General features: G+C 38.4%; 97 protein-coding genes (1 of these 97 running past the window's edge). 4 read left to right on the forward strand and 93 right to left on the reverse strand.

The genetic code is table 11. The annotated features are described in order from the left end of the window. The 14 genes from yfmH to V4T18_RS07480 all read right to left on the reverse strand — a co-directional run. A protein-coding gene (gene yfmH, locus V4T18_RS07415) for an EF-P 5-aminopentanol modification-associated protein YfmH (RefSeq protein ID WP_332648250.1) crosses the window boundary here: on the reverse strand, nucleotides 1-182 show its beginning. It extends 1,114 nt beyond the left edge of the window; the window shows 182 of its 1,296 coding nt (coding positions 1-182); it begins with the start codon at nucleotides 180-182; the stop codon falls past the left edge of the window. Between the two features lie 3 nt (nucleotides 183-185). After that, nucleotides 186-1,448: an EF-P 5-aminopentanol modification-associated protein YfmF gene (yfmF, locus tag V4T18_RS07420; protein WP_332648253.1), complete on the reverse strand. Its 1,263-nt coding sequence runs from the start codon at nucleotides 1,446-1,448 to the stop codon at nucleotides 186-188. A 212-nt stretch (nucleotides 1,449-1,660) separates the two neighbouring features. Then, the gene (locus V4T18_RS07425; protein WP_332648255.1) at nucleotides 1,661-2,623 is read right to left on the reverse strand and encodes an ABC transporter permease; all 963 of its coding nucleotides are present in this window, start codon (nucleotides 2,621-2,623) and stop codon (nucleotides 1,661-1,663) included. A 1-nt stretch (nucleotide 2,624) separates the two neighbouring features. Further along, nucleotides 2,625-3,671, reverse strand: a complete 1,047-nt coding sequence (locus tag V4T18_RS07430) for an ABC transporter permease (protein ID WP_332648257.1) — start codon at nucleotides 3,669-3,671, stop codon at nucleotides 2,625-2,627. A 3-nt stretch (nucleotides 3,672-3,674) separates the two neighbouring features. Beyond that, the gene (locus V4T18_RS07435; RefSeq protein WP_332648259.1) at nucleotides 3,675-5,207 is read right to left on the reverse strand and encodes an ABC transporter ATP-binding protein; all 1,533 of its coding nucleotides are present in this window, start codon (nucleotides 5,205-5,207) and stop codon (nucleotides 3,675-3,677) included. Nucleotides 5,208-5,458: 251 nt separating this feature from the next. Next, the gene (locus V4T18_RS07440) at nucleotides 5,459-6,556 is read right to left on the reverse strand and encodes a BMP family lipoprotein (protein ID WP_332648261.1); all 1,098 of its coding nucleotides are present in this window, start codon (nucleotides 6,554-6,556) and stop codon (nucleotides 5,459-5,461) included. Nucleotides 6,557-6,610: 54 nt separating this feature from the next. Next, on the reverse strand, nucleotides 6,611-7,339 hold the full coding sequence (locus tag V4T18_RS07445) for a GntR family transcriptional regulator (RefSeq protein WP_332648263.1): 729 nt from the start codon (nucleotides 7,337-7,339) through the stop codon (nucleotides 6,611-6,613). Between the two features lie 194 nt (nucleotides 7,340-7,533). Beyond that, nucleotides 7,534-9,834: an FtsK/SpoIIIE family DNA translocase gene (locus tag V4T18_RS07450; protein WP_332648266.1), complete on the reverse strand. Its 2,301-nt coding sequence runs from the start codon at nucleotides 9,832-9,834 to the stop codon at nucleotides 7,534-7,536. 179 nt (nucleotides 9,835-10,013) lie between these two features. Then, nucleotides 10,014-11,681 (reverse strand): ribonuclease J, encoded by a 1,668-nt coding sequence (locus V4T18_RS07455; RefSeq protein ID WP_332648269.1) that lies wholly within the window; start codon nucleotides 11,679-11,681, stop codon nucleotides 10,014-10,016. A 250-nt stretch (nucleotides 11,682-11,931) separates the two neighbouring features. Continuing rightward, a complete protein-coding gene (dapA, locus tag V4T18_RS07460; RefSeq protein WP_332648272.1) occupies nucleotides 11,932-12,843 on the reverse strand; it encodes a 4-hydroxy-tetrahydrodipicolinate synthase in 912 nt (303 codons plus the stop codon). Between the two features lie 13 nt (nucleotides 12,844-12,856). After that, nucleotides 12,857-13,897 carry an aspartate-semialdehyde dehydrogenase gene (locus tag V4T18_RS07465; RefSeq protein ID WP_332648275.1) on the reverse strand — a complete coding sequence of 347 codons (1,041 nt, stop codon included), beginning with the start codon at nucleotides 13,895-13,897 and terminating at the stop codon, nucleotides 12,857-12,859. An 84-nt stretch (nucleotides 13,898-13,981) separates the two neighbouring features. Next, nucleotides 13,982-14,569: a dipicolinate synthase subunit B gene (locus tag V4T18_RS07470; RefSeq protein ID WP_332648278.1), complete on the reverse strand. Its 588-nt coding sequence runs from the start codon at nucleotides 14,567-14,569 to the stop codon at nucleotides 13,982-13,984. Continuing rightward, entirely contained in the window at nucleotides 14,570-15,331 is a 762-nt protein-coding gene (locus V4T18_RS07475; protein WP_332648281.1) for an NAD(P)-dependent oxidoreductase, read from the reverse strand. Beyond that, nucleotides 15,331-15,597: a YlmC/YmxH family sporulation protein gene (locus V4T18_RS07480; protein ID WP_332648284.1), complete on the reverse strand. Its 267-nt coding sequence runs from the start codon at nucleotides 15,595-15,597 to the stop codon at nucleotides 15,331-15,333. Before V4T18_RS07480 ends, V4T18_RS07475 begins: the two co-directional genes overlap by 1 nt. A gap of 146 nt (nucleotides 15,598-15,743) precedes the next feature. Between V4T18_RS07480 and V4T18_RS07485 the strand changes: the two genes are divergently transcribed. Genes V4T18_RS07485 through V4T18_RS07500 form a run of 4 tightly spaced genes read left to right on the forward strand, consistent with a single transcriptional unit; the run spans nucleotide 15,744 to nucleotide 18,220 of the window. Then, nucleotides 15,744-16,124, forward strand: a complete 381-nt coding sequence (locus tag V4T18_RS07485; RefSeq protein WP_332648287.1) for a GntR family transcriptional regulator — start codon at nucleotides 15,744-15,746, stop codon at nucleotides 16,122-16,124. Beyond that, nucleotides 16,121-16,963 (forward strand): ABC transporter ATP-binding protein, encoded by an 843-nt coding sequence (locus tag V4T18_RS07490; RefSeq protein ID WP_332648289.1) that lies wholly within the window; start codon nucleotides 16,121-16,123, stop codon nucleotides 16,961-16,963. The genes V4T18_RS07485 and V4T18_RS07490 overlap by 4 nt, the downstream gene beginning before the upstream one ends. Continuing rightward, the gene (locus V4T18_RS07495; RefSeq protein ID WP_332648291.1) at nucleotides 16,960-17,589 is read left to right on the forward strand and encodes an ABC-2 transporter permease; all 630 of its coding nucleotides are present in this window, start codon (nucleotides 16,960-16,962) and stop codon (nucleotides 17,587-17,589) included. Before V4T18_RS07490 ends, V4T18_RS07495 begins: the two co-directional genes overlap by 4 nt. A gap of 13 nt (nucleotides 17,590-17,602) precedes the next feature. Further along, nucleotides 17,603-18,220, forward strand: a complete 618-nt coding sequence (locus tag V4T18_RS07500) for an ABC-2 transporter permease (protein ID WP_332648294.1) — start codon at nucleotides 17,603-17,605, stop codon at nucleotides 18,218-18,220. A 4-nt stretch (nucleotides 18,221-18,224) separates the two neighbouring features. Here the strand turns inward: V4T18_RS07500 and V4T18_RS07505 are convergent, their stop codons facing one another. The 79 genes from V4T18_RS07505 to V4T18_RS07895 form a co-directional block, all read right to left on the reverse strand. Continuing rightward, entirely contained in the window at nucleotides 18,225-18,389 is a 165-nt protein-coding gene (locus V4T18_RS07505) for a hypothetical protein (RefSeq protein ID WP_332648297.1), read from the reverse strand. Continuing rightward, the gene (locus V4T18_RS07510) at nucleotides 18,386-19,606 is read right to left on the reverse strand and encodes a M16 family metallopeptidase (RefSeq protein ID WP_332648299.1); all 1,221 of its coding nucleotides are present in this window, start codon (nucleotides 19,604-19,606) and stop codon (nucleotides 18,386-18,388) included. Before V4T18_RS07510 ends, V4T18_RS07505 begins: the two co-directional genes overlap by 4 nt. A 115-nt stretch (nucleotides 19,607-19,721) precedes the next feature. Next, a complete protein-coding gene (gene pnp / locus V4T18_RS07515; protein WP_332648302.1) occupies nucleotides 19,722-21,833 on the reverse strand; it encodes a polyribonucleotide nucleotidyltransferase in 2,112 nt (703 codons plus the stop codon). Nucleotides 21,834-22,029: 196 nt separating this feature from the next. After that, on the reverse strand, nucleotides 22,030-22,299 hold the full coding sequence (gene rpsO, locus V4T18_RS07520; RefSeq protein WP_332648305.1) for a 30S ribosomal protein S15: 270 nt from the start codon (nucleotides 22,297-22,299) through the stop codon (nucleotides 22,030-22,032). A 131-nt stretch (nucleotides 22,300-22,430) separates the two neighbouring features. Further along, nucleotides 22,431-23,375, reverse strand: a complete 945-nt coding sequence (gene ribF, locus V4T18_RS07525) for a riboflavin biosynthesis protein RibF (protein ID WP_332648307.1) — start codon at nucleotides 23,373-23,375, stop codon at nucleotides 22,431-22,433. A gap of 9 nt (nucleotides 23,376-23,384) precedes the next feature. Then, nucleotides 23,385-24,293, reverse strand: a complete 909-nt coding sequence (truB, locus tag V4T18_RS07530) for a tRNA pseudouridine(55) synthase TruB (RefSeq protein ID WP_332648310.1) — start codon at nucleotides 24,291-24,293, stop codon at nucleotides 23,385-23,387. 317 nt (nucleotides 24,294-24,610) lie between these two features. After that, nucleotides 24,611-24,955 (reverse strand): 30S ribosome-binding factor RbfA, encoded by a 345-nt coding sequence (rbfA, locus tag V4T18_RS07535; RefSeq protein WP_332648312.1) that lies wholly within the window; start codon nucleotides 24,953-24,955, stop codon nucleotides 24,611-24,613. A 66-nt stretch (nucleotides 24,956-25,021) separates the two neighbouring features. Continuing rightward, on the reverse strand, nucleotides 25,022-25,300 hold the full coding sequence (locus V4T18_RS07540) for a DUF503 domain-containing protein (protein ID WP_332648315.1): 279 nt from the start codon (nucleotides 25,298-25,300) through the stop codon (nucleotides 25,022-25,024). After that, nucleotides 25,300-27,552 (reverse strand): translation initiation factor IF-2, encoded by a 2,253-nt coding sequence (infB, locus tag V4T18_RS07545; protein ID WP_332648318.1) that lies wholly within the window; start codon nucleotides 27,550-27,552, stop codon nucleotides 25,300-25,302. The genes V4T18_RS07540 and infB overlap by 1 nt, the downstream gene beginning before the upstream one ends. Before the next feature lie 14 nt (nucleotides 27,553-27,566). Further along, nucleotides 27,567-27,875: a YlxQ family RNA-binding protein gene (locus tag V4T18_RS07550; RefSeq protein WP_332648321.1), complete on the reverse strand. Its 309-nt coding sequence runs from the start codon at nucleotides 27,873-27,875 to the stop codon at nucleotides 27,567-27,569. After that, nucleotides 27,872-28,150, reverse strand: coding sequence for an RNase P modulator RnpM (gene rnpM, locus V4T18_RS07555; RefSeq protein ID WP_332648324.1), 279 nt, complete (start codon nucleotides 28,148-28,150; stop codon nucleotides 27,872-27,874). The genes V4T18_RS07550 and rnpM overlap by 4 nt, the downstream gene beginning before the upstream one ends. Before the next feature lie 40 nt (nucleotides 28,151-28,190). Further along, a complete protein-coding gene (gene nusA, locus V4T18_RS07560; RefSeq protein WP_332648327.1) occupies nucleotides 28,191-29,315 on the reverse strand; it encodes a transcription termination factor NusA in 1,125 nt (374 codons plus the stop codon). Between the two features lie 12 nt (nucleotides 29,316-29,327). After that, nucleotides 29,328-29,813, reverse strand: a complete 486-nt coding sequence (rimP, locus tag V4T18_RS07565) for a ribosome maturation factor RimP (protein WP_332648330.1) — start codon at nucleotides 29,811-29,813, stop codon at nucleotides 29,328-29,330. A 314-nt stretch (nucleotides 29,814-30,127) separates the two neighbouring features. After that, on the reverse strand, nucleotides 30,128-34,453 hold the full coding sequence (locus tag V4T18_RS07570) for a PolC-type DNA polymerase III (protein WP_332648332.1): 4,326 nt from the start codon (nucleotides 34,451-34,453) through the stop codon (nucleotides 30,128-30,130). Nucleotides 34,454-34,528: 75 nt separating this feature from the next. Continuing rightward, nucleotides 34,529-36,235: a proline--tRNA ligase gene (locus V4T18_RS07575; protein ID WP_332648333.1), complete on the reverse strand. Its 1,707-nt coding sequence runs from the start codon at nucleotides 36,233-36,235 to the stop codon at nucleotides 34,529-34,531. Between the two features lie 206 nt (nucleotides 36,236-36,441). Then, on the reverse strand, nucleotides 36,442-37,728 hold the full coding sequence (rseP, locus tag V4T18_RS07580; RefSeq protein ID WP_332648335.1) for an RIP metalloprotease RseP: 1,287 nt from the start codon (nucleotides 37,726-37,728) through the stop codon (nucleotides 36,442-36,444). Nucleotides 37,729-37,767: 39 nt separating this feature from the next. Further along, complete coding sequence (gene dxr / locus V4T18_RS07585; RefSeq protein WP_332648337.1) at nucleotides 37,768-38,913, reverse strand: 1-deoxy-D-xylulose-5-phosphate reductoisomerase; 1,146 nt, start codon at nucleotides 38,911-38,913, stop codon at nucleotides 37,768-37,770. 18 nt (nucleotides 38,914-38,931) lie between these two features. Next, complete coding sequence (locus V4T18_RS07590; RefSeq protein WP_332648340.1) at nucleotides 38,932-39,729, reverse strand: phosphatidate cytidylyltransferase; 798 nt, start codon at nucleotides 39,727-39,729, stop codon at nucleotides 38,932-38,934. Next, nucleotides 39,726-40,520 (reverse strand): isoprenyl transferase, encoded by a 795-nt coding sequence (locus tag V4T18_RS07595; RefSeq protein WP_332648342.1) that lies wholly within the window; start codon nucleotides 40,518-40,520, stop codon nucleotides 39,726-39,728. The genes V4T18_RS07590 and V4T18_RS07595 overlap by 4 nt, the downstream gene beginning before the upstream one ends. 235 nt (nucleotides 40,521-40,755) lie before the next feature. Beyond that, nucleotides 40,756-41,313, reverse strand: a complete 558-nt coding sequence (frr, locus tag V4T18_RS07600; RefSeq protein WP_332648344.1) for a ribosome recycling factor — start codon at nucleotides 41,311-41,313, stop codon at nucleotides 40,756-40,758. Then, on the reverse strand, nucleotides 41,313-42,038 hold the full coding sequence (gene pyrH / locus V4T18_RS07605) for a UMP kinase (RefSeq protein ID WP_332648345.1): 726 nt from the start codon (nucleotides 42,036-42,038) through the stop codon (nucleotides 41,313-41,315). Before pyrH ends, frr begins: the two co-directional genes overlap by 1 nt. Before the next feature lie 153 nt (nucleotides 42,039-42,191). Then, complete coding sequence (tsf, locus tag V4T18_RS07610) at nucleotides 42,192-43,073, reverse strand: translation elongation factor Ts (RefSeq protein WP_332648347.1); 882 nt, start codon at nucleotides 43,071-43,073, stop codon at nucleotides 42,192-42,194. 152 nt (nucleotides 43,074-43,225) lie between these two features. Further along, complete coding sequence (gene rpsB, locus V4T18_RS07615; protein WP_332648350.1) at nucleotides 43,226-43,951, reverse strand: 30S ribosomal protein S2; 726 nt, start codon at nucleotides 43,949-43,951, stop codon at nucleotides 43,226-43,228. A gap of 158 nt (nucleotides 43,952-44,109) precedes the next feature. Then, nucleotides 44,110-44,703 (reverse strand): hypothetical protein, encoded by a 594-nt coding sequence (locus tag V4T18_RS07620; protein ID WP_332648353.1) that lies wholly within the window; start codon nucleotides 44,701-44,703, stop codon nucleotides 44,110-44,112. An 11-nt stretch (nucleotides 44,704-44,714) separates the two neighbouring features. Next, entirely contained in the window at nucleotides 44,715-45,023 is a 309-nt protein-coding gene (locus V4T18_RS07625; protein WP_332648356.1) for an RNA polymerase subunit sigma, read from the reverse strand. An 11-nt stretch (nucleotides 45,024-45,034) separates the two neighbouring features. Next, entirely contained in the window at nucleotides 45,035-45,808 is a 774-nt protein-coding gene (locus V4T18_RS07630; RefSeq protein ID WP_332648359.1) for a FliA/WhiG family RNA polymerase sigma factor, read from the reverse strand. Nucleotides 45,809-45,978: 170 nt separating this feature from the next. Further along, nucleotides 45,979-46,356 carry a hypothetical protein gene (locus V4T18_RS07635; RefSeq protein WP_332648362.1) on the reverse strand — a complete coding sequence of 126 codons (378 nt, stop codon included), beginning with the start codon at nucleotides 46,354-46,356 and terminating at the stop codon, nucleotides 45,979-45,981. Beyond that, nucleotides 46,353-46,853: a chemotaxis protein CheD gene (locus V4T18_RS07640; protein WP_332648364.1), complete on the reverse strand. Its 501-nt coding sequence runs from the start codon at nucleotides 46,851-46,853 to the stop codon at nucleotides 46,353-46,355. Before V4T18_RS07640 ends, V4T18_RS07635 begins: the two co-directional genes overlap by 4 nt. Next, nucleotides 46,850-47,488: a chemotaxis protein CheC gene (locus V4T18_RS07645; protein WP_332648367.1), complete on the reverse strand. Its 639-nt coding sequence runs from the start codon at nucleotides 47,486-47,488 to the stop codon at nucleotides 46,850-46,852. The genes V4T18_RS07640 and V4T18_RS07645 overlap by 4 nt, the downstream gene beginning before the upstream one ends. Before the next feature lie 60 nt (nucleotides 47,489-47,548). Next, complete coding sequence (locus V4T18_RS07650; protein ID WP_332648369.1) at nucleotides 47,549-47,995, reverse strand: chemotaxis protein CheW; 447 nt, start codon at nucleotides 47,993-47,995, stop codon at nucleotides 47,549-47,551. Nucleotides 47,996-48,024: 29 nt separating this feature from the next. After that, complete coding sequence (locus V4T18_RS07655; RefSeq protein ID WP_332648373.1) at nucleotides 48,025-50,091, reverse strand: chemotaxis protein CheA; 2,067 nt, start codon at nucleotides 50,089-50,091, stop codon at nucleotides 48,025-48,027. A gap of 14 nt (nucleotides 50,092-50,105) precedes the next feature. Further along, entirely contained in the window at nucleotides 50,106-51,260 is a 1,155-nt protein-coding gene (locus V4T18_RS07660) for a protein-glutamate methylesterase/protein-glutamine glutaminase (protein ID WP_332648375.1), read from the reverse strand. After that, nucleotides 51,261-52,133 carry a MinD/ParA family protein gene (locus V4T18_RS07665; protein ID WP_332648377.1) on the reverse strand — a complete coding sequence of 291 codons (873 nt, stop codon included), beginning with the start codon at nucleotides 52,131-52,133 and terminating at the stop codon, nucleotides 51,261-51,263. Then, the gene (flhF, locus tag V4T18_RS07670; RefSeq protein WP_332648380.1) at nucleotides 52,133-53,290 is read right to left on the reverse strand and encodes a flagellar biosynthesis protein FlhF; all 1,158 of its coding nucleotides are present in this window, start codon (nucleotides 53,288-53,290) and stop codon (nucleotides 52,133-52,135) included. The genes V4T18_RS07665 and flhF overlap by 1 nt, the downstream gene beginning before the upstream one ends. Next, nucleotides 53,287-55,320, reverse strand: coding sequence for a flagellar biosynthesis protein FlhA (gene flhA, locus V4T18_RS07675; protein ID WP_332648383.1), 2,034 nt, complete (start codon nucleotides 55,318-55,320; stop codon nucleotides 53,287-53,289). Before flhA ends, flhF begins: the two co-directional genes overlap by 4 nt. A 26-nt stretch (nucleotides 55,321-55,346) precedes the next feature. Then, nucleotides 55,347-56,435, reverse strand: a complete 1,089-nt coding sequence (flhB, locus tag V4T18_RS07680) for a flagellar biosynthesis protein FlhB (RefSeq protein ID WP_332648385.1) — start codon at nucleotides 56,433-56,435, stop codon at nucleotides 55,347-55,349. A 2-nt stretch (nucleotides 56,436-56,437) separates the two neighbouring features. Next, entirely contained in the window at nucleotides 56,438-57,214 is a 777-nt protein-coding gene (gene fliR / locus V4T18_RS07685) for a flagellar biosynthetic protein FliR (protein WP_332648388.1), read from the reverse strand. A gap of 4 nt (nucleotides 57,215-57,218) precedes the next feature. Then, complete coding sequence (fliQ, locus tag V4T18_RS07690; RefSeq protein ID WP_332648391.1) at nucleotides 57,219-57,488, reverse strand: flagellar biosynthesis protein FliQ; 270 nt, start codon at nucleotides 57,486-57,488, stop codon at nucleotides 57,219-57,221. A gap of 13 nt (nucleotides 57,489-57,501) precedes the next feature. After that, on the reverse strand, nucleotides 57,502-58,167 hold the full coding sequence (gene fliP, locus V4T18_RS07695) for a flagellar type III secretion system pore protein FliP (RefSeq protein ID WP_332648395.1): 666 nt from the start codon (nucleotides 58,165-58,167) through the stop codon (nucleotides 57,502-57,504). Next, the gene (locus V4T18_RS07700) at nucleotides 58,164-58,802 is read right to left on the reverse strand and encodes a flagellar biosynthetic protein FliO (protein WP_332648398.1); all 639 of its coding nucleotides are present in this window, start codon (nucleotides 58,800-58,802) and stop codon (nucleotides 58,164-58,166) included. Before V4T18_RS07700 ends, fliP begins: the two co-directional genes overlap by 4 nt. Before the next feature lie 37 nt (nucleotides 58,803-58,839). Continuing rightward, nucleotides 58,840-59,202 (reverse strand): response regulator, encoded by a 363-nt coding sequence (locus tag V4T18_RS07705; RefSeq protein WP_188225179.1) that lies wholly within the window; start codon nucleotides 59,200-59,202, stop codon nucleotides 58,840-58,842. A gap of 22 nt (nucleotides 59,203-59,224) precedes the next feature. Beyond that, on the reverse strand, nucleotides 59,225-60,466 hold the full coding sequence (gene fliY / locus V4T18_RS07710; protein WP_332648405.1) for a flagellar motor switch phosphatase FliY: 1,242 nt from the start codon (nucleotides 60,464-60,466) through the stop codon (nucleotides 59,225-59,227). Then, nucleotides 60,459-61,454 carry a flagellar motor switch protein FliM gene (gene fliM, locus V4T18_RS07715; RefSeq protein WP_332648407.1) on the reverse strand — a complete coding sequence of 332 codons (996 nt, stop codon included), beginning with the start codon at nucleotides 61,452-61,454 and terminating at the stop codon, nucleotides 60,459-60,461. Before fliM ends, fliY begins: the two co-directional genes overlap by 8 nt. 29 nt (nucleotides 61,455-61,483) lie before the next feature. Then, nucleotides 61,484-61,912, reverse strand: coding sequence for a flagellar basal body-associated protein FliL (fliL, locus tag V4T18_RS07720; protein WP_332648409.1), 429 nt, complete (start codon nucleotides 61,910-61,912; stop codon nucleotides 61,484-61,486). After that, entirely contained in the window at nucleotides 61,899-62,123 is a 225-nt protein-coding gene (locus tag V4T18_RS07725; RefSeq protein WP_332648410.1) for a flagellar FlbD family protein, read from the reverse strand. Before V4T18_RS07725 ends, fliL begins: the two co-directional genes overlap by 14 nt. 75 nt (nucleotides 62,124-62,198) lie before the next feature. Continuing rightward, complete coding sequence (locus V4T18_RS07730) at nucleotides 62,199-63,173, reverse strand: flagellar hook-basal body complex protein (RefSeq protein ID WP_332648412.1); 975 nt, start codon at nucleotides 63,171-63,173, stop codon at nucleotides 62,199-62,201. A 76-nt stretch (nucleotides 63,174-63,249) separates the two neighbouring features. Continuing rightward, entirely contained in the window at nucleotides 63,250-63,615 is a 366-nt protein-coding gene (locus V4T18_RS07735) for a TIGR02530 family flagellar biosynthesis protein (RefSeq protein WP_332648461.1), read from the reverse strand. A 20-nt stretch (nucleotides 63,616-63,635) separates the two neighbouring features. Continuing rightward, nucleotides 63,636-64,346, reverse strand: a complete 711-nt coding sequence (flgD, locus tag V4T18_RS07740; protein WP_332648413.1) for a flagellar hook assembly protein FlgD — start codon at nucleotides 64,344-64,346, stop codon at nucleotides 63,636-63,638. A 2-nt stretch (nucleotides 64,347-64,348) separates the two neighbouring features. Beyond that, nucleotides 64,349-65,599 carry a flagellar hook-length control protein FliK gene (locus V4T18_RS07745; protein WP_332648415.1) on the reverse strand — a complete coding sequence of 417 codons (1,251 nt, stop codon included), beginning with the start codon at nucleotides 65,597-65,599 and terminating at the stop codon, nucleotides 64,349-64,351. Nucleotides 65,600-65,613: 14 nt separating this feature from the next. Further along, nucleotides 65,614-66,219, reverse strand: coding sequence for a MotE family protein (locus V4T18_RS07750; RefSeq protein ID WP_332648416.1), 606 nt, complete (start codon nucleotides 66,217-66,219; stop codon nucleotides 65,614-65,616). 4 nt (nucleotides 66,220-66,223) lie between these two features. Then, nucleotides 66,224-66,673: a flagellar export protein FliJ gene (gene fliJ / locus V4T18_RS07755; RefSeq protein WP_332648418.1), complete on the reverse strand. Its 450-nt coding sequence runs from the start codon at nucleotides 66,671-66,673 to the stop codon at nucleotides 66,224-66,226. Continuing rightward, entirely contained in the window at nucleotides 66,673-67,998 is a 1,326-nt protein-coding gene (gene fliI / locus V4T18_RS07760) for a flagellar protein export ATPase FliI (RefSeq protein WP_332648419.1), read from the reverse strand. The genes fliJ and fliI overlap by 1 nt, the downstream gene beginning before the upstream one ends. Nucleotides 67,999-68,003: 5 nt before the next feature. Beyond that, a complete protein-coding gene (gene fliH, locus V4T18_RS07765; RefSeq protein WP_332648421.1) occupies nucleotides 68,004-68,789 on the reverse strand; it encodes a flagellar assembly protein FliH in 786 nt (261 codons plus the stop codon). Then, a complete protein-coding gene (fliG, locus tag V4T18_RS07770) occupies nucleotides 68,782-69,795 on the reverse strand; it encodes a flagellar motor switch protein FliG (RefSeq protein ID WP_332648423.1) in 1,014 nt (337 codons plus the stop codon). Before fliG ends, fliH begins: the two co-directional genes overlap by 8 nt. A 14-nt stretch (nucleotides 69,796-69,809) precedes the next feature. Next, nucleotides 69,810-71,405, reverse strand: a complete 1,596-nt coding sequence (fliF, locus tag V4T18_RS07775; protein WP_332648425.1) for a flagellar basal-body MS-ring/collar protein FliF — start codon at nucleotides 71,403-71,405, stop codon at nucleotides 69,810-69,812. A gap of 60 nt (nucleotides 71,406-71,465) precedes the next feature. Beyond that, nucleotides 71,466-71,777, reverse strand: coding sequence for a flagellar hook-basal body complex protein FliE (gene fliE / locus V4T18_RS07780; RefSeq protein ID WP_442916913.1), 312 nt, complete (start codon nucleotides 71,775-71,777; stop codon nucleotides 71,466-71,468). Nucleotides 71,778-71,795: 18 nt separating this feature from the next. Next, nucleotides 71,796-72,260: a flagellar basal body rod protein FlgC gene (flgC, locus tag V4T18_RS07785; protein ID WP_332648426.1), complete on the reverse strand. Its 465-nt coding sequence runs from the start codon at nucleotides 72,258-72,260 to the stop codon at nucleotides 71,796-71,798. Nucleotides 72,261-72,262: 2 nt separating this feature from the next. Then, a complete protein-coding gene (gene flgB / locus V4T18_RS07790) occupies nucleotides 72,263-72,655 on the reverse strand; it encodes a flagellar basal body rod protein FlgB (RefSeq protein ID WP_332648427.1) in 393 nt (130 codons plus the stop codon). A 332-nt stretch (nucleotides 72,656-72,987) separates the two neighbouring features. Continuing rightward, nucleotides 72,988-73,767 carry a GTP-sensing pleiotropic transcriptional regulator CodY gene (gene codY / locus V4T18_RS07795; RefSeq protein WP_332648428.1) on the reverse strand — a complete coding sequence of 260 codons (780 nt, stop codon included), beginning with the start codon at nucleotides 73,765-73,767 and terminating at the stop codon, nucleotides 72,988-72,990. Between the two features lie 85 nt (nucleotides 73,768-73,852). After that, nucleotides 73,853-75,241: an ATP-dependent protease ATPase subunit HslU gene (hslU, locus tag V4T18_RS07800; protein WP_332648429.1), complete on the reverse strand. Its 1,389-nt coding sequence runs from the start codon at nucleotides 75,239-75,241 to the stop codon at nucleotides 73,853-73,855. Then, nucleotides 75,241-75,783, reverse strand: a complete 543-nt coding sequence (gene hslV, locus V4T18_RS07805; RefSeq protein ID WP_332648431.1) for an ATP-dependent protease subunit HslV — start codon at nucleotides 75,781-75,783, stop codon at nucleotides 75,241-75,243. The genes hslU and hslV overlap by 1 nt, the downstream gene beginning before the upstream one ends. A gap of 15 nt (nucleotides 75,784-75,798) precedes the next feature. Further along, nucleotides 75,799-76,698, reverse strand: a complete 900-nt coding sequence (gene xerC / locus V4T18_RS07810) for a tyrosine recombinase XerC (protein WP_332648433.1) — start codon at nucleotides 76,696-76,698, stop codon at nucleotides 75,799-75,801. Nucleotides 76,699-76,973: 275 nt separating this feature from the next. Next, nucleotides 76,974-78,287 carry an FADH(2)-oxidizing methylenetetrahydrofolate--tRNA-(uracil(54)-C(5))-methyltransferase TrmFO gene (gene trmFO, locus V4T18_RS07815; protein WP_332648434.1) on the reverse strand — a complete coding sequence of 438 codons (1,314 nt, stop codon included), beginning with the start codon at nucleotides 78,285-78,287 and terminating at the stop codon, nucleotides 76,974-76,976. 12 nt (nucleotides 78,288-78,299) lie between these two features. After that, nucleotides 78,300-80,384: a type I DNA topoisomerase gene (gene topA, locus V4T18_RS07820; protein WP_332648436.1), complete on the reverse strand. Its 2,085-nt coding sequence runs from the start codon at nucleotides 80,382-80,384 to the stop codon at nucleotides 78,300-78,302. Between the two features lie 135 nt (nucleotides 80,385-80,519). After that, a complete protein-coding gene (gene dprA, locus V4T18_RS07825) occupies nucleotides 80,520-81,416 on the reverse strand; it encodes a DNA-processing protein DprA (protein ID WP_332648437.1) in 897 nt (298 codons plus the stop codon). A 113-nt stretch (nucleotides 81,417-81,529) separates the two neighbouring features. Next, a complete protein-coding gene (gene sucD / locus V4T18_RS07830) occupies nucleotides 81,530-82,432 on the reverse strand; it encodes a succinate--CoA ligase subunit alpha (protein WP_332648438.1) in 903 nt (300 codons plus the stop codon). A gap of 17 nt (nucleotides 82,433-82,449) precedes the next feature. Next, complete coding sequence (gene sucC / locus V4T18_RS07835) at nucleotides 82,450-83,610, reverse strand: ADP-forming succinate--CoA ligase subunit beta (protein ID WP_332648439.1); 1,161 nt, start codon at nucleotides 83,608-83,610, stop codon at nucleotides 82,450-82,452. Nucleotides 83,611-83,788: 178 nt separating this feature from the next. Further along, entirely contained in the window at nucleotides 83,789-84,082 is a 294-nt protein-coding gene (locus V4T18_RS07840; protein ID WP_332648441.1) for an EscU/YscU/HrcU family type III secretion system export apparatus switch protein, read from the reverse strand. After that, complete coding sequence (locus V4T18_RS07845) at nucleotides 84,079-85,974, reverse strand: hypothetical protein (RefSeq protein ID WP_332648442.1); 1,896 nt, start codon at nucleotides 85,972-85,974, stop codon at nucleotides 84,079-84,081. The genes V4T18_RS07840 and V4T18_RS07845 overlap by 4 nt, the downstream gene beginning before the upstream one ends. A gap of 6 nt (nucleotides 85,975-85,980) precedes the next feature. Next, entirely contained in the window at nucleotides 85,981-86,754 is a 774-nt protein-coding gene (locus V4T18_RS07850; protein WP_332648443.1) for a ribonuclease HII, read from the reverse strand. Nucleotides 86,755-86,853: 99 nt separating this feature from the next. Further along, the gene (ylqF, locus tag V4T18_RS07855) at nucleotides 86,854-87,729 is read right to left on the reverse strand and encodes a ribosome biogenesis GTPase YlqF (RefSeq protein ID WP_332648444.1); all 876 of its coding nucleotides are present in this window, start codon (nucleotides 87,727-87,729) and stop codon (nucleotides 86,854-86,856) included. Nucleotides 87,730-87,798: 69 nt separating this feature from the next. Beyond that, nucleotides 87,799-88,350 carry a signal peptidase I gene (gene lepB / locus V4T18_RS07860; protein ID WP_332648445.1) on the reverse strand — a complete coding sequence of 184 codons (552 nt, stop codon included), beginning with the start codon at nucleotides 88,348-88,350 and terminating at the stop codon, nucleotides 87,799-87,801. Nucleotides 88,351-88,518: 168 nt separating this feature from the next. Next, the gene (gene rplS, locus V4T18_RS07865; RefSeq protein ID WP_332648446.1) at nucleotides 88,519-88,863 is read right to left on the reverse strand and encodes a 50S ribosomal protein L19; all 345 of its coding nucleotides are present in this window, start codon (nucleotides 88,861-88,863) and stop codon (nucleotides 88,519-88,521) included. Between the two features lie 127 nt (nucleotides 88,864-88,990). After that, complete coding sequence (gene trmD, locus V4T18_RS07870) at nucleotides 88,991-89,722, reverse strand: tRNA (guanosine(37)-N1)-methyltransferase TrmD (RefSeq protein ID WP_332648448.1); 732 nt, start codon at nucleotides 89,720-89,722, stop codon at nucleotides 88,991-88,993. Then, nucleotides 89,722-90,240 carry a ribosome maturation factor RimM gene (gene rimM, locus V4T18_RS07875; RefSeq protein WP_332648450.1) on the reverse strand — a complete coding sequence of 173 codons (519 nt, stop codon included), beginning with the start codon at nucleotides 90,238-90,240 and terminating at the stop codon, nucleotides 89,722-89,724. Before rimM ends, trmD begins: the two co-directional genes overlap by 1 nt. 91 nt (nucleotides 90,241-90,331) lie before the next feature. Continuing rightward, complete coding sequence (locus V4T18_RS07880; protein ID WP_332648452.1) at nucleotides 90,332-90,565, reverse strand: KH domain-containing protein; 234 nt, start codon at nucleotides 90,563-90,565, stop codon at nucleotides 90,332-90,334. Between the two features lie 15 nt (nucleotides 90,566-90,580). Beyond that, nucleotides 90,581-90,853, reverse strand: a complete 273-nt coding sequence (gene rpsP / locus V4T18_RS07885) for a 30S ribosomal protein S16 (RefSeq protein ID WP_332648453.1) — start codon at nucleotides 90,851-90,853, stop codon at nucleotides 90,581-90,583. Between the two features lie 93 nt (nucleotides 90,854-90,946). Then, a complete protein-coding gene (ffh, locus tag V4T18_RS07890; protein ID WP_332648454.1) occupies nucleotides 90,947-92,305 on the reverse strand; it encodes a signal recognition particle protein in 1,359 nt (452 codons plus the stop codon). A 13-nt stretch (nucleotides 92,306-92,318) separates the two neighbouring features. Beyond that, nucleotides 92,319-92,654: a putative DNA-binding protein gene (locus V4T18_RS07895; protein WP_332648464.1), complete on the reverse strand. Its 336-nt coding sequence runs from the start codon at nucleotides 92,652-92,654 to the stop codon at nucleotides 92,319-92,321. Nucleotides 92,655-92,929 lie beyond the last annotated feature (275 nt).

Consider the following 92,929-nt stretch of genomic DNA (forward strand, 5'->3'; position numbering starts at 1 on the left):
ACTGTAATACTTTCCTTTTCCCCGATTGGAATAAATGAACGATCCACTGAGCCGTATTTCGTTGTAAACGTTACAAATGTTTTAGAAAACCCTTTTTTCGGTAAGATATAAACTTCTAAGCCATTTTCAAGCTTTTTATAATAAAGTGTTTCTTCTAGTTGTTTAAATTCAATCGTTTGCACTGATTAGTCCTCCTTACCGCATAAGAAATAAATCGCCTCTTGCTCAATTTGCTGAGCCATCGTCTGCACATCCTCTTTTGTTACTGACTGCCAGCGATCAGCCCATGTATCAATCGTAAAGGCTTCATTTAGATCCTTATATTGATCAAAAATCTCAATTTGCCCACGAGCAGAATCTAGCGCCTCTTTTAATTGGTTTGTTAGCATTGCTTTTGTTTGTGCTAGCTCTAAATCCGTAATTTCACCATTTTGGATTGCTGTTAATTGCTCATTGACTACCTCGATTGCCTTTTTCTCATTTGACGGTTCAATTCCCGAAACAACAAATAAGAGCCCATAATGTGAAGCATAGGAGCTTGATGCATAATAAGCTAAGCTTTCTCGTTCACGAACGTTCATAAAGATTTTTGAGTGTGCATAACCACCAAAAATACCATTGAAAATTTGCATTTTCGGAAAATCCTCATGACCAAAGTATACTGGGGTGCTATACCCGATATGCAATTTCCCTTGCTTCATTTCGTGCTGTTCTTTTGTATAAGCCTCGGTATGCTCCTGAACCTCTTTGTCTTTAGGAATCTTTTGTTGTTCACGATCGCCGAATGGTAATGCTCCCTTTAACCTTTCTGTCATTTCCTCGATATTGATATCGCCCACAACATAAATATCAATCAAATCATTAGCAAGCATCGACTCATAAGCCGCTACAAGAGATGCAGGTGTAACCGCTTCAACTTCCTCGATTGTTCCATTAGCAGAAATCGATGCCGGCTGGTTAGGTCGAAGAATTTGTGTTAAACGCATTTGTGCATAACGTGTTTTATCATCAAAAATAGAATGGATACGCTCTAATACCATTTTCTTTTCTCGTTCAACGATAGCAGGCACAAAATGTCCGTTTTCTAAATTCGGCTGAAAAACAGCTGTGTGTAATAATTGCAGTACTTCTCCAAGGACATTCTTATCTGCTAAATATTGATCATTGACGGTTTCTGCATTTAACAATAATGTATGTTCCTCACCGCGTTTTGTCGTATCAAAATAGAGCACCGTTCCAAATAAGTCGTCTAAATAACTACGATAAGCGGCGGATGTTGTGAACTTTTCATTGCTATGCTGTAAAACATTCGATAAAACCGTACGCTCTGCTGCATCTCGAGCTGTTAAAGGGCGTCTAAATTTAATCGAAAAATTCACCGTTTTAAATTGTGTTGTTTGACGAAGATGAAGCGAAACACCTTTCGCTAATTGTGTTGTTAAAAACAAAAAAACTCCTCCTGACTGCCTAAGTAATACTACTCTTCCCTTCTACTATACATGTGAGTACACAATTTATGCAAAATTATTATGTAGTGGAAGAATTTTACCGAATTTTTCATAGAGATCTTTGTATAGATTCCCCCAACTCTCCGTTTTTCATTCCTTTTACATATTAGAAAAAGCCGACAAAATCATGTTGGATTTTGTCGACTCAATTTTTAGCGTTTGCCTTTAATATATGGAATACCTGATGCTTTTGGTGCAGTCGCTTTTCCAATAAATCCAGCTAGCGCCAGAATCGTTAATACATACGGTAAAATTGTTAGGAATACTGGTGGTACCTCTTTTACATACGGAATTGAACCGCCTGCAACGGCTAATGCTTGTGCTAAACCGAAAAATAGAGCAGCGCCCATCGCGCCAATTGGATGCCATTTACCGAAAATCATTGCTGCAATCGCCATAAATCCTTGGCCGTTAATTGTCGCGTGTCCGAAATCACCTGTAATTGTTTGCGCGTATATCGCACCACCAATACCAGCAAATGCCCCTGAAATCATTACCGCAATATAACGCATTTTTGTTACGTTAATCCCCATTGTGTCAGCAGCCATTGGATGCTCACCAACAGAACGTAAACGTAAGCCAAATGGTGTTTTGTAAACTACAAACCACGCTAGGAACGCTACAGCAATTGCTAATATAGAAGTACCATATAAATCACTAAAGAACATTGGCCCAATAAACGGAATATCTGATAATAATGGGATATCAAAAAGAGCAAAGCGTTCTTTGATAAAATCTGTTTGACCTTTACCTTCAAATATCATTTTTACTGAGAAAAGTGCTATGGCTATCCCTAGTAAGTTTAAAGCAACCCCTGTAACGGTTTGATCCGCACGGAATGAAATGGCTGCTACTGCTAAAAATAGAGAGAAGATTGCACCGACAACCATCGCTGCCACTAAGGATACCCACGGTGTAAAGCCACCAAGTGCATCAGCGGTAAATAAGTTAAATACAATCCCTACAAAGGCGCCCATTACCATAATACCTTCAATACCAATGTTAACAACACCGGATCGTTCAGAGAATATACCACCAATTGCTCCAAAAATAAGTGGTGCAGCGTAGAAAAGTGCAGGAGGGACGATGAAATATAATACATCTAATAAGTTCATATTATTTGTCCTCCTTTTTATTTCTGAATTTTTCTAAAGCTACTCGAATAACATAGCCTGATGCTACGAAGAAAATAATTAATGCAATAATGATCGAAACAATTTCAATCGGAATACCCGCTTCGTTCGGCATATTTAATGAACCGAATTTTAATGAACCGAATAATGATGCACCAAATAGGACCCCTAGTGGTGTATTTGCACCAAGTAAGGCTACAGCGATTCCGTCAAAGCCTATACCTGTGAAGCCACCTTTTACAGCAGCGTACCCAAATGTACCTAGCGCCTCCATGGCCCCACCTAGGCCGGCGAACGCACCAGAAATCGTCATCGCTAAAATAACATTTTTCTTTACACTCATCCCTGCATACTCTGCTGCGTTTTGGTTAAACCCAACCGCTTTTAATTCGAAGCCACGTGTTGTTCTCTCAAGAATAAACCACATTATAAATACCATAATTAAAGCTACGACAATTCCCCAGTGAAGACGAGAATAATCCGTTACGCTTTCAAAAAATGGAGATCGTAATGAAGCACTTTCTTGAATTTTTTCTGTACGGTCTCCACCTGACCAAGTTTTAATTAATGCATTAGTAATGTGAAGCGCTACATAGTTTAGCATTATCGTTGCAATTACTTCATGGACATGGAATCTGGCCTTTAACACACCAGCAATAAATGCCCAAAATGCCCCTGCTACAGTTGCTGCAAGTAACGCAAGTGGTAAATGAATGATTTTTGGTAGACCTTCAAATGCATACCCAACATATGCAGCGGCTACCCATCCCATAATTAACTGACCTTCAACCCCAATATTAAATAAACCAGTACGGAATGCAAATGCCACCGCAAGACCTGCTAATATATAAGGTGTAATTTGGCGAATCGTTTCACCTATTGTATACGTATCTCCGAAAATACCGTTCCATAAGGCAATATAGCCTGCTACAGGATCATAACCCGATACAAGCATAACGATTGCACCTACGATTAATCCTAAAATTACCGAGATAATAGGAACGAGTATATTGATTATCCGATTAGACATCGATTATTCGTCCCCTTTCATTGTTTTTTTAGATTGTCCAGCCATAAGTAAGCCTAGTTCTTGCTCGGTTGTTTGCTTCGGATCTAATGTATCGACAATACTTCCATCGTAAATAACCGCAATACGATCTGATACATTCATTACTTCATCTAGCTCAAAAGAAATTAATAATACAGCCTTACCTTTATCACGTTGCTCAATAAGACGTTGATGAATAAATTCAATTGCCCCTACATCTAAGCCACGTGTTGGTAAAGCAGCTATTAATAGCTCAGGGTTTCGGTCCACCTCACGCCCGATAATAGCCTTTTGCTGATTACCTCCTGACAATGCGCGAGCTGGAGTTGATTCCCCATGACCTGTGCGAACATCAAACTCTTCGATAACTTGAATTGCCTTTTTCGAGATTTTTTTATAATCAATAATCCCGAACTTAGAGATTGGTTCCTTATAATAAGTTTGAAGTGCAATATTATGCCCAACCGTAAAATCTAATACTAAGCCGTGCTTATGTCGGTCTTGTGGAATATGTCCTAAGCCTGTTTCAGTAATTTCTCTCGGCTTTTTATTTGTTACATTAATACCGTTCATTATTACTGTACCGCTCTTCACCTTACGAAGACCTGTAATTGCCTCGATTAGCTCCGATTGTCCATTTCCGTCAATCCCAGCAATACCTACGATTTCGCCTTTACGTACAGATAAGTTTAAACCTTTTATTTTTTCGATACCACGATAATCAAGGACCACTAAATCTTGTATATTTAAAACTTCCTCAGTTGGATTTGCCGACACTTTTTCTGTTTTGAATGTTACCTGACGTCCGACCATTAATTCAGCAAGTTGGTCTGGATTCGTTTCAGCTGTAACTACTGTTCCAATCCCTTCGCCTTTGCGAATAATTGTCACTCGGTCAGATACTTCCATAATTTCTTTTAATTTATGCGTAATTAAAATGATCGATTTACCTTCTTCGATTAAACGGCGCATAATTTGAATTAGCTCAGAAATTTCTTGCGGTGTAAGCGATGCAGTTGGCTCGTCAAAAATCAAAATCTCCGCACCACGATATAATGTTTTCAGGATTTCTACACGCTGCTGCATCCCTACTGAAATATCTTCAATTTTCGCATTTGGATCTACATCTAAGCCGTATTTTTCAGATAAAGCCTGAATATCCTTTGCAGCATGATTTATATTTACAATGCCGCCCCTAGTTGGCTCATTTCCTAAAATAATATTTTCAGTTACAGTAAAATTTTCAACGAGCATAAAATGTTGATGCACCATCCCGATTCCTAGATCGTTCGCAACATTTGGATCTGTAATTTTAACTGTATTTCCACGCACTTTTATTTCTCCAGCTTCTGGCTGGTATAATCCAAACAGTACGTTCATCAAAGTTGATTTACCTGCACCATTTTCACCTAATAGTGCATGTATCTCACCTTTTTTTAATTGGAGGGTGATATTATCATTTGCTACGAATCCGCCAAATTCTTTACGTATTCCAAGCATTTCAATCACGTATTCCACTGCATTCACTCCCTTAGGTTGAAATTATTATAAAGTATTAAAAATTAACACAGGAAAGATTTTATATAAAATCTTTCCTCTATTAATTTATTAGTTAATTTAGGATACTAGTTTAGAAGAATAACTTATAGAACGCTTACATTTCTTAGGGGTAGAATTATCTTAATAATAAAAAAATACCCTCTTAAGTACAAAATCATCATAGAGACTAGAAAAGTCTACCTAATCTCTATGATGATCATCATGTTATTTTACTTCTTTACTTCTTCAGGAACTACAATTTCACCAGAAATGATTTTCGCTTTATATTCTTCAACTGTTTTTAATACATCCTCAGTAATTGCACCACGAGAATCAGCTAAACCTACGCCGTCTTCTTTAAGACCGTAAACGATTGTTTCGCCACCTGGGAATTTCCCATCTTTCGTACGGTTTGAAATATCTACTACTGCGTTCGATACACCTTTAAGCATTGACGTTAATGTTACGTTATGTTCCCCAACTTGACCTTCTGGATATTGATCTTTATCTACACCAATTACCCATACATTAGCATTAGGGTCTTTTTCTTTACGCTCTTTTGCTTCAGTGAATACACCGTTACCAGTACCACCCGCAGCGTGGAAAATAATATCAACACCTGATGAGTACATACTGTTTGCAGCTGTTTTACCTAATTCTGCTTTATCGAATGCTTCCGCATAATATACCTCGATTTCAATATCAGGGTTTACCGCTTTCGCACCTGCTTCAAATCCAGCATGGAAACGCTCAATTACTGGAATAGATTGTCCACCTACGAAGCCGATTTTACCGCTTTCAGACATTTCAGCTGCAGCAACACCTGCAAGGAATGCTCCTTCTTGCTCTTTGAATAGAACTGATGCAACGTTTGGAGCATCTACTACTGAGTCAATGATTGCAAGTTTTGCATCCGTACGTTGATCTGCGATTTCTTTAACTGCATCGCCCATTAAGAAACCAACACCGAATACTAAATCAAAGTCACGACGTAATAATGAATTTAAGTTTGTGTTGTAGTCTGCATCAGATTTTGATTGAAGGTAAGCATAACCGCCGTCACCTTCAGATAATCCGTTGTCATTACCAAACTGTTGAATACCTTCCCAAGCTGATTCATTGAATGATTTATCATCAATACCACCAACATCAGTTACCATTGCAATTGAAAGTGCACCTTCAGTTGCTGTACCTTCAGTAGCTGTACCTTCTTTATCTTTTGCTTCGTCCTCTTTTCCACTTTTACCATCGTCGCTTCCACATGCCCCTAAAATGGCACCAGTTGCTAGTACAGAAGAAATTAATAAACCAAATTTACGTTTTTTCATAAGTGATTCCCCCCAAGGATTTTGTAATTAGCAGGATAATTAAATAATAATGTTCTACACCCGTTTTCGAACTACATGGAAGCTGAATTTATCAGCTCTAAAATAGTTCTTAGAATACAGTACAACTTGGTCATTCTCATCATAATGAAGTTGCTTCAATATGAGTAATGCCGTCTCAGGTCCGCATTTTAAAATTGGTGATACATGTTCGTGGTAACCGATAGGATCTATATAAGTGATCGCATAAGCTACACGAATGGCACCAGATTTTTCAAGGGCCGAGAAAATAGACACGTCTTGATTACTTATAAATTGCTTAGGCAAATAGCTTGCTGGCACTTTATCGATACAATAAACGACAGGTTCACCATCTGCAGTTCTAACACGTTCAATTTTGATTACATTGTCATCAATGTCGGATTGGAATCTGTTTATATCATCTTCAGTAGGTTTATTCTCAGTTGCATTTATGAATATTGTCCCAGGCTCCATTCCTGCATTTTCAATCATGGAAGAAATACTCGATAGATGCTCAATACCTGATGTAAATAATGGCTTAGGATTGACGAACGTGCCTACACCATGTCTACGAACGATGACATTTTCTTCTTCCAATAATCGAAGCGCCTCACGTAAAGTTGCTCGACTTACTCCAAGCGATTTTGATAGTTCAAATTCAGAAGGAAGCTTTTCATTTTCATGAAATACTCCTTTTTCAATATCTGATTTTAAACGGTCTATTACTTGTAAGTACAAATGACGATGATCAGTTTTAATTGACACTAATAACCACCACCGATTTAGAGATCAGACATCTGATGTACAACAATTCCTACTAATTCGTTGATTAATATAACACTTTTATTATAAGAAGAAAACATTTTTCACAAAAAACTCATTATAAAACGAAAAATTTCAGCATAATTTAATGAATTCTGATGCAAAAAATAGCAAATCTGAATTTTTTAGCTTGTTATTCAATTTATAACGCTCGACTTATTCAACAGGACCTGCCTTGGCTTACTACCTTCTGGTGGACTGACAACACCGCGCATCTCCATTTGATCCATAATTCGGGCTGCTCTTGCATAACCAATTCTAAATTTTCGTTGCAGCATTGAAACGGATGCACTTTGCATTTCCATTACGAGCCCAACTGCATCATCGTATAATTCATCCTTATCTTCTGATATTTCAACTACCGGTTCATCAGTCGGAATCATCGCCTCCTCGTATTGTGCCTTTTGCTGTTCAATAACAAAATCTACCACAGATTCGACTTCAGCATCGGATAAAAATGCTCCTTGAACACGTGTTGGTTTTGATGCTCCAGCTGGTAGGAATAACATGTCCCCACGACCTAACAGCCTTTCAGCACCACCCATATCTAATATTGTGCGTGAATCCACTGCAGAAGATACAGCAAATGCGATTCGAGATGGAATATTTGCTTTAATGATTCCTGTAATAACATCTACAGATGGCCGTTGCGTGGCAATAATTAAGTGTATCCCCGCAGCACGGGCCATTTGCGCAAGCCTTGTAATGGAGTCTTCTACCTCACCTGGCGCAACCATCATTAAATCAGCAAGCTCATCTACTATAACTACTATATACGGCAACTTAGGCTGCTTTTCCTTCCCGTCTCCATTTTCTTTTTCAATATGATCATTATAGCCTTCAATATTTCGTGTACCCGTATGAGAAAATAAATCATAACGACGCTCCATCTCAGATACAACCTTTTGAAGAGCTTGGGCTGCTTTACGAGGCTCTGTTACAACTGGCGCAAGTAAATGAGGAATCCCATTATACATATTAAGCTCTACCATTTTGGGATCGATCATCATCATTTTGACCTCATGAGGTGCTGCTCGCATTAAAATCGAAACGATAATCCCATTAATACATACGCTTTTCCCACTTCCTGTAGACCCTGCCACTAATAAATGCGGCATTTTGTTTAGCTCGGCTAACATGGCTTGACCCGTAATATCCCGACCAAAACCAATTAATAGCTTTGCATTTGGTTTATTGTTTTCCTTTGCCTCAAGTACTTCCCTCAACGTCACAACTGCAACTTCGCTATTTGGTACTTCGATACCGATTGCAGATTTCCCTGGGATGGGTGCTTCAATGCGAATATCCTTTGCTGCAAGTGCTAGCGCTAAATCATCCTGAAGGCTAACAATTTTACTGACCTTTACACCCACGTCAGGTAACACCTCATATTTAGTAACAGCCGGTCCTAAATGAACTTGTGTTACTTTCGCCTTGACTCCGAAGCTATGGAATGTTTGCTCTAGTTTTTTCGCATTAGCTTGAATAATGGAATATTCACCACTTTGATCGTGCTCTGGTGGTGGATTTAATAGCCCTAACGATGGTAATGTATAATGTTCATTATTAACAGAGGAGGGTTCCTTGGAAAATGGCGTTTCTTCAATCTTTTTTTCGTTTTGAATTAGATCCTTCGGCGGCTCCTCATCCCGTTGTAATGCATGTTCAGTAAAAGCTGATATGACAGGCTCCTCATGCACTATATGTTCCATCGGCATTGGTTTTTCTATTGATGTTACCGCGATCTCTTCTGCCTGTTCTTCCTTCTTCCTTCCTTTTTTTCTTCCGGTGGGCTCTTGTGTGCTAATGGCACGTTTCGTTTTAATTTTTCGCTTCACCTTTGGACCCTTTTCAATAATTAGCGGTACGAGCGCTTTCCCTGAAATTAAAATAACACCGATCAGTAGTAGTACCCACGAGGCTATTTTGGCACCTATCGAATCAAATAAAATATGAAGCAGACTAAATAAAATTGCACCTATCATGCCACCACCAAGCGAGTCACTACGCTTTATCACACCTTCCATTTCAATTAGGATTCGCCATGTTTCTCGAATAACGGAATTGGATAATAACGTATTTGCGTTATGTAGCTGCTCAAATAGAATGCTATGACTAAATATTGAAAAGCCGGCCATTACAAATAAAGTTCCAATAACGATACGGTTTTTTAACGTAATTCCACGACGTCGCACCATAAAAATGCCTGCAATTAGCATACATAGGAATGGAATAAAAAAGTGTAAGTTACCTAATAAAAACATCGATATAGTTTTTGTAATACGCCCTACGATACCTAGCTCAAAAAAAGCAATCATTGCAAACGCAATTAATAAGATGCCGATAATTTCATAAGCGAGTGGGTGAAGTCCACCTGCGCTCGTTGCTTTTGTTTTTGGACCTGCTTTTTCTTTTCTTGAAGTCTTCGTTTCGGTCATCTTTTCCACCTACCTTTACTGTAGAAAAAAAGGATTTTCTTGAGCCCAGCTGGCAAAAGAAAATCCTTTTCATACTTTTGTAACGTCCCATCAATATTACACAATGTCAGGTACGACATGTTGTTTCAAAACAAGGTACGATACTTTAAAAAGTATTGATTGCAATGAACTGAATGATCCTAATATTCCATTATAATTGGGATAATCATTGGGCGGCGCTTCGTTTTTTGGAATAAGTAGCTATTCAGTTCGTCACGGATTTCTTGTTTTATATTTGTCCATTCAAATGTATCTTTACTTACATACTTTTCAATAACAGATCGTGCGATTTCTGACGACTCAACCATCAGCTCTTCAGACTCTCGTACATAAACAAATCCGCGTGATAAAATTTCTGGACCTGACGCAATCTTCTTTTGCGCACGGTTTAAAGTTACAACGACGATGAAAATACCATCTTGGGAAAGTAGTTTACGATCACGTAGAACAATATTTCCGACATCACCAACACCAATTCCGTCAATTAGAACATTACCTGCTTGTACACGACCGCTCATTCTTATCTTGCCGTTTTTGTATTCTACAATATCGCCTTTATCCGCGATAAAAATTTGAGACTTTTGCATCCCGACTGATTGTGCAAGCTTTGAATGCGCAATCAGCATACGATATTCACCTTGAATCGGAACAAAATATTTTGGCTGCATTAAATTTAGCATTAATTTTAAATCTTCTTGACTACCATGTCCTGAAACATGTACTTTTTTATCTGCTGTTAATACATTTGCACCAGCTTTGGCAAGTTGATTCATCGTATTGTACATTTGCACTTCCATGCTAGGTGACGGAGTGAAAGTAATTAAAACAGTATCCGTATTACGAATTTTAATTTCACGATGATGCTTTCGCACAATTTTATCTAATGCATCAAGCGGTTCACCCTGGTTACCTGTTGCAATAATAATTATTTCATCATCTTGATATTTATGAATATCACTTACAGGAATTAACGTATTCTCGTCCACTTCTAAATAGCCAAGAGTTACTCCTAAATCGACTACCTTTTCAAGGGGCTTACCTACAACCGCTACTTTGCGGAATGATTCTTGCGCTTGCGTAAACACCTGCTGAATACGAATGAAGTTTGAGGCGTAAACTGCTACAATAATACGACCTGGTGCCCCATGGAATGTTTTAGCTAAACGATCTTCAATCACCGTTTCGCTTGTTGTATAGCCTGGACGCTCTGCTTCTGTTGATTCAGAAAGTAAAATAAACACGCCGTCCTCACCAAGCTGAGCCATTTTTGCTAAATCTGGCTTGAATTTTCCTTTTGCAGACTGGTCAAATTTAAATTCACCTGTGTGCACGATTGCCCCTTCAGATGTATGGAAAACAACCCCCAATGCATCTGGAATGCTATGTGTCGTATGGAAGAACGTCACATGAGTGCGATTAAAGTTCATACGACTTTTATTCGTTACTTCAAAGAATTTCACTTGATGTGGAGCAGGAAGCTCTTTTAAATGCTCCTTCGCAAGGGCAATTGTTAATTTTGAGCCATAGACTGGCGCTTTAATTTTTTGTAGAACGTAAGCAATTGAACCAATTGCATCTTCATGTCCGTGTGTTAGGAAAATTCCTTTCACGCGCTCTTTGTTTTCTTCTAAGTACGTAATGTCCGGTATAACAATGTCGATACCTAGCATTTCATCCTCTGGGAACATTAACCCACTGTCTACGACGAAAAGCTCTTCATCGATTTCGATTACATACATGGACTTTCCGATCTCGCCAACTCCGCCAAGAGGGATGATACGGATTACTTCATTTTTCGTTTTTGTCACTTTATTTCCTCCTAAAAATATCCCGAACAGCAACCACTTAAAGTTCATTATACGTGGTGAACGTCTATAGCACAAATTAAAAATGCGAATAACTGACAAAATCTATCTTGATTTCACTTATGTAGCTACTATATATTAAGAAAATTTTGATGAACTGCTAGGAAACGAAATATTGGTATCGGATTCCTATAAAAAAACCGCAGACTATTCGAACCTGATCGAATTAGTCTACGGTTAGTTTTCAATCCAGTTATTTCACTGCTAATGCACGAAATCCTTTTGCTTTTTCTTGATACGTATCCCAAATTTTATCAAAGGCAGCCTTTTCTTCTGGCAGCATTTCCATCATTGGCATGCGAACATCTAGTGTATCAAAACCTAGCTTTGTCATAGCATATTTTACAGGTGATGGGTTTGGCTGTGCAAATAATGCACGGCAAAGAGGAAGAAGCGCGCGGTGAATTTTTGCCGCTAGCTTATGATTTCCTTCTTCAAAAGCTTTAATCATTAATTGCATATCATTCCCAACAACATGTGATGCAACAGAAATAACTCCTGCTCCACCTATTGCAAGAAGTGGAAGTGTTAGACCATCATCGCCACTGTAAACAAGGAAGTCATTTTCAACATTTTCAATAATGTCACCCATTTGGTCTAAATTACCGCTCGCTTCCTTGATGCATGTAATATTTTCTACGTCACGGCTTAATGAGATTGTCGTTTCGGCTAAAATATTCGCACCTGTACGTCCTGGCACATTATATAACATGACAGGTAGCTTCGTTTCCTTAGCAATCGTTTGAAAGTGGGCATACATCCCGCGCTGGTTTGGTTTGTTGTAATACGGTGTTACAAGCATAATGCCGTCTGCACCATTTTCCTCCGCTTTATGTGTCATAGCGATGGAATACGCTGTTTCGTTATCTCCCGTTCCAGCGATAACAGGTACACGTCCTGCTACCTTTTCAACAGTAAAGCGTACAACTTCAATTTTTTCCTCTGTTGACATCGTTGGATTTTCTGATGTTGTTCCGCAAGCGATAATTGCATCTGTGCCATTATCGATTAAGTGATTAATAATTCGTTCTAATTCTGGGTAGTTAATTGTGCCATCTTTTTTAAACGGCGTTATCATTGCCGTTCCTATACGACCGATATTCATACTTGCACCCCTCTTAAAGTAAATTATCCTCTAGCATCGCTTCAGCAATTTGAATTGAGTTTAGCGCTGCACCTTTTAATAAGTTGTCAGCTACAATCCATAAATGGAATCCTTTTTTATTATCTAGATCTTGACGGATACGACCTACGAATGTTGGCTCTTCACCTTCTGCAAAGATTGGCATTGGGTATTCCTGCGTTGCAATATCATCCTGTAAAACAATACCTGGTGCTTCTTTTAATAAGGCAAAAATCTCTTGTAGTGTTGCTTCTTTTTCAAGCTCAATATAGACAGACTCTGAGTGACCTGAAACGACTGGCACTCGAACACAAGTTGCTGCCACTTTTAGCTCTGGTAATTCCATAATTTTTTTCGTTTCGTTTATCATTTTCATTTCTTCATATGTAAAGCCATTGTCCGTAAATTTGTCAATTTGCGGAATAACATTACGTGCTATCGGATAATGCTTATTATCTGCTTTACATGGTAAAACACTTGCTTCAACGTTCTTACCTGCTTCCCACTGTGCACTTTGATCCTTTAATTCGTCTATGGCAGCGATACCAGATCCAGAAACAGCTTGATATGTTGAAACAATAACTTTTGTTAAGCCGAATTTTTCGCGAATTGGTTGAAGCGCAGCTACCATTTGAATAGTTGAACAGTTCGGATTTGCAATAATTCCTTTAGGTAATTCTTTTAATGCATGACGGTTTACTTCTGGTACTACTAACGGAACTTCTGGATCCATACGGAAGTGACTTGTGTTATCAATGACCACTGCCCCACGTTTTGCAGCTTCAGGTGCTAATGCAGCAGATACAGAACCACCCGCTGAGAATAGCGCTACATCTACTCCTTCAAAAGCTTCTGGCTTCGCTTCTTCAATTGTATAGGTTGAACCATTAAACTCGATTGTTTTTCCAGCTGAACGTGCTGATGCTAAAAATTTTATATTTTTAATAGGAAAATTACGTTTAATTAGCTGTTCCATCATTTTCGAACCTACTGCACCTGTCGCACCAACTACCGCGACATTTAATTGCTTTGTCATTGTCTCATCTCTCCTCTAAAACTAGTTACATAATGTTGGATATTGTATCACAAATCCATTGAATTGTGTATGATTATTTGACAATTAAAAATATTGTATAAATATTGGTTGTAATTGTTTTTTATAAGCGAGCGCATAATGCACAGTTTCGAGCATTTTGTTGAAATCTGCAACAAGGGATGTTGGTTTATTTATCGGATCATCTTGACCAAAAGGTATAAAATATACATTTTTAGCATTCATTAGCTTCATTAGGTTCATACCATTTAATCCAAGCGCATCATTTGTAGAAATACCAATTACTACTGGCGAGCCATTTCGTAGCGTTGCCTTTGCAGCCATTAAAACAGCACTATCGGTTGCAGCGTTTGCAAATTTGCTTAATGAATTACCCGTCATCGGTGCAATTACCATACAATCTAATGGGTTTTTCGGTCCAAATGGCTCCGCTTCGGTAATACTAGAAACAACCTTTTCACCTGATAAGCTTTCAATCTTTGCAATCCACTCCTCACCTGTTCCGAAGCGTGTTGCTGCATGCAGTACCGAGTTGGTAATAATCGGTACAACTGTTGCACCAGCAGCTGTCAAACTCGTAATTTTCGGCACTACATCCTCATAAGTACAATGTGATGCCGTTATTCCAAGTCCTATTCGTTTACCTTCAAGCATTTAGTCACCTCCACGCGTAATCGTTTCATATAGCACATGTGCAGCATCATCTGCAAAATATTTCCCTGGTAAGGCTGGCAGTAATGTGTAGTCTTTCCTCGTAACGTAATACAAGCATCCTGGTGCAGAGGCTACATCGTAAATCGGCATGTGAATGCAATCACTAAATGATTGTGTTAACCATTGTGCAGGGATTGTATTAATAATGGCTGTTGCTTGATGAATATTCGTCGTTTGCAAATCAATCGCTTCATAGCCTAGTGCCTTTGCTTCATTTAATTGTGTGTCCGAACGAACGGCAATTGTCACATTGGCATGGAGACTTTTTAAAAGCTGCGCAAGCATTTTTGCTACTCGACCGAATCCCGTAATAATAAATGTCTTACCTCGAACACTTTCACCTTTTTCATAAAAGAATGCGAGCAAACCTTCCGCTGTTAGCCCGGCATTTTTCCAAATAAATTCTTCATCTTGTAGATACATGTGTACTTCCTGACCTTTTAATAACGAACGCCACTGCTCTGTTAAACGCCCCGCGTAAAATTTCACATTTTTATTACCAATCAAAATTGGCGCATCAATTGTTAATGGTTGAATCGGTAATACGATATGATCCGGACAAAATTCAAGAACCGATGAATTTAACTGCGCATTCCAGCTTGACGTATTTTTATAAAAGACTGTTCGGTGAGGTGCTGTCAATTTTTTTGCTAATTGCTTCATGCGATCATCAATTCCAATTACAAGCCAACGTTCCACCATCATTGTTTATACTGCTTACTAGTCGGTACTGTTTTTTGGAATAAAATGCGGTCCTCGCCAATTAGCAGAATTTCTTCCCAAGGAATGAAAACAGATGATTCTGTTTTCTTTTTGGAAAAAGATAGACGAAAAGGTGCCGCTAACTCAAATCCGTGAATCTTGCCTGTTTTCGGATCAAATAAACATTCTGAATCTGCTAAGAAACCAAATCGTACACCGTTCTCCATCTCAATTAACTCTTTTTCTGCAAGCTCTGATAGTAGCATCGTTCCCCTCCTTCATATGAGCTTATGATTACTATATGCACGCAATATTTGAACGTGCTGTTCCCATCAAAAAGATTTACCTATACAAAAACTCCCAAAACTGTATATACTGTGTATACACAGTTTTAAGAAAGGAGTTACTATAATTGCTAATAAAATTAAGTAACGCAAGCGAGGAGCCTATTTACGAGCAAATTACACAACAATTAAAGCAAGCCATTTTAGGCGGTCAGCTGCTACCTGGCGATGCACTACCTTCTATACGACGACTGGCGATGGAGTTAAAAATCAGTGTGATGACAACTAAACGTGCCTATGCCGACCTAGAGCGCGATGGTTTTATTGAAACAGTCCCTGGAAAAGGGAGCTTTGTCGCAGAGCGTAATCAAGATTTTTTACGAGAGGCGCTCTTTCGGCAAGTTGAAGAGCATCTATCAAAAGCAGTACGAATAGTTAAAACTGCGAATATCTCTAGGGATGAAATGCAGGACTTATTACAGCTGTTATTGGAGGATGAGATAGAATGAAAGCAATTGAAGTTAAAGAGGTTAGTAAAGAGCTCGGTAAGTTTAAGTTAAATAATATTTCATTCCACGTAGAGCAAGGTACAGTGATGGGCTTTATCGGTCAAAATGGTGCAGGGAAATCTACGACAATAAAATGCATACTCAATATGCTAAAAATAACAGAAGGTGAGATTAGACTGTTCGGTCAGCAGCACTCCAATACCGAACTAAAGCAGCTTATTGGTGTGGTCTTTGATGAACTACATGTTCCTGAATCCCTAACTAGTTTAGAATTGTGTAACTTTTATGAGGATGTTTATTCCAATTGGGACCGAACATATTTTTTTGAGCTACTCGACATACTTGATGTCTCACGATATACAAAGGTTAGTAAATTATCGCGCGGCATGAAAATGAAGCTAGGAATTACGCTGGCACTAGCACACCATCCAAAGCTACTCATTTTAGACGAGCCGACAAGTGGCCTTGACCCAGTTGTGCGAGATGAGGTGCTCGATTTGCTACTAGATTTTATGGAAAATCCAGAGCATTCAATTCTTTTTTCATCCCATATTACTAGCGACTTGGAAAAAATAGCTGACAGCTTAACATTTATTAGAAATGGGGAGGTACTGTTTAGCGACAATAAGGATAAGCTTTTACATGACTTTGCTATATGGAAAGGTACCAAAGAGCAAGCTGAGGCTCTACCGAGGTATGCGATTATTGGGAAAAGACGCGCCGCATTCGGGCTAGAGATGCTTGTATCACGTTCTAAGGTTAGTACGGCTTTTGAGCTCCAACGACCTTCTATTGAGGATGTAATGGTGTTCTTTGTGAAGGGAGTGAAGGAGCAGTGACAGCAGCTAAATTAGTTCGTCGTTATTTGTGGGATACACAAACCAAGCTCGTGCTATGTGGCGTGATCTCTTCACTGTTTGGGTTTATATTTGGCGTTATCGGTGATTCAGCCCCAATCCTATTTTTTAGCTATCTTATTGGTGTTGGATATATGTCTCTCACTACACTAGATATCCAGGATACATATATGTCGATGTACAACTCTATGCCGATTTCCGGAAAAACAATCGTAAGGGCGCACTTCAATTATTATTTTGCATTTTGTTCCATTCTCGGTTCGATCTTCGTTGTGTTGTTAGTACTTTATTCGCTTCTAGTACAACGATTTTCATTGTCCTTATTTATTGGTATGTTAGTACTCACACTTTGCATGACATTATTTTTTGGCAACATTATGTTTTGGCTTCATTATCGCTTTCAAAAAGCAGCAGGTTTATTTCTAGCTATTATTATTTTATCGTTTTTGTTTGGAGGCTATCTTAAGGTTTTTGATTTTTTACAGGGAATTAGTTTTACAACAGCGTCAATTGCAGCGCTAAGTATAATTTCATTAGCGCTGCTTTCACTTACTAAATTCCAAATACGCTATTCGGTCACATTATTTCAAAGGAAGGACTTTACATAAGGAGGTGCTCGTGTTGTTAGCCCTATTAAAATTACAGTGGGAATTGAGTAAACATTTATTTCTAATTCACATCATATTCGTTATTGGAATTGGTGTTTTCTTGACTACTAAGATTTATTCGGCGCAGCTTGCTGCTTTTGGCTTTTATATATCTGTTACAATTTTATCTAATACATTCTTTTTATCATCGAATCATTTCTATCGTTTACTCGCTATCATGCCTATCGGGCGTGAGAAAGTTGTAAAAAGTATTGCTTTAATCTCCCTACTCTTTATTGTTATGACTTTTAGCATTATTTCACCATTTCTATTATTGGCGAATAATCCAACACTTGAAGCAACAGAAACCTTATCCTTTATTAGTTTCTTTTTTTCTTGCGCGATTGTAAGCTCCGCAGTGCAACAATATTTCTTATTTACAGATGAAAAGCTGGAAATTGATTTCGGTGAAAATATGCTTAGTATGTTAGCTTCCTTGCTCTTACTATTTCCACATGCGTTATTTTATATAATCCAGCACGAGCCGACGATTTATTTAAGGCTACTCGTAGCACCTGCACTTGCACTAGCCTTCTATTACTGGCGAATGAAGGCTAATATTGCCTATTTAGAAAAGAAGGAAATTTTTTAAGAAATTAGCCTGATGTTTTAAATGTTCCGCCAATAATTTCGATCTTTCCGCCGATTTTTTGAAAACTTCCGCCGAAAATTAGAATCTTTTCGCCATTTTTTGAAAACTTCCCCCAATCTAAAAAGCTACGCGATCTCGACGTATCGAGATTAGCGTAGCGTTCTATCAATTCGGGCCAATAATAGCTATAGCTGGCTCTGCCTTTAATATTTTTTCTATTAATCGATCAATTGACTCCATTGAAATGGCATCTATTAATGAAAGCACTTCATCTACAGATCGATGCTTACCATGAATTAGCTCGTTTGTGCCGTTTCGGTTCATATGTGCCTCGGTACCCTCTAAGCCTAATACGAAGCTTCCCTTTAATTGCTCCTTGGCATTTTCAAGTTCTTCTTCTGTAACACCGCCTGTCACAATATCGAGAAGTGTTGCATCGATTTGGTGCTGTAGTGAGTCCAGCTGTTGCTTGCTTGCACTACCGTAAATTGTAAATGCTCCTACATCCTCATAGCACGACTGATAAGAGAAAATCGAGTAGGCTAATCCTCTCTCTTCCCGTACCTCCTGGAAAAGTCTTGAGCTCATATTGCCACCAATAATATTGTTTAATGCGACAAAGCTATACATATCCGCATCTGTAACATTGATGGCTGGGAATGAAATTGCTACATGTGCTTGCTCTGTATCTCTAACTTTCACAATCTCCCCTGCATGAAACGCTGGGTAAGTTAATAGCGCCTCCTCGGCAACATGGGATGCCTGGAAATGGCCAAACAGCTCCTCGATTTTTTCAAGTAGACCTTCCTGAAGATGTCCTGCAACGGAAATAACGACATTTTGTGGTGTGTAATGCTTTGCCATGTACTCACGGATCATGTCCCTATTAAATGTCGCAAGCGTTTCAGCCTTACCTAATATCGGTCTACCTAATGCATTATCCGGATACATGACCCCCCATAAAATTTCATGCACATCGTCATCTGGGGCATCCTCACTCATATAAATTTCCTCTAAAACGACTTGGCGCTCACGTTCAATTTCTTCTGGCGCAAATGTTGAGTTAAAAAACATATCCGCTAAAATTGAAATTGCTAGGTCACCATGATGATCAAGCACCTTTGCGTAATAGCAAGTATGCTCTTTGGATGTAAAAGCATTCACTTCTCCACCGATACGGTCAAATTCCTCTGCTATTTGTCTAGCAGACCTCGTTTCTGTCCCCTTGAACAGCATATGTTCAATAAAATGCGTAATCCCATTTTCCTCCGCTTGCTCATACCTTGATCCGGCATTTACCCAAATCCCAACTGATATTGAACGAACATGTGGAATTTCCTCATAAACAATCCGAACACCATTTTCACATGTTTTTACTTCAACCATAATTACCTCTCATTTCACTTAAATATAAGGCTCAGAGAAATTGAGTCCTTTATATTTTATTTAATATTTATTCTATTAAAAAGAGGCTGCACCGAAGTACAACCTCTTTTTTATATTACGCTTGTTCCGCGCGTTCCTTTTCTTCTTTAATCACAATTTTGCGTGATAAGTTGACACGACCTTGATTGTCGATTTCGATACATTTCACTAGTAGCTGATCGCCAAGTTTAAGTACGTCCTCAACTTGTTTCGTACGCTCTTCCTGGATTTCTGAAATGTGTAGTAATCCATCTTTACCTGGGAAGATTTCACAGAAAGCACCGAATTTCTCAATACGTTTTACAGTTGCCATATAATATTCGCCAACTTTTGCTTCACGTACGATTGATTCGATAATTTCTTTTGCACGATTGATCATTGCTTCATCAGCAGATGCGATATAGATTGTACCATCTTGTTCTGTATCAATCTTAACACCTGTTTCATCAATGATTTTGTTAATTTGCTTACCACCTGGTCCAATAACATCACGGATTTTATCAGGATTGATTTTGATTGAAATAATTTTTGGTGCATATTGAGATAGAGACTCACGTGGTTCCCCAATTGTCGAAATCATATGCTCTAAAATTTGCATACGACCGATTTTCGCCTGTGTTAATGCCTCTTCTAAAATATCGCGAGAAAGACCGTCGATTTTAATGTCCATTTGAAGTGCTGTTACACCTTTAGCTGTACCTGCAACTTTAAAGTCCATATCACCTAAGTGGTCTTCCATTCCTTGAATATCTGTTAACACTGTATAGTGCTCGCCTTTTTTCACAAGACCCATCGCAATACCTGCAACTGGTGCTTTAAGTGGAACACCAGCAGCCATCATCGCCATAGTTGATGCACAGATTGATGCTTGAGAAGTTGAACCGTTTGATTCAAGCACTTCCGACACACAACGGATAGCATATGGGAATGTTTCTTCATCAGGAATTACAGCAAGTAACGCACGTTCTCCTAATGCACCGTGACCAATTTCACGACGACCTGGCCCACGCATTGGACCTGTTTCCCCTACAGAGAACTGAGGGAAGTTATAGTGATGCATCCAGCGTTTAGATTCTTCTACACCTAGACCATCGATAATTTGTACGTCACCAAGTGCACCTAATGTACAAATTGATAATGCTTGCGTTTGACCACGTGTGAATAGGGCTGAACCGTGTGTACGAGGTAATAAATCAACCTCAGATGAAAGTGAACGAATTTCATCTTGTTTACGACCATCTGGACGAATTTTATCCTCTGTAATTAAACGACGTACTTCGTCTTTTACCATTTTATCTAAGATTGCTTTTACTTGCTTCATTGTTGCATCGTCAGCTTCTTCAGCCTCATACGCTTCAATAATACGTGCTTTTACAGCCGTAATATTTTCTTCTCGCTGTAGCTTGTCGACTGTTTGAATCGCAGCGTTCATTTCAGCTTCGCAAGCTTCTTTAATAGCCGTTACTAGCGTCTCGTCAAGCTCGTATAACTCAACTTCTAATTTTTCTTTACCAATTTCAGCAACAATTTGCTCTTGGAAACCGATTAGTTTTTTTATTTCGTCATGCCCAAACATAATGGCTTCAAGCATGATTTCTTCAGATACTTCAAGTGCACCTGCTTCTACCATGTTGATTGCATCTTTATTACCTGCAACCGTTAAATGCACTGTAGATTTCGCTGCTTGGTCTACTGTCGGATTTACAACAAATTCACCGTTAATATAGCCTACATGAACACCTGCAATTGGTCCATCAAACGGAATATCTGAAACAGCTAACGCTAATGAAGATCCGAACATTGCTGCTACATCTGATGGACAATTTTGATCATTTGACATAACCATTGAAATAACTTGTACTTCATTACGGAAGCCATCTGGGAACATCGGACGAATTGGACGGTCGATTAAGCGAGAAGCTAAAATCGCATTTTCAGATGGGCGTCCTTCACGTTTAATAAAGCCACCAGGAATTTTACCTGCTGCATAAAGACGTTCTTCATAGTTTACTGTTAATGGGAAGAAATCTAAAGGCTTTGGAGATTTTGACATTGTTGCAGTTGATAATACTGCTGTTTCGCCATAGCGCACTAAAGCTGCGCCATTTGCTTGTTTTGCTAACTGTCCTACTTCGATAACTAGTGGACGGCCAGCCCATTCATAAGAATAGACTTTTTTGTCGTTCATTCGAGTGAACCCCTTTCTACTTGAAACACACTACGTAATCTTTATTATGTACCATAGTAAGTGTATCAAAAAAGCGTTTTCTATGCTAAATATTTTCATTAAAAATATGGGTATTCGTGCAAATTTAATCATTTTATTTAGGAGAGAATTATTTTACATAAATAAAAAGCGGGAAGTATCCCGCTTTTTGTTCAGATTAGCGACGTAATCCAAGTTTGTTGATTAGTTCACGGTAACGTTGTACGTCAGTTTCACGTAAGTATTTTAATAAGTGACGACGACGACCTACCATTTTAAGAAGACCACGCTCAGAGTGGAAATCTTTTTTGTGTGTTTTTAAGTGCGTGTTTAATGCATTGATTTCTGCAGTTAATACAGCGATTTGTACTTCTGGAGAACCAGTGTCGCTCTCGTGAGTGCGGTACTCAGCGATGATTTCGTTTTTACGTTGTTTTGTAATTGCCATTTGAAATGACCTCCTAAATAATAAAATATCCCCATTAGCACAGCAATCGTTGGAGAAACGAAAAGCCGAGCCAAGGTTTGTACATTTTTGTACTTATGAATAGTACCACAAATTACAGATGTAAGCAACTATTATGATAGCTCTTTTAGATAATCGATAGCGGCTTTTTTATCTTTTTCGATTTGTGCAATCAATTCATCGATGCCATTGAATTTTTTTTCACTGCGAATACGTCTATACCAACCAACCCGAACTTCTTCACCATAAATATTTTTATCGTAGTTAAAAATATGCACTTCGATAGAAAGCTGCTTATCGTCCGGATTATTAAAGGTTGGCTTATATCCTACATTACATACACCATCTAGCCACTCGTTTTGAACTAATATTTTCACTGCATAAACACCAGTTGCTGGGATAAAGCAATCGTCCATCTGCTGTACATTTGCTGTAGGAAAGCCTAATGTACGTCCACGTTTATCCCCATGCACAACAATTCCTGGTACCTCATAAGCTCGCCCAAGAAGTTCACGCGCATCTTCCATATCCCCTTCCTGAAGGGATTTTCGAATGCGTGTTGAACTGATTTTTTCATCTGAGTCTATAAGTTTATCAACAACAGTAACGTCAAAATCGCCCTTACTTAGCTCGTTCATTAACGTCATATTGCCTTTACCAAAAGCACCAAATGAAAAATCAAACCCAGCTGTAACATGTTTAATATTCAAGTCTCGAATAAAGTATTGGATGAAGTCTTCAGGCGAAAGCTTCGCAAAATCAGAAGTAAAGCTTACGACAAATACGGTATCGACCTCTAATGTTTTTAACGTATCAATCTTCTGCTGTAGCGGCGTAATATAAAACACCTTTTCATTTCGCCCACCTAATACAATGGATGGATGAGGGTCGAATGTCATGACCGCACTTTTTAAATTTTTTGCTCGCGCTGTATTAATGGCAGATTGAATCACCGCCTGATGCCCTCGATGTATACCATCAAAAAAACCGATTGCTAATGAATACGGTCCTTCTGTTGTTTTAAGTTGATGTGGATATTTTAAATGAATTACGTCCATAATTGCCTCCTACTCTATTACAGGGAACATTTTGTCCGGCTTCATAAATCCTTTCTTTGTCGGATGTGCGATATATACCGCAAATGCCCTCCCCTTTACACCATACACTATTTTTTCATTTACTTCTAATAATGCATGTAGCGGTAGAACTTGTCCATTGAAAATTTGTTTTTCATTCGATTCATCGATTTCAACATAGGGATAATCTGACAGTGCATATTCAACAGGTAAAATAAATTGAAGATCATTCTCATCAACCTTTTCCTGTACCTGTGCTAGCGTTAGACAATTTTTCTCTGTAAACGTTCCAGATGCTGTTCGAACGAGCTCATGCATATGTGCAGGATACCCAAGTGCCTCTCCGATTTGTACAGCTAGCGTTCGAATATAAGTTCCTTTACTACATTTGATTCGAATAGAAAAGTGTACTTCCTCTCCTTCAAAGGATTCTTCATTTGATAGAAGCTCTAGCTCATAAATCGTAATTTTTCGTGTTGGACGCTCTACTGTCTGACCTGCACGGGCATACTCATATAATTTTTTCCCGTTTACTTTTACAGCAGAAAACATGGGTGGTGTTTGTTCAATTTCACCAGTTAATTGACGAAGAGCCTGTAAAATTTCTTGTCGTGAAAATGCTTTAGGAGCTAGATTTTCTTCGACCGTATCACCTTCTGCATCCTCAGTTGTAGTCGCTCTTCCGATAGAAACGACAGCTTCATAAGTTTTTCCGGCATCAGTTAAATATTCAGCGATACGCGTCGCTTGACCGATGCAAATTGGTAATACCCCTTCAACGCCTGGATCTAATGTACCTGTATGACCGACCTTTTTCGTTTTTAAAATTTTTCGTAATTTGAATACGCAATCATGACTTGTCATACCGCGCTCTTTCCAAAGTGGGAGAATTCCGTTCATTATGTTAACTCCTTTGTAAATTGATTACTCGCAGACTTTCGCCAAAAGTTCCGCCATTTTTTCCGAAACTTCCGCCAAAAATCAAAAATGTTCCGCCAATCAGAACTATTTTATCAAAACTACTCGTTCATTTAAGAAAAGCGCATGCGCCAAGTTCAGCAGCGACAGCTAGTTGACAAAGGCTCCTAGCGTGCTTGCGACACGTAGAAACTTGGAGACCATGACCTCGAAGGGCTGGACGCTGGAGCTTGCCCATGCTCAAACGCTTATACATTTTAAAAAGCCTGCCGCATTAAAGCGACAGGCTTTTCATCAAACTATTTCTCCTCGTGTAGAGATCGTAGTAACTCATCAATTTTATTTCCGTATTCAATAGAAGAATCGAATTCGAAAAATAACTCTGGTGTACGACGTAAACGAATGCGTGATCCGATTTCTGAACGAATGAAGCCTGAAGCCTTTTCTAAAGCTTTTAGCGTTTCTGCACGCTCACGTTCGTTTCCTAGTGATGTAATGTAAACTGTCGCTTGCTGCAAGTCACCTGTTACGGCTACATCTGTAATTGTTACAAAACCTACTCGTGGATCTTTTATTTTACGACCGATAATTTCGCCAAGCTCTTTTTTCATTTGCTCAGCGACACGGTTTGAACGTAGAGACATACATGTCACCACCTTTATTTAAACAATGTCTAAGTAATTACGCTATACTCTAGCGCAAAGTACGTTTTATAAATAGTCACGCCATATATCTAGCTGCTCCCATGCAGGATTTGACTGTAAAAATGTCAGAGCATGACTCATCTCCCGGTCAGCCGCTTCTTTAGAGGAAGCAACTGTCACAAGGGCAAGACGAGTACGTTGCCATACATTTTGGTGATCAATCTCTGCAACAGAAACATTAAATTTTTGTTTTGTTCGTGTGATCATACGTTGCAAAACAGCGCGCTTTTCCTTTAACGAATGGGCAGTTTGAATAATGAATTCAACTTCTGCGTATACAATCATTAAGCGCGTTTAATTTCTTCCATTACGAAGGCTTCAATAATGTCGCCTTCCTTAATGTCGTTATAATTTTTAATTGTAATACCACATTCGTAGCCTTTTGCAACTTCCTTCGCATCGTCTTTGAAGCGTTTTAATGAGTCAAGCTCACCTTCAAACACAACGATACCTTCACGGATAATACGTACGCCTGCATCACGAACCATTTTACCTTCAGTTACATAAGAACCAGCGATTGTACCAACTTTAGATACTTTAATCGTTTGACGAACTTCTGCTTGACCTACGATTTTTTCTTCGTATTCTGGATCTAGCATACCTTTCATCGCAGCTTCAATTTCCTCGATTACTTTATAGATAATACGGTGTAAACGAATATCTACGCCTTCTGCTTCTGCCGCACGTTTTGCATTAACATCTGGACGTACGTTGAAGCCGATTACGATAGCATTTGATGCGGCCGCTAATGAAATATCTGATTCTGTAATGGCACCTGCGCCAGTGTGAATAATTTTTACGTTGACGCCTTCCACATCAATTTTCATAAGTGATGCGGCCATCGCTTCCACTGTACCTTGAACATCTGCTTTGACGATTAAGTTTAATTCTTTCATATCACCTTGGCTCATTTGCTCAAATAAGTTATCAAGTGTTACGCGTTGTTTCTCTGAGCGTTGATTTTGAATCGCAGTCATTGCACGTGATTCCCCAACTTGACGAGCTGTTTTCTCATCTTCAAATACAACGAAACGGTCACCTGCTTGTGGCACGTCATTTAAACCAGTAATTTCAACAGGAGTTGAAGGACCAGCCTCTTTAACGCGACGCCCAAGATCATTTACCATCGCGCGTACACGACCGTATGCATGGCCTACTACGATTGGGTCACCAACTTTTAATGTACCATCTTGTACTAAAAGTGTTGCAACTGATCCACGACCTTTATCAAGCTGTGCTTCAATTACAGTTCCTAGCGCAGCACGTTTAGGATTTGCTTTTAACTCACCAACTTCAGAAACTAATAAAATCATTTCTAATAGTTGGTCAATTCCTTCGCCTTTAAGCGCTGAAATTGGAACGAAAATTGTATCGCCGCCCCAATCTTCTGGCACTAAACCATGTTCAGTTAACTCTTGCATTACACGGTCTGGATTGGCTGAAGGTTTATCCATTTTGTTTACCGCTACGATAATCGGTACTTCTGCCGCTTTTGCATGGTTAATTGCTTCTACAGTTTGTGGCATCACACCGTCATCTGCTGCAACAACGATAATTGCTAAGTCTGTTACTTTCGCACCGCGCGCACGCATTGTTGTGAAGGCTGCGTGTCCTGGTGTATCAAGGAATGTAATTTTCTTTTCGCCGTCTGTTATTTGGTACGCACCGATATGCTGTGTAATACCACCAGCCTCGCCTGCTGTTACCTTTGTGTTACGGATAGAGTCAAGTAAAGTTGTTTTACCATGGTCAACGTGTCCCATAATCGTTACAACTGGTGGGCGTTCACGAAGAGCCTCTTCATTTACTTCTTGCTCGAAGTGAACTTCTAAGTCCGTAATATCTACACGAACTTCTTCTTCTACTTCTACACCATAGTCTGCACAAATTAATTCAATTGCATCCTTATCTAACTCTTGGTTAATTGTGGCCATTACGCCTAACATAAATAGTTTTTTAATAAGCTCAGAAGGCTCACGATGTAATTTTTTCGCTAATTCAGCAACTGATAGCGATTCATAAAAAGTAATTTTTTCTGGTAATTCTTTTTTAACTATTTGCACTGGCTGTTGTGGCTTATGTGTACGTCGTTTACCACCGTGAATTCCCGGCTTTTTACGTTGCTGATAGCCACCTTTATTACGATTGTTTGAATTATTATTATTGTTGTTATTATTATTGTGTTGTGTCATATTTCTATTTTGGCTACCTTTTACATTCTTTTGTTTTTCGCCTTGAGACGATTGATTTTGATTTGATGAAGCATTATTTACTTTTTTCGGTTGGATTGAAGCTGTTTGCTTTCGTGCCTCTTGCTTAACTTCTTTTGGACCTTCTTTAGCAGGTGATTTAGAAGGAGTTGCTTTTTTCGGTTCTGCTGCTCGCTTAAAGACAGAATCAAGTTTTGAGATTGTCTCAGCCTCTAATGTTGACATATGGTTAGTTACTTTTAAATCAAGCTTAGTTAGCTGCTCAATTACTTCTTTACTCGTTTTATTTACCTTTTTCGCATATTCATGAACTCTAATTTTGCTCATCTGCTCACCCCCGATTATATTTCGTTGAGTAGACTAGATATTTTCTTTGCAAACCCACTGTCTGTTATAGCTAAGGCGACACGGGCTTCTTTTCCTGTAGCATGTCCGAGGTCATAACGATCTCCAAAAACATGAAACTCAACGTTGTAATACTTGCATTTATCTGTGATTTTTTTACTAGTATTCGCTGAAGCATCTCTAGCAAGCAATACAAGCTTCGCATTACCACTCCGAATGTCCTTCACTACTAGCTCTTCTCCAGAAATGACTTTTCTTGCTCTTGCTGCTAACCCTAATAATTGCAGCATTGCATTATTCGTCATAGAATCGACTCCCTACGAATGAGCTTGATTAATTCCTCAAACACATCATCTGGGATTTTCGCTTCTAATTGGCGCTCTAAAATATTTTTTTTACGTGCAATTTCAACAGCTTGCTCAGATTTTGATACGTAGGCACCACGTCCTGATTTTTTACCTGTTGGGTCAACAGAAACTTCGCCTTCTTTTGAACGAACAACACGAATCATTGACTTTTTAGGTAGCATTTCACCTGTTGCTACACATTTACGTAATGGAATTTTCTTATTTGTCGACATACGAAATCACCTTCCCTACAAGAAACACCGAAAATGATACTTATTCTTCGTCGTCTTGATATAAATCGTATTCTACTTCCTCATCATATTGAGGAACGAATGTGCTCGTTTCAGACGGATAGATCCCTTGATCACGCGCATCTGTTTCGCTCTTAATATCAATTTTCCAGCCTGTTAATTTTGCTGCAAGACGGGCATTTTGACCACGTTTACCAATCGCAAGTGAAAGCTGATAATCTGGCACAACAACCGTAGTAGATTTTTCTTCTTCATTCACTTGTACGTCTAATACTTTAGACGGGCTAAGTGCATTTGCAACGAACACAATCGGATCTTCTGACCATTCTACAATATCAATTTTCTCACCGTTTAATTCGTTTACAATTGTTTGAACACGTGCACCTTTTGCTCCTACACATGAACCAACTGGATCTACTTCTTCGTTATGTGCATAAACAGAAATTTTCGAGCGATCGCCTGCTTCACGAGCAATTGATTTGATTTCAACTGTGCCGTCATAGATTTCAGGTACTTCCATCTCAAAAAGTCGACGCAGTAAACCAGGATGTGTACGAGATACAATTACCTGAGGCCCGCGAGTAGTACGCTCTACTTTTGTAATGTATACACGTACACGTGATTGCGGCTTATAAGCCTCACCTTGAATTTGCTCATTCACAGGTAGGGCTGCCTCAACTTTCCCTAGTGATACGTAAACATTGCGCGCGTCTTGACGCTCAATTGTGCCTACAACGATATCATCTTCACGATCTACATACTCCTCGTAAATAAGCCCGCGCTCAGCCTCACGTACACGTTGCGTAACGACTTGCTTTGCAGTTTGTGCTGCAATACGACCGAAGTTACGTGGTGTTACCTCTTGCTCTAAAACGTCACCAATCTCATAGGCTGGGTTTATCATTTTTGCATCTTCTAATGAGATTTCTAAACGGTCATCTTCAACCGTTTCAACCACATCTTTACGTGAGTAAACGACCATTGAACCGTTATCTAAATTTAAATCTACACGTACATTTTGCGCTTGATTGAAGTTGCGTTTGTAAGCTGTAACTAAAGCTGCCTCAATTGCCTCAATTAATACGTCTCTTGAAATACCCTTCTGCTCTTCAAGTGCTGTTAAAGCATCTAGTAAATCACTACTCATTTTGTTTCACTCCTAAATTTGCTTATCTGAAAAGTCAATCGCAAAACGAGCCTGCGCTACTTTTTCTTTATCGATTTGTACCTTTACTTTTCTTGTTTTTATACGAACTTCCATTTCTAATCCTTGTTCAGTATATGCTGTTAAGTACCCTTGGAATTCTTTCATATCTTTGATTGGCTCGTACGTCTTCACATAAATATATTTGCCAACTGCCTTTTGGTAGTCTGCTTCTTTTTTTATTGGACGCTCTGCACCTGGCGAAGAGACTTCTAAATAGTAGTTCTGCTCGATAGGATCCTTTTCATCCAGGATTAGGCTAAGACGCTCACTTACTAGCGCACATTGATCGATATCAATTCCCCCCTGTGGAGTATCTACATATATACGTAGGAACCAATTGCGACCTTCTTTTACGAACTCAACATCCACTAGTTCAAGATTTAACTCTTCTGTTATCGGTGTCACCAGTTCTTCAATTACTGACGTAACTTTGCTCATCGTATCCTCCTTACGTCACTGTTTTTTCGTAATAAAACACAAATTCCACCACGAATGGTGAAATTTGAAGTCTCAACAGCCTTTGTTTAACGTTGAAGAAAATTTGCATGACATATAGGTAGACAACAGAAAAGAGCGGGAGAAACCCACTCTTTTGCTGCCAAACTATCAACAAATTATTACCATTAGGATAGCATAACTTTTATGCGAATGCAAATTTCCTTCTTTTCTATGCTAATTAGGCTAGTTAATCTAAACAAAACGAGTTTAATTCTCTGCCCTAAATTTCAAAAAACTTTCATGGTTTCACTCTGCTAAAATAACGACAGTTGGTTAGCATCTGGCATCCCTTCTAAACACCCTAGCTGATCCATATAGTCGATTAATGTTTTCGATACACGGCCTCTACGCTGCAAGTCTTCCTTCGATAAGAATTCTCCGTCCTCTCGAGCTGCAACAATTTGTTTTGCTACGTTCGTTCCAAGGCCAGGAATCGCATCGAATGGTGGTATTAATGACTGTCCGTCTATAATAAATTCACTCGCTGTAGAACGGTATAAATCCGGCTTTCTCATCGTTATTCCGCGCTCACTCATTTCCAGTGCAATTTCTAGCACTGTCATTAAATTTTTCTCTTTTGTTGATGCATCAAGACCTTTTACATTGATCTCGTCGATTTTTTGTCGGATCATCGCTGAGCCTTGTGTCATTGCAATTAAATCGAAGTCGTCTGCACGTACGGTAAAGTAAGCTGCATAATAAAGAATTGGATAATGTACTTTAAACCAAGCGATACGTACCGCCATTAAAACATACGCAGCCGCATGGGCTTTAGGGAACATATATTTAATTTTTTTACAGGAATCAATATACCAATCAGGTACTTTTTTATCCTTCATTTCGGCTTCCATATCATCTGTTAAGCCTTTCCCCTTACGCACAGATTCCATAATTTTAAAGGCAAAGGACGGTTCTAGCCCCTGATAAATTAAATACACCATAATATCGTCACGACAGCCAATTACCTCTGATAAGACACATGTGCCGTTATGAATTAACTCCTGGGCATTGCCTAGCCATACGTCTGTGCCGTGAGAAAGCCCAGAAATTTGCACAAGTTCACTAAATGTAGAAGGCTTTGTATCCTCAAGCATTTGTCGAACGAATTTTGTTCCGAATTCTGGGATACCTAGTGTTCCTGTTTTTGTACCGATTTGCTTTTCTGTCACACCTAATGACTCAGGCGAGCTAAAGATTTTCATCACTTCTGGATCATCCGTCGGAATTGTTTTCGGATCAATACCGGATAAATCTTGAAGCATACGAATCACGGTCGGATCATCATGCCCAAGAATATCAAGCTTTAAAACATTATCGTGGATAGAATGGAAGTCAAAATGGGTTGTTTTCCATTCCGCATCCTGTGCATCAGCTGGGAACTGAACAGGCGTAAAATCATACACATCCATATAATCAGGAATAACTATAATCCCACCTGGGTGTTGCCCTGTCGTACGCTTTACGCCCGTACAGCCCTGCACAAGACGGTCAACCTCTGCATTTCTAAATGATAGGTTATGATCATTCGCATATCCCTTTACATAGCCATATGCCGTTTTTTCAGCAACTGTACCAATCGTTCCTGCACGGAACACATAATCCTCTCCGAACAGCACCTTCGTATAATTATGTGCCTGTGGTTGATATTCACCGGAGAAGTTAAGGTCAATATCCGGTACCTTATCCCCTTTAAAGCCAAGGAACGTTTCGAACGGGATATCCTGACCGTCCTTTTTATACGGCGTTCCACATTCTACACAATCTTTATTTGGTAAGTCATAGCCCGAGGCAACAGAACCATCTGCAATAAATTCTGAATGCTTACAGTTTGGACATATATAGTGTGGTGGAAGTGGATTAACTTCGGTAATTTCCATAAATGTTGCAACAAGGGATGAACCAACCGAGCCACGAGAACCTACTAAGTAGCCGTCTGCAAGTGATTTTTTTACAAGCTTTGCAGAAATTAAATAAATTACTCCGAAACCGTGTCCTAAAATCGACTTTAGCTCCTTTTCAATACGAGCCTGTACAATTTCTGGTAAGTTTTCACCATATATTTCATGGGCCATTTCATAGGTCAAGTTCGTTACTTCATCATCAGAGCCTTCAATTTTCGGTGTATATAAATCGTCTTTAATCGGCTTCACATCACCAATCATATCCGCAATTTTTTGCGTATTCGTCACAACAACTTCCTTCGCTAAATCCGGTCCTAAAAAATCAAACTCCTTTAGCATCTCGTCAGTCGTACGGAAGTGAACCTTTGGCAATGGATTACGATTTAACGGATTCGCCCCACCCATTGAGCCAATTAAAATTTGACGGAACCGCCCATCTGTTTCATCTAAATAATGCACATTTCCAGTTGCACATACTGGAATATCTAGCTTTTTCGCAAGCTTAACAAGTCGACGGATGATATCTTCTAAATTCCATTCATCATGAACAACGCCACCATCAATTAATGGGGAATACACAGGCTTCGGCTGCACTTCGATGTAATCATAAAAGCGTGCTACCCTTTCTGCCTGTTCAGGTGTTTTATTCATAATAGTTTCAAAAAGCTCACCATTCGAGCATCCCGAGCCAACTAATAAGCCTTGTCTAAGCTTTGTTAAATCAGAGCGACGAATACGTGGCACCCGGTAAAAAGTTTGTGTATTGGAGATGGAAACTAGCTTAAATAAATTTTTCAAGCCATCGTTGTTTACAGCTAATATCGTACAATGACTTGGACGTACCTGCTTATATCCATCTGCTCCACCGACTCGCTCATTGAATTCGTCATGATAAGCAATACCTAAATCAAAGGCTTGCTTTAATAAATGCAATAATAGCTCTCCTGTTGCTTCCGTATCATAAATCGCTCGGTGATGCTGTGAAAGCTCAATATTGTATTTTTTTGTTAATGTTTTTAAGTTGTGTGCTTTCTGTCCTGGGTTAACAAGACGTGAGAGCTCAACCGTGTCAATTGCCGGATGTGACACACCTTCTATTCCTGCCTTTTTATACGCAACATATAAGAAGCCAAGGTCAAATGATGCATTATGCGCCACTACAATACTATCGCCAATAAAATCGTGGAAGTCACGAATAACATCCTCAATTTCTGGTGCATTCACGAGCATATCATCCGTAATATGAGTTAGTTCAATAATTTTGGCTGTTAAAGGTTTATGGGGGTTAGAGAATCGTTCAAAGCGGTCAATTACCTCGCCATTTTTAATTTTAACAGCCGCTAGCTCAATAATTGAATCGTACACGTTAGAGAAACCAGTTGTCTCCACGTCAAATACTACATACGTTGCTTCCTCAAGACCAATATGCTGCTCCTCGTATGCAATAGGTGCTCCGTCATCCACTAAATTAGCTTCTAGGCCATAAATCACTTTTATCCCGTTTTTCTTACCTGCAGAGTATGCATCTGGAAATGCCTGTACGACCGCATGATCAGTAATCGCTATAGCCGGATGTCCCCACTTTGCGGCCTGAGCAATCAGGCGATCTATTGGTGTGACTGCATCCATTTGACTCATTGGTGAATGTAGGTGAAGTTCTACACGCTTTTCTCCTTCAGATGCAAGATCCTTACGAGATTCCTTCTTCACCTCATTAATATCACGTGCCATCATGACAAGATCACGTGCAAACGTATCCATTTGTATCGAGCCTCGAACCCGAACCCACATTCCTTTTTTCAGCTGCTCCATCATGGCAACATCCTCATCTCCACGAGAGAACATTTTAATGAGCATCGAATCTGTATAATCAGTCATTTTAAATTCAAGCAGAGCACGCCCACTTTTTAGTATTTTAATGTCTGAAGCGAATACAAAGCCCTCTAGTATAATTGAGCTTTCCTCTTCAAAAATAGACTTAATTTCAGCAATTTCATTATTTTTAATTACTCCACCAAGCTGGAATGGTCTGTCACCTAGTACGGCAGCAGGGTTATCTGATTTTTCCTTCTCACGTCTGTTAAAGTCCTCTAACGCTTGTTGAGATAGCTTTTCCTCTTCGATACGGCGCTGTTCAAAAAATGCCTGCTGTGCTTGTAGCATTTCATCTGTTTGCTGGGCTAGCTGAAAATCAACATGTATATTAGGAAAACCAAAGGATGCATAGCTAGCGGCTAATCGATCCGTATACTTTGATTTTAGAGCCATTAAATGTACCTCATGTTGTACATTTGCAACAAGCTTATGCCCCGTCCAAATTGGAACTTGATTTGCTAATTGCTCACGCAAAGGGGGGGACATATCATCAATTTCCTCTAAAACTGAATGCCAATATTCATGAACGAGCTGCTCTGTTACTTGTGGAGCCCTTGTTGTTACGTCAATAGACACAGTTGCAATTGTAGAAAATTGCTCAGCCATTTTTAATCGTATTAATTGATATAATTGAAAAGGTAATATTTGATTTAGTACCATACTAAATTGCCAAATGCGCTTCCCTTTATGCACCGTTAACCTCGAAAGCTCGGCTTCTTCAAAAAAAGACATATACACGTCGTCTGTAAGCTTTATATGCTGAAGCAATGTGCGAAAGCGCTCTTTCGCTTCATGTTGTGACATGTGTGTCCACCTACTTTCTATTTCTGAAAAAGAAAGGAAAGTACACATGGCGTACTCTCCTTTCTTTTAACATCATTAGTTTGTACGGAAAAATTCGTTTAAGCGATCTACTACTTCTTCCTTCGCCCATTCAAATGACTCACCAGAATGGCGGAATTTTACCTCTACTAAACCTTCCGTTGCCTTCTTACCAACCGTTACACGTACCGGTAAACCGATTAAATCCGCATCGGCAAATTTAACACCTGCACGTTCAGCTCGATCATCATAAAGTACGTCATAACGATATGATTTTAATAAACCGTATAACTCATCCGCTAGTTGTACTTGTGCTTCATCCTTTGTATTTACAGGCACTAAATGCAAATCATATGGCGCTAATTGTGTAGGCCAAACGAAGCCGTTATCATCTTGGAATTGTTCCGCAACTGCAGCCAGAATACGAGAAACTCCGATACCATAGCAGCCCATAATAAATGGTTGCGCTTTTCCTTGCTCATCTAGGAATGTCGCGTTCATTTTAGCAGAGTACGTTGTACCAAGCTTAAAGATGTGTCCCACTTCGATTCCTTCAGCAAATTTAATAACGCCTTGTCCATCAGGTGATGGGTCGCCCTCTTGGATAAAACGAATATCTTCATACGTATTAATGGCAAAATCACGCTCTGGGTTCACGTTGATAAAGTGGAAGCCATCTTCATTTGCACCTGCAACACCATTACGAATAGATTTAATTGCATTATCAGCAATCACTTTTACATTTACAGGTAGCTTAACCGGTCCAATTGAGCCTGGTGCACAGCCAAGTAAATCTAGAATCGCCGCTTCATTAGCAAGCTCTACAGAAGTTGCACCTAATGCATTTTTTAATTTAATATCATTGATTTCGTGATCGCCACGGGCAAGAACGACAACTAGCTCGTCATCAATATTAAACACTAATGATTTAATAATATTTTCTGGTTGCTCGTTTAGGAAATTAGCCACTTCATCAATCGTTTTAACATCTGGCGTTGCGATTTTCTCTAAATCTATCATTGGTGAGTCTGAAGGTTTGTACTCAACAGTGACTTCAGCCATTTCAATGTTCGCCGCATAATCAGACGTATCTGAGTAAGCAATTGTATCTTCTCCAATTTCAGATAATACCATGAATTCATGTGTACCTTTACCACCAATTGAACCAGCGTCGGCAATAACTGCACGGAAGTTTAAACCAAGACGAGTGAAAATATTTGAATAAGCTTTATACATATCTTCATATGTAGCATCTAAGCTTTCACGATTTGCATGGAATGAGTAAGCGTCCTTCATAATAAATTCACGTCCACGTAATAGACCGAAGCGTGGTCGTTTTTCATCTCGGAATTTTGATTGAATTTGATAAAGTGTTAATGGCAATTTTTTGTACGATTTAATCTCGTCTCGCACTAATGTTGTAATCACCTCTTCATGTGTGGCACCTAACGCAAAATCACGATCATGACGATCCTTGAGGCGCATTAATTCTGGACCATATGCTTCCCAGCGACCTGATTCCTGCCATAATTCAGCCGATTGCATCGCTGGCATTAATAGCTCAATCGAATTAATCGCTTCCATTTCCTCACGAACAATCCCCTCAATTTTTGCTAAGACACGTTTAGCTAATGGTAAATAAGAATAAATCCCACTTGCATTTTGACGAATAAATCCAGCACGTAATAACAATTTATGTGATTTCACTTCTGCATCAGAAGGAACTTCACGAAGTGTTGGAATGAAAGTTAAACTTTGTTTCATAAAGTTGTTCCACCTTTTATTTCAGGCTCTGTCCATATTTGATAGGATACAGCGCCTAATTTTTAATATATAGTAAGCATAATAAAATTTAGCTTTGAGCGCTACTGTTATTCACAGAAAACACTCAAAGCCATTTAGTAAAATACATCCATACCTTATTATCAGGTATAACTCAATGTATTAGTGTACATACATAGTCAATTTACTTAGAAGAAAAATCTTTGAATATCGTTCCAAGTAACGACAACCATCAAGATCATTAGCAATACAATACCGACAAAGTGAACAAGGCCTTCTTTTTGTCTGTCGACTGGCTTTCCTCTTAATGCTTCTACACCAAAGAATAGAAGGCGTCCGCCGTCCAGTGCCGGTAGAGGTAAAAGGTTCATAATCCCTAAGTTTATACTTAATATCGCTGCCCAATGCATTAGAACAAACACAGGATTCTCTGCACCTTCAGCAATTTGCTCAGTTGTTTTATAAATACCTACTGGACCCGAGAGTGATTCAATAGAAAGCTGTCCAGTGACAAGTTGTCCAAGTAGCTCGAAAATGCGGGTTGACCATTCATACGTTTGTTCGGCGGCCAATCCAAATGCTTCTAGTGGTGCTTTTTTATATGGCGTTTGATATATAACACCGATTAAGCCGACTTTATTTCCTTCCTCATCCTTTATGATTTTCGGTGTTAAAGGAAATGAAACCTCTTCCCCATTTCGTTCTACCGTAAAATCAAGCTGATTTCCAGGATTTTCACGAATTGTATCTGAAAGCTCCTGCCAGGTTGTAATCGTATTACCATTGATAGAAGTAACTAAATCGCCGGCTAGCATACCTGCATTTTTCGCTGGTCCATCATCACTTACTTCCGTAATGACAGGCTCGTACGTAGGAATCCCTTGGAAAAATCCAATTGTAAGGAAAATGAAGAACGCTAGTATAAAATTAAATAGCGGTCCAGCAAAAATCGCCATTGAGCGTTGACCAACTGTTTTTGAATTAAACTGTCGATCATATGGAGCGATTAATGTTTCTTTACCATTCTCAACGATAATCGCATCTCTTGCTACCTCATAGCGAACAATGCGAGGATATTCACTTTCGTCGTCCTCATCATACCCTTCAATCCATAAACCTTTATTTAAATCTGCACGCTCCACCTCTAAAAAAATCACATTAGGATATTGATTGTTTTGATTCAAAATAATTTTCTTTACTACATTATCTTCATCTGTAACAAGTGCTACACGATAACCAGGCTGAAGCTCTAGTGATTCAAAATCATCTCCCGCCATACGAACGTAGCCACCAATAGGTAATAGGCGAATTGTATAGAGCGTTTCACCCTTCATCATACTAAAAATTTTTGGGCCCATACCAATTGCAAATTCACGCACCATAATGCCTGCACGCTTTGCAAAAATAAAGTGACCTAGCTCATGAAAGAATACGAGCGACCCAAAAATAATAATAAATGCAATTACTGTTTGCATAATTTCCCACCTTCACGAGCAAATTAACAACCATGCGTTCTATTTTACCATGTTTTGTACAGTTTTTCTCGTTTCGCTATCTACATGTAAAATCGTTTGTAAATCTGGTAATAAAATATTGTCATGCGCATCCATAACCCGTTCAATACATTCCTCAATTTGAAGGAATGTAATTTTCTCCTGCAGGAATAATGCGACAGCTGCCTCATTTGCCGCATTCATCGCTGTAAGCATTGTTCCACCAGTTCGCCCTGCATCATACGCAAGCTTAAGTGCCCTAAAGCGATCAAAATCAACCTCTTGGAAATGGAGCTTCCCAATTTGCGCTAAATTAAGGCGTTGTCCACCTACTAGCGGTAATCGATCAGGATAAGTTAATGCATACTGAATAGGCACGCGCATATCTGGCGTCCCTAGCTGAGCAATGACACTCGTATCATGATATTCCACCAAGGAATGAATAATACTTTCTCGATGAAGTAAGACGTCAATTTTGTCATACGGCATATCAAACAATACATGTGCCTCAATTACCTCTAACCCTTTATTCATCATAGTAGCCGAGTCAATTGTTATTTTTGCTCCCATTGACCAGTTCGGATGATTCAGCGCATCCTTTACAGTAACACCTTCAAGCTCCGCACGTGTTTTATCACGGAATGAGCCCCCAGAAGCTGTTAGGATTAATCGCTCGATCGATTTAGGATTTTCCCCATTCATTGATTGATAGAGCGCGGAATGTTCGCTGTCTACCGGTAGAATAGCTGAACCGTATTTTTTCGCTTCAGCCATTACTAAATGTCCAGCTGTTACGAGTGTTTCTTTATTGGCAATTGCAATGGTTTTACTCATACGAATAGCCGCTAGAGTCGATTCTAAGCCAACACTTCCAAGTACTGCATTAACAAGCACTGTCGATTGTGGATGTGTTGCTACTTCGACTAACCCTTTTGTCCCAAATGTAAAATGCACATTTGGAAATTCCTTAGAGAGTTGTAATGCATCGCCTTCATCCTGTACAGATACAATTTCAGGTGATAGTTGCGTAATAATTTCACGTGTTTTTTCGATGTTTTTTCCCGAGGAAAAGGCAACAAGCTGAAAATCATTCGGATTTGCAAGTAAAATATCGATTGTTTGTCTACCGATTGATCCAGTTGCACCAAGTAAACTAATCTTTTTCAAAGCAAAGACGTCCCTTCATTAATTAACGAAATGCAGTAAATGTAATAGAGGTAATACAAATAACAAACTATCAAAACGGTCTAAAATACCGCCGTGACCCGGCAATATATTGCCAGAATCCTTGACATCATAATGACGTTTTATGGCAGACTCAACTAAATCACCCATCTGACCAAAAATCGAACTAACAACCGTAGCTACGATAAGTATCAGCCAAGTTTTACCCTCAAACGGGGCAATAAACTGCATAATGACAGCTGCAATAACCGCAATGACAATTCCACCGACGAAGCCTTCGACCGTCTTGTTTGGTGAAATTTCAGGCCATAGCTTATTTTTACCAAATTTACGTCCGGTAAAATAGGCGCCAGAGTCGGTTGTCCAAACAATTAATAGCGCAAAAATAACAAAGGCTAGCCCTGCTTCACGTGTTGCTATTAAATAATAGAACCCTAATCCAACATACAACGTACTTAAAATGACGAAGGCTACATCATCAAAGGTAAATTTATTTTTCACAAGTACTGAATACACTAATAGAAGAATAACGGCAATGAATAATAGCTCTATCTTTGAATACGTCGTTACTTTTTGTACCATTTCGGTCCATTCGCTCGGCATTAGAAGAGTTGCTGTAGCTAACAAACTTAGGACACCCGGTACAGACATAATGTGAATGCCCTTCATTCGAAGTATTTCATAAATTCCTACAAATGCAATTGCATATACTAAAATAGTAAATGGAAGTTTTCCATATATAACAAACGGGATAAATAACGCTGCTGCCACCACTCCCGTTATAATACGTTGTTTCACTCTGTTTCTTCTCCCTTCAGTCCTCCATAACGGCGATTTCGACTTTGATACACTCTTATCGCCTCTAGTAAGCACTTTTCATCAAAATCTGGCCATAGTGTATCCGTAAACCAAAACTCTGTATACGCTAATTGCCATAGCATAAAATTACTTAAACGAACTTCACCACTTGTCCGAATTAAAAGGTCTGGCTCGGGTAAATGTGCCGTCATTAGGTAGTCAGTTATACGCTCCTCCGTGATGTCCTCATAGGATAACGTACCAGCTTCAACCTCATCCATCATACTTTTCATTGCTCGAACAATCTCATCACGGCTGCCATAGTTCATCGCAAAATTCAAAATTAATCCCGTATTGCCTTTCGTCTGATCTATTGCCGATTGCAAAGCTTTTTGCGTATGTGCAGGCAAAGTTGATCCATCACCGATCATTTCAACTCGAATGTTACGCTCCATTAACTCTGGTAGAAAAGAGTTTAAAAATTGCCCAGGTAAACTCATTAAAAAATCGACTTCAATTTTGGGGCGTTTCCAGTTTTCTGTTGAAAATGCATAAAGAGTTAAAATTTTCACACCTAAATCATCTGCATAACGAGTTATTTTACGAACTGTATTCATTCCTTCATGATGACCTTTTATTCGCGGCATAGCACGTTTTTTTGCCCAACGACCATTTCCGTCCATAATAATCGCAATATGTGCAGGAATACACTCATCCTTAACTAAGTCTTTTTGCTGATTAAATGATGCCTCATTTGTATTCGATTTTTTTCTAAATAGCTTATTAAACATAGTTAATTCCCCCAACTGCTTTACATTAGGACGCTTACTCATATCATAACAAAAACGGCTATGCGTGTCCTTTATTTCTTATAAAAACAAAATAGATCTGTTAATCCCATTTACTATGTACTAGAGATATTTAAATATTCTATATTCCTTTTCTATGCTTCATGCGATAGAAAAAGACGTCCCGAAAGTTAGGACGCCTTAATCCACATAAAGTTCTACCGCAAGAATAGCCGTATTAGACAGCTAAAATTTCTTGCTCTTTTTCTTTTGCAGTTTCGTCTACTTTAGCAATAAACTCATCTGTAAGCTTTTGAATATCGTCTCCGTAGCCACGTAGATCGTCTTCTGTAATTTCACCGTTTTTCTCAAGCTTTTTCAGATCGTCATTAGCATCACGGCGCACGTTACGAACAGCAACCTTTGCCTCTTCCGCTTCTTTTTTCACAACTTTAACTAACTCTTTACGACGTTCTTCTGTTAAAGCTGGAATCATTAATCGAATTACATTTCCGTCATTTGTAGGTGTAATTCCAATATCTGACTTCATAATTGCTTTTTCAATCTCACCTAGAATCGTTTTGTCATAAGGTGTAATAACTAGTAGACGTGCTTCTGGTACAGCTACACCCGCAAGCTGATTAATTGGTGTCGGTGCTCCGTAATAATCTACAGATATACGGTCTAGTAAAGATGCATTAGCACGCCCAGCACGAATAGATGCTAGCTCTCGCCCAAATGCAGCAAGTGATTTTGCCATTTTTTCTTTTGCTTGATCTAAAACTTGTTTAGCCATTATGAATTCCTCCTAACAACTGTTCCAATTTTTTCACCTAGTACAGCACGTTTAATATTACCTTTTTCTGTAATCGAGAACACAACTAATGGAATATCATTGTCCATACATAATGTTGAAGCTGTTGAATCCATTACTTGTAAGCCTTGCTGAATAACGTCTAAATACGTGAGTGTGTCATACTTCACCGCTGAAGCATCTACCTTAGGATCTGCAGAATATACACCATCAACATTATTTTTCGCCATTAGAATCGCATCTGCATTAATCTCTGCCGCTCGTAGTGCTGCTGTTGTATCAGTTGAGAAGAATGGGTTACCTGTTCCCGCTGCAAAAATTACAACGCGTCTTTTTTCTAAATGACGTACTGCTTTACGACGAATATATGGTTCCGCCACTTGTGTCATAACAATGGATGATTGTACACGTGTTTCAATGTCTAATTTTTCCAATGCATCTTGTAATGCTAAAGAGTTCATAACCGTTGCAAGCATACCCATGTAGTCAGCTGAAGCACGCTCCATGCCCATTTCGCTACCTACTTTACCGCGCCAAATGTTACCGCCACCTACTACAACCGCAACCTCAACACCTAAGTCTACAACTTCTTTTACTTCTTCAGCAACAGATTTAATAATGTCAGGCGATAACCCAAACCCTGCATCTCCAGCTAATGCTTCGCCACTTAGTTTTATTACTACTCGTTTGTATTGTGCCACACTCATAGTAAACCTCCGTTACTCATTTATTTAAAAGGAAATAGAATACCTATTTCGCTATTATTACTGTAAATTTTCTTGAAAAATAGGGAACACGCAAAATGTGCTCCCTACTGTTGCAATTGCCTTACAACTTGTAAAACAATCAATTATTTAGTATTAGTTGCCTTTAAGTTGGCTCATTACTTCTTCAGCAAAGTTATCTTCACGTTTTTCGATACCTTCACCAACTGCATAACGGATGAAGCCAGTTACGTTACCACCAGTTGATTTCACGAAATCGCGAACTTTTTGATCCGAATTTTTAACGAAAGTTTGGTCAAGTAAGCAAACGTCTTCGAAGTATTTACCAAGACGACCTTCAACCATTTTAGCAACGATGTTTTCTGGTTTACCTTCGTTTAACGCTTGCTCAGTTAATACTTTACGCTCACGTTCAACTTCTTCAGCAGAAACTTCGTCACGAGATACATAAGTTGGGTTAATTGCAGCGATGTGCATAGCTACATCTTTAGCAGCAGCAGCGTCAGTAGTACCATTTAATTGAACTAATACACCGATTTTACCACCCATGTGTAAGTAAGCACCGAATGCATCTCCATCAGTTTTTGTTTTGATTTCAAAACGACGAAGAGTGATTTTTTCACCGATTGTCGCGATAGCTGTAGAAATTTGATCAGCAATTTTTACGCCGTCTTTTTCTAACTCTAAAGCTACTTCTACTGATTCTGGTTTCGCAGCTAATAATTGCTCAGCTAAAGAAGCAACCAGTACTTGGAATTTATCGTTTTTCGCAACGAAATCAGTTTCAGCGTTTACTTCTAAAATGATTGCTTCGTTACCTTGTTCTAAAACGAAAGTAGTTCCTTCTGCAGCGATACGGTCTGCTTTTTTACCAGCAGCAGCTAAACCTTTTTCACGTAAGAAATCGATTGCAGCTTCTAAGTTACCATCTGTTTCTACAAGTGCTTTTTTGCAGTCCATCATACCTGCGCCAGTTTTTTCACGTAATTCTTTTACTAATTGAGCAGTAATTGCCATTTGAGTTTCCTCCTCGGGTATATACTTAGCTAATAATGTTGTAATAGCTTCCGTTTGACGTCTTTTGCAAGCATTATAATACAAGCATAAGAATTTCTCAAAAAAAGGTGATAAGAGGGATCATCCACTTATCACCTTTTTGTCGTAGTGCATTACTCAGCTGCTACTACTTCTTCTACAGCTGGAGCTTCTGATTCACCTTGTTTAGACTCGATTAAAGCATCAGCCATTTTAGCAGTTAATAATTTAACAGCACGAATAGCATCGTCGTTAGCAGGGATAACATAGTCGATTTCATCTGGGTCACAGTTTGTATCAACAATACCTACTAGAGGGATGTTTAATTTACGCGCTTCCGCAACAGCGATACGCTCTTTACGAGGGTCAACTACGAACATTACGTCCGGAATAGCTGTCATATCACGGATACCGCCTAAGAATTTAACTAGACGCTCGTGTTCTTTTTTAAGTTGGATAACTTCTTTTTTAGGAAGTACGTCGAAAGTGCCGTTTTCTTCCATTTTTTCGATTTCTTTCATACGTGCAACACGTTTTTGAATCGTACCGAAGTTAGTTAAAGTACCACCTAACCAACGTTGGTTAATATAGTAGTTACCAGAACGCTCTGCTTCTTCTTTGATAGCTTCTTGAGCTTGTTTTTTCGTACCAACGAAAAGAACTTTGCCGCCATCTTGGCCAACTTGGCGCATGAAGTCATAAGCTTCTTCTAATTTTTTTACTGTTTTTTGTAAATCGATAATGTAGATACCGTTACGCTCAACGAAGATATATTTCTTCATTTTTGGGTTCCAACGGCGAGTTTGGTGACCGAAATGTACACCAGCTTCAAGTAATTGTTTCATTGAAATTACTGACATGAGTGTTTCCTCCTAAATGTTTGGTTTTTTTCCTCCGCATTTTTCATCTGTAACAAGCAACCCTAGTCACTAGAGCACCACTTACTACATCAAAATGCGTGTGTATTGTTAACACCGATAGCTAATATAACATACGTTGTCTAGGTCATGCAACTATTTTACGAATGGAATTTAATTAATAGCTCAATTTCCGTTTTCCCTTTTTGTGTTTTTTTAGCGATTTCTTCTATCGTTTTTCCTTCTTTATGTAATCGGATCACTTCCCGCTCAAACAATGACAAGTTCGTAAATTGATCATCCTGCTCTTTTTGCTCAACAGGTAATTCTTTATTAGATAATTGATCTGTTGGTCCTTGTTGTTTATTATATGCATTTGCAGCAAAGGTTTTCGGTATAAGCGTTTTATGTGTGAGCTCTAACTGCGCTGGCTCTTTTCCCTTCAGCAACACCGATTCTAATCCTGTATTAATTCCCTGAACAGCACTAGGCTTTGGAAGCTCCTCTACTACTGGTTGCTGAAAACTTGTCGATGAGGTAGGAGCCTGCTGAACTTTCGAAAGCTCCTTAATAAGTCTATCATTTTCCTCTTTCAACTCCATTAAGTACGCACCAATCGAGTTATCCATTTCACGAATTACTTGATCCTGCCGAATTTCTAAATCCTTAAACCTCGCAATTTTACTGTTTAATAAAATAATTAAATAAAAGCTAATTAGCTGTAAAATAAATAGTACAATGAGTAATATTTCCACCATTGTTTCTCCTATCCGCTAAAATCAATAAAGTTCCCTTTAAATGGATGTTTCGCTGTTTGTTTTTCTTGCTCTTTATCCTTTTTTTTCGATAGCATCGATTGGTTGCTAGCATTTCCTTCACGCTCTTCTTCCTCAGAAATAGCATCCATATCTTCCGTATCATTTACCGCTAATTGCTTCCGTTCAATTTCTTTCTTCAATGCTTCATTGGCATTCATTTGCTGGTGGATTGTATTTTGTTGATGTTGATCTGCAATTTTACCTGCATCAAATGTTTTAGGAATAGCAATTTGTAATTCTATACCTTTTAAACTCATCTTCAACCCTCCTAAACATTCATCATTTCAGAAGATAATAATTTTCGTAGTTTAAATAATGCCTTCGAATGAATTTGTGAAATCCTTGATGTGGAAAGCTCTAGCATCTCACCAATCTCTGTTAGTGTTAGCTCTTCCGTATAAAACAAACTAAGAACGAGTTGCTCCTTTTCATTTAGCTTTTCAATATTTTGGGCTAAATCTGCTAATAACTCTGAGTGAATAATTTCTTGCTCAGGAGTTCTCGAATTATCATCCCGAATAACAAAGGCCTTCGCTTCCAATTCTTCTTGGTCCTGTTGCTGTTCATTTATCGAAAGTACATTTGAGAAGAAATGTTCTTGTACTGTTTGGTACACCTCTTCAACGGGTAAATTCATATGGTCTGCTAACTCTTCAGGTGTTGCATGTCGCATTAATTTTTGTTCTAATTGTTCAATTTGAGCCTCGAGCTTTTTCGCCTTTTCTCGAGCAGTTCTTGGTAACCAATCTTCTTTTCTTAAACCATCAATAATAGCGCCACGAACACGAAATGAAGCATAGGTGTCGAATTTCAAATCTCTATTTATATCAAATTTATTAAGCGCATCAAATAACCCCATCATCCCTAAGCTAACTAAGTCATCTCTTGAAACATTTTTAGGTAAACCTGCACCGATTCGTTGCACATGATAGGAAACAAGTGACTTATATTTTTTCACTAATATGTCGCCTGCTTGTGGATCCCGATTGTTAATCCAGCTATTCCAAAGTTTTTGTTCATCATTTAGAATTGATTGTGTCACCCGTATCCACCTCTCTTTGAAACAAATATTACTACCTATATTATAGCAAATAGAATACTATTTTACACACGCACCAATAGGACTAAATGTTTTTTAAGATATTATAAAAATACAATAAAAACACGAAAAAAGAGCCGATTTGTCGACTCTTTTCAAATTTTTATCTATAATTATGAACGACTTGGCATAGTTCCCTCTTCTGTATGCATCATTGTACGTACGACTTTTGCAATTTCTTCCGTACTTTCGTCCTCAAACTCCACTGTCGAAGTCTTATTACCAGCATGGGGCGAAATACTTGGAAGATCAGATTGTTCATCCGTTAACTGTTCAATTTGATGGAATTCAATCTCCTTTGGTGTATAAAAAATATACGATAAAAACATTCGAACAGGGAACATACAAAGAAATACGATTAAGGCTGCGATAAAAGAGCCTAATAGTACATTTAATGGCAGCACAATTGTTTTTTGAAGAGCAACAAAAAAATAAACTGTAAAGCCAATTAATGCCGCCCAGCAGTTATATAAAATTGAGCCAAACATCATATCTCACTCACTCCTTGATTAACTGTGCGAATATTTAATTTCGACGTACTCGGATTAAATTCAATTGTTCGACCGCTATTGCCGCCCGTATCTTCTGCTACAATCGGAATTCCACTTTTGCGAAGCTCCGCCTTAACCGCTTCCACATTACGTGGACCAATTCGCATAGAATCTCTATCTGATGTAAATTGGAACATTTGGGCTCCACCTGCAATTTTCGCCTTTAACTTAAAAGGTTGAACCCCTTCTAATTTTAACAAATCAATTAATGCTTGAATCCCAGTGTCTGCAAATTTCGCCACATTTAACGAATCCGCCCGACTTAAACTAGAATCTGGTAACATCACATGAATTAAACCTGCTATTTGCTTTGAGTCATCATATAAAATAACACCTACACAAGATCCTAAACCTGAAGTCCGAATCGTATTAGGTACTTTTACTACATCCATTTGAGCAATTCCGACTTTAACTACTTGATTCGATTGTAGAATCATCCTTGAGACACTCCAAGTGCTTTAAAAATAGACTCAAACGAATCCGGATCAGGTAATAGGAAGAAATGCCCTTGTACCGATTCACTATCTGCTAATTCTTCGTCAAAAATGGATGTATTTATTACAATGACATGATCACTAACATGCGATAACTCAATGAGTCCAATACTAATGATTGCACCAAACATATCTACACTTAACCCAGGTACAGTTGGATAAATTTTCAGTCCCGTAAAATCGGATAGGGCCGATAAGTAAGAACCAGATAATATATTCCCCATTTCCTGCATTGCAGATAATCCTAGCTCCGGTACTGGAGGCTGTGTAAAGTCAAATGATTCATCTCGAATAAGTCTTCGAATAAATCGATTCGCTTGTTCGATCGGCAATACGAAAAACATACTACCTTCCGCATCACCTTCAATGCGTAAAAAAATCCCTACAACATATGTCTCAGAGCCACCAGCAAGCTCCATCATATCATTAAAAGAAACCATTTCTACCTTCGGAACACGCATATCAATCTTCTTATTTAATAAGTCAGATAGCGCAGTCGCTGCATGTGCCGCTCCGATATTCCCTATTTCCTTTAATACATCTAAATGTAATGAAGTAATTTTTTGATGGAAATTCATCTTTTTTGACCCCTACTTTAGTAGATTCTAGGCGGGAAACCCACCTAGAAAATTAATCTTTTACCCTAATGGATTTAACACTTTGTCTAAATGTAACAAAATAAGTAAACGTTTATCTAATTTTGCTACACCTGAAATGAATTCTTCCTCTAGAGAACCTACGACTTCTGGCTGCTGCTCAATAGATGTCGTTTGAATGTCTAATACATCGTTTGCTGAATCAACGACAAAGCCCACTTCCATATCCTCTAGTTGAATAATGATGATACGTGTTGTATCCTCGTTCGTCGAGCCAACAATTCCAAAACGCTCACGTAGATCGATGATTGGCGTAACGACCCCACGTAAATTAATAACACCTTTAACAAAGCGTGGTGTTTTCGGAACACGCGTAATGTGCATTAATTTTTCAATACCGCGTACATATGATACCGGTATTGCATATTCTTTATCTGCTAATTGAAATACAATCACTTTAATGTAATCTTGCTCAACAGCATTTGTCATATTCTACACCTCTTTATTCATCCTATTTCCTACATAAGAGCATTACAGTCTACAATTAACGCTACTTTCCCATTACCTAAAATTGTTGCACCAGAAATTGCAAAAATGTTTGTTAAGTAATTACCCAGTGATTTTAAAACAATCTCTTGCTGACCGATAAATGAATCTACCACTAAACCTGCTAGTTTCTCACCTTTACGAACGATCACAACTGAATGGAATTCATCTTCTACTGCTTCATTACGAGGCACTTCGAATACTTCCTCTAAGAATATTAAAGGAACTACTTTGCCACGGAAATCAATCACCTTTTGATTGTGTGCATTTAAAATATCTGAATTACGAATAATAGACGTTTCAATAATAGATGAAAGCGGAATTGCATAAATTTCTTTTTCAATTTCAACTAACATAACTGAAATAATTGATAGGGTTAACGGTAATTGAATTGAAAATACTGACCCTACATTTTGTGTAGACTCAATGGATATATTACCTCCAAGGGATTCAATTGTTGTTTTTACAACATCTAATCCCACGCCTCTACCAGATACATCGGAAATGACATCTGCTGTTGAGAAGCCTGAAGCTAAAATAAGCTCATTAATTTGCTTATCAGACAAAGAATTTGCCACTTCTTGGGAAACAACACCCTTAGAAAGCGCTTTTGCTAGTACCTTCTCACGATTAATACCGGCACCATCATCTTCTATCTCAATAAATACATAGTTTCCGCTATGATAAGCACGTAGCTGAACTGTCCCCTCTTCCGGCTTACCTTTGGAGCGACGAATTTCAGGACTTTCAATACCATGATCAAGCGAGTTTCGAATTAAGTGAACTAATGGATCACCAATTTCATCAATAACTGTACGGTCTAACTCTGTTTCCGCACCGATAATTTCTAAGTTAATTTTTTTATTTAAATCACGTGATAATTGACGAACCATTTTTGGGAAACGATTGAATACTGTTTCCACAGGTACCATACGCATTGTTAAAATAATATTTTGTAAGTCGCCCATTACTCGACTCATACGCTCAACTGTTTCGTTTAATTCTCCATGATTCACTTCAGAAGCAATAGATTGCAATCGTCCACGATCAATTACTAGCTCTTCGAATAAATTCATTAACACATCTAAGCGTTCAATATTTACACGAATTGTTTTACTTGTCGCTACAGCTGTTGTTTTATTATTTGTTGGCGCTGCTTTTTTGTCCGCAGTATTTGATACAGGAGCAACTGCCTGAGTTGCAGGTGGTGTAGCCTCAACTTGTCTAACAGGTGCTTCCTCTATTACACTAGATTCTTTAAACGAGGACGGGTGAATTTCGGTTACTTCAACCGTTTCAACCTCTGATACCTTTAATAATTTTTTCTGTAAATCTTCTGCACTTTCTTTTGAAATGAAAGCTACGTAGAAAATACTATCAAACTGTTCTTCTTCTAACCTATCTACAGAAGGTGATGATTTAATGACATCTCCATTTTTCTCTAATATTTCAAATACCATAAACACACGAGCTGCCTTCAATAAGCAATCCTCGCGAAGGACTACAGTAATTTCATATGCTTTATAATCTTGATCGGCTGATTGATGTAGGATCGTTTTTTCAAAATCATCGTACACTAGTTTTAGTTCCGTTGTTGTAGCAGCTTGCTCAGCCGTAGCCGATGCTTGTTCTAAGTTAGCAGGCGCTGCTATAGCAACCTCACCTGATTCAATACGTTTTAATTGTTCAACAGTTCCTTGAACATTTCGCTTACCATCACCACCACTAGCAATATCCATTACCATTTCCTCTAGGTGATCCACCGATTCAAATACTACATCTAAAATTTCAGGTGTTACTTTAATTTTTTCGTTACGAATCGCATCTAATACATTTTCCATTTTATGCGTTAAATCCGCTAAATCCTCAAACCCCATCGTAGCCGACATACCTTTTAACGTATGTGCCGAACGGAAGATTTCACCAACGATTGCTAAATCTTCTGGATTTTTTTCTAGCTCTAATAAATGCTCGCTACAAGCTTGTAAATGTTCTTTACTTTCATCGATAAACATTTCTAAATATTGGTTTACTTCCATAAGAGGACACCCCTTTAAAACATAAATTTCATAATACTTTGTGCAATATCGTCAACATCTGCTATTTCATCTACAAGCTGCGTTTCCACGGCAGCTTTAGGCATTCCATATACGATACATGTTTCTGCTGACTCTGCAATGGCCATTACGTTACCCTTTTGTTTTAAAGCTATTAAACCTTTCGAACCGTCATATCCCATTCCAGTCATGATAACTGCAATTTTATCAAGGTCTTGATACTTACTTACATCTTCAAACATGACATCAACTGATGGGCGATGACCTGAACGAGGAGGTTCTGTTTGATCAAGCACGATAGCAAAAGATGTACCAACCTTTCGTAGCTTCAAATGGTAACCTCCAGGTGCAATATACGCTACTCCATTTTGTAATATATCGCCATGTTCTGCCTCTTTTACAGTGATCTCACTTAATTGATCGAGCCTTGTTGCAAGCGATTTAGTAAAACCAGCTGGCATATGCTGTACAATTAAAATTGGTGCTTGAATGTTCGCAGGTATTTTTGTTATAACTTCCTGCAGTGCACGCGGCCCACCTGTAGAAGTACCGATAAGTACGATTTTTTTTGATGATTTGCTCCACTCTTTTTTTAAAGTCGATTGAAGAGATACATTCGACACCGCTCCCTTTTTGCTAATCATTGTAGGTTTACTCGATGTTGCAAAAACTTTAGAATTTATTATTGATTTCTCTTCTTGAGGTTTACTAATATTTAATGGCTTTTTTAATTTTGCAACCGATACTTCTGTTGCTTGCTCAACTTTATGCACTAGCTCTTCTTTAATTTTGTGTAAATCTAAAGAAATAGTACCACTTGGCTTTGCAACAAAATCAACTGCCCCATATTCCATCGCCGTTAATGTATTGTCAGCACCTCTTTGAGTTGTACTCGAAAGCATGATTACTGGAACTGGACAAATCGTCATGATTTCTTTTAAGGCATCTAGACCATTCATTTCTGGCATTTCTACATCCATTGTTACAACATTAGGTTTTAACTGTTGAATTTTCTTGATTGCATCTTTCCCATTACGTGCCGTACCGGCAATTTCAACTTTCGAATTACCTACAAAAAAGTCGCTAATTAGTTTTCTCATAAAAGCAGAGTCATCAACAATTAATAGCTTGCTTTTGTTTGAGAAGTCCAATTAATCACGTCCTTTCGAGAAAATACTTTTAAGCTTTGATAAGAAATTTTTTGATTCTATTGGGGCATGAACTTCATCTTCCCTGTGATGAATAAAACGTTGAACTATTTGCCTCATCGTCTTTGTAATCGGTGCATCTGGATATGAAATCGTAAAAGGCACTTGTTCTCTTACTGCTTTACGGACGATTGGGTCTTCAGGTAAAGAACCTAAAATGACACATTCTTTCTTCAAAAATTTATTCATTGCACTATGAAGACGATTTACTGTTTCTCGCCCCTCCTCTACCGTAAAGGCTCGGTTACATAATAAATAGAAAGTTTTTTGACTATCTTTTAAATTAATATATTTCATCATCGAATAGGCATCCATAATCGCTGTCGGTTCTGCAGTAGAAATTACAATAATTTCATCTACGGAAACTAGTAGCTCCAGCGACCAATTTGTAGCTCCTGCGCCCATATCAAACAAGATATAGTCAAATGATTTTTGAAGATGTTCGAATGCTTCTATTAATAAATCAAACGTATTACCTGACCAATCAAGAAGTGAGCCCATTCCAGAGCCTCCGGAAATATAATGTAAATCATTCGGACCTTCGTACATAACTTCTGTAATAGTCAAGTTTCCTTCTAAATAGTCCTTCAAACTATATTGTACACTTTTCCCAATTAGAATGTGAATATTTCCCATGCCGATATCCATATCTAAAATAACTACTCTTTTACCTTCTTTTGCAAGTAGTGTGGCGAAATTCATCGTAAAATTACTTTTACCTACTCCGCCTTTCCCACTAACTACAGCTATAGATTTCCCTAAAGCACCTTCACTTTCAAGCATTTTCATCCTTAATTTTTCCGCTTGATCTCTCATTAATCTTCTCCTTGAAAGAACAATTCAAATAATTTATCTAGGTCTGGTTGCTCAATATCCTCTGGTACTTCTTGTCCATCCGTATAGTAAGCAAGTCCTTTATTATATTTAATCATTAAATTGAACATAGTGCCAACGGAATTTGTTTCATCTAACTTCGTAAAGATAAATTTCCCAATAGGAAGCTGCTCGAACTGATCAATAATAGCCTCTAAATCTCTTTCTTTAGCAGTTAATGAAAGTACTAGTAGGGATTCGGCCTGTTCACTAAAATCAACTAGCTTTTGTAAATCGTTTACATATTTTGCTTCTTTATAGTTTCTTCCTGCTGTATCGATAAAAACAATATCTAAATGAGCTAATTTCTCGATTGCTGCCTTATAATCTTCTACGTTATAGACAATTTCGACCGGTGCCTGTAATAAACCAGCATAAGTTTTCAGCTGTTCAATCGCTGCAATACGGTATGTATCTGTAGTGATAAACCCTACTTTTTTCTTATTTTCTAAAACCGCTCTTGCAGCCATTTTCGCAATCGTCGTTGTTTTACCAACCCCTGTAGGTCCAAGCACATTAATGAATTGTTTTTCATACGATAAGGCTTGAATTGGAAGGTGAGCTAATCTTTCTCGCAAATAGTTCTCTGCTAAAGCACGCATTTCTTCAAACTGAATTTCCTGTTCACTATTTTTAAAATACATAAAAAGCTCATCACTAATCGCTGTGATGAGCTCTTTGCTTAGCTCTTGACGCTTTAAATAATCTACAAAAGGCAAGAGTTCATCTGGATATTGGGATTGAATTGTTTGCCTTTGCATCGATTGCATAATCGATTTTAAATCTGCTATTTCCTTTTTTAATTCTTCGTTTATTGTAGTATTTTCTCTCTTCTGATCCTGTACAACGTATGAATCCATAACAGGTTGCCCATTTGTCGATGGTACTTGAGAAATATCTGGCAGTGGTGGAACGACTGACTTTTTCTCCATCGTGTCCACCCCTGCTACTACTTCAAAGCTTTTTTGTTTAACTAATCCGAATAACTTCTTTGTAACAACTACTTTTGAATTTAAAATAACTGCATCATCACCTAAATCAGCACGAATGAGCTTCATTGCTTCTGCAATAGATGGAGCATAATATTTCTTCATTTTCATTCTACATTCACCACCCCGACACTTTGTATTTCAACTGCTGCATCTAGTTCATTATAGGATAATATCGGAATTTGCGGGAAGTAACGTTCTGTAAGCTGGCGAACATACAACCGAACCCCCGGCGAACATAAAATAAGTGGTGATTGCTCAATAAACGAAACACGCTCCACTTCCTTTGCAATGGCTTCAAGCACATATTGTGATTCTTGCGGGTCCATCGCTAGGTAATTCCCATGGTCCGTTTGCTGTATACTATCTGCTACTAATTTTTCAACTTTCCCAGAAACAGTAATTACCTTTAATGCCGGTTGTCCATTCACAAATTGTGAAGTGATCTGGCGAGCTAATGCCTGTCGTACATATTCAGTTAAAATATCTGTATCACTCGTCAATTTCGAATAATCAGCGAGTGTTTCAAAAATAATTGGTAAATTACGAATAGATACATTTTCTCTTAATAACTTTGCCAACACTTTTTGAATTTCTCCTATAGAAAGAGGAGCAGGAGTAAGCTCATCAACTAAAATGGCATGAGTTTCGCGTAAATGATCGATAAGCTGCTTTGTTTCCTGACGTCCCAGTAATTCATGCGCATTTGCACGAATCATTTCTGTTAAATGCGTAGATACAACACTTGGTGGATCAACAACAGTATAGCCAAGCATTTCGGCATCTTCCTTTACTACCTCAGTAATCCATTTTGCTGGTAGTCCGAATGAAGGCTCAATTGTATCAATCCCATCGATTGAATCATCATCGCCTGGACTCATCGCTAAATAGTGATCAAGTAATAACTCGCCTCTAGCCATTTCATTACCTTTTATTTTTATTCGATATTCATTCGGTTGAAGCTGAATATTATCGCGAATACGAACGACTGGGATAACAATCCCCAGTTCAAGAGCCAATTGACGACGAATCATGACTACTCGGTCAAGTAGGTCCCCTCCTTGCGCCGCATCTACTAATGGAATTAAGCCGTAACCAAACTCAAATTCGATCGGGTCAACACTTAATAAATTAACTACATTTTCTGGACTCTTCATTGTATCAGTAGCAACCTCTTGTTCAAGCTCAAGTAATTCTTCTGGATCTTCCTCTTTTTTACGATTCATCAAGAACGCGCCTATTGCAAGTGAAGCAGCGATTGGTAATGTAATCCATCCTGGAATCGGTGTAAATAATCCTAGTAAAAGAATTGTAGCAGCTGCAACATAAAGTAATTTTGACTGTGCAAATAATTGATTTGTAATATCCACACCTAAATTGCCATCAGAAGCTGCACGCGTAACAACGATACCTGTTGCAGTTGAAATTAATAGAGCAGGAATTTGTGATACTAGTCCATCACCTACAGTTAAAATAGAGAAGTGATTAGCAGCCTCGCCGAATGCCATTTCCATTTGTACTATTCCAATAATCATACCTACTAATAGATTGATAAATACCATGATTATTGAGGCGATCGCATCACCTTTTACGAATTTTGTCGCACCGTCCATAGCTCCATAAAAGTCAGCCTCGCCCGCAACCTTATCACGACGTTCACGAGCATCTTTTTCAGAAATAATACCTGCATTTAAATCCGCATCAATACTCATTTGCTTACCTGGCATCGCATCTAAAGTAAATCGTGCTGCTACCTCAGCAACACGTTCGGAACCTTTTGTAATAACGATAAATTGAATAATAACTAGTAACAAGAAAATAACGAGACCGACTAAAATATTTCCACCTGTTACGAAATTACCAAATGTATCTACTACATCTCCCGCATCTCCATTTGCAAGAATTGCTCGAGTCGTAGAAACAGACAAAGCAAGTCGAAACAATGTCAACAGTAATATTACCGTAGGAAAAATAGAGAAATCTAACGCTTCCTTCATATTCATCGATGTTAATAATACTAATAGGGCTAATGTAATGTTAATAATAATTAAGAAACTTAGTAACCATGTTGGTAGAGGGATGATGAGCATCGCTACGATTAAAATAACCGCACCTAAAACCCCTAAATCGCGAACTTGCATGGTTTTCCCTCCTAATGTTACGTGTTTTAAATCTTACGTTTAATTCGGTATACATAAGCTAAAATTTCTGCTACCGCCTTGAAAAATTCTTCTGGCACTGGATCACCAATTTCTACTTGATCATACATCGCACGCGCAAGTGGACGATTTTCCACCATAATGACGTTATGTTCATTAGCAATCATCTTTATTTTTTGAGCAACAAAGTCTGTACCCTTTGCAATAACACGTGGCGCGTCCATATTTTCTTCATCATATTTAAGAGCAATCGCATAGTGAGTCGGGTTTGTAATAACGACATCTGCATGCGGTACTTCTTGCATCATACGACGCATGGCCATCTCACGCTGACGTTGCTTAATTTTAGATTTAATAAGTGGGTCACCTTCTGCATTTTTATGCTCATCCTTAATGTCTTGCTTTGACATTTTTAATTGCTTTTCATATTCAAACTTCTCATATATATAGTCAAGAAGGGCAATCAGCAAGAGCATAATAGAGGCTGCAACCCCCATCAATGCAGATAAATACGCAACCGTTGTTAAAGTTTCCCATGGACTTTGAAAGGATAGTGATAAAACTTCATCCAGATTCACCCAAATTACAAATGTCGTTACCGCACCAATAAAAGATATTTTTAATAACGACTTTACTAAATTAATAATGGCTCGAACTGAAATAATTTTTTTTATACCCTTTATCGGATCAATTTTCTTTAAATCGAATTTTAAAGTTTCAGTCGTAAATAAAAATCCAAACTGCAAATAGTTAGCTCCAATACCTGCAACGACAGCAATGACCATAATGGGTAAAACGATAATCGCCATTTGCTTAAGTGATTCGACATAAATTTCCATTGCAGTTTCAGCTGTTAATGTTTCAATTAACATATATCGCTGGAATGCTTGATGTAAAAAGGAAAATAATCCATTTTGCATCATTGGGGCAGCAAATATTAAAAACATAAACATAAGAAGCAATAGAATGGCTGCTGTTACATCCTGGCTTTTTAACACTTGTCCCTTTTTCCGAGCATCTTGACGTTTCTTCGGTGTTGCTTTTTCTGTTTTTTCTCCTGCAAAAAATTGAAGATTTAATGAAACTAATAGCTTCATACTTAAGCACCACCTAAAATAACCATCAAATTACGTAACGACACAATCATCATCTCGATTAAACTTTGCATTACCTCGACCAAAACACCCATTGTAATGATGAGGATAATAAAACCAACTGCAATTTTTATCGGGAAACCAACAACAAAAATATTAAGCTGAGGCACAGTTTTACCTGTAATTCCTAAAGCTAATGTAACTAAGAATAAAGTTGCAATTATTGGAGCCGACATTTGAAACGCTACAGCAAATACAGCTACGAACAGCTTCATGAAAAATTCTACTGTGTTTTCACTACCGAAATTCGGAAAAAATTGATCAATAGGCATAAACTGATAGCTATAGAAAATCCCGTCTAGAATTAAGTGATGACCATTAATCGCTAGTAACACTAATAGGGCTAAAAAGTTGAAAAACTGCCCCATTAAAGGACTTTGTGCCCCTGTTTGAGGATCCACAATATTGGCTAACGCAAATCCCATTTGGAAATCAATAAAACTCCCTGCAATTTGTACAGCAGAAAGAATGATGTATGCTGTAATCCCTAGTGTTAGACCTATTACCGCTTCCTTCAAAACTAGCAATATGTAATCACCGTTAATCGGAAGTGCCTCAATCGAAAATGTATAGTACATCATCCACGATAAAACGAATGCTAAAGAGATTTTCACTTGAGGCGGAATCGTACGATACGAAAACAACGGGACTGATACGAAAAAAGCAGAAACCCTTACAAATATTAATAGTAGAATTGATATTTTTGGAACTAATTCAGCCATCGTATCACCCTATGTATCGAACTAAATTATTTAAAATATCATAAAAATAATTTGTCATTTGAGATATCATCCACGGCCCAAAAAATATAATCGCGACAAGAACCGCAACAATTTTCGGTACAAATGCTAATGTTTGCTCTTGAATAGATGTGGTAGCTTGGAAAATACTCACGATTAAACCTGATACAAGTGCAACAAGTAACAAAGGCCCAGAAGTAATTAGGACAACATATACCGCTCTTTCTGCAATTGAAATGACCATTTCCTGTGTCATACTGTATCATCCCCTAAAAACTTTGAAGTAAAGATTTCATTACTAGATACCATCCATCTACTAATATAAATAGCAGTATTTTAAATGGTAACGAAATCATAACCGGTGGCAACATCATCATCCCCATCGACATGAGTGTACTTGCGACTACCATATCGATTACTAAAAATGGAATGAAAATCATAAAGCCCATTTGAAATGCCGTTTTAATTTCGCTCAATGCAAAAGCAGGTACAAGCATTGTTAACGGGATATCTTCAATAGCTTCTGGACGTTCAGCCTGATTGTACTCAATAAATAGTTCTAAATCCTTTTGTCTAGTATGTTTAGCCATAAACTCTTTAAAAGGGACTGCCGCTCTTTCATACGCTTCCTCTAAACCTATTTCCTCGTCGAATAAAGGTTGGAGAGCTTGTTCATTTACTTGCTGAAAGGTTGGCGCCATAATAAAGAAGGTTAAAAATAAGGCAAGACCTATTATCACTTGATTTGGAGGCATTTGCTGGGTAGCTAATGCAGTCCTTGTAAAAGATAGTACTATTACAATACGCGCAAACGAAGTCATTAAAATTAAAATGCTTGGTGCTAAAGAAAGAACTGTTAATAAGATTAACAGTTTCACAGATGTAGAGACGTTCGTTGGATCGCTTTCAGAAAAGATCGATATGAAATCTGTCATTTTTTATCGTTCTCCTTTTCTTTCCATCTTTCCAATTCATCACTACGCTCTTTTTTTATTTCAGATAAACGTTTATCTAAAATTTCGCTAAAGCCTTGTCCGTTCTGCTGTTCATCGACAGGGGCTTTTTTCGTTTTGAATTTGGCAAAAAGTTCGGCAATATAAGGAGAGGTTGATGCATTACTTTGTTTATCATTATATATTTTTAAAATTTGCGCGATTTCGTTTGGATCCTTAATCTCATTTAGTAGGTGAACATCTTCTCCCACACCAACGATGTACAACCGATCTCCTATATGCAGAAGCTGTACGGATTTTTGCGCTCCAACGGATAAACCACCAATATTTCGAATCACACTATTTTGCTGGTAGTTTAAATTACGCTTATTTAAAAACTTGAGTACTGCTATTAGTAGTCCTATTACAAAAACTAAAGATAACAGGATTTTTATGTATTCTAGTAGACCCATACCAGATGCCGATTCAGTACCTTCCGTTTCAGCATCTGTTACATCGCTATCCTCGCATTTGCTCTTATCTTCTATGCAATCGGTAATCATTTGATTACCTTGCGAGGCAGCAACGAATTGTGTGGGTACCACAAAGTTCATAACCAACAGTAATGCAAAAACCATCCATAAGTAATGTAATGATTTTTTTTCAGGCATCTTTTTAACCTAATGCTTTTTGAATTGCTTCAATTACACGATCAGCTTGGAAAGGCTTAACGATGAAATCTTTTGCACCCGCTTGAATGGCATCAATTACCATAGCTTGTTGTCCCATTGCAGAACACATTATGACAATTGCACTTGGATCAGTTCCTTTAATTGCCTTTAATGCAGCAATGCCGTCCATTTCAGGCATTGTAATATCCATCGTTACTAAATCAGGACGTAATTCATTGTACTTTTCTACTGCTTGAACACCATCAGCAGCTTCTCCAACGACTTCAAATCCATTTTTCGTTAAAATATCTTTGATCATCATGCGCATAAACGCTGCATCATCAACAATTAAAATCTTTTTAGACATAGTAAGATTCCTCCAATTAAAACTATCTTAAATTATTCAAGCGATCTGCTTGGCTTAAAATATCTGTAATACGTACACCGAAGTTTTCATCAATTACTACTACTTCGCCTTTAGCAATTAAACGACTATTTACTAAAATATCAACAGGTTCACCAGCGAGTTTATCGAGTTCAATAATTGAACCACTAGATAGTTCTAATATCTCTTTTACGGAGCGCTTTGTACGACCTAACTCTACAGTTACTTGTAGTGGAATGTCTAAAAGCATGTTTAAATTACGCGCTTCAGATTGCGTAATATTTGCCGCTTCAAAGCTAGTAAATTGAGCTTGCTGAACATTAACTGGTTGTTGCATAGGCTGTGGCGGCGTTTGATACATCGGTTGCTGATATACAGGTGCTGCAGTTTGTCCATACATTGGTTGCTCGTACATCGGTTGCTGAGGTACCTGTTGCATCGACGATTGCGTAGGAGCTGATTGTATAGAAGGTTGCACAGGTGCTAAAGGCTCTTGTGTTGGAGCTGTAGCTGTTGCAGCAACCTCTTCCTCTTCACTCTCTCCCATTAATGACTTTACTATTTTTTTACTAAAGTTTAAAGGGAGTAATTGCATTAAATTTGAATCAATTAATTCACCGATTCGTAATCTGAACGAAATACGCACCAGTAAATCTTCATCTGGTATATTATCTCGACCTTCATTTTTAGAAATATTCATTAAATCTATTGAAGGTGGTGAAATATCCACCTTTTTATTAAATACAGTAGACATCGATGTGGCAGCTGAGCCCATCATTTGATTCATCGCTTCTTGAACGGCACTTAATTGAATTTCACCTAATTCAGGCTTGGGATTAAGACCATCTCCACCAAGCATTAAATCTGCAATAATAGCTGCGTCTGATTGTTTAATAACTAGAAGATTCATTCCGGATAAGCCAATTGTATATTCAACTTGAACAGCTACATACGGATGCGGAAACTCCTCTTCTAGCTTGTTACGATTAATCATGCTAATACTTGGAGTTGTAATGTCAACCTTTTGCCCTAAGAGAGCTGAAAGTGCAGTAGCCGAACTACCAAAGGAAATATTCCCCACTTCTCCTAATGCATCTTGTTCAATTAGACTTAAATAGTCTTCTACAATAAGTGTATCATTTGAATCTGTTGAATCTGTTGAATCTGAATCTAGATTTTTATCTTCTAATGTTTCGCCTCTTAATAGCGCTTCAATTTCTTCTTGGGAAAGCATTTCATCACTCATCGCTGTCATCTCCTTTCAACGGGTCGATAATCTGGATTGCCATTTTTTTGTTTAATTTTCCTGGCTGTACAGTAAACTTAGGTAGCGTTCCTACTTTTAATACGAGCGGATCTGTGATTTTTTGTTCTAAATCAATGACATCTCCAGCACTCATTGTTAAGAAATCTTCTACTGAAATTGTAGTGGTACCTAATTCTGCAATAACCGGTAAAGAAGCTTGTTTCACACGAGTTTCAAGCATTTTCGTTTGTTCAGGCGACATTGCTTTTGTGTTTGTTTGCATCCAATAACGCACTGAAAGGTTTGGTACGATTGGCTCTAAGACTACGTGCGGTAAACAAATATTAATCATACCCGTTGTTTCACCAATAATCGTATTTAAAGAAATAACAACTACTGTTTCATTTGGTGAAATCATTTGTAAAAACTGCGGGTTTACTTCAAGTTCTATGAGCATAGGATCAATTTCTACAATATTTTCCCATGCTTCACGTAAGTTATCAAATGAACGTTCAAATAAGTTCGTCATAATCTTTGTTTCTATTTCTGTTAAGTTATCTACATTACTATGACTTGAACCTGAACCACCCATCAATCGATCCAACATCGAATATGCAATGTTCGGATTAATTTCCATTAGTATGTTACCATCGAGTGGCGGTACTTCAAACACGTTTATTAACGTCATATTCGGTATTGAACGAACAAACTCTTCGAACGGTATTTGGTCAACAGACGCAACCGTAATTTGGACATAGGTTCTAAGCTGTGCTGAGAAAAATGTCGTAAGTAATCTTGCAAAGTTTTCATGAATCCTAGTTAAACTTCGAATTTGATCCTTAGAAAAACGAAGTGCGCGTTTAAAGTCATATACCTTGACTTTTCTAACCTCATCTTCTTTTTTCATTTCATCTGCTGACATTTCTCCCGTGGATATAGCGGATAGCAGCGCATCAATTTCGGATTGGGAAAGCACATCTCCTGCCATTTGCCCACCTCCATTTCAAGATGTTTCTTTTACTGAATGATGTAGGAAGTTATATAAACTTGCTGTACTTCACCCTCTTGCATCAATTCGTTAATATGTGCTTTAATTGCTTTTTCAAATAGTACTTTTCCTTGCTTGCCTTCTAAATCTTTTACTTCCATTTCAGATAATTCATGAATAACGATGTTGTTTACTTGGAATACTCGTTTTGTTAATTCCTCTGCCGCTTCTTCACTATCCGTTTGAATTTTCAGCTGCAGGCGAGCATAACCGCCGTCTGCTAAATTTGTTGTAATTTCAGGAATATCTACTGATGCTAAAATAATATCATCAATCGAAGCCTCTACAGATTCTGGCTCTTTATTAAGTTGTGTCGTTAAAACTAACACGAGCACACCGATTAAAGTAATGGAAACTATAATAATGAGCATTATTGTTAACAATTTATTCTTCTTCATTTTCATCACCTCTTAGATGCGGGTTTGATAAAATTTGTATATGTTGATAAAAGGCATTCACCTTTTGTCGCACCTGTTGCTCAGTTTCTAAAACGATAAATTTACGCCCAGTCGTTAGCGTAATGGTTGTGTCAGGAAATGCTTCGACTGTCTCTATGTATAACGCGTTTAACGAAAACGCCTTGCCATTTAGGCGAGTAAGTTCAATCATTGAAATGGGGCCGGGTCCTCCATGAGAGCCGGCCCGACCCTCCCTTGCAATGAAATTTTATATTATCAATCTAGATTAACGTTTTAAGTTTACTAGCTCTTGGAGAATTTCATCCGATGTCGTAATAATACGCGTATTTGCCTGGAATCCACGCTGCGCAACAATCATCTCTGTGAATTCTTCTGAAAGGTCAACGTTGGACATTTCTAAGAAACCAGATTCGATTTTTCCAAGTCCATCCTGGGTACCTGCTTGCACATAAATATCCCCAGAATTTTGTGTTTCTCTGAAATAGTTACTTCCCATTTTTTCTAATCCTTCAGCATTCGGGAATTTTGCTAAAATGATCGTACCTGCATACTGTAATTTTCCTTCAGCATCTGTAAATGAAACTACCCCATCTTGTCCGATACTATATGATTGTGCTGTCGTTGGAATACGAATTGGCGCAACATCATTAGTAAATGTAGTGAATGTACCAGTTGTTGGATCGTAAATACTAGCTCCTGGAGTTATTATATCCTTTTCTGTGTCGAAGTTAGAAATGCCCCCTGTCGGACTATCGTATGCATCAATATTAGTATTCGCGTAACCTACGAGATATTTACCATCAGAGTTGATTAAGTATCCATCCGAGTTCATATAAAAATTACCTGCTCGTGTATATGCAATATTTTCAGTCCCTGTTGCAGCCCCTGGAGTCGGCGGAGTTCCTGGCGCATACGCTTCAGAGTCAGCAACCATAAAGAACCCTTCCCCAGCAAGCCCAAGGTCTAAAGTACGCCCTGTATTTTGTAATGCACCATTACCATGAATTGTATCAATCGCAGCTAATTGAGAACCTAATCCAATTTGCTTTGCATTTGTACCACCACGTGTTTGAGAAGTACCTGAAGCACCAGATTGCGTTTGCGAAATTAAATCTTTAAAAACTGTACGACCTTTTTTAAATCCATACGTATTTACATTGGAAATATTATTACCAATTACATCTAATTTTGTTTGGAAGTTGCGTAACCCTGAAATACCTGAATACATTGAACGTAACATAAGTTGTCGTTCTCCCTTCTGAATTAAGTATCGCTTCAATCAGTCAGCGATAAAAGGCATCCTCTTGAGGTCCTGCCTATAGTACGATTGTTCCATCAATATTTGTAAATAATTGCGACTTCGATTCAAGGCGATCCATTGCTGTAATAACCGTGGCATTTTTTGCACTAACGATTAAGGCTGCTTGATCCATTATAACTAACGGCTGCTTTACTCCCTTTTCACGCGCTTCATTCACCTTTTCGGTTACTTCCCGCCATTGTTCATCAGAAATCTCAATATTTCGCTCCTGCATCCTTTCAGAAGCGTGTTTACTAATTTTTAATTCTTGGTGCGCTTGTTGTAGATGCTCTAAAAAGGATTGCTTTTCCGTTCTAGGCGTAGGTGGCGCTGGCCTTAAATTTGGATGAAATGGAACATGTTGAATAGTAATTTTATTCATCATATGTTCTTACCCCATTCTTACACAGTTTCCGTTTCACTTTCTTCTTTATCGCTTTCATTACCTTCATTTTCTAAATCTGATAATAAAGTAAACTGCTCTCTCGTTAGACGAGAACCGTTGTTCAAAATATACTCAATAATGCCATTTTTGTTCGTAATCGCTTCGATTGTCGCCTGCAGTGTCACATCGCCCTCAGTATATTGAATCTTTTCACCGATTAATTTACTTGCCTGAGCGAATGGGTTTTCAGCACCAGCAGTTGAACCATTTGCTAGAATAGACGAGATATTACCCGGAGCAATTTCTTTTCCACTATCTAATATAAAGACTGGACTGCCATCTTTAAACTTAACTTCCGTGATTACACCCGTACCCTCTTCGATAATAGGCTTACCTTGGTCATCCTTTTTGTCAGTTACCTCATGCCATTTTACTTCTTTTCCGATAAAAGATGTATAGGACATTAATTGTGTTTCCATCTGTGACATCAATAAGGCTTCCATGGCTTTTGTCATATTCTGCATCTGCTCTAAAGATGAAAACTGAGCCATTTGCGATATAAACTCACGGTCATCCATTGGGTTTGTTGGGTCTTGGTTTTGCAACTGGGTAATTAGTATTTTTAAAAAGGCATCTTTACCCAATGCACCGTTATCATTATTTGTCGTATACATAATATTAGATGTATTTAAATAAGAATTATCCGGAATACCTGATGTTTTTGTCATACCTATACCTCCTCACTTAAAAATTCGCTGAAGGATTTTTTCTCTTCATCTTCATCTTCTTTATTCTCTTCTTGCTCTTCCCCTTGTTGACGGAAGAAATTATTAAAGAAGTTTTGATCACGTAAGTTGCGTCCTGCATCTTGAAGTGATTGCGCTACATCAATTCGCTCCATTTGAATATTTTGAGCTACGAATGCCGTTTTAAGCTGCTGTAAGTTAGAATCAAGCAATTCTTTCCCCACCGCAGTGGATGCAAGTAATCGCGCTGTCATAATGCCATCTTTTTGAACAAGCTCAATACGAATTTGCCCTAAATTTTCAGGGAAAAGCTTTAATAAAAGCTTCATTGAACCTTGCTGATTAGAGATTTGACTACGATTCAATAAATTTTGAATTTCTTTAACTAGCGCTTCTGATTGAGCTGATCGTTCAGCTGGTAATGTAATAGTTACAGTTTTCGTTTGTGTAGTCGTCTGCTGATGGTTAACATTCACTTGAGGTGCCTCCGTTTCCTTTGCTGACGACTGCTGAGTAGCTTGTTTCACAACCTGCTGAAACAACACTGTTTTCGGTGCTTCCTGCTGGAGTTGTTGAACAGGCTGAAGCCTTGTAATTAAAGACTGTAAACTATCCTTTGTTTGCGCTAATTGGAACTCTTGCTGATAAACTGTATCAGTTTTCATCCCTACCATTTGCGCCAGCTTTAAAAATTCTACTACTTGTGCAGCTTCTTTTGGTGTTACAATATTGTGCTCCCCTTTAAGAGCTGAAGCGATTTGAGCTAACAACGCAGGCGCTTGCTCAAGTACGGACCAAACATCATTAAGCGGTGTTTCTTCACCTAACAGCTGTTGGATTATGCCCTTAAGCTGCTCTTCTGTCATACCTAGTGCTGCCGTTAAGTCCTCTAAATTAAGCATTTCCTCAATCGCTATTGTTTCACCAGCGATTTCTGCAAACATCATACTCTCATCATAGGCAATGCCTAACAAGTCAAATAAAGCTTGTAAGGAACCCGCCTCTACTACTTCAGAAGCTTCTGCTATCGCTTGTTCTTGCGTGCCTGTTGTTGTATCGTCTGTAGATTGTTGATGTACAGAAGTATCAGAAGTTGCAACCGCCTCATTAAATACTTTATCGAATGAAGGAGTTTCTCCTGGTGTTTTTACAGATTCAACCGACTGACTTTGAGGTTGCTTTTGTTTTGCTACCGGCACTTTTTGAGAAGCCATTTGCATTATAGCGATATCCATTTTTTCACCTCCCCTCATTGTTGAGAAAGTAGTTCAGTAAATTTCGCTGCATCAGCAGGGCTCATTTTCGAAAAAATAGCCGATAGCTGTTCAGCATCTAAATTAGACATAATTCGTAAAGCTTCAGGTTCACTCATTTCCACTAAAATAGGTGCCGCTGATTTAGCCGACATATTCTTGTATGTGTCTAATACAGCCGCAAATTCTAGCTTATTCTCTTCCTGAGTGCGCTTTAACGTTTCTATTTCATAAAGTAGTCGTTCTTGTTCGATTACTAATTCCTCTTTTTCAGATGAAGCTGATTCGATTTCTGATTGTAATTGTGTGATTTGGGCTTCTTTTTCTTGAATTTCAGCTTGTAATTTCACAATTTTTTCTTTACTTAAAGACGTATTTTCAACTACATCTTCTTTTGAAGAAACAAATGGTAAAGAATCTGTCACTTTATCTGCAAACTGAAACACATTTGTATTTGTGACTGTCGCAATGATTAATAGAATTGCCACTGTAAAGAGTACCGGGATCAAAAACCAGAAAAATAGTTTTTGAAAAAAACCTGGTTTTTTTTCTATTTCATCAATTCGTTCATTTTCTATTTTTTTTGCATCATTTTTTGCCATGAAATCACCTGATTTCTTTCCTGTAGTACGCAAGTGAAGAAAGCTCGTCCAAATGTATGGTTTCTAATCGATTTTGTTCTTCTTTAAATAGCTCAAAATCTTTTTCGCGCATTTTTTCATATTTACGTACTTCCAAGTTTTTTTCTACCAACTTTTGCTCATGCCAATTCATTTTCGCACGGGCCTGTACTACTTTTTTCTGTATATCCTCAATCGTCTTTTCCATGCTATCTATAAAGCGTGCATAATGACTTACTTCATCAATAGATGAACCAATTTCTAAGCGCTTTTGCTGAAACGAGAGTAGATCTTCTTTTTTCTTTAATATGTCATATAGCTTTGTAGCAATCTCCTCGAAGTCGCGAACAGATTCTTTATATGCAATTTCAGTTTCATGCTTTTCTTGCTCACGAATCGTTAGTACCTTTTCAAAGCGATATGTATATTTCATCATTACTTCGCACCACCATTCGATAATGCTACTAATTCATTCACCGTTTGCTCTATAGAAACCTTATCTTTAAAGCCTTGTTTTAAAAATGCTGTGATCAGAGGCTCATAATGGATTGCTTCATCAATCTCTTTTGATGTTCCTCGTTTATATGCACCGATATTGATTAAATCCTCTGACTTCGAATACGTATAATATAACTCTCTTAATCTCGAAGCTCCTTCAACATGCATAGGCTCTGCTACATGGTTCATTAAACGACTGACACTTTTAAGAACATTGATCGCCGGGTACTGACCTTTATTCGCTAGTGTGCGATCTAGCACAATATGACCATCTAATATACCTCTGACTGCATCAGCGATTGGCTCATTCATATCGTCTCCGTCGACAAGCACCGTATAAAAGGCCGTTATTGTCCCCTTTAAATTTGTACCTGTACGCTCTAGTAGAGTTGGCAATATTGCAAATACCGACGGAGTGTATCCACGAGTTGCAGGTGGCTCACCTACTGCTAGTCCAATTTCTCGCTGCGCCATTGCAACACGTGTAACAGAATCCATCATTAACATCACGTTCATTCCTCGGTCACGGAAATATTCAGCTATTGCGGTTGCAGTAAATGCAGCTTTAATTCGCATTAGGGCCGGCTGGTCACTCGTAGCTGCAACAACAATTGATCGACTTAATCCCTCTGGCCCTAAATCTCGCTCAATAAACTCCCGTACTTCACGACCACGCTCTCCGACAAGTGCAATAACGTTTAGCTGTGCCGAAGTATTTCTTGCAATCATTCCTAGAAGCGTACTTTTACCAACCCCTGAGCCCGCAAAAATACCTACCCGTTGACCGCTACCAACCGTCAGCATCCCGTCAATCGCTTTTACACCAACTTCTAACCGTTCATTAATAGGGGGGCGTGTCATCGGATTTGGTGGTTCCTGCTCTGTTGGAACTGAAACGAGCCCTCTAGGCAGTGCAAAGCCGTCATATGGATTTCCCATTGAATCCAGTACTTTCCCAATTAATTCTGGCCCAACCTTCACTTCTAAAGGTTTACCTGTGCCCTCTACTAAACAACCGATAGAAATTTCACGTAATGATGAGAATGGCATAAGTACAACAATTTCATCTTTAAATCCAACAACTTCCGCTAAAATCACCTGGTGACCATTTTTAGATGAATTGACATGGATTTTACAAACATCACCAATAGAACTTTCCGGACCCTGTGACTCAATCATTAAACCAACTACTCTTGAAACCTTACCAAACTTTTTAAAAGTTGATATATTAGGTATTTGCTCGATTAATTGAGCCGCTTTCATCCGTATCATTCCTTACTATCTAGTATTTCTCTTAGCTTTAGACGTAACTCGTTTAGCTGTGTATCAATTGTGACAATGATACGTCCATGGTTTGTTTCGATATAACTTTCAGTGCTTGTTAAATCTTCGTTGACGAAAATTAAAAATGGTACGTCGGTAGGGAACATCTCAGCCAGCTCATCGTGATTCCTTGTCACGATTGCATGATATTCAGGAGAAACATATACCTTCACTTCTTTCATTTCACGCGCCTCTTTTAATGCACGTTTAACGATTGAAATGTACAGCTCCTCATTAGCTTCTAACGACACATTCAAAATACGCTCAGCGACCTTTAATCCAAGCTCTAAAACAACCTGTTCTTGGGACTCTATATAACTACTTGCATTTTTTTGAGCGTCTACCATCGTCTCATTTGCAGCTTTTAAGGATTGAGCCATTTCTGCATTTGCTTTAGCGATTCCTTCATCAAAACCTTGAGAAAAGCCTTCCTCATGCGCTTGCTGTTGTAGCACTAACTTTTCCTCTTCCCACATCTGCTTAAGTTGCTCAATCTCTTGTAGCTGCTTTTCACGATATTGTTCAAATTGCTCATGTTGTAGCGCGATTTCTTGCTTTGCGTTCGCTATTAATCTATCTCGTTCCGCTACAATTTGCTCTTGTGTGATTTGAGGCTCAGCTTCAACTTCATCCATTGCCAATTCATCTGATTGAAAAAAATGGAATCGTTGAATTTCAATCTCCTTTTCATCCGTATGCTGTGTATATGAAGAGCGGATGATTCTAGACAATTACATCATCTCCTCCACCGCGAGCAATAATGATTTCACCAGCATCCTCTAAACGACGAATAACTGCAACAATTCGTGATTGCGCCTCTTCTACATCACGTAAACGTACTGGACCCATAATTTCCATTTCTTCCTTAAACGTATCCGCCATTCGTTGTGACATATTACGGAAAATAATATCTTTTACCTCATCACTTGAAACTTTCATTGCAAGTAACAGATCCTCATTTTCACAATCTCGAATAACGCGTTGAATGGAGCGATTGTCCAGCGTAACGATATCTTCGAATACGAACATACGCTTTTTAATTTCTTCTGCAAGTTCTGGATCTTGAATTTCAAGTGCATCTAAGATTGTTTTTTCTGTTTGTCGATCTACGCCATTAAGCACTTCAACGACTGCATCGATTCCACCTGTTTCTGTGTAATCTTGCGTCACAGTAGAAGAAAGCTTACGCTCTAATACCGACTCAATTTCGCTAATTACTTCTGGAGATGTGGAATCCATTACCGCAATACGCTTTGCAATATCTGCTTGTACTTCTTGAGGAAGCGAGGATAGAATAATCCCCGCCTGTCCTGCCTCTAAATACGATAAGATAAGTGCAATCGTTTGTGGGTGCTCATTTTGTATAAAGTTAAAAATTTGTGAAGGATCAGCTTTCCGTGCAAAATCGAATGGTCGAACTTGCAACGAAGATGTTAAACGGTTTAAGATTGCTTGCGCCTGATCTGAACCTAACGCTTTTTCCAGTACCGTTTTCGCATAGCCGATACCACCCTGTGTAATATAATCTTGCGCAAGGGCAATATTATGAAACTCTTCAATAATATTTTCTTTCACACTCGATTCAACTTTTTTTACACCTGAGATTTCCAGCGTTAAACGCTCGATTTCCTCTTCAGTTAAATGTTTATATACAGAAGCCGAAACTTCTGGTCCTAGAGAAATTAATAGTAAGGCCGCCTTTTGCTTCCCTGATAACTCTTTTTCTTTCTTGGACACAGCCGAACCTCCCATTAGTCTTCAGCAATCCAACTACGCAATAGCTTTGCAAAATCATCCGGCTTATCTTTTGCCATTTTTTCCAATTGCTTACGGCGCACTGTCGCTTCAGTTTCTTTTTCTTCTGAAATGTCTTCTACCATCAATTCTTGCTGTTGTTCTATTATGTTTAATTCTTCCTCACGTTGCTTCCGCTTACGAGAGCGTAGCATGAAGAATACTAGGAGTCCGATTGCTACAAGCAGTATTCCTACAACAACCCAAACCCACCAAGGAATTACTGAATCTGATTCCGTAAGTGAAGGATCCTTACCATAGAATTGTTGTACAGAAACATCAATTTTTTGATTAATCGCTTCTTCGGATAAATCTCCTCCTGCTTCTTTATCAATTGATGTTCGTACGATAGTGCCTAACATTTGTTCAATATCAGTTTGTACATTTTCACCAAGTGAAGCAGGATCGTCCGCAACAGGTGGCTCTACCATTACTTGAATACCAATATCTCGAATTTTATATGGACTTTCCTGGATTTCACGGCGGATTCGGTTTACATCGTTGTTAATTGTTTCTTCAACACGCTCGTAATCCCCATTACCTGTTATACCTTCTTGATAATCTGTGAAGTTATCAGTCTCATTTCCAGCTTCTGGTGTACCACCAGCTAAAGCGCCATTACCTGAATATGTTTCTGTAATAGTTTGGGCACTAATCGCGATACCCTTCATATTTTCTTCATCAACAGGCTCAACTCTGTTTTCTTCACGATTTTCTTTTTTGAAATCAACGTCTGTAGTAACAGAGACAACCACTTTATCCTGGCCCATCATTGTCCCAAGCATATTTTGAATTTGTCGCTGAATGTCGCGTTCGATTTGTTTTTTAATGGCCATTTGACCCTCAGGAGTTTCCGTTGAGTTGCCATCCGTTGTCACCGAATTTAAATCGAAGTATTCCGCGTACTGATTGGAAATTTCAATGTTTTCTGTACTTAGCTTCGGTACACTTTTTTCAACTAAGCTATATAGTGTTTTTATTTGTTCATCTGTGAATTTAACTCCAGGATCTGTCGTTAACAGTACAGCGGCTGTCGCTTCCTCTTGAGAACTCTCTAGAAAAATCCCTTCTTCTGGCACAGTAATATTTACTTTAGCATCCTTTACACCTTGCACACGCTTAACTAAGTTGGCAATTTCAGTTTCTGTTGCTGCTTTTTTAATGACATTAAACTCATTATCTGTCATTCCAAACCCTGCATTTTCTGTAAAGAACGAGGTGCTAATACCTCCAGATTCTGGGTATCCTTGTGAGGCAAGGGAAACCGTTAATTGATCTTTTTGATCCTCAGGTACTAAAATATTTGTTCCACCAGGTGCAACTTCGTATGTAACCCCCTGTGATGTTAAAACCTCTGAAATTTGCCCTACTTCACTAGCAGAAATTTCAGCAAATAGGGGAACCATTGTCGTTCTTGTTGAGAAATATGTAAGCATACCAGCTACTGCTACAACGGCGACTAGTATTCCTATTAGTGCACCTTTTTGATTTTTCGTTCGACTCGTCCAAAATCTAGAGGAGTCGGATTTTACTTTTGTTAGTCGTTCATTCATTATGAATCCTCCGGTTATAGTGAATGCTTCAACAATTTAAGATCCGCTTTAACCTTTGGATTATACACTCATTCGCATAATCTCTTGGTAGGCATCAATCACCTTATTACGAACTTCCATTGTTGCATTTAATGTAATACTTGCTTTTTGAGAAGCAATCATCACTTCATGTAGATCAACATCTCCGCCATTAATCAATTTATTCGTCATCGTATCTGATTGAATCTGCTGATCATTCACTTTCGCAATGGCATCTTTCAAAGTATTCGCAAAAGTTTGTTGTGCTTGATATGAAGTATTAGGTGCAGCTAGTTTTTTTGTTTCATTCACCATTTGTGTTGGTGTCATCATCGATACAGAATTAATTGGCACTTTCACTCCTCCTTATGATTATCCTTTACCAATTTCTAGCGCTTTTGTAAGCATTGATTTGTTTGCATTAAAAACAGTAACATTCGCTTCGTATGAACGAGTTGCCGAAATTAAATCCACCATTTCCTTTAATAAATCAACATTTGAAGCTTGTACATAGCCATCCTCATTCGCATCTGGGTGTGTTGGATCGTAAATCAATTTGAATGGTGTCTCTGTATCTTCGTTAATTTTCGACACTTTAACTCCATTTCCGACCGCTTCTTTCGTAGACTTGCCCATTGCCACATTTAAAAAGCTCGAAAATTTACCTTCTTGTGGAGTTAACGTCACAGATTTGCGACGATAGGGCTCCCATTCACCATTGACTTGTTTTGCTCGTGTTGTATCAACGTTTGCAATGTTGGAAGAAATTACATCCATTCTTAATCGTTGTGTGGTTAAGGCTGAGGCGGTTGTATTCATACTATGAAAAATAGTCATGCTTATTTACCTCCTTTGATTACGTTATTTAACGAACTTAATTTACCAGTCATACGATCAATTAACGCATTATAGTAAATTTGGTTTTCCGCTAAGCTCGCTTGCTCGGCATCCATATTTACCCCATTACCGTTATGTCGAGCTCTGAAGTTTTCATAGCTATAAACACCCGGTGTTGATTGGTTAATCGAAAAATCAAAATGTCTTCCATCTGTACGATTCGCCACAATTGACGTTCGCTTTGCATCTAGTAACATTTGCTTAAAACTAACATCCTGCGCCTTATAATTTGGCGTATCCACATTCGCAATATTTTGTGCGATTGTTTTATTTTTTAGTGTTGCATAGGAAAGTCCTTTTTCCAGGCTACTTATAGTTCCACCGAATAAGTTCAAACTCTTCACCTCATTTTATGTATATTATTACAGATTCTCCACCGATTAATTCAATTGTAATTAAGATAATTCCTAGTGTCTATCGTCTTTTGTCACATTTCGATAGTATATACGGACTATTTTTTCGGTAATTTTTTCGCAAATTCTCCTTTTAAAACAATTTAAAGTGGCTAATTGTCGAAAACAAATGGATTTACAAGAAATTAGTGGTATTTATAGTCAAAAGTATTATTAATAAAGTCTGAATAAATTGTTATTCTTTCCCTTAACCTTACGACACTTTCGCCAATAAAAAAAGACCCAAAATAATTGGGTCTCTTTCTTCCATTTGATTATTTCATTTTAATTTCGGCTAAAGCTGCTAAAAACTTATCATTTAGTACTTTTATATAAGTTCCCTTCATCCCTAGTGAACGAGATTCTATTACACCTGCAGATTCAAGTTTACGTAATGCGTTTACGATTACTGAACGAGTAATTCCTACACGATCCGCAATTTTCGAAGCAACTAATAAACCTTCATGACCATCTAGCTCTTCAAAAATATGCTCAATTGCTTCAAGCTCTGAATAAGATAAAGAATTAATCGCCATTTGTACTACAGCTTTCGAACGAGCTTCTTCTTCAATCTCTTCTGATTTCTCACGTAAAATTTCCATACCTACAACCGTTGCACCATACTCAGCTAAAATAAGATCATCATCTTCAAATTGCTTATTAATACGCGCTAAAATTAAAGTACCTAAACGCTCGCCACCACCGATAATTGGTACGATTGTTGTTAAGCCTGATGCGAATAAATCTTTATTCTCAATAGGGAAAACAGTATAGTCGCTGTTGATGTCGATATTTGGAGAAGTTTCTGTAATGTTAAATAATTTTTGTGTATATTCTTCCGGGAATTGGCGTTCCTCAAACATTTTTTTTATACGCTCGTTTTCGATTTGTTGGTGAATTGACAATCCTAATAGCTTCCCTTTACGACTTACAATAAAAACATTGATATCTATAATATCGCCTAGTGTATCGGCCATTTCTTTAAAATTTACAGGTTTACCCGCTGATGCCTGTAGCATTGCGTTAATTTTTCTTGTTTTTGCTAATAAGTTCATTTTAATATTTCCTCCTACAGTAAATTATTTAATTTACTTAATATTCTAAAGGTTTTTACATTTGATTTAAACAATTTACCCTTCACTATAAGATAAATTGTGACAAATCTTTATTTTTAACAATATCTCCGAGTTTTTTATCGACATATCCCTCAGTTACTTCAATATGAGCTGGCGCAATTTCTGAAGCCTCAAACGACAACTCCTCTAAAAGACGTTCTAAAATCGTATGCAGTCTTCTTGCACCAATATTATCTGTTTCTTGATTTACTTCTGTTGCAATTTCAGCAATTCTTTCAATCGCATCTTGTGTAAAGTTAATCGTAACGCCTTCTGTTTCAAGCAATGCTTTGTATTGTAATATCAACGATTGATCAGGCTCTTTTAATATACGTACAAAGTCTTCCTTCGTCAGCTTCTCCAGCTCCACTCGAATCGGGAAGCGTCCCTGTAATTCTGGAATTAAATCACTTGGCTTCGAAATATGAAAAGCACCCGCAGCGATAAATAGCATATAATCCGTCTTTACTGGACCATGTTTTGTTGTTACTGTAGAGCCTTCAACAATTGGTAAAATATCTCGCTGTACGCCTTCTCGCGAAACTTCTGCAGAGGACGAGCCTTTACTTGCAATTTTATCGATTTCGTCAATAAAAATAATTCCAGCTTGCTCAGCTCTAGATATAGCTTCTTGAGCTAGCTCATCTGAGTCAATCAGTTTATTTGCTTCTTCCGACGTTAAAATTCGCCTTGCATCTTTCACTTGTAATTTACGTTTTTTTGTTTTTTGGGGCATCAAGTTTGCTAGCATATCCTGCATTCCACTTGCTCCCATGTCCATACCTGGCATCGCGTCCATTAAGGATGGCGCCCTTTCAGTCACTTCTATCGTAACCCACTGCGCTTCTAATTTACCTGCTTTTAAATCCTCTGCAATTTGCGCTCGTCTCGAACGAATCTCAGCTTCTTCCGCTGGTGATTCCTGTTCAGTTGTTTGCCCCTGCTGACCAAACAACATACCAAATGGGTTTTGAGGCATTTTCGCTTTAAATTTAGATGGCACTAGCAATTTTACGAGAGCTTCATTTGCTAACGATTCAGCTTGCTGTTGTACTGCTTCCATCATCTCTTCTTTTACTAATCGGCGAGAAGCTTCGACTAGATCACGGACCATCGATTCTACATCACGACCTACATATCCGACTTCAGTAAATTTTGTTGCCTCTACTTTAATAAAAGGCGCATTGGTTAATTTAGCGATACGACGGGCAATTTCTGTTTTTCCTACACCAGTCGGTCCAATCATCAGAATATTTTTCGGTATTATTTCTGCTTTCATATCTTCACTTAATAACGAACGACGATAGCGATTGCGTAATGCGATAGCCACCGAACGCTTTGCTTCTGCTTGCCCTACAATATGACGATTTAGATGCTCCGTTATTTGTCTTGGCGTTAAGTTTCCTTCACTCATTATAGCGCCTCCACGATAATGTTATGGTTTGTAAATACACAAATATCCGCTGCTGTTTTTAGAGCAGCTTCAGCGATTTCCTTTGCTGTCAAATGATCTCCCGCATGCATTTTCAATGCTCTCCCTGCTGATAAAGCATAATTCCCACCTGAGCCAATTGCTAAAATACCATCATCAGGTTCTATCACTTCTCCAGTACCTGATACTAGCAATAATGTGGTTTGGTCCATAACAAGGAGCATCGCCTCAAGCTGCCGTAGCATTTTATCGCCTCTCCATTGCTTCGCTACTTCAACAGCAGCACGTTGCAAATTCCCATTGAATTCGTTTAGCTTCGATTCAAACATTTCAAATAACGTAAAAGCATCAGCTACTGAGCCAGCAAAACCTGCTAACACCTTCCCATTAAACAGACGTCTGACCTTTCTTGCCGTATGCTTCATGACCACTGCATTGCCTAATGTGACCTGTCCATCACCAGCCATAGCACATCCACCCTTATGATGAATAGCAAAAATCGTTGTTGCATGTATTTGTCCCATATACTTCCTCCTAACTTAAGCTCTCGGATGAGCATTCATATATGTGTTACGGAGATGTTCCTTCGTTACATGTGTATACACTTGAGTTGACGCCAAATGCGCATGACCTAAGAGCTCCTGTACAGTACGTAAATCCGCGCCATTATTTAATAAATGTGTTGCAAACGTATGCCTAAGCATATGCGGATATATTTTCGAATGTAGTGTAGCCTTATTAATCATTTCACTTAATATATGACGCACACCACGTGCTGTAAGTTCGCCACCTCGCATATTAACAAATAGACGTTGATGGTCTTTCTCTTTCATCAGTTTCGGCCGTGCTTCATTAATATATTTCGTGAGCGCTTGATGTGCGTATTGTCCAAAAGGAATTATTCTTTCTTTTCTTCCCTTTCCCATTACACGAATAATTGAATAATAAAAATCAATATCCTGTAATTCAATGGACGTACATTCACTTACACGCATTCCCGTTGCGTATAGTAACTCTAGTATCGCCAAATTACGAACTGATTTTGTATCTTCACCTACATTTACTTCAAAGAGCTGCTTAAGCTCCTCCTCATAAAAAAAGTTTGGAAGTCTTTCCTCTTTTTTCGGGTGATAAAGCGAACGAAAAGGTGCGTCATCCAAATCAAATTCCTTATTTAAAAAGCGAAAAAACGATCGAATTGATGATATTTTTCTCGAGATGGAGGTTCTGGCCATCCCTTCATCATAAAGCATAGTAACATACAGCCTTGCATGAATATATTCTACTTCATGTAAGCTAACGACACCTTCATTATTTAGGAATATTAAAAACTGATTAATATCTGCCTTATACTCACGTACAGTATGTAGCGAAAAATTTTTTTCTAATTGTACGTAACGGATAAAGTGTTCTAGGGCTTCCTTTGGACTAGCATTCATAAGCATCTACCTCCAAAACATTATGTTGTCTTATGGTTTTGGTAGCACAAGAAGAGCTATACTTTACGAATCGTTTGTTATTAATTCGAAGTTTAAAAAACATACATACTGACACTATACCTATATAGGAAATATAGCAAGCAAAATATGAGGAAATACTAAAAATTTTACCCTTCCGTTCACAAATATAACTATATAAATCCAATTACCACCAAAATTCAAATATAATAATAAAAGCCTCTAAAAGTATATCAACTTTTAGAGGCCTTTCGCAATTAAATTGTTTGTGAATTCATAAAATTTCGAATTGTTTCTAAAGCACGATTTGCATGTCGTTCTGCACGCTCTGCCTTTGATTTAATTCGTTCACCTAGATCCGGGAATAGACCGAAGTTAACATTCATCGGTTGGAAATTTTTCGACTCTGCTTCTGTAATATATCGCGCCATACTTCCTAATGCCGTTTCTACAGGGAAGTATAATAGCTCTTCACCCTTTGCTAATCGAGCAGCATTAATCCCCGCAATTAACCCACTACCAGCTGACTCTACATAGCCTTCTACACCTGTCATCTGACCAGCGAAGAAAATAGTTGGGTTTGAACGTAATTGATACGTCTTATTTAATACTTTCGGAGAATTAATAAATGTGTTGCGGTGCATTACACCATAACGGACAATTTCGACATTTTCAAGACCAGGGATTAACTGTAAAACCTCTTTTTGTGGCCCCCATTTCAAATGTGTTTGAAAGCCTACTATGTTATAAAGAGTACCTGCTGCATCGTCTTGACGAAGTTGTACAACTGCATAAGGACGTTTATCAGTTTTCGGATCTTCAAGACCAACTGGCTTCATCGGTCCAAATAGCATCGTTTTTTCCCCTCGCGCTGCCATGACTTCAATCGGCATACAGCCTTCAAAGTATATTTCTTTCTCAAATTCTTTTAAAGGCACAACTTCTGCTGTAAGAAGCGCTTCACGGAAACGATCGAACTCTTCTTTGTTCATCGGACAGTTTAAGTATGCCGCTTCCCCTTTGTCATATCGAGACTTTAAGTATACTTTGTCCATGTTTATACTATCTTTTTCGATAATTGGTGCCGCTGCATCATAGAAATATAAATACTCTTCACCAGTGAGTCCTTGTATTTTTTCAGCTAATGCTTTTGATGTTAGTGGACCCGTAGCAATAACTGTAATACCTTCTGGAATTTCTGTTACTTCTTCATGAATAACTTCTACGAGTGGGTGATTTTTTACCGCTTCTGTTACATAACCTGCAAATTCATGACGGTCTACTGCTAGAGCACCACCTGCTGGTACAGAACAGTTATCTGCCGCCTTCATAATTACAGAATCCAGTAAGCGCATTTCCTCTTTGATTACGCCTACAGCATTCGTTAACGTGTTCGCACGAAGTGAATTTGAACATACTAGCTCAGCAAATTTATCCGTATGGTGAGCTGGCGTTTGTTTTACCGGACGCATTTCGTACAATCGCACCTTCACACCGCGCTTAGCAATTTGCCAAGCTGCTTCACTTCCCGCCAAACCGGCACCAATTACATTTACTATTGTTTGTGTCATATTACTACCTCTTTATTCTGAAGGTGTTTCCTCATAATCACAATCACTATTTGTACATTGGATTTGAACACCTTTTTTCAATTTCTTCTCTACTAATAATGCACTACATTTCGGGCAAGGTCTAGAAATAGGCTTATCCCAAGAAACAAAATCACATTCTGGATATTGATTGCAGCCATAGAATAAACGCTTTGTTTTACTTTTACGTTCAACAATCTCGCCCGACTCACATGATGGACATTTCACATCAATAAGCTTCATAATCGCCTTAGTATTTCGACAATCTGGGAAATTGGAGCATGCCATAAATTTCCCGTATCGTCCAAGTTTATAAACCATAGGTGCGCCACATTTTTCACAATCTTCACCAGCTGGCTCATCCTTAATTTCAATTTTTTCCATTACTTCATCTGCGTGTTTTACGCGTGGCTCAAAATCTTTATAAAACGCATCGATGACTTGTACCCACTTTGTAATTCCCTCTTCAATACCATCCAAATCTTGTTCCATCTTCGCCGTAAATTCAATATTTATAATTTCAGGGAAGAACTCTAGCGTTGCTTGATGAACGATTTCCCCTAGCTCAGTAGGTACAAATCGTTTTGCATCGAGCTGGACATAGCCACGCTTTTGAATCGTATCTAATGTAGGTGCATAGGTGGATGGTCGACCAATACCTAGTTCCTCTAACGCTTTCACTAAACGTGCCTCAGAATAGCGTGGAGGTGGTTGTGTAAAGTGCTGTTTCGGCTCAATGTTTATTGATTTTACTGTATCGCCAACAGACATTTCTGGAAGTAGTTTAGTCGTTTCCTCCTTTTGGTCATCTGTTCCTTCGATATACAGTTTCATAAAACCAGGGAATTTAACCTGTGACCCGTTAGCACGGAATTGAACACCTTCATTCACTAAATCCACAGTCACAGTATCTAGTACAGCTGGCGCCATTTGGCTAGCGATAAAACGATCCCATATTAGGCGGTATAAACGTAGCTGATCCCGACTTAGCACAGCCTTTAATTCTTCAGGTGTACGCATTGCGCTTGTAGGACGAATTGCTTCATGGGCATCCTGTGCATTGGCTGCTTTCTTCACTTGCTTTACTTCATTAACAAGATACTCTTTTCCGTATTTCCCCTCGATATAGCTTAACACTTCCGTTTTTGCTGTATCAGAAATACGTGTTGAATCCGTACGCATATACGTAATTAACCCGACTGTGCCTTCTTTTTTCCCGATATCGATACCTTCATACAGCTGTTGAGCAAGCATCATCGTTTTTTTCGCACGGAAATTAAGCTTACGAGCCGCCTCTTGCTGTAATGAAGAAGTAGTAAAGGCCGGTGCTGCATTTCGCTTACGTTCTTTCTTTACAACATTCGCTACCTGAAACGAATCACCTTTTATTTGCTTTAAGATTGCCTTCACTTGTTCTTCATTTGTCAGCTTAATCTTTTCCTCACCCGTTCCATAAAAAAGGGAGTCAAATTGCTTTTTCCCTTTTTCAAAAACACCTTCGATGGACCAGTACTCTTCTGGTATAAAGTTTTTAATTTCATTTTCACGGTCAATAATAAGGCGTAGCGCTACAGATTGAACTCGCCCAGCTGATAGGCCCTTTTTTACCTTTTTCCACAAAATAGGGCTAATATTGTAGCCTACAAGGCGGTCTAGAATACGACGAGCTTGTTGCGCATCTACTAAATCCATATTAATAGCTCGTGGAGATTTGAATGAATCTAAAATTGCGTCTTTCGTAATTTCATTAAACACAACTCGACAATCTGAATGAATATCAATATTTAGCGCATTTGCTAAATGCCAAGCAATGGCTTCTCCTTCGCGATCTGGATCGGCCGCGAGATAAATTTTCTTTGCTTTTTTTGCTGCCGACTTTAAATCCTGAAGCACAGGTCCTTTTCCGCGAATTGTAATATACTTAGGCTCATAATTATTTTCTGTATCGATCCCCATTTGACTACGTGGTAAATCACGTACATGCCCGATCGATGCTTTGACCTTATATTTTTTACCTAAGTAGCGTTCAATTGTTTTCGCCTTTGCAGGTGATTCTACTATTACTAAATAATCTGCCATTTTTTATCTTTCCCCCTTAGAGAGGTTAATCTTATATTTTTATGCAAGTACTGTAATTGTGCTTTATTCGCATAAATTTCAAAGCAATACCTGATGCAAAATGTATAACAGATTTAAACAGATTGCAACTTTTTTTCAATTTTTAATTTGAAACATTTGCATTTCGTCGATGATTTGTTGTCCATTCCAAATTGGAATAGCCCCCTCTCGTAACAATTTATTTGTACCTGTAGACTCGTTAGATGTAATTGGTCCTGGTACAACAAATACATCCTTTCCATGCTCCAGTGCATGCTCTGTCGTTATTAGTGTCCCACTTTTAACGGCAGCCTCTGTTACGACTAATGCATCACTTAAACCACTTATGATGCGATTACGCATTGGGAAATGCCATTTTTGAGGCCCTGTATGCGGTGGATATTCTGTTAGTAATAGTTGTTTCTTTGCCATATAACGAGCTAAGTCTTCGTTGCACTTAGGATATATATAATTAAATCCATGACCTAAAACAGCAATTGTTTTACCTCCATAGTGAATAGCCGCTCGATGCGCTAAACTATCTGCACCTTTTGCTAATCCGCTAACAATTACATATTGATTTTCAGTAAGTGGAGGAATAATCTCGTGCAATGCCTGCGAAGAATAGACCGTGGCCTTTCTCGAACCAATGCAAGCTATTTTTTTATCATAGTGTAATAAAGAAATATCCCCTTTCGCATATAATACTGCCGGTGGATCAACTAATTGCAATAATTTTTCTGGGTAATTTTTACTATTGAAAGGAATCGCAAGGATATTACATTTATCATATTCTTGCTCGATATTTCGGTTTAATGCTTGCATATAATTCTCTCGTACTGAAAACGCTTTCTTTTCATCGATATTCAGCAACTGCGCTAAATATGAAACAGGAGTTGTTTCAAGCTGCTCAAATGTGTCGATATTTTGTAATAATTGTCGAAGTTTGTTTAATGTTAGTGGATACACATGATGAAGTGTAAGTAAGCTTTTTAAAAAAATGTTATTTGTCATTTTATCACTCCTTATTATAATAGAAGAAATTTATTAAGATGAATTTCATCTGAAGCTAAATAAAATGACCGCACAATAAAAGATGTAGCGTAAGATTACGCTACATCTCCATTTTAATGTGTCTTACATTTTTCGTATAGACCTTTTTCTTTAATTACTTTTATTAATGTCTCGCCAATCACCGAAGGAGTTGGTGCCACTTCAATACCCGCAGCGTTCATTGCTTTAATTTTTTCAGTAGCCGTCCCTTTACCACCAGATATGATGGCGCCTGCATGTCCCATACGTTTTCCTGGAGGAGCTGTTTGACCACCAATAAAGCCAACTACAGGTTTTGTCATATTCTCTTGTATCCATTCAGCAGCTTCTTCTTCCGCTGTACCACCGATTTCTCCAATCATCACTACTGCATAAGTGTCCGGGTCCTCGTTAAACGCTTCTAGTACATCAATGAAGTTTGTTCCATTCACAGGATCTCCACCAATACCTACTGCAGTTGTTTGACCGATTCCAGCTTGAGATAATTGATGTACTGCCTCATACGTTAAAGTACCTGATCGTGAAACAACTCCGACATGACCTTTCGTATGGATATAGCCTGGCATAATACCAATTTTACATTCATCAGCAGTAATGACACCTGGACAGTTAGGACCGACTAATCGAGTCTGTTTCCCTTCCATATAGCGTTTCACTTTTACCATATCAAGAACTGGAATATGTTCCGTAATACAAATTGTTAAGTCTAATTCTGCATCCACAGCTTCCATAATTGCGTCAGCTGCAAATGGAGCCGGTACGTAAATGACGGATACATTAGCACCAGTTGCATCCACTGCTTCTTGTACAGTATTGAATACTGGTACACCTTCTATTTCAAGACCGCCTTTACCTGGTGTTACACCTGCCACAATTTTCGTACCATATTCAAGCATTTGCTTTGTATGGAAAAGTGCCGTTTCACCTGTAATCCCTTGAACGATTACTTTTGTGTCTTTGTTAATATAAACACCCATGATTCTCCCTGCCTTCCTTAGCTTACAAGCCCTACGATTTTTTGAGCACCGTCAGCCATTGAATCAGCAGCGACAATGTTCAAGCCAGACTCATTTAATAATTGTTTTCCACGTTCTACATTTGTACCTTCAAGACGTACAACTAACGGTACCGCAAGACCGACTTGCTTTGCTGCTGTAATAACACCTTCAGCAATAATGTCACATTTCATGATACCACCGAAAATATTGACGAAAATGCCTTTTACATTCGGATCAGATAGTATAATTTTAAATGCTTCTGTTACCTTTTCAGCAGTCGCACCGCCGCCAACATCTAAAAAGTTTGCCGGGCTTCCACCATAGTAGCTAATCGTATCCATCGTAGCCATTGCTAGCCCTGCACCATTGACCATGCAGCCGATGTTACCATCTAAAGAAATATAGCTTAAATCGTATTTTGACGCTTCAATTTCTTTTGGATCTTCTTCATCAAAGTCACGAAGCTCTAAGATATCCTTATGGCGATATAATGCATTACTATCAAAATTGAACTTTGCATCTAGTGCAACAACTTCATCATTCCCTGTCACAACAAGTGGATTAATCTCAACAATTGACGCATCTTTGTCAATAAACGCATCGTAAAGACCAAGCATAAGTTTTGCCGCTTTGTTAATTAGTTTCGCTGGAATATTCATATTAAACGCTATACGACGTGCTTGGAAAGGTTGTAAGCCAACTACAGGGTCAATAACTTCCTTAAAGATTTTTTCCGGCGTCTCTTCAGCTACTTCTTCTATATCCATACCGCCTTCTTCAGAACCCATTAAAGTTACGCGTGAAGTTGCACGGTCTAAAACGAAACTTAAATAATACTCTTTGCGAATATCTGAGCCTTCCTCAATGTAAAGACGCTTTACCTCTTTACCTTCTGGGCCAGTCTGGTGTGTCACTAAAATTTTCCCTAGTAACTCCTTTGCATAAGAGCGTACTTCATCAAGGTTTTTAGCAATTTTTACGCCACCCGCTTTACCGCGACCACCTGCGTGGATTTGAGCTTTCACAACTGTTACATTGCTACCTAGCTCTTTTGCGACCTTAACTGCTTCATCTGGAGAAAAAGCAACTCGACCATTCGGAACTGCTACCCCATATTTTCTCAAGATTTCTTTCCCTTGATATTCATGGATATTCATTTTGTATCCTCCCATCAAACATTGAAAAATATTTTATTGCTATAATCTATTTTATACAAACATTCAGACATTGTCTATATTCGTCTTTTATGCACAAAATTCAGTTAATTAGACATATATATTCTATTTAGAGCGAAATATATAAAAAAAACGTGCTAGTCATAAATCGACTAACACGCTAAAGGCTCTGTCTTAATTGTTCATGTTTGCGGTCTAGATGGTAAATAAAAGCAAAAACCTCTGCTACTGCCTGATATAATTCCTCAGGGATAGATTCGTTCAAGTCTAGCTGTCCCAACAATTGAACAAGATTTGGGTCCTCATGTATTGGTACGTCATGAAGAGTTGCCTGCTCCAAAATATTTTCGGCAATTTTCCCCTTCCCCTTTGCAGTAACCTTTGGACCGGTAGCGTTTGAAGGATTATATGATAACGCAATTGCTTCTTTTCGTACATATTTCTTCTCGCTCATACGCGAATATCCACCCCACTATGCTCTTGGGTATCCTCTTTTGAATTTTGTGTGACTTTTTCTAACTTCTCTCGCTCAAACGGCTTTATAAAGACTCCTGACAATTGATAGTCCTTATCTGCTAACCCTTGCTTTAATGATAGTTTTAACGATTCTGCTAATCCATTTAAGTTTGGTTGATCATTAAATACATTAATTGTTACAATACGATTTTGAACTCCCATATCGATTACAGTTTCATTGAGGGACTCCATATTCAAGTAAAACAGTACTCGTGCATAGTTTGCATCTATTTTTCCATCTTCCTTCATTCGGCCACTCCATTGTAGTGTAGCGTCCATTCTTTTGCCGAAAAATTCGAGTGGAACTTGCATAACTAATTGGTGATGATGTCCGTTATCGCCTGACAATATTTGCATGCCGTTCATTCTCGCCATTAGCATTTCTGCAGACTCACGAAGAGCAGTTGGAACCTGAATATCTTGTAATAATGACAATAGTTGTGGCTTAAGTTGCCCAGCTAATGCTTGTACATCGCCTGCCTTATTTGAAAGTGCCGCCTCGTAACTTATTCCTAACCCCTTTAAAACCGTTTTAACTGCCTGCTCCATTGCTTTACTATCCACCGCAGATTGGACCTGAGCCTCAACCTGTACCACAGTGGCTCTTATAGAAGGTTGAGTAGATTCTGTACTTACTTTGACAAGCGCTCTTAATAATGCATCGTTTTGCTGCAACGTTGAATCTGATTTTAGTAAGGATAGTAGCTGGTCTTTCGATGTTAATTGGTTTTCATTTTGTGTAAATATTCGGCTTGGTGTATTATCTGAAAACGCTTGTATTAGCCTTTCTTGCATTTGTTTTGCAAACACGTCAATCGTTTGTTTACTTTGGGGTAGCTGTGCAAAACGATCCACTAGTTGCTGCAGTTGCATTTTTTGGTTGTTTGTGAGCAGACTTTCATTGCTTATCCAATCCTTGACGTTTTGAATTAGCCCTAGCGTTTGATCAGGCTTTGTTCCGACAATTTGCTGGATAAGCTGCCCCCCTTGAGCTTGATTGCCCGTTGGATTGTTCCCCGCAATTTTCTGCTGGGTTTGCCAGTTTTGTAGCGTCGCTGTTTTGGGCAGTATTCCAGACTCCTTTAATACATTTAATGCTTGTAATTTGTCTGATACCGCTGCATTTGAATCCATTAGTACCTGCATCGAACGCGAGAGCAACAACCCGCCAATTTCCGCGTTTAGTGGCTTTGCAATCGTTGATAATTGTTGCATTAAATTTGTTTTAAGCTCCGAATTTATCGTTGTGGTATTAGCAAGCTGATTCATAAAATTTTGTAGAGTTGTACTTAACCCGTCTGTTTTCGACCCTTGTACAAGTGCCTGAAATACTTCATTTGTAAAGGGCATTTTTAATTCTACCATTCTTTGCATTGCAGCTAATGCTACTTGCTTAGGCACGTCTTGGGGCAAGTTCTTTAACCATTGCTCTGCCCTAATAAGCTGTTCGCGTGTAATCGGAATTTGCTCCTTCATAAAATGGCCCAGTACTTGCTGCATTTCAGTAGACTTTGGTAAATTCATAGATTCTAATAGCTGTGTCATCTGTTGTGCAGGTGTCATTGCTTGCCCCATAGGACTAGAAGCCACTTTAAGCTCTGTTTGAGCCCCCGTATTCGTAACTTGGAAAAAATGAGCATCTCCTACTTTTAACGGTGCTTCAAGCTTCGCTACTAACTTATGATTTCCTACTTGGATTTCTGCCATCTGATCAGGATAAAGCTGTTTTATCGTTCCATGAAAAACTTGTCCTTCTCGTAACGTAAGGGGCTGATTCATTTGCACATTTTGCGTTTGTATTTGCGTTGGATTAAATGAAGTAAACGCCAATTCCTTTCACCCTTTCTGATGGATCATCGTCTTTATTGGCTCAAAGCTTTTTCTATGGTGAACAGTTGGACCAAATTGCTTGAGCGCCTCTAAGTGTTGTTTAGTACCATATCCAGCATGCTGGTGGAATCCGTACTGCGGATATTGGTCGTGAAGCATTTCCATGTATTCATCCCGAGCAGTTTTAGCTAATATGGATGCAGCTGCAATGGCTAAACTTTTCGCATCCCCTTTAATAATTGAATGCTGAGGTAGTGCAATAGGTAGTGACATAGCATCTGCTATTACAACATCCGGCTCTATTTGTAAGCTTGTAATACTCTCTACCATTGATTGCTTTGTTGCCTCATATATATTAATCGTATCAATCACTTCTGGAGGCTGAAAATGTATCGCATAGGCGACCGCTTGCTCTTTAATCTGCTCTACATAGCCTTGGCGCATTTCTTTAGATAGTTGCTTAGAGTCATTTATTCCAAGTAACGCCTCACAATAATTCGGAAGAATCACAGCGGCCGTTACAACAGGACCCGCTAGCGGACCTCGACCTGCCTCGTCTACTCCAGCAACCAAAGCTTCTATATGCGGTAAAAATGACGCATCAAACGCCATTTTTTTTCTATGCTCCTCTAGTATCTCTCTTTTTTTCTCTAGTCGTTTTTGAAATTGCACCCATGCCTTTTGAACAGCAGTTCGTTCATCCTGTTTAATTTCTTCCATCCACGGTTCAATATTTTCAGCAGCTTTTAATGAAGCTGTAATTTCCTTTATTGTTCTCATTACTAGACTCCTAAATTGTTCTATTATTTATATCGGTTATATTTCCTTAAATTATAAAGTAAAAAAGCCTTTCACAAGAGTGAAAAGCCTTCATCTAAATTATTGTGCTGTATTGTCTTTTTCCAGCGCCTCATCAACAAAGTCAAATGTTAATTTCCCTAAATACTGTGAACGTATGTCTCGTACAATTAACTCAGACACTTGATCATAGTCCACTTCGCCCCCAGCACCGAATACTCTTCGTAGCTTTCCTATATGATCGAACGTTTGGACTAAATCTTCATGAACAAATGATAATCCATATCGCTCCTCCATTCGCGAAGGATAATGTAGCGCTAAAAACCGTAAGCCATATACAGCTAGGTCCTCCATATTCGTAATTGTGTCTTTTATCGCGCCCGTTAACGCTAGCTTATAGCCAACCTCTTGATCCTCAAATTTCGGCCATAGGATTCCTGGTGTATCAAGCAACTCTAACTCTTTTCCAACTTTTATCCATTGCTGTGCTTTAGTAACACCTGGCATATTCCCTGTTTTCGCGATATTTTTCTTTGCTAAACGATTGATTAAAGTCGATTTTCCAACATTCGGGATTCCTACAATCATTGCGCGGATTGCTCGTGGCTTCATGCCCTTTGCCTTCATTCGCGCCCATTTCTCTGCTAAGATATCTTGAGCAGCTTTTGTGACCGTTTGCAATCCTTTTCCTTCTAGAGAGTTAATAGCGACTGCCTTATGTCCACGCTCCTCAAAATAGGCGATCCATTTACGAGTTTCTGTTTCATCTGCCATATCTTGCTTATTTAATATTAATAGGCGCGGTTTTTGATTAATCACTTGATCAATCATCGGATTTCTTGATGACAGTGGCAAACGTGCATCCACTAATTCAAAAATAATATCTACTAGTTTTAATTTTTCCGATACTTCACGACGAGCCTTTGCCATATGTCCTGGGAACCATTGAATTGTCATACAGTACTTCCTTTCTTACTTTACTAATTCAAATGAAAAGAGGAGATTGTCCAAATCCCCTCTAGCATGTTATTTTACAATTTTAATTTCATTGATTGGCCAAAAAATGATATTTGTTCGACCGATTATTTCATCTTGGTTTACAATTCCGATATGACGACTGTCTTTACTGAAACGACGATTATCTCCCATCACAAACACATGCCCCTCTGGAATAACATCTATTTTCGGCTCAATATCCTGTAATGTAAAGTCGCCCGTTAAATTGCCTTCTGTTAGCTGTGCTTTGTATGGATCTAAATAAGGCTCAGCAATCGGTTCGCCGTTAATATAAAGCTGATCATCTTTGTATTCAACATGATCTCCCGGTAAACCAATAACGCGCTTAATATAATCCTTCTCTTCTGGAGCATGGAATACGACAATATCGAATCGGTCAAGTCCACCAATTTTGTTTACAATCATACGATCGCCATCTTCAAGGGTTGGCATCATGGAATCACCATCTACTACAATCGGTGTAAATAAAAAATAACGAATGAACGCAGCAATAGCAAAAGCGATTAGAAGGGCTTTAATCCATTCCCAAAGTTCATTTTTTTCTTTCTGAGTTTTTTCCACGGTCATGTCCCCCTTGTCTATCCTCTATATTGTAAACGAAATATGTATTCTAAGCAAAAAAATAATCCGTCGTTGCGGGTATTTATAGCTTTTTGGGTACTATTGTTCTTCGTTTTATTCAAAAGAAAAGGAGCTTGCAAACACAAGCCCCAGTCTTTAAAAATTTTATTATCGGATTTCTTTAATACGTGCAGCTTTACCACGTAGGTTACGTAGGTAGTAAAGTTTAGCGCGACGTACTTTACCGCGACGAGTAACTTCTAATTTAGCGATTTTTGGTGTGTGTACAGGGAATGTACGCTCAACACCTACACCGTAAGAAATTTTACGAACAGTGAAAGTTTCGCTAATGCCGCCACCGCGACGTTTGATTACTACGCCTTCGAATAACTGGATACGCTCACGAGTACCCTCTACAACTTTAACGTGTACTTTTACAGTGTCACCAGGACGGAACGCTGGTAAATCAGAACGTAGTTGTTCTTTAGTGATTTCTGTAATAATGTTTGACATAATTTTCTCTCCTTAGACAGATGCTCATGCACGCTCATGTTTGGCCACAGCGGAACACCGTAATTCAGTGCATTTTGCACAAACTGTATAATATCATACTTAAAATAAAAGCGTCAAGTAGTATTACTTACAATTCTTCATTTTGTAGCTTTTCTAATATTTTTAGCTGCTTTGGTGTTAATTCTAGTGCATCGAGTAAGTCCGGTCGTCTTTCAATTGTACGCTTTAATGATTGTTCCATGCGCCATTCTTCGATTTTTGCATGATTGCCGCTCGTGAGTACTTCTGGTACTTTCATGCCACGAAAATCAGCTGGACGCGTATAATGGGGGTGTTCAAGTAATCCCGTTGAAAACGAATCCTGGATATGTGAATCAGCTTGCCCTAAGACACCTGGTAGCAGTCGAACGATGGCGTCAATAACCGTCATCGCAGGCAATTCACCACCAGTTAACACAAAATCCCCAATTGATATTTCATCAGTTACAAGATGCGTACGAATACGCTCGTCATACCCTTCATAATGCCCACATAGGAATACTACATCTTCCTCCTGAGCGAGCTCCTCAGCCTTTCTTTGCGTGAAGCGCTCTCCTTGTGGACACATTAATATAACACGTGGTGTACGTCCCTCTGTAATCTTTTCTACAGCATTAAACATAGGCTCTGGCTTTAACACCATACCAGCGCCTCCACCATACGGATAATCATCTACTTGTTTATGCTTATTGTCGCTAAATTCACGAATATCGGATACAGCAAGCTCGACTGCTCCTTTTTCCTGCGCCTTTTTTAAAATAGATGCTCCAAATACCCCTTGAAACATTTCTGGAAATAAACTTAATACATGAATCTTCATTATAATAAGCCTTCCATCACATGAATAATAATTTTCTTTTCTTCGACATCAATTTCTTTCACGATATCTTCAATGTAAGGAATATAATGCTTTTTACCGCCCTTAGCCTTAATCTCCCACACATCATTTGCACCTGTTTGTAAAATATCCGTAACAACACCGATTAGCTCGCCTTCTTCTGAATACACTTCACAATCTTTAATTTCAAAGTGATAGTACTCATGTTCCTCTAGCTCATCATCTGCTAATTGATCCATCGTAACTTTTAACAACCCTTCTTTAAAAGGCTCCACTAAATTAATATTATTCAACCCTTCAAACGTCAATAAAATAAAGTTTTTATGGCGACGTACACTTTCAACAGTAACCCAAATTGGACGTTTTTCTTCCTTTTTAAAAACAGCTAGCTTGCTACCAGGGACAAAACGTGCGTCTTCAAAATCAGTCGTCGATATTACACGCACTTCCCCTCTAATACCATGCGTATTTACAATACGACCTACGTTAAACCATTCCATCATATCACCTCTTGTATAGAAAAAGAGAAGAAAGCATTTTTGCCTCCTCCTCTTTTTATTGTGCGGATATTCTTACAGAATATCCTTTCTTTTAATCCAATATATCGACGTAAGTCTTTTTCTTATGGTACCCGCTTGCTGCTGAATAAACAATTGTACGAATCGCCTTTGCGACACGTCCTTGTTTGCCTATGACTTTCCCTCGATCCTCTGGATGAACAAAAAGCTTATAAACAACTCGACTAGCGTTTTCGTCCGTCTCAATACGAACGTCCTCTGGATAATCGACTAATGGTTTCACGATTGTTTCAATCAGCTGCCTCATGAGCGATACCTCCGATTATTTACTGAATTTTTGGTTATGGAATTTCTCCATGATACCTTGTTCTGAGAACAGGTTACGTACAGTATCAGATGGTTTTGCACCATCAGCTAACCATTTAAGAGCTTTCTCTTCATCGATGTTTACTGTAGCTGGAACTGTAAGTGGGTTGTAAGTACCTACTGTTTCGATTTGACGACCGTCACGTGGTGAACGAGCATCAGCAACTACGATACGATAGAAAGGAGACTTTTTAGCTCCCATACGTTTTAAGCGAATTTTAACTGCCATTTTATTAGCACCTCCGAATAAGTTTCACACAAGATATTATATTAGCAATGTCTTGGTTGTTTGTAAAGTGTTTTTTCTTTACAAGTTAATATTTTATTTAAAAAGAGAATCAAAGCCAGGTAATTTCATCTTTTTCTTGCCCTTACCTTGCGTCATACCTGTCATTTGCTTCATCATTTTTTTCATATCTTCAAACTGCTTCAATAGGCGATTAACCTCTTGAATAGATGTTCCAGAACCTTGTGCAATACGCTTTTTACGGCTAGCATTCATAATTTCTGGATTTGTTTTTTCAGCTGGTGTCATGGAATAGATGATTGCCTCAATACGCCCCATCTGCTTCTCATCAACTTTTATATTATCCATGCCCTTCATTTTACTTACACCAGGAATCATTTTTAGCAGATCGTCTAATGGCCCCATTTTTTTCAGAGCTTGTATTTGTTCGATAAAGTCGTCAAATGTAAAGCTTTGTGTCATGAATTTTTCTTCTAACTCTTTTGCTTTATCCATGTCAACTTGAGCTTGTGCTTTTTCAATTAACGATAGAACGTCGCCCATCCCTAAAATACGGGAAGCCATACGTTCTGGGTGGAATGTCTCTAATGCATCCATTTTTTCACCCATACCAACAAATTTGATTGGCTTTTCTGTTACAGCACGGATCGATAACGCTGCACCACCACGTGTATCACCATCAAGCTTTGTTAAGACGACCCCCGTAATACCGACAGCTTCATTAAAGCTTTGAGCTACGTTTACTGCATCTTGACCTGTCATCGCGTCAACAACAAGGAACACTTCATCTGGTTCTTTTAATGCTCGAATATCTTTTAGCTCCTGCATTAACGTTTCATCAATATGAAGACGACCTGCCGTATCAATAATAACTACATCATGGTGTTCTTCTTTTGCATGCTCTAGTGCCTGACGCGCAATTTCAACTGGTGAAATATCTGTACCTAAAGCAAAGACTGGAATAGATAATTGTTTCCCTATTGTTTGTAGCTGTTGCACAGCGGCTGGACGATATACGTCAGCAGCTACTAATAAAGGCTTTTTATTGTACTTTTTTCGTAATACATTCGCTAGTTTACCAGTTGTTGTCGTTTTACCAGCACCTTGTAGACCGACCATCATAATAACAGTCGGTGGGCGGTTATTGAATTTAATCGGACTTTGCTCGCCACCCATTAAATTAGTTAGCTCATCTTGAACGATTTTAATTACTTGCTGTCCTGGTGTTAAACTTTTCATAACATCCGAACCAACAGCACGCTCACTAACTTTTTTTACGAAATCCTTTACTACTTTTAAGTTTACATCGGCCTCAATTAATGCGAAGCGTACCTCTCGCATCATTTCCTTAACGTCGGCCTCTGTAACCTTCCCTTTTCCTTTAATCTTTTGGATTGTTCCTTGGAGTCGTTCCGCCAATCCCTCAAATGCCATTTTCGTTCGCCTCCTAATCCGACTCTTTCAGCATTTCAATTAATGCTAGTCGTGCTTCTGTCTGTGCAGAATCATCTTTAATTGCCTCTGTCAATTGCGCTAAAATCACTTGACGTTGCTGAAATTTTTCTAATAAACGTAATTTATCTTCATATTCTTCAAGCATCGCTTCCGTACGACGAATATTGTCATAAACAGCCTGACGCGATATCTCATACGATTCAGCAATCTCTCCAAGCGAGTGATCATCTAAATAATATAGCTCCATATAGCTACGCTGCTTTTCAGTTAATAATGCTTGATAAAAGTCGAAGAGAAAGTTCATGCGTGTTGTTTTTTCAAGTAGCATCGATATCTCTCCATTCATATTTAGTCTACTGTATCATATAGCTTTTCATTAGCTACTGTCAAGGTAATCTCCTTGTCCAGAGGGTGTTTTACACTAGCCTATATGACATAAAAAATCGCTACTCAAATCAATTTCATAATTCGTGTTTCGATTACCAGATACTCTATTGAAATTTAGAATCTACCCTTCTTTATCATAGCTTCCTATTATAGTACATAATGAGGCTGGGACAAAACCCGAAAACACCATTTTTCTCAACGAGAAAAATGGTGTTT

Source organism: Lysinibacillus sp. 54212, assembly GCF_036662795.1.
Taxonomy (GTDB): domain Bacteria; phylum Bacillota; class Bacilli; order Bacillales_A; family Planococcaceae; genus Lysinibacillus_B.

Coding starts and splice junctions, on each gene's coding strand:
- truB (WP_332648310.1), bottom strand. CDS start 24,293: ATGAACGGAATTCTCCCACTTTGGAAAGAGCGCGGTATGACAAGTCAT.
- fliL (WP_332648409.1), bottom strand. CDS start 61,912: ATGAAGAAGAATAAATTGTTAACAATAATGCTCATTATTATAGTTTCC.
- frr (WP_332648344.1), bottom strand. CDS start 41,313: ATGGCTAAACAAGTTTTAGATCAAGCAAAAGAAAAAATGGCAAAATCA.
- rimM (WP_332648450.1), bottom strand. CDS start 90,240: ATGGAATGGTTTAACGTAGGTCGTATTGTAAATACGCATGGTATTAGA.
- fliI (WP_332648419.1), bottom strand. CDS start 67,998: ATGAAAGCGGCTCAATTAATCGAGCAAATACCTAATATATCAACTTTT.
- codY (WP_332648428.1), bottom strand. CDS start 73,767: ATGAACTTATTAGCAAAAACAAGAAAAATTAACGCAATGCTACAGGCA.
- dprA (WP_332648437.1), bottom strand. CDS start 81,416: ATGACAAATAACATTTTTTTAAAAAGCTTACTTACACTTCATCATGTG.
- V4T18_RS07625 (WP_332648356.1), bottom strand. CDS start 45,023: ATGAGTTTAAAAGGTATAGAATTACAAATTGCTATTCCTAAAACATTT.
- V4T18_RS07470 (WP_332648278.1), bottom strand. CDS start 14,569: ATGCTTGAAGGTAAACGAATAGGACTTGGAATAACGGCATCACATTGT.
- V4T18_RS07450 (WP_332648266.1), bottom strand. CDS start 9,834: ATGACCGAAACGAAGACTTCAAGAAAAGAAAAAGCAGGTCCAAAAACA.
- V4T18_RS07480 (WP_332648284.1), bottom strand. CDS start 15,597: ATGCTACTATCAGAGCTTGCAGAAAAAGAGTTAATTGAGATGGAGAAC.
- rplS (WP_332648446.1), bottom strand. CDS start 88,863: ATGTCAAACATTATTACAGAAATCACTAAAGAACAACTACGTTCTGAT.
- V4T18_RS07570 (WP_332648332.1), bottom strand. CDS start 34,453: ATGTCACAACATGAAGCGAAAGAGCGCTTTCGCACATTGCTTCAGCAT.
- pnp (WP_332648302.1), bottom strand. CDS start 21,833: ATGAACGACAAAAAAGTCTATTCTTATGAATGGGCTGGCCGTCCACTA.
- V4T18_RS07650 (WP_332648369.1), bottom strand. CDS start 47,995: ATGACAAATGCTGTTGAGCAAGATTACATTAAAGTGATTGTATTTCAA.
- ffh (WP_332648454.1), bottom strand. CDS start 92,305: ATGGCATTTGAGGGATTGGCGGAACGACTCCAAGGAACAATCCAAAAG.
- V4T18_RS07655 (WP_332648373.1), bottom strand. CDS start 50,091: ATGGAAGTAAACCAATATTTAGAAATGTTTATCGATGAAAGTAAAGAA.
- flhB (WP_332648385.1), bottom strand. CDS start 56,435: ATGAAGCTATTAGTTTCATTAAATCTTCAATTTTTTGCAGGAGAAAAA.
- V4T18_RS07640 (WP_332648364.1), bottom strand. CDS start 46,853: ATGATTCTACAATCGAATCAAGTAGTTAAAGTCGGAATTGCTCAAATG.
- V4T18_RS07635 (WP_332648362.1), bottom strand. CDS start 46,356: ATGATGTTTGGCTCAATTTTATATAACTGCTGGGCGGCATTAATTGGC.
- fliF (WP_332648425.1), bottom strand. CDS start 71,405: ATGAATGAACGACTAACAAAAGTAAAATCCGACTCCTCTAGATTTTGG.
- V4T18_RS07540 (WP_332648315.1), bottom strand. CDS start 25,300: ATGATTGTATACGCAGAAGTTGAATTCATTATTCAAACTGCCCATTCG.
- V4T18_RS07880 (WP_332648452.1), bottom strand. CDS start 90,565: ATGAGGCAGCTGATTGAAACAATCGTGAAACCATTAGTCGATTATCCA.
- ylqF (WP_332648444.1), bottom strand. CDS start 87,729: ATGACAATTCAATGGTTCCCAGGACATATGGCAAAGGCTCGTCGTGAA.
- V4T18_RS07430 (WP_332648257.1), bottom strand. CDS start 3,671: ATGTCTAATCGGATAATCAATATACTCGTTCCTATTATCTCGGTAATT.
- infB (WP_332648318.1), bottom strand. CDS start 27,552: ATGAGCAAAATTAGAGTTCATGAATATGCGAAAAAGGTAAATAAAACG.
- flhA (WP_332648383.1), bottom strand. CDS start 55,320: ATGCAAGTTCGCGATTTAGGGGTTTTAGGTGCGGTTATTTTAATCGTA.
- flhF (WP_332648380.1), bottom strand. CDS start 53,290: ATGAAAATGAAGAAATATTATGCTCCATCTATTGCAGAAGCAATGAAG.
- V4T18_RS07735 (WP_332648461.1), bottom strand. CDS start 63,615: ATGAATAAAATTACTATTCAACATGTTCCATTTCATCCAAATTTAAGG.
- V4T18_RS07725 (WP_332648410.1), bottom strand. CDS start 62,123: ATGATTGAACTTACTCGCCTAAATGGCAAGGCGTTTTCGTTAAACGCG.
- V4T18_RS07510 (WP_332648299.1), bottom strand. CDS start 19,606: ATGGTTGAAGTAAAAACATGTGAAAATGGTGTTCGGATTGTTTATGAG.
- rseP (WP_332648335.1), bottom strand. CDS start 37,728: ATGCAAACAGTAATTGCATTTATTATTATTTTTGGGTCGCTCGTATTC.
- V4T18_RS07475 (WP_332648281.1), bottom strand. CDS start 15,331: ATGGTGGAACGTTGGCTTGTAATTGGAATTGATGATCGCATGAAGCAA.
- V4T18_RS07465 (WP_332648275.1), bottom strand. CDS start 13,897: ATGACAAAGCAATTAAATGTCGCGGTAGTTGGTGCGACAGGTGCAGTA.
- V4T18_RS07895 (WP_332648464.1), bottom strand. CDS start 92,654: ATGCTACTTGAAAAAACAACACGCATGAACTTTCTCTTCGACTTTTAT.
- nusA (WP_332648327.1), bottom strand. CDS start 29,315: ATGAGTAGTGATTTACTAGATGCTTTAACAGCACTTGAAGAGCAGAAG.
- V4T18_RS07745 (WP_332648415.1), bottom strand. CDS start 65,599: ATGGATATCGCTATAATGCAAATGGCTTCTCAAAAAGTGCCGGTAGCA.
- flgD (WP_332648413.1), bottom strand. CDS start 64,346: ATGACAAAAACATCAGGTATTCCGGATAATTCTTATTTAAATACATCT.
- rnpM (WP_332648324.1), bottom strand. CDS start 28,150: ATGTCGACAAATAAGAAAATTCCATTACGTAAATGTGTAGCAACAGGT.
- rpsO (WP_332648305.1), bottom strand. CDS start 22,299: ATGGCAATTACAAAACAACGTAAAAACGAAATCATCGCTGAGTACCGC.
- xerC (WP_332648433.1), bottom strand. CDS start 76,698: ATGAATGCTAGTCCAAAGGAAGCCCTAGAACACTTTATCCGTTACGTA.
- topA (WP_332648436.1), bottom strand. CDS start 80,384: ATGGCAGATTATTTAGTAATAGTAGAATCACCTGCAAAGGCGAAAACA.
- V4T18_RS07440 (WP_332648261.1), bottom strand. CDS start 6,556: ATGAAAAAACGTAAATTTGGTTTATTAATTTCTTCTGTACTAGCAACT.
- V4T18_RS07750 (WP_332648416.1), bottom strand. CDS start 66,219: ATGGCAAAAAATGATGCAAAAAAAATAGAAAATGAACGAATTGATGAA.
- sucD (WP_332648438.1), bottom strand. CDS start 82,432: ATGGGTGTTTATATTAACAAAGACACAAAAGTAATCGTTCAAGGGATT.
- rpsB (WP_332648350.1), bottom strand. CDS start 43,951: ATGTCAGTAATTTCAATGAAACAATTACTTGAAGCTGGTGTACATTTC.
- fliP (WP_332648395.1), bottom strand. CDS start 58,167: ATGACAGATTTCATATCGATCTTTTCTGAAAGCGATCCAACGAACGTC.
- V4T18_RS07730 (WP_332648412.1), bottom strand. CDS start 63,173: ATGTTACGTTCAATGTATTCAGGTATTTCAGGGTTACGCAACTTCCAA.
- hslU (WP_332648429.1), bottom strand. CDS start 75,241: ATGAGTGAAGGAAACTTAACGCCAAGACAAATAACGGAGCATCTAAAT.
- V4T18_RS07705 (WP_188225179.1), bottom strand. CDS start 59,202: ATGTCTAAAAAGATTTTAATTGTTGATGATGCAGCGTTTATGCGCATG.
- V4T18_RS07550 (WP_332648321.1), bottom strand. CDS start 27,875: ATGACGAATAATGCAATGCTGCAATTATTAGGGTTAGCAGCAAGAGCA.
- fliR (WP_332648388.1), bottom strand. CDS start 57,214: ATGGCTGAATTAGTTCCAAAAATATCAATTCTACTATTAATATTTGTA.
- V4T18_RS07425 (WP_332648255.1), bottom strand. CDS start 2,623: ATGAACTTATTAGATGTATTATATTTCATCGTCCCTCCTGCACTTTTC.
- V4T18_RS07645 (WP_332648367.1), bottom strand. CDS start 47,488: ATGAATTTCCATCAAAAAATTACTTCATTACATTTAGATGTATTAAAG.
- V4T18_RS07700 (WP_332648398.1), bottom strand. CDS start 58,802: ATGGTTTTTGCATTACTGTTGGTTATGAACTTTGTGGTACCCACACAA.
- fliY (WP_332648405.1), bottom strand. CDS start 60,466: ATGAGTGATGAAATGCTTTCCCAAGAAGAAATTGAAGCGCTATTAAGA.
- pyrH (WP_332648345.1), bottom strand. CDS start 42,038: ATGAGTGTGGCACAATACAAACGAGTAGTAATAAAACTAAGTGGCGAA.
- ribF (WP_332648307.1), bottom strand. CDS start 23,375: ATGGACGTAATTCATTTAAAATATCCACATCAACTTAAAACAACAGAA.
- rbfA (WP_332648312.1), bottom strand. CDS start 24,955: ATGTCTCTACGTTCAAACCGTGTCGCTGAGCAAATGAAAAAAGAGCTT.
- V4T18_RS07595 (WP_332648342.1), bottom strand. CDS start 40,520: ATGTTTAATAAGCTATTTAGAAAAAAATCGAATACAAATGAGGCATCA.
- trmD (WP_332648448.1), bottom strand. CDS start 89,722: ATGAAGATTCATGTATTAAGTTTATTTCCAGAAATGTTTCAAGGGGTA.
- V4T18_RS07850 (WP_332648443.1), bottom strand. CDS start 86,754: ATGAGAACAATAAAGGAAATTACAGCTTCATTAAAAGCTGCTGAAAAT.
- sucC (WP_332648439.1), bottom strand. CDS start 83,610: ATGAATATCCATGAATATCAAGGGAAAGAAATCTTGAGAAAATATGGG.
- V4T18_RS07840 (WP_332648441.1), bottom strand. CDS start 84,082: ATGAGCGAGAAGAAATATGTACGAAAAGAAGCAATTGCGTTATCATAT.
- trmFO (WP_332648434.1), bottom strand. CDS start 78,287: ATGACACAAACAATAGTAAATGTAATTGGTGCCGGTTTGGCGGGAAGT.
- V4T18_RS07665 (WP_332648377.1), bottom strand. CDS start 52,133: ATGAGAGATCAAGCGGAAAAATTAAGGATGAAAATGCTTGAAAGTGAA.
- fliJ (WP_332648418.1), bottom strand. CDS start 66,673: ATGATGAAATATACATATCGCTTTGAAAAGGTACTAACGATTCGTGAG.
- dapA (WP_332648272.1), bottom strand. CDS start 12,843: ATGAATATCGGTCGTATAGGAACGGCAATGATAACGCCGTTTAAAAAA.
- fliQ (WP_332648391.1), bottom strand. CDS start 57,488: ATGACACAGGAAATGGTCATTTCAATTGCAGAAAGAGCGGTATATGTT.
- rimP (WP_332648330.1), bottom strand. CDS start 29,813: ATGAGCAAAGTTACGTCAGTAATTGAAGAACTGGTGACACCGATAACA.
- hslV (WP_332648431.1), bottom strand. CDS start 75,783: ATGGGACAAATACATGCAACAACGATTTTTGCTATTCATCATAAGGGT.
- V4T18_RS07490 (WP_332648289.1), top strand. CDS start 16,121: ATGAAAGCAATTGAAGTTAAAGAGGTTAGTAAAGAGCTCGGTAAGTTT.
- fliM (WP_332648407.1), bottom strand. CDS start 61,454: ATGGCAGGAGATGTGCTTTCCCAATCCGAAATTGATGCGCTGCTATCC.
- flgC (WP_332648426.1), bottom strand. CDS start 72,260: ATGACTATTTTTCATAGTATGAATACAACCGCCTCAGCCTTAACCACA.
- tsf (WP_332648347.1), bottom strand. CDS start 43,073: ATGGCAATTACTGCTCAATTAGTAAAAGAATTACGTGAAAAAACTGGC.
- rpsP (WP_332648453.1), bottom strand. CDS start 90,853: ATGGCAGTTAAAATTCGCTTAAAACGTATGGGAGCTAAAAAGTCTCCT.
- V4T18_RS07575 (WP_332648333.1), bottom strand. CDS start 36,235: ATGAAACAAAGTTTAACTTTCATTCCAACACTTCGTGAAGTTCCTTCT.